The following is a 114,128-nucleotide window of genomic DNA, read 5'->3' on the forward strand; positions in this document are numbered from 1 at the left end:
ATGCGCCGTATGGCCGGGACCGTCTTCCTCGGCTGCGTGGCGACGGAGGGGATCGCGCTGCTCGGTGCGGTCCTGGCGCTGGCCGAGGGTGTGCCGTGGCTCGCACACACGGCGCTCGTGTTCTTCTGGCTCGGGCTGGTGTTCTACGTGGTCGGACTGCGGTGCTTCGACCCGCGCCAGGTGACGAGGGGGGCGGGGGACCACTGGATCCTGGGCGGCGGACTCGCCATCGCCGCGGTGGCCGGGGCGCGGCTCGTCCTCGCCTCCCACCGGATGTACCTCTGGAACAACGACGACCGTGCCGCCCTGCGGGGCGTGACCATCGCGCTGCTCGTCCTCGCCCTTGTGTGCTACTGCCTGCTGGCGGTGGCCGAGGTACTCCGTCCACGGCTCGGCTACGACGTACGGCGCTGGGCGACCGTCTTCCCGATAGGTATGACGGCGGTGGCGTCCCTGTCCGTCGCCACCGCCCTCGGGGTGCCGTGGCTGCGCGACCTCGGCCGGGTGCTGCTGTGGATCGCGGTGGCCGCCTGGTGCGTGGTCCTCGCCGGCGCCGTCCTGTCGGCGTCGGAAGGCGTCAGGTCCAGAGCACCGCGATGAAGATGTTCGCGACGGTCAGCGCGCCGACGAGGCCGAAGAGCGGCTTCTCGACCCTCTCCTCGTCCCGCTTCACATAGACCAGGCCGAGGATCACGATCAGCAGGGCCAGCTTCACACCGATCTTGATCGTGTCGACGGAGTGGTGGTCCGCCTCGTTGAGACCGACCAGCACGACACCGGTGACCAGCATGGTCAGCGCGCCGTGCAGCATCCCGGGCACAAAACGGGCCGTGCCCCGGCCCATCGCCTTCATCTGGGTGAGGAAGCCGCCGAGGAGCGCGGCGATACCGATGATGTGCAGGCCGACGAAGAGATGGATGAGTACGTCCATGGGTCCGGAGCCTAGCCAGGGGTGCCCGGCCTCCCGGTCACCGCCCCTGCGTCGAGAACGGTGGCCGTGCCGGCCCGGTCACCGCATGGATGCCCCATAGCACTCCGCCGCCGCCCGCGCCCCGAAACCACCGCATCGGTCATCGCACAGCGTGAAGTCGGCGCTCCCGGAACGGGATCACGGCCACATACGGTCACCGGCAGTCCGGTCGCGACAGTTCCGCACATTGCATCACGGAGCGGTCACGGTGAGGTTTAGCGTCCTGCACCAGGTGGCCGGCTCCCCACCACCGCCCGGGCCAGGGGCGGCCGTCGGACACCACCGCCGAGAAGGTCCGGCGGCGGCGCGCTCCCCCTGTGCGGGCCGCCGCCGGACGCGCGACACCGCCCGGGACGACCGGCGGTCGTACGAAAGGACGGGACGGCCAGGTGGCAGCGCACCGCAAGCCCAGACAGCGTTCGATCGGCGGCAACACGGTCCGCACCGCCGCCACGATCGCCCTCGCGGGAGCGGCCACCGCGACCGCTCTCGAAGGAACGGGGCACGCCGAACCGCAGCTCTCCCCCGCCCAGGTCAAGGCCAAGGTCGACAAGCTGTACCAGCAGGCCGAGGTCGCGACCGAGAAGTACGACGGGGCGAAGGAGGAGGCGGCCGAGGCCCGGACACGGCTCAACTCCCTGCGCGACGAGGCGGCCCGCCGCACGGACCGGCTCAACACGGCGCGCGAGGCCCTCGGTTCGGCCGCGGCGGCGCAGTACCGCGGCGGCGGCATCGACCCCTCGGTGCAGCTCCTGCTCTCCTCGGACCCGGGCCGGTACCTCGACGACGCCGCGTTCGCCGAGCGGGCCGACAACCGGCAGGCGGCGGCCGTGAGCCGTGTGCGGGGGCAGCTGCGGGAGATCGAGCGGCTGCGTGGCGCGGCCCGGGTGGAGCTGGCCTCCCTGAAGTCACGGCAGACGGAGCTGCGCCGACAGAAGCAGACGATCACCGACAGGCTGGGCGAGGCGCGCCGGCTGCTGTCCCGCCTGACGGACGGCCAGCGGGCACACCTCACCGCGGACGGTGACACCGGGCGGGCGTCGCGCTCCGCACTACGGGGTCCGGCACCGATGTCGGCCGCCGCCGCGGCCGCCCAGGCGCCCAACACACGGGCGGCGGCCGCGCTGTCGTACGCGTACGGCAAGCTGGGCAGCCCGTATGTCTGGGGTGCCACCGGCCCCAACGCCTTCGACTGCTCCGGCCTGGTGCAGGCCGCCTACCGCTCGGCGGGCGTCTCGCTGCCGCGGACCACCTACGCCCAGATCGGTGCGGGACACCGGATCTCGCGCTCCGAACTGCTCCCCGGCGACCTGGTGTTCTTCTACTCCGGCGTCAGCCATGTGGGGATCTACGTGGGCAACGGTCAGATGATCCACGCGCCCAACCCCTCGGCGCCGGTACGGCTGGCGCCGATCGACCAGATGCCGTTCGCGGGGGCCACCCGGGTGGTGTGAGCGGCCCCCGGATCACCGAAGCGCCCGTGAACGCGAACGTCCGGTGAGGGTCCGTCAGACCAGCCGGCGTGCCGTCGCCCAGCGCGTCAGCTCGTGCCGGTTGGACAGCTGGAGCTTGCGCAGGACCGCCGAGACATGGGACTCGACCGTCTTCACCGAGATGAACAGCTGCTTGGCGATCTCCTTGTACGCGTAGCCGCGGGCGATGAGACGCAGCACCTCGCGCTCGCGCTGGGTGAGGCGGTCGAGGTCCTCGTCGACGGGCGGGGCGTCCGTCGACGCGAAGGCGTCGAGGACGAAGCCGGCCAGGCGCGGCGAGAACACCGCGTCGCCTTCCTGCACACGGAAGACGGAGTCGACCAGATCGGTTCCGGTGATCGTCTTGGTGACGTAGCCGCGGGCGCCGCCCCGGATGACGCCGATCACGTCTTCCGCCGCGTCCGAGACGGACAGCGCGAGGAAGCGGACCGGCCGCTCCGCGTCGGCCATCAGCGGCGCGCACCGGCGCAGCACCTCGACGCCACCGCCGCCGGGCAGATGGACGTCGAGGAGCACCACCTCGGGACGGGTGGCGGTGATGACGCTCACCGCCTGGTCGACGTCCGCGGCCTCGCCGACGACCTCGACCCCGGTCCGCTCGGTCTGCCCGATCTCGGCCTGGACGCCCGTGCGGAACATCCGGTGGTCGTCGACGAGCACGACCCGCACGCGCCGATCCTCGGCGCCGTTCCCGCTCGCACGCTCCGGCTCCACCGGGCCGGCCGGCTCGTTCGCGTCGCTCATGACGTCCTCTCCGCCCTCTCCATCTCCAGCTCGACCTCGGTACCGCCACCCGGCACGGAGCGCAGTCGTGCCGTACCGCCGTTGCGCTCCATGCGGCCGATGATCGATTCTCTGACACCCATGCGGTCGGTGGGAATCGTGTCGAGGTCGAAACCGGGACCGCGGTCGCGCACGGACACGAAGACGGTCCTTTCCTCGACCTCGGCGTAGACCTGGACGGCGCCGCCCTCGCCACCGTACTTGGCGGCGTTCACCATCGCTTCGCGCGCGGCCTGCATCTGCGCTCCGAGCCGCTCGTCGAGGGGGCAGTCGCCGACGACGACGACCTCGATGGGCACCCCGTGCTTGTCCTCCACCTCCGCCGCGTTGCGCCGGACCGCCTCCGCGAGGGTGTCGGGCTCCTCGTCCTCGTCCTTGCCGGTGCCCTCCGGTTTGTAGAGCCAGGCGCGCAGGTCGCGCTCCTGGGCGCGGGCGAGACGGCGTACCTCGCCGGCGTTCTCCGCGCTGCGCTGGATCAGGGTCAGCGTGTGCAGGACCGAGTCGTGGACATGGGCGGCGACCTCCGCGCGCTCCTGGGCGCGGATGCGCATCAGGCGCTCCTCGGACAGGTCCTGGGTGATCCGGACGAGATAGGGGCCCGCGAGCAGCGTGACGCCGACGAGGACCGCGAGCGCCGCCTGCAGGACCGAACCGAGATGGGCCGCCGAGCCCTGGAGCACGAAGATGCCGGAGACGCCCGCGGTCACCAGCAGGACCCCGGCCGCGGCGCGCAGCAGCGTGAGCGTGCGCCGCCGGCTGCCGACCTCCATCCAGCGGGCCCGCCGCGCGTTGTCCGCCTGGCGCCAGACCAGGGCGACACCCGCGGCGACGAGGACGGCCGGGATGAGGTAGGCCTTTGCCCCGCCGCCGAGGTTCACGCTGCCGACGAAGGTCAGCGCCACGACGACCATGAGCAGCAGGGCGACGATCTGGCCCCGGTCCGGCTTGCGGGCGACCAGTCGGCGGCGGCCGTCGGGTGAGGTCTCGGTGCCGACCAGGGACGGGGAGCGCCGGTCGTCGACGCCGCCGACACCGAGCGGGACGAAGAACCAGAACGCGGCGTACAGCAGCGCGCCGAGGCCGTCCGCCGTCATCAGGCCGATGAATACCAGACGCACCCAGATCACGGGCAGCCCCAGGTGCCCGGCGAGCCCCCGCGCCACGCCACCGAGCCAGCGTCCGTCGCTGCTGCGGTAGAGCTTGCGCGGCGGCCGCGGGTCGTCGGGGAGCACTGCTGCGGCGTCCGGCATGCCATCGATGGTCACACGACCGGCCCATCGGTACATCAGGGTCGGCCCCCTAGACACCCCTGATCTTCACCTTCCCCGGCGCCCGCCGAACCCGGGGGTCGCCTCCCCCGACGGCGGTCGGGGCAGATTTCAGGGTTCGGCCAGGGTCGTACGGACTGCCGCCGGGCCGCCGCGCCGGAGACCATGGACGTATGACGGATCAGCACCACGCGGCGGCGGGACGGAGCCCGGGCACGAAGCACGGCCCCACCGACGGGCACGGCCCCGCCGCGGACGAGGAGCCGCGTGCGCACGAGGGCTCGGACCCCGCCCGGGACCTCGGGCGCTTCCGGCGTGACCGGCGGCACAAGATGCTCGGAGGGGTCTGCGCAGGCCTCGGCCGGCAGTGCGACATGGACCCGGTGATCTTCCGGATCGTGCTCGCGGTGCTCTCCGCGACGGGCGGTCTGGGTCTGATCTTCTACGGCTTCGTATGGCTTCTCGTGCCCTACGACGACGAGGAGGAGAACGAGATCCGCAAGCTGCTGACCGGCCGCGTCGACGGACAGGGCCTGGCCGCGATCCTCTTCGCCCTGGTGGGCTGCGGGGTTTTCCTGTCGATGCTCAGGAACGGCGGGGTACTGACGTTCGCCGCCATCCTGTCGCTGCTCCTGGCCGGCGCGGGGTTCTGGTCGCGGCAGCGCGGCGCCCCCGATCCCGACCCGCTCGCCGCGCAGGCGGTGGCCGACGCGCCGCCGGAGGCGACGGCGCCCCCCGTCCCGGACGCCCGTCCGTCCTGGTGGCGCGATCCCATCGTCAAGGACGGCACCCACGTGGGCGGCACCGGCTATCTGTGGGGACCCAGCGACACCCCGGCCCACGCGGCCGCGGCCGTCGGCGCCGACCGCCCGTCGTACGCGCAGCAGGCCCGGGCCGCGGCCCCGCCCAGATCACGGGGGCCGCGCTGGATCGGCGGCTGGACGTTCCTGTTCGCCCTGCTCGCGGGCGCCCTCGGCACCGGACTGACCTGGGACGACCGGACGCTCGGCACCAGTCTGCAGACGGGTCTGGCCAGTGCGCTTCTCACCCTGGGTGCGGGCATCGCGCTCAGCTCGTTCCTGGGCCGTACGGGGGCCGGTTCCCTCTTCCTCGCCGTCCTCACGGCGGGGCTGCTCGCCGCCTCCGTGGCCCTGCCGAAGGACATCACCACGCACTGGACCCGCACGACCTGGGCACCGGCCTCGGCGGCGGCCGTCCGGGAGACCTACGATCTGGGCACCGGTGTCGGCACGTTGGACCTCAGCCGTCTGGACCTCGCACCGGGCCGGACCGTGACGACCCATGCCGAGGTGGGAGCGGGGCGCCTCGAGGTGGTGGTCCCGAAGGACGTCACGGTCAAGCTGAGGATCGACGCGGGTCTCGGGGACGTCCAGTTGCCCGGTGACTCCCAGAAGGACGTGGATGTGCAGCCCGACCGCCATGAACAGCTGACGCTCTCCCCCGCACCGGGCACGAGGAGCAAGGGCACGCTGGACCTCGGACTCGAGGTCGGCGTGGGACAGGTGGAGGTGACCCGTGCTGCGTCATGAGTTCCAGCCCGGCCGGCTGATCGCCGGCGCCGTCCTGACCGCCGCGGGTGTCGTCTACCTGGGCGACGCGAACGGCGCCTGGGCAGCGCCGTGGTTCGCGATCATTCCGATGGTCTGCGGCGGCCTCTGCCTCGCGGCCGTGACGGGCCTCGCGGCCCGGGCGATCCGCAGGGGACGCTCGGGCCGCACAAAACCGCTCACCGGGCAGGGCGGCGCCACGGCGCCGTAGACCGGGAGCGCTCGTTGCCCGCCTAGCGGTACTCGCCCGAGCGCTGCCGGCGCCGGGCGCGGACGGCGGCGTCCAGGGAGAGCACCGGGGCGCCGGCGAGGACCAGCGGGAGCCAGGCCATCAGATAGGCCAGGTCGTTGCCGTAGTAGTAGGGGGTGGACGCCCAGCTGACGGTCAGCCAGAGGCTCAGCGAGATGAGTGCGCCGCCGAACGCGGCGAGCCGGCTCAGCAGACCGATGAGCGTGCCGATGCCGACGGCGAGTTCGCCGAAGGCGATGGCGTAGCCGAAGCCCACGGGGTTCTTCAGCGCCATGTCGACCAGGGCCGGGATCGCCGACGAGTCCCGCACGCTGCGCATCAGGTCGCCGATCGAACCGGAGCCGGAGGCGTGCATGAAGGCGCTGTCGGTGAGCTTGTCGACACCCGCGTAGATGAAGGTGATGCCGAGAAAGATGCGCAAAGGGAGCAGTGCGTACCGCGTGGCGGTGTCCCGCCAGTCACGGCTGTCGTTGAGATAGGAGGTGTGGGAGTCCGTACGAATACCGTGAGCCATCCTGTGCGCCGCCTCTCGCCCGCCATGCCGTTGACCCCTCAACAGACCATACGTACGAAAGTCGGCTCGCGCTCAACCGCTACGCGTCTTTTTCGCCCCGTTGACGGGTACGCGTCGATGGCCGGATGCCCGGAGCGCGGGTCTCCCCGCGGCGGCCGGGGTCATTCCGTCACGTCGACGGCCACCCGGTTGGTCTCCACTCCCGCGGCCGTCACCACCTGTACCTCCACCCTCCCGGGCTCGACGTCCGCGGGTACGGGGACCGTGAGGAGCGAGTCCGTCGGATTGCTGAAGCCGCCGACGACCGGGACCAGGGGGACGTGGACGTGGACCGCCCCTATGCGGACCACCATCCGGGACAGGCGATCCGCCGACTGGGCGCCGGGCGGTACGAAACCGGCACCGCGGATCTCGATGTCGTCCCCGGTGCGGATCGGGGCGTCCAGGTCGCCCGCCTCCCGCGCCCGGACCACGGAGAGCACCACCGGACGGCCGCCCTCCGCGAACTTCCCCGCGAAGTAGGTGGCCGCGGAGACCAGGACCAGCAGGGCGAGGCCCCAGGGCAGGTCGGGGAGCTGGTCGGGGCGGCGGGCGAGCCGTACCGCCGCGAAGACCAGGGCGACCGCGCTGATCACGACGTACTGGGTGTCCGCGAAGTTGCCGCGTCCCGAATCGTCCGTCAGCAGGTCGGCCGCCCTCGGCCGGTCGGCATGCACCTTCTGCAGGCGCCGGCCGAGGACCCGCAGCCCGACCACCCGCCGCACCACGACCGCGATGCCGCACACGACCGCGACGACGGTCACCGCGCCCGCTCCGCGCGCGAGGTCGAGACCGGCGATCAGCGCGTCACGCCTGTCGTGCGCGGAGGCCATCGCCAGCTCGCCGGCCAGCATCAGCACCGCATACACCACGAACAGCACCCAACTCGCCGCCACCGCACGGGAGGTCGACAGCCGGTTGTCCTCTCCGACGACAGGGGCGAGCGCACCGCCGCGCGCCTGGTGCAGATAGCCGGCGGCGGTCAGCGCGGCACCCACCAGCACGGCCGCGATCAGTCCGGCCGTCCGCGCGGCGGTCCACCCCGCACCGATCGCCGTCAGTGCCTGGGCCAGCAGCAGGACGCCCGCGACGGCCCACACCCAGATCACCGTGCGCCGCCACAGCCGGCCCAGCCAGGCCTCGCCGTCGGCCCGGCTGCGTTCGGCGACAAGGTCCGCGGACTGGGTCAGTTCGTCGGACACCCACTGGCGGGACGCGGACGCGGAGTGCGCGACGGCCGAGGGCAGTCCCCGCCCGGACGCGAACTCCTCGCGCTTCGCCAGGAACTCGGCGACCGCGCGCCGGTGCCCCTCGCGCACGCCGTGCGGGCAGTCCCCGCAGGTGCAGCCACCCTCGTGGGCGCCCGGGCCGCTGCCGCGTCCCGCGCCCTGCCTCGCCTCCTGCACCGCCACGCCCACTGCCGCCTTCCCCGCTCCGGATCACCACGTCGCACCCGTGACAACTGACGTGCGACGACAGCGAATTGTGCCGTACGGAACACGCCCCGCGTCCGCCAGGTCCGGTCAGCCCGGGTGAAAGAACGAATCTCCGGGTTGACCGGGGCCGAAAACGCCGTCGACCCGGGTGCGAGTATTCCGCAGGACCCCGGTCCTCCGGCACGACGGGGGCCGGTCGTCGGCGTCCGCACGGTGCGGATCGCGCCGGGACGCGAGCGCCGGCGCGGCGCCGGACCCCGCACGGGCCGGGCGGTGTCCGGCCGGCGCGGCCGTCAGCTGAGCAGATCGGGTTCGCTCCGGCTGATGTCCTGCCACAGCGGCTGGTAGTTGATCCAGGCCACCAGATCCCCGCCGAGCTGCTCCCGGGTCGCGACCGCCTGCCGGTGCTCGATCAGCACGGGCCGCCCGGCCGCCCTCGCGGTCAGCTGCACCTGGCACGAGCGCTCCATCGACAGGAACCACCAGGCGGCCGCGTCCACCGAGTCCCCGACGGTCAGCAGCCCGTGGTTGCGCAGGACGAGCGCCTTGCGGGTGTCCAGGGCGGTCGCGATCCGGCGGCCCTCCTCGGCGTCCACGGCGACGCCCGTGTAGGCGTCGTACACGGCGTGGTCCTCGTAGAAGGCGCAGGACTCCTGGGTGATGGGGTCCAGCAGATCACCGAGCGCGGCGAGGGCCCGTCCGTGCACGGAGTGGCAGTGCGCGACCGCGACGACGTCCGGACGGGCGGCGTGGACCTGGGCGTGCACCGTGAACGCCGCCTGGTTCACGTGGTACCGGCCCTCGATCACCTGCCCGTCCTGGTTGGCGAGCACCAGATCGCTCACGGTGACGTGCCGGAAGGGCATCCCGAACGGGTTCACCCAGAAGCAGTCGGTGAACTCGGGATCCCGTGCGGTGATGTGCCCGGAGACGCCGTCCTCGAAGCCGAGCCGCCCGAAGAGCCGCAGCGCTCCGGCCAGCCGCTCCTTGCGGTGCTGCCGCTCGTCGTCCGACGACTCGTGCATCGGCGGCATGGCGAACTGCAACCGGTCGGTGGGCAGGGGCAGCGGGGGGGTGGGCCCGTGCATGTGTCCTCCAGCACTGGGTTCCTTTACGCAGCGGAAGTTACCGTCGGTCGTCGCAGGAGAACAGAGTCGTTCGGTGAAGAGAGTGCGCAACCGTTACGCGCGGTGGGGGCACGGCCCGCGCCGCGCGCCGGGTGGGCGACGAATTGTTTGTCATACCGGACGGAACCTGTCGGGTATGCGCGGCAGGCTCGGTCCCATGAGTACCGAGAGCCCGACACCCCCCGTGAACTGGTCCGCCTTCGTCACCGCCGCGCCGTCCCTCGCCAGGACCGTCGAGGACCGGTTCGGCGCGTTCACCCATCACGTCCTCGCGACCCTGCGCAAGGACGGCTCGCCGCGCACCACCGGTCTCGAGGTCCGCTTCCTGGACGGCGAGCTGTGGCTCGGCATGATGCCGGACTCCCTCAAGGCGCTCGACCTGCGCCGCGACCCGCGTTTCGCACTCCAGGCCAACCCGGGGCCGGGCACGGGGATGGGCGGCGGCGATGTGCGCATCGGCGGACGGGCGATCGAGGTGACGGACCCGGGCGCGAGGGCCGGATACGTGAAAGAGGCGGAACCGCCGGAGCCGTTCCACCTCTTTCGCACCGAGCTGACGGAGGTCGTACGGACCCACGTCGAGGACGACACCTACCTGGTCGTCGAGATCTGGAAGCCCGGAGAGCCGGTGCGCGCTCTCAGGCGGACATGACCCGGGAGGTCCCCCGGGTCACTCCCACTCGATGGTCCCCGGCGGCTTCGAGGTCACGTCCAGGACGACGCGGTTGACGTCGCGGACCTCGTTGGTGATCCGGGTCGAGATCTTCCCGAGCACGTCGTACGGAAGCCTCGACCAGTCGGCGGTCATGGCGTCCTCGGACGAGACCGGCCGCAGCACGATCGGGTGACCGTAGGTCCGGCCGTCGCCCTGGACACCGACGCTGCGCACATCGGCGAGCAGGACCACCGGGCACTGCCAGATCTCGCGGTCGAGGCCGGCCGCCGTCAGCTCCTCGCGGGCGATGGCGTCGGCCTCGCGCAGCAGGTCGAGACGCTCCTTGGTCACCTCGCCCACGATGCGGATCCCGAGGCCGGGGCCCGGGAAGGGCTGGCGCTGGACGATCTCGTCCGGCAGGCCGAGCTCCTGGCCGACCATGCGGACCTCGTCCTTGAACAGCTTGCGCAACGGCTCGATCAGCCGGAACTCGAGGTCCTCGGGGAGGCCGCCCACGTTGTGGTGGGACTTGATGTTGGCCGTGCCGGTGCCGCCGCCGGACTCGACCACGTCCGGGTACAGCGTGCCCTGGACGAGGAACTCGACCGGCTCCCCGCTCTCGCCGGCCACGGCGATGATCTCCGCCTGGGCCTGCTCGAAGACGCGGATGAACTCCCGGCCGATGATCTTGCGCTTCTCCTCGGGGTCGGAGACGCCCTTGAGCGCGGTGAGGAACCGCTCCTCGGCGTCGACCACCTTCAGCTGAACGCCGGTGGCGGCCACGAAGTCCTTCTCGACCTGCTCGGTCTCACCCTTGCGCATCAGGCCGTGGTCGACGTACACGCAGGTCAGCTGGGAGCCGATGGCCTTCTGCACCAGGGCGGCGGCGACGGCGGAGTCCACGCCGCCGGAGAGCCCGCAGATGGCGCGCTTGGTACCGACCTGCTCGCGGATCGCCTCGACCTGCTCCTCGATCACGTTGCCCGTGGTCCAGGTGGGGGTCAGGCCCGCGCCGCGGTAGAGGAAGTGCTCCAGCACCTGCTGGCCGTGCGTGGAGTGCATGACCTCCGGGTGGTACTGGACGCCGTACAGCTTCTTGTCGTCGTTCTCGAAGGCGGCGACCGGCACGACGTCCGTGGACGCCGAGACCGTGAAGCCCTCGGGGGCGGCGGAACAGGCGTCCCCGTGGGACATCCAGACGGACTGGTCGGCCGGAGTGCCCTCGAAGAGGGTCGAGGAAGGACGCGAGACGGCCAGAGCCGTGCGCCCGTACTCGCGCGCTCCGGTGTTGTCCACCGTGCCGCCGAGGGCCTGGGCCATCAGCTGGAAGCCGTAGCACATGCCGAAAACGGGGACACCCGCCTCGAACAGAGCGCGGTCGACGGTCGGGGCCCCCTCCTCGTAGACCGACGAGGGACCGCCGGAGAGGATGATCGCCGCCGGGTTCTTCGCGAGCATCTCCTCGACCGGCATGGTGCTCGGGACGATCTCGCTGTAGACCCGGGCCTCACGGACGCGACGGGCGATGAGCTGGGCGTACTGCGCGCCGAAGTCGACGACCAGGACGGTGTCGGGGGCGGCGGCAGCGGGGGTCGCTGATGACACGTGTTGCCTTCCGGCGGCTTGACAGGGGGCTGTGGTACCGATTCTAACGGGGTGGGCGCGGGTGACCCCCGTCTCACGATACGAGCCCGTTTGGACCCCGCCACCATCCCGGGCATACTGGGCGCATGCTCACGCACACGATCTTCGTCTTTACCTATGGCAACCGGCCCACCGGCTGCCATGGTCGTGCTGCTTGAGCCACTGACAAGCGACTTCCCAGGCGCCCCGGGCCGATACGGTCCGGGGCGCCTGGCGTTTGCGGACCGCGCCGATCCGGAGCACCTCATCCCGACCCCCCGTGAGGAGCCCCCGGCCATGACCGCCACCACGACCGATCAGACGACCACCGAGAAGACCGGCGCCCGCACCCCCGAGGCCGCCGAAGTGATCAACGGCGCCCGCGAACGCATCGACACGCTCGACGACCGCATCATCGGCCTCGTCCAGGAGCGCATGGCCGTCTCCGCCGTCGTCCAGGAGGCCCGTATCTCCTCCGGCGGCCGGCGTGTGAACCTCTCCCGCGAGATGGAGATCCTCGGCCGCTACCGGGAAGCTCTCGGCAAGCCCGGCACGGCCCTCGCCATGACCCTTCTCGAGCTGTGCCGGGGCCGCGTCTGACGGCCGGCGCGGATCCGCCTGCGACGGACGTCCGCTGCACCCACGTTCGTATGCCCTCTCACCCGTACGGCGCGTGACCGCTGACGCACGGAGTTCGTTGTTCCCGGTGTCCGTGCCAGCCAGGGGCGGGCCCGAAAGAACCACGCGTGGCTCCGCTGGGGTGATGAGACGTACGGATCGTGCCGTGCGTCGTGGGACCTCGCCCCAGGGATGTGACCGGACGGCAGGGGACAGCAGCCCGGTCACCCAGAGAACGGTCGGCTCCGGGGACGCCCGGAGCCGACCGGCGGAATCCCGTCAAGGTCGGTCGAAGCGGTTGCGGAGGCCGTGTTCCGACCAGCATCAGCCCGCCGGCCGACCGCCGGCGCACACGGACAAGCGGCGCAACCCCCCGGCGCCGCTCATGGCACCGACGCCGCCCTGACGTCGGTGCTGACGAACGAAGGGCCCCGCGGTCCTCCCCGCGTCTTCGCCGACGAGCAGGGGACCCCCTCGCCGCGGGGCCCTTCGTCTGCCGCCGGACGGCGCCTGCACCCCGCGCTCAGCCCCTGCGCGGTTTCGGCCACTCGTCGCCGATGTGACCCAGGCCACATAAAAACTGTGTGAACCCTGGGCAACCGTTCACCTGCCCCACGGGTCACACCTACCGAATAATCAAGGGCCACGACCCGCGCCCCACACGCGGAGGCCTCCCCCCAGTTTGTGTCGTGTCTCCCACGGCACACCTGACTTCTCGAGGTCTTCATGAAGCTTCGTCGCGTTCTGGTCGCCGCGGCGGCGACCACCGCCATAGCACCACTCGCGCTCGTGTCGGCGCCGGCCGTGTTCGCGGACGACGCGCCCAGCACGAACACGGACACCAGCATCGTCACGACCGCCCCGGAGACGACGCCCGAATCGACTCCCCCCACCTCGGAGCCCGAGTCGACCCCGCCGACCTCGGCGCCGGCGACCTCCGACACGGAGACCACGCCGGGGACGACGGCGCCCGCCTCCCAGACGGCGGGCAACCCGACGGACTCGGCCCCGACCCAGTCGGCACCCGCCTCCACCCCGCCGGCCTCCGCCACGCCCTCCACCGAGCCGTCCGAGCCCGCCGACCTCTGCACCGACGAGGACGGCAACGACACCACCCAGCTCAGCGCCGACCTGCGCAGCGGTCTGTCGGGCCTGCCCGAGACGATCGTCGCGGGCAGCGGCTGGAAGGCGTTCTCGTTCAACGTCTCCAACCACGGCGACAGCGAGATCAAGGACATCAAGCCGCTCATCGGTGTCGCCGCGGAAGGCTGGGACGGCAAGGACTACTCCGGCAAGATCGCCGTCGAGGTCTTCGACTCGGCGAGCGGCACGTGGCACACGGTCGCGGACGCCGCGGGCGAGGGTGGCACGTTCCCCGCGTTCTCGCTCGCCGCCGGTCAGTCGACCTCGTTCAAGCTGCGGCTGAGCGTCAGCGGCAAGGTGCCGGACGCCATCGGCGTGACCGGCGGCTTCGCGCAGTACTCGGACGCCGAGGGCTGCTGGATGGCCGACGACCCGAAGGGCTGGATCTACTTCTTCGACATCCTCGCCGCGGGCACCGACGCCGGTCACCCGAACGACGCCAAGCCGCAGACCGGCGGCTCCCTCACCGAGGTGAGCGAGGTCGACGCCACGGGCAGCCTCGCCGAGACCGGCTCCAGCTCCGCCCTGCCCATGATCGCCCTGGTCGGCGGTATCGCGGTCGTCGCCGGTGGCGGTGCCGTGTTCGCGGTGCGGCGCCGGAAGACGGGTGGTCAGGCCGCGTAAGGCCTGAAAGACCCGTCGCACAGACTGCGTCAGGCGTCCCGAGCGCCTCGCACACAAGAAGAAGGACCTGGGCTCGGAGGGGGGCCCAGGTCCTTCTTCCTTCTTTGATTCCGCTACTTCTTCGGCGGCACCGCCGGTATGCCGAGGAACGGCAGCCGCAGCGCCCCGAACGCCTCCACCGGCACCGCCGGACGCAGGGGTTCCACCGGCTTGAGGCGTTCGTACCCCGCACCCTGTGCCGGACGCGGGTCGGCCTCCCCCTTGTTCGGCCAGTACGACATCGCCCGCTCGGCCTGTGCCGTGATCGTCAGCGAGGGGTTGACGCCCAGGTTCGCGGACACCGCGGCCCCGTCGACCACCGAGACACCGGGGTGGCCGAACAACCGGTGGTACGGATCGATCACTCCCTCCTCGCGCGAGGCACCGATGGGACAGCCGCCGAGGAAGTGGGCGGTCAGCGGGGTGCCCATGAGCTCACCCACGTTGCTGCCCGGGAAGCCGTTGATCTCTTCGGCGATCGCGGACGCCGCCATCGAGGCGGTCCTGATCTGCTTCGGGTTCGGGGCGCCGTGCCCCTGCCGGGCGGTCAGCAGTCCCTTGCCGGCACCCTTCGGCTTCAGATAGGTCGTCAAGGAGTTGTCCAGCGACTGCATCACCAGGCCGATGATGGTCCGCTCCGACCAGCGGCGGTTGGACAGGGACCGGACCAGCAGCCACGGGTGGCGCGCCACGTTCGCGAGCCAGGCCAGAGCGCGCGAGGAGCCGTCCGCGTAGGGGACCTGGAGGATCGACAGCCCGCCCATCGCGTTCGATCCCTTGCCGTAGCGGACCGGCTCGATGTGCGTGTCCCCGTCCGGGTGGATGGAGGACGTGATCGCCACACCCTGCGTGAAGTCGGCCTTGGCCCCGCCGTGCGCCTTGCGGTAGCGGCGGTCGTCCGTCTGGGCGCCGACCAGCGCCTCGGAGTTGGTGCGGGTCAGCTCGCCCAGCCGGTCCGAGATCCGGGGCAGCTGGCCGTTGCTCTTCATGCGGTGCAGCAGGGTCTGCGTCCCGTAGGTACCCGCCGCGACGACGACCTGCCGTGCCTTGAAGAGCCGCCCCTCCCCCTTGCGCCTGTCGTCCGTCGGCAGGGTCGCGACGGCGTATCCGCCCTGCGAGTCGTCCGTGACCGACACGACGGTCGTCATGGGGTGGACGACCGCACCGGCCTTCTCGGCGAGGTAGAGGTAGTTCTCGTTCAGGGTGTTCTTCGCGCCGTGCCGGCAGCCCGTCATGCACTCGCCGCATTCGGTGCAGGCCCGGCGGGCGGGTCCGGCGCCGCCGAAGTACGGGTCCGGGACCTCCTCGCCGGGCGTGACCGTGACCGTGCCGTCCGCGTCCTCGCCGTCGCCGAAGAAGACGCCGACCGGTGCCATGTGGAAGGTGTCGCCCACGCCCATCCGCTCGGCGGCCGCCTTGAGGTGGACATCCGACGGCGTGAGCGTCGGATTGAGCCGCACGCCCAGCATGCGCCGCGCCTGGTCGTAGTACGGCTTCAACTCCTCCTGCCAGTCGGTGATCCCCTTCCACTGCGGGTCGTCGAAGAAGGCCTTGGGCGGCACGTAGAGGGTGTTGGCGTAGTTGAGGGAGCCGCCGCCCACCCCGGCGCCCGCGAGCACCATCACATTGCCCAGCAGGTGGATGCGCTGGATGCCGTACATACCCAGGGCCGGCGCCCACAGGTAGTTCCTGAGGTCCCAGGAGTTCTTCGGCAGCGACTCACGCGTGAAGCGGCGGCCTGCTTCCAGGACACCCACCCGATAGCCCTTCTCGGTCAGACGCAGCGCGGTGACCGAACCGCCGAAGCCTGAGCCGACGACGATGACGTCGTAGTCGTAGGCGTCGTCGCCCTGATCGCGGACGGAGTTCTCCTGTGACACGTGCTCTCCTCGTCGAGAGTTGGTGCTGTCTAGCGGAGGCGGAACGCCTTCATCACCCGAAGGCTGCGGCTCATGAACGCCGCGTACTTCTCGTCGTCCATGCCGAGCGACGGCGCCATCGGCAGCAGCCGCTGATGAGCCACGGTCTGGGCCTCGGTGTACTTGAGGATGCCCTCGGAGCCGTGGCGCCGGCCGAGCCCCGAGTCCTTCATGCCGCCCATCGGTGACTGGACGCTGCCGTACGCGGGCGCATAGCCCTCGTTGACGTTGACCGTGCCGGTGCGCAGCCGGGCGGCGACCGCACGGCCGCGCCGCCCGTCCTTCGTCCACACGGAGGAGTTCAGGCCGTACGCCGTGGAGTTGGCGCGCTCGACCGCCTCGTCCTCCGTCCTGAAACGGTAGATCGACACGACCGGGCCGAAGGTCTCCTCCGCGCAGACCGACATGGGCGCCTCGACCCCGTCGAGGATGGTGGGCTCGTAGAAGTAGGGACCGATGTCCGGGCGGGCGACCCCGCCGGCCAGCACCTTCGCACCCTTGGCCCGGGCTTCCTCGACATGCCGGGTCACGGTCTGCAACTGCCGCTCGCCGACCAGCGAGCCCATGTCCGCGCCGTACGCGAGGGACGTGCCGAGCCGCAGCGCCCTGGTGCGGGCCGCGAAACGCTCCAGGAAGGCGTCCGCGATCGACTCGTGGACGTACAACCGCTCGATGGAGATGCAGAGTTGGCCGGCCGAGGAGAAGCAGGCGCGTACGGCCCCGGCGGCCGCCTTCTCGATGTCCGCGTCCTCGAGGACCAGCATGGCGTTCTTGCCGCCGAGTTCGAGCGAGACGCCGACGAGACGGGCGGCGGCGCCCTGGGCGACCTGACGTCCGGTGCGGGTGGAACCGGTGAAGGAGACGTAGTCGGCGTGCCGGACGACCTCCGGGCCGACGACCGGGCCGTCGCCGATGACGATCTGGAACACCTCGGCGGGCAGCCCTGCCTCGATCAGCAGGTCCCGTGCCCACATCGCGGTCAGGCAGGTCTCCGTGTCGGGCTTCATCACAACGGCGTTGCCCGCGGCGAAGGCCGGGAGCGCGTCGCCGACCGACAGTTCCAGGGGGTAGTTCCAGGGTGCGATCTGGCCGACGACGCCCCGCGGATGGCGCAGTTCGGTGACGCGCGTCAGGGTGGGCACGGCGCCCGTGTGCCGCTTGGGACCCAGGTACGAGGGCGCCTTGCGGCCGTAGTGGCGGGCCGCGACGGCGACGGCCTGCACCTCCTCGTGGGCGTGGAGGCGCGCCTTGCCGGTCTCCAGCTGGATCAGGTCCAGGACCTCGGCCTGGCGCTCCAGCACCAGGTCGTGGAAGCGCAGCAGGACGGCGGCGCGCTGCCGCACGGTCGTCGCAACCCAGGCCGGCTGGGCCGTGCGGGCCCGCGCGAACGCCTCGGCCACGTCCTCGGGCGTGGACTCGGGCAGGTCCGCCAGCTTCTCGCCGGTGAACGGCGTGTGGTTGGCGGTGCGGCCGGAGCCGACCACTCCCTTGGTGAGCTGGGCCACCAGCTCGGGCGTGACCACGTCGGCGGCGGTGCGGGCGCCGGCGGGGGACGGCGCGAGAGGATTGGTGCCGGCCGTACCCGAACCGGTCGTGTCGGTGGCCTTCTCCGGGGCCTGCGAGTCCGTCATGACGCGCAGGGTATGACGGGCCGGAGCGTTTGGGTACCCGTCGGTAACGGGCTTTCACGGGGTGACCACACCGTGCCAGTGACCGCTGGCAGCAAATGCGCTGATCAGGGCGTTGTCGGGAGATCACCGCGCCGGGCGCGGCTTTCGGACGGGCTCTGGCACCGGGTACCGCCCCGCCCGTGGCAAGGACGGCCGACGGCCTTCGCCTACAGCCTGTCGACGTCCAGGTTCGCTATCGCCGTGCGCGCCACCTCGCGTCCGCGCTCAGTGAAGTCGCCGTCGCCGGGATAGCCGACGGTGACCTTGTACATGTCGCCGGCCGAGTTCTTGTAGTAGAAGATCTTCAGCTCGCGCGGAAGCGGGTTCTGGCTGTCGTTCGTCGTATAGGCGACCGTGTTCTGCGCGGCCTGCCGGTCGCGGTAGCGGATCGTCTCCGGGTGCGTCTTCTTCGGACCCGAGGCCATCTGCAGTTCGTAGGCGCCGCTGTCCTTGAACTCGCCGTTCTCGGCGTACATCTCGGCCGCCGAGGAGTCCTTGATCTGATGGGAGCTGTCCTCGGACCGCCGCGCCAGATGCAGCACGACCGAGATGCTGCCGCTCAGATCGGAGTACGTCACCCAGTTCTTGTCGGTGTCGTCCTTCGCGGGCCGGTACACCCGGTAGTTCGCGGGCACCGCGAGCGTCGCGCCCAGCGCCTTCTCCCGGTGCTGCTTCCAGCCGTCCGGCAGCGGTCCCGCGAACGGGTCCGCGACGACCAGAGCGACCACGGCCGCGACGGCGACGACCGCGGCGCCGATCCCGAACAGCGCCTTGCGGCTCACGCCTCGGCCGCCGGGGACGGTGAGCGGCACGCCCTGCGTCGGCTGCGGCTCTCTCGCCGCCTCCTGGAGCAGCCGTCGGACCTCGGCCGCGTCGGGGCGTCGCTCGGGCTCCTTGGTCAGCAGACCGTTGATCACGTCGGCGAGCGGACCGCGGGCCGGGGCCGCCGGGGTGGCATGGAGGACGGACTGGAGGGTGGCGGGGGTGTTGGCGCGGCGGAACGGCGAGACGCCCTCCGTCGCCGCGTACAGCACCACACCGAGCGACCACAGGTCGGACGCCGGTCCGGGGCGCCGGCCCAGCACCCGCTCGGGCGCGATGTACTCGGGCGAGCCGACGAAGCCCCCCGTGTCCGTCAGATTCGTCTCGCCCTCGATCTGCGCGATGCCGAAGTCGGTGAGCACGACCCGGTCGTACCGGCCGAGCAGGACGTTGGCGGGCTTCACATCGCGGTGCAGGATGCCCGCGGCGTGCGCTGCCTCCAGTGCGCCGAGCACCTCGAGGCCGATCCTCGCCGCCTCGCGCACCCCGAGCGTGCCCTCCTGGAGTACGTCGCCCAGGGACCGGCCCTGCACCAGCTCCATCACGATCCAGGGCCTGCCGTCGACGACCGCCACGTCGTGCACGTTCACGACGGAGGGATGGTCGAGACGCGCGGCGGCCCGTGCCTCACGGCGCATCCGCTCGTAGACGTTGGCCTGTTCGCGCTCGGGGAGGTGGTCGGGGACCCTGGGTTCCTTGACGGCCACCTCACGGTCCACCGTCTCGTCCTTGGCCCGCCACACCGTGCCCATGCCCCCGTGGCCGAGCTTGGCGAGCAGCCGGTAGCGGCCGGCGACGAGCCGCCCGGCCCCCGGGTCCGGCGGCGCGTCCGGCGCGAGACGGGTGGGGGCGGCCTGGGGCTGGGAGGTCGCCTGCGGTTGCGGCTGTGCGTACGGGTTTCCCGGGTACGGCACACCGGGCCGCGGCGGTTGCAGTCCGAAACTCGTCGGCTCGTCGGGCCGTTGAGGCCCTCCCCCGTAGGTGCTCATGCGCTCATGCTTATCGTGCGGGCGCTCCTTCAGCCACCCCCGTCCCGCACCGGTCACAGACCCGTGACGCACCGCGCGAGATGTCTCCGGTTCAGGACGGGGCGAACGTGTCGACCGCGACGTCGAAGTACTCCTTCGCCTCCCGCGCTCTGCCGACCGGCGCCGACACCCATACGTCGTACATCCGGCCGTCCTGCTCCCAGCACAGGTCGTAGGTGTGCCGCGGGCCCTCGGCCGCGGAGAAGCCGTTCCAGGTGAACTCCCAGAGCGCCGCCGGATTGCCGCCGTGCGACGTGCCGACGACCCGTCCGTCCCGGTAACCCGGGTTGTTGCCCGGCCCGTCGGCGGCCGAGCGCCGCATCACCGCGAGCGGGCCGCCCTCTTCGGGGTCGGCCACCTTGATGCCGATGCGGAACGTCCGGCCGGGCGACATGTAGTAGATCCGCTCGCCCTGCGGGACACGCGTGAACCCCTCCGGCACGGCGAGCGAGAACCCTCCCGCGTCCCGTATCTGCCGATACCCCGAAGGCGCCTCGTGCACCGGGGCCGATGCCGAAGGGGACGAGGAGGGCGGGCGCGTCACCGTCACCGTGGGGGCGGGCGCGGGCCCGGAGGCGGACGGACCCGTGCCCACCGATGTACGCGGCGGCGACGAACTCGCGGGCGTGCCGCGGGCGTCGCCGCCGTCGCGCAGCAGCAGCGCGGCCGCAGAGACGCCCGCTCCGGCCATCGCGGCGACCAGCGCGGCCGCGACCAGGGCACCCCGGGCGGACGGCTTGCCCGCCGGCGACCCGGCTCCCGGCTGCCGTGCGGCCGCCTCGGGCCCGTCCCACAAGACCGGCGGCACGGCGCGCCGGGGCATGTCCGGCTGGGTCGGCGTGTACGCCACCGGCGCCCTCGGCGTCCGTCCGGTCTCCAGGAACTCCCGCAGCAGCCGCTCCGCCTCCGCCCCGTCCAGACGCCGGCCCGGATCGCGCTCCAGCAGCCCCCGTACCACGGGAAGGATCGGCTGTGCCTGCTCGGGAGGCCGGATCTCGTCGACGACCACCGCGTGCAGGATCCCGCCCAACGAGTCCCGCCGGAACGGCGACTCGCCGCTGAGCACGGCGCACAGCAGCGCACCCAGCGACCACAGGTCGGACTCGGGCCCGGTCCGCACCCCGGACATCCGCTCCGGCGCGGTGTACTCGGGCGAGCCGACGAATGAGCCGCTCTCGGTGAGCGTGGTGGCGCCCTCGACCTGCGCGATACCGAAGTCGGTGAGGACGACGCGGTCGGTTTCCGCCTCCATCAGCACGTTCGCGGGTTTGAGGTCGCGGTGCAGCACACCCGATTCGTGCGCGCGGCGCAGCGCGCCCAGCAGGGCGATGCCGATACGGGCGGCCTCGCGTGCGTCGACGGGTCCGCGGTCGGCCATGCGCTCGGCGAGCGAGCCTCCGTCGATCAGCTCCATCACGATGCAGGGACGCTCGTCGTGCTCGACGACGTCGTGCACGACGATGATGTGCGGGTGCCGCAACTGCGCGACCGCGCGCGCCTCCCGCAGGGTGCGCTCGCGCTGCAGCCGGGCCTCTTCGGTGGAGAGCGAGGTGTCGAGGACGAGTTCCTTGACCGCGACCTGCCGGCCGAGCAACTCGTCGGTCGCCCGCCAGACGACGCCCATGCCGCCCCGGCCGATCCGCTCCTGAAGCCGGTAGCGGCCCGCTATCACACGGACGTGTCCCCCCTCGGTCCCCATGAGCCCCATGATGCCGCACGGGACACGAACCCTCCCGGACGCTGTCGTCACGGTGGCCGACAAGCGACGCAAGAGGGCGTACGAACGGGGTGCGGTGGACGTTCGGGGGCGCACGAGGGGGCGTGCCGGCCCCGGCCGTCAGCCGGTCGGCTGACGCCAGGCCCGCAGCAGCACGTCGAACTGCTTGCGCGTCGTGTCCCAGTCCTCCGCCGGACCGGACATGTAGATGGCGTACTCGACTCCGTTGCGGCCGATGTACGTCTCCTCGATGTCGTGGCGCGGACCGGGGAACTGCGTGTCCTTGGTGAACGTGAACTCCCACTCGGAGCCCGGGCAGTCGCGGTAGATGTTCTTGTGCAGCGTCACCCGGTGGTAGTCGGTCAGCCCCTGGATCTGCTGTTCGAGGTCGACCTGGTGCTCGTACGCCTCGTCGAAGTCCGGCGAGGCGTCGATGGCTATGCGGATGAAGTGCCGGCCCCCGTCGGGCGTGTAGTCGGTCTGGAAGGCGTCGTACCTCTTGCGCTTCCACTGCTTGCCCGGAATGGCGATGGTGAAGCCCGCCGCCGGATCCTTCTTGCGCACCCAGCCCTCGGGGAGGCCGTTCCCGGGCTGCGGCGAGCCCTGCGCGGGCGAGGTCGGGTCCGAGGTGGAGGTGGAACCGACGGACACGCCGGTACCGGTGTCCCGGCCGGCGAATCTGTTCACGGCCACAGCCCCCGCCGCGCCGACGACCGCGGCCACCGCGAGGACCAGCGCGACCGTGCGGCCGCGGCGCCGCGCACGGGGCGCGGGCGGCGCAGCGGACTGGAGCCGGTCGTTCCCGACCGCCCGGGCCTCGTGCGCCTCCCGCCGCCCGGGGGCGTTCAGGGTGGTGTCCTCGCGGTGCGGCAGGTCGACGTACTGCGTCGATACGTACTCCTGCGCCGCCCTCGGCCGCCGGCCCTCGGCCGCCTCGGCCAGCATCTGCTCCAGCTGCGCCGCGCCGGGCCGGTGCACCGGCTCCTTGCTCAGCAGGGCCGCGATCACCGGCCCCAGCGCGCCCGCGAACTGCGGCGGCGCCGGGTTCTCGTCGACCACGGCCTGCATGGTGGTCAGCGGCGAGGTGCGGCGGAACGGCGACCTGCCCTCCACCGCCGTGTACAGGGTGGCACCGAGCGCCCAGAGGTCGGAGGCGGGGCCCGGGTCGTGGCCGCGGACCCGCTCGGGAGCGAGGTAGTCGACGGACCCGACGATCTCCCCCGTACGCGTGATGGTCGAGTCGCCCTCGACCTGCGCGATGCCGAAGTCGGTGAGCAGCACACGTCCGTCGGTGGCGAGCAGCACGTTGCCCGGCTTCACATCGCGGTGCAGGACGCCGGCCGCGTGCGCGGCGCCCAGCGCGCGCAGGACCCACAGCCCGATGCGCGCCGCCTCGGGTGCCTCGATCCGGCCGCGCTCCTTGACCGCGTCCGCCAGCGAGCCGCCCTCGACCAACTCCATGACGATCCAGGGCCGGTTGTCGTGCTCCAGGACGTCGTGGATGGTGACGACGGCGGAGTGGTTGATACGCGCGGCGGCCCTGGCTTCGGCGTGGGTCCGGGCGAGCAGTACCGCACGGTCACTCTCCGTGACGTACAGGGCGGCCGTCAGTTCCTTGATGGCGACAGCCCGGTGCAGCACCTCGTCGTGGGCGCGCCACACCCGGCCCATGCCGCCGCTGCCGATGGAATCGACGAGCCGGTAGCGGCCCGCGAGGAGCAGGCCCTGCATCTGATTCACGTTTCCCCGCAATGCTCTTGACGAGGTCACATTAAAGAGGGGCCCCCACCCAGGGAACCGGCGGGGGCGGAACGGAGACAGCACTGTGACGGTTCTCCCTTCCACGTACGGGACGGAACCACCGCACACTCAGCCCAATCGGACCCCGTTGCTTGTGTGTTGAACGGGCTCGGCGAGGTTCGTGGGGCACGCGGAACGGGGTGAGCGGTGACGCACCGTGCTCAGCCGGTCGCCTGATAGGTCTGCTCCGCCTGCTCGTACAGCCGGGTCACCTCGTCGCGTTCGGCCTCCGGGCCACGAACCTGCACCACGTGGTAGCGGCCGCCCACGGTGACGACCAGATTGCGCACGAACAGCTCGCGGCCGTCACCGTCCGTCCAGGTGAACTGCCCCTCGACCAGGGTCCGTCCGCCGACGTCGATGCGCCGCATCCCGCTGGAGGTGGCCCAGGTCGAATCGCGGAACGGCTGCAGTTCGGGCTCCGACTCGCGCTGGTACGACAGCGGATCCGCACCGTACGTGGCGGTGCTGTCGCGTCCGGGCACGACGATCAGCTCGAAGTCGCCCCGGGAGTAGACGACCTGGGAGCGCCCGTTCTTCGGCGTGCGGTCCCATCCCTCGGCCACCGCGACACGGAAGCCCTCCGGGTCCTCACGCACCGTGAAGCCCTGGGCGGCCTGGCCTCCGCTGGTCTGCGTCTCGGCCGAACCGGCCGTCGGCGAGGGGCTTGTGGAGCCCTCCCGGCCGGGCCGCCCGGCACCGCTCGTGTCGGACTGCCGCGGGGCGGGGCCCACGTCACCGGCGGCGCGGGTGCGCTCCCCCACCGTGCCGCCGCCGCGGCTGCCGGAGTCGGCCTTCGGCATGAACACCATGGCGTACGCGAGCGCCGCGGCCAGTGCGAGCAGGATCAGCACAAGCAGGGTGCGGCCGAGCCTCCGGGGCCGCGGCGGGCGGTCGTCCCTGGCCCGCTTGTGCCGGGCGTGCGGGGTCGCGGGGACCCCGGCGCGGCGCCTGCGGACCAGCTCACCGCGTCGGCGCACGATCGGCAGCCGCCCGGGGTCGACCGGCGGGGCCGCGATGACATGCGCGCCCGCATCCGGCTCCGGGGCGGATCTCACGAGGGAGCGCAGCCAGCCCCGCAGTTCCTCGAAGTCCGCTCGGTCGATGGGGTCCTGACGCAGCAGCGACTCCACGACCGGGCGCAGCGATCCGCACTCCTCGGCGAAGGCGGGCGGTTCGGCACAGACGAGCTGAACCAGCTCCGCGGTGTTCTCCTCGGGGTAGGGCGCGTGACCCTGGACCGCGCGGAACAGCAGCGCGCCCAGGGCCCACAGGTCGGTGGCGGGCCCGATCGGCGCGGCCAACTGCCAGTTCTCGTGCACCGGTCCGGCCTGCTCGGGCGCCCACCGCTCGGTGACGGGCCCGACGACGGCCATCCGCGCCTGCCGCGCGCGCTCGGCGGCCAGTGCGGTGGCGGGGCCGCGGTGGTTCCACCGGGTGCCGGGAGCGGTCGCGGTCCCGTACGGCCCGCCCGCACGGGAGCCGGGGGTGCCGTACGGGCCGCCCTCCTCCTGCGGCGCGGAGGCACCGCCCGGTGGCCCGGGGTGCCCCGGGCCGTCGGCCGCGGGCACCGCGGGACGTGGGACCGCGCCGTGCCAGGACGTCGTACGGCCCACTCCGTAGGGGTCGGCGATCTGCCCCGGCGGGGTGTCGGTGCGGTGCTCCACCACCTCCCCGGACGCCTGGGACGGTGCCGCGGAGCCGGTGCCGGCGGTACGCGGCCCGGGCAACGCCGTCCGGTCGCCGCGCTGTTCCTCCTGCACCCGGGCCGCGGCCCGCGCGCCCGCGCGGTACGCCGCGATCGCCCCGGCCCGGGCCGCGCGTACATCTCCGGCGGACTCGAGCGCAGGGCGTCCCGCGGCGGGCACAACACCACCGGGGATACCGGCGCCGGGCACCGTGCCGCCCGACCGTGCCTCGATCGCGGCCCGCCGCGCGGCCTCCGGGTCCATGCCCTGCGCGGCTCCGCCCACCGGACCGTGCGGGCCGCCGGCGGCCCGCCCGCCGAGCCCCCCGGCTGCGGGCCCGCCGTCCGCCGCGCCGGGCCGGGACCCGGGAGCGTCACCGGCCCCGGCCGGCGTTGCGTCGGCCGCTTCGAACTCCCGTGGTGGCACCGGGTCGTAGCCGCACAGCGCCTCCTCCGCGGCGCCGGCCGCCAGACCCGTCAGGACCACGCGCCCGTCGTCGCAGACCAGGACCGTGCGCGCGGTGATGTTGCGGTGCACCCAGCCGTGGGCGTGCAGCACGCGCAGCGCCATGAGGAGGTCGGAGGCGACCTCGGCGGCCCGGTACGGCGTCAGCGGGCTCTGCTCGAGCAGGTCCTCCAGCGGACGCGCCGCCACCAGTTCGCTCACTATCCACAGCGAACCGCCCTCGGCGAACACGTCGAAGACCTGGTCGAGCCGGGGATGGTCGGGTATCTGCGCGGCGGCCTGCGCCGCCTCGATCGCACGGCGCACCGCGGGTTCGGCGGGCCGTCGCGTGGCCGACGTGCGCGCGGAGCTGCCGCGGGACCGGCCCTCGCGCGCCACGAATCCCTCGGGCAGCCCGTCCGCGCCGAGCACCTCCGCCTCGACCACCTCGGGCAACGGCACCTGGCGTACCAGGACTTCCTGCCCGCTGTAGGTGTCGAAGGCACGCGTCTCGGCCGGTTCGTACTCGTCGGGGGGTGGCAGCGGCAGGCGATAGCGGTCGGCGAGGACCCGACCCGCATAGTCGTCCACGATGCCTCCCCCTGCCGCCCGGCTGGTCAATTCCGTTCGCCTTGCGTCCCGTTCTGGATGCGTACGGTCCGCAATCCCTCACGATACGTGCCGGAGGCACCCTGCAACCCGGGGATCTCCTATCTCCCCGCCACACAACCGCGTCGAACATCAGCGCGGTGCGCGGAACGTCACGACTTGGGGCGGAAGGTCTCCGTCAGCGCCTTCCAGGTGTCCTTGCGGGGATCGTCGTCCCAGCCCGACGCCTTCGCCGTGTACAGCAGTGCGTAACCCTGGTGCGCGTTGACGACGAACCCGCGGTCGATGACCCGGTAGGCGGTGCCTCCATCGGAGTACGAGAACTCCCAGTCGGCGGTGTTCCAGCCGCGGTAGTCCACCTTCTCGATCCGGATCCGCTTGTACTGGGAGCGCGTCATGTAGCGCTCCTGGCTCTTCCAGTCGGCCACCGGGTCGTCCTTGGGCGTGGACGTCCAGGCGACGAGCAGCCGCTGCCCGTCGGGGCCGGTGAAGCGGTCCCCGGCGGAGTCCGACGAGCTGTACTTCCAGCCGTCCGGCAGCCCGATCGAGTAGCCCTGACCGCCCTTGTACGGCGTCGTCGTCTCGTTGTCGTCCGACGGGGCGGACGGGGCGCTGCCGCCGGCACTGGCGCTCGCCTCCGGCGAACCGCCCGCGGTGTTCTGCTCGTCCGGGTCGTCGGTCGCGGTGCCGCTGTCCGTGTGCGAACCGTCGCCCTTGGTCGCGCCGCCGGCGGTCGCCTCCCCGGACACGGCGGACTTGGTGGTCCCCTTCTTGCTGTCCTGCGAACCGTCGTCGCCGCCGTGGAAGGCGATCGCGAGCACCGTCCCGAGCACGGCGAGGGCCACCACGACAGCGACGATCACCAGTGTCCGCCTCGGCACCACATCGGTGATGGGGGCCCGCGGCGGCTGTGCCGGGCGCGGCGGCCGGTCCGGGTCCGGTACGACGGGCCAGCCGGAACTCGGCTTCGCCGTACCGGAGTCCGATCCGACGACGGCGGTGGTGTCACGCACGCCGGACGAGGCGGCCGCCGGACGAGGCACACCGGGCGTCCCCGCCGCGGGTGCCGCAGGGCTCCCCGACGACGCGGCCTCGGACGGCTCCGCGGTCGTGGATCCCGAGGTCTTGGACCGGGCGGCCGTCGCGGCGGCGGCCGTGGCCGCGCCGGCCGACACCGCGGCCTTGCGCACGGACCTGAGCGCCCCGCGCAGCCGCTCGGCGGCCTCCTCGCCCCGCTTGGCCCCGGGCTCCCCGGCCCCCGCGCCCGACGACTCCTCGGGTGCCGGCGGCAGGGCCACGACCCGGGTCGCGTCGGCCGGCTGCGCCTCCTTGGGATCGGGCGCGTGGATGACCTCCGCGAGCATCGCCCGTGCGCCCCGGTCGTCCAGCCGCTGCTGGGGATCCTTGGCGAGCAGCCCGTAGATGACGTTCTTCAGCGGGCCCGCGTTCTTCGGCTCCTCGACCGGTTCGGTCATCACCGCCGTCAGCGTGGCGATGGCCGAGCCCTTGTCGTAGGGGGGCACGCCCTCGACCGCCGCGTACAGCAGCCCGCCGAGCGACCACAGGTCCGCCGCCGGGCCCGGCTTGTGGCCGCGCGCCCGCTCCGGCGAGATGTAGGAGGGCGCGCCGACGAGCATGCCCGTGGAGGTGATGGACGGGTCTCCCTCGACCTGCGCGATGCCGAAGTCCGTGAGAACGACGCGGCCGTCCTCGGCGATCAGCACGTTCGACGGCTTCACGTCGCGGTGCAGGATGCCCTCGCGGTGCGCGGCGCGCAGCACGTCGAGGACCGCGAGCCCGACCTCCGCGGCGCGCTTCGGCTCCAGCAGGCCGTCCTCGCGGATGACCTCGGCGAGGGACTTGCCCTCGATCAGCTCCATCACGATCCAGGGCCGGTCGTCCTCGTGGACCACGTCGAAGACGGTCACCGCGCCGTTGTTGCGGATCCGGGCGATCGCCTTGGCCTCCCGCAGCGTGCGCGTGATGAGCCGGCGCTTCTCGTCCTCGTCGATGCTCGAGGGGAACCGCAGCTCCTTCACGGCGACCGTGCGGCCCAGGGTCTCGTCCTCGGCGCGCCACACGGTGCCCATGCCGCCGCGGCCGAGTACGTCCCCCAGCCGGTAGCGCCCGGCGAGGAGACGTTCGCTCTTGTCCTGACGGGGTGTGCCCGCCCGCTCCGCCTCCGACATGCGTCCCCTCATGCAACCCGCCCTGACAGAGCCTCCATTGTCCCTCACGCACGGACCGTCCAGCGCCCAGGGTGCCCCTGATCCCGCGGCTCGCCCCGCGCCCGAGGGCGTCCCTCCGGACGGACACCGCGCCGTAGAGGCCTCGGGGTGCGCCACGGTGCCCGGCACGGGCCGCCGTCACGCCCCTGCGCCGCCGCCGGAGCCGGTGCCACGCGGGCCCTGCCCGACCCCGCCACAGGGTCGTCCTCCATGATGGGCCGCGACGAGGAAGGAATCCGATGCCGCTGCGCCGGACACCCCGGACCCGGACCCTATTGGGCGTACCGGTATGCCTGGCGCTGCTCGGAATCGCCCCGGGCGGCTCCCAGGCCCGCCTGCCCGCCGAGACGGACGTCGTCCTCCCCCGGCTCGCGGTGGCGGCCCGCGCGCCCGCGGCCTCGGCCGCGCTGCTGGCCCGGGAGGGGGCGGACGCGCACTTCGCGCACACCGGTCCCGCGATCGCCCGCGCCGATCACTTCCGCGCCGGCAGCGTCACCAAGACCTTCATCGCCACGGTGGTGCTGCAACTGGCCGCCGAGCACCGCCTGTCCCTGTCGGACTCGGTGGAGGACCATCTGCCGGGGCTGGTACGCGGTGCGGGCAACGACGGCCGCAGTCTGACCCTGCGCGCCCTGCTCACCCACACCAGCGGCCTGGCCGACTTCACGGCGGACACCAGGGGCGTCGTCCCCCTGACCCCGCTCCAGGCCGTGCGCATCGCGCTCGCCCACCCTCCGACCGCACGGGGCCGCTTCGCGTACTCCAACACCAACTACGTCGTGCTCGGCCTGATCGTCCAGCAGGTCACCGGTCACTCGTACGCCGCCGAGGCCGAGCGCCGCATCATCGCTCCCCTCGGGCTGACGGGCACGTCCTTCCCGGGCAGCCGCACCGCCCTTCCCGCGCCCCACGGCCGCGCCTACGCCGCCGACGGGTCCGACGTCACCGAACTCGACCCGCGCGTGGCCGGAGCGTCGGGCGAGCTGGTGACCACGCTGGACGATCTCGACCGCTTCTACGCGGCCCTGCTCGACGGCGCGCTGCTGCCCCGGCACCAGCTCGGCGAGATGCTCGACACCCGCGCCGCACAGGGCGTGTACGGCATGGGGCTCTATCCGGAGAAGCTTCCGTGCGGCACGACCGTGTGGGGGCACGACGGGCGGATCTCCGGCAGCTATGTGCGCAGCGCGGCGACCGTCGACGGCCGGCACGTCCTCACCTTCCGTGTCGACACGGACGGATTCGAAGACCCCGGACTGGAACGGGCGCTGCTCACTTCGGAGTTCTGCCCCCGCACCTTCTAGAGCGAGCCTGCTGCCCAGGGCCGTCCCGGACGGCATACACCCGTCCGGGCGATCCGGTCCGCGCACGGGGCCCGGTCCGCCGCGGCAGTGAGCGGCGCGGTGTCCGGTTCTACAGCGGCACGATGTCCGGTGCTCCCAGCCGTGCCGCGTCCGCCGTCAGGTCGTCCGGCTGCCGCTGCGACTCCCGCTCCGCCTCCACCCGCTTGTCGTAGTGCTCGACTTCCCGTTCTATCTGGTCCCGGTCCCAGCCGAGCACCGGCGCCATCAGTTCGGCCACCTCGCGGGCGCTGCGCGTGCCGCGGTCGAACGTCTCGATCGAGATGCGCGTCCGCCTGGTCAGCACGTCGTCGAGGTGCCGCGCGCCCTCGTGCGAGGCGGCGTAGACGATCTCCGCCCGCAGATAGTCGTCCGCCGCCTGAAGCGGTTCGCCCAGCGAAGGATCGGCCGCGACCAGGTCGAGCACCTCCTCGGCCAGCGACCCGTAGCGGTTCAGCAGATGCTCCACCCGCACCACATGCAGGCCGGTGCGCTCCGCTGTCCGCGCCCGCCCGTTCCACAGCGCCCGGTAGCCATCGGCGCCAAGCAGCGGGATGTCCTCGGTGACGCACTCGGCCACACGCCGGTCGAGGCCGCGTACCGCCTCGTCGACGGCGTCCTTGGCCATCACCCGGTAGGTGGTGTACTTGCCGCCCGCCACCACCACGAGACCCGGCACCGGATGGGCCACGGTGTGCTCGCGGGACAGCTTGCTGGTGGCGTCCGACTCCCCGGCGAGCAGGGGCCTCAGGCCCGCGTACACGCCCTCCACGTCGTCCCGGGTGAGCGGGACCGCGAGCACCGAGTTCACATGCTCCAGCAGATAGTCGATGTCCGCGCTGGAGGCCGCCGGATGCGCCTTGTCGAGGTTCCAGTCGGTGTCGGTCGTCCCGATGATCCAGTGCCTGCCCCACGGGATGACGAAGAGGACGGACTTCTCGGTGCGCAGGATCAGGCCGGTCGAGGAGCTGACCCGGTCCTTCGGTACGACCAGATGGATGCCCTTGGACGCCCGGACGTGGAACTGCCCCCGCTCGCCCACCATCGCCTGGGTGTCGTCCGTCCACACCCCCGTCGCGTTCACGATCTGGTGGGCGCGGATCTGGTACTCGCCGCCCCCTTCCACGTCCTGCACCGTGGCACCGACGACCCGCTCGCCCTCGCGCAGGAACCCCGTCACGCGCGCGCGATTGGCGACCTTCGCCCCGTACCAGGCGGCCGTGCGGACCAGGGTGGCGACATAGCGGGCGTCATCCATCTGCGCGTCGTAGTACTGCAGGGCGCCGACCAGCGCGTCCCTCTTCAAGCAGGGGGCGACGCGCAGCGCGTGACCGCGGGTCAGATGCCGGTGCAGCGGAAGGCCGCGGCCGTGGCCGCGGGCCATCGACATGGCGTCGTAGAGCGCGACGCCGGAACCCGCGTACAGCCGCTCCCAGCCCTTGTGCTGGAGCGGATACAGAAAGGGGACCGGCTTCACGAGGTGCGGGGCCAGACGCTCCAGCAGCAGCCCGCGCTCCTTCAGCGCCTCGCGCACCAGCGTGAAGTCGAGCATCTCCAGGTAGCGCAGGCCGCCGTGTATGAGTTTGCTGGACCGGCTGGAGGTGCCGGACGCCCAGTCACGCGCCTCCACCAGGCCTGTGGACAGTCCGCGTGTGACGGCGTCCAGCGCGGTGCCCGCGCCGACCACTCCCGCGCCCACCACCAGCACGTCCAGCTCGCGCTCGGCCATTGCCGCCAGTGACTCGGCACGTTGCGCCGGCCCCAGTGTCCCTGTCCTCACCGCTGCCTCCCGCTCAGTCGCGCTGGCCACACCCGTCCGGCGAAGCCCGGCTCATCTCCCCATGCCCAAAGTCTGACCGGGATGCCCGACTTCGGCCACCACGCACCCGCGGCCTGTGGACAACACTCACGGAAACGCGCCACGTCAATCCCGCAAATCGGTCATATTTACTCCTAGTGTGACATTGCGCTCCCTCATTGTGTCCACACGGCTTGCGCACCACATCCGACTCGGCTACTGAGAAGGACGGCCCACTCCATGCCCGCAGATCTCGCCGTCATCGGACTCGGCCATCTGGGCCTTCCCCTGGCCCAGGCCGCCGTCGCCGCCGGCATCTCCACGCTCGGGTACCGGACGGGGCCGGAAGCCGGTTCTCTCACCGCCGCCGAACTGCGCCGCATGCTCTCGCGGGGATTCCGTCCGACCACCAACCCGGCCGAACTCGGCCGCGTCCGCACCGCCGTCATCTGCGCGCCCGCCCAGCGCGGCGCCGACGGCACGATCGACCTCGGCCAGGTGGAGGCGGCCGCCCGTACCCTCGCCGGACAACTGCGCCCGCACACCACCGTGATCCTGGAGTCGCCGGTGCCGCCCGGCACCACGGAGCAGTTCCTGCGCCCGCTGCTGGAGGAGGGCTCCGGGCTGCGCGCCGGACGCGACTTCCACCTCGCCTGCTCGCCCAGCCGGGTCGATCCGGGCAACCGCGACTTCGGGGCCGCCAACACGCCCAAGGTGATCGGCGGTCTCACCCCCGCCTGCACCGAATCCGCCGCCACCTTCTACGGACGCCTCACCGACAAGGTGGTACGCGCGCGTGGACCCCGCGAGGCGGAGACCGTGCAGGTACTGGAGACGAACTACCGCCAGGTCAACATCGCCCTGGTCAACGAGATGGCCGTCCTCTGCCACGACCTGGGGGTCGACCTGTGGGACGTCATCCGCTGTGCGGAGACCAAGCCGTTCGGTTTCCAGGCCTTCCGCCCCGGCCCCGGCACCGGCGGCCACGCCGTCCCGCAGGACCTGGCGGGTCTGACCGGCCGGACCCTGCGCATGGTCGAACTGGCGCAGCAGGTCAACAACCACATGCCCCAGTACGTCGTCCAGCGGGCCGCCACCCTGCTCAACGAGCACGGCAAGTCGGCCCGCGGCGCCCGTGTCCTGCTGCTGGGCGTCACCTACAAGCCGGACCTCGCCGACCAGCAGGGCTCGCCCGCACCCGAGATCGCGCTGCGCCTGTTGCAGCTGGGTGCCTCCGTCAGCTACCACGACCCGCACGTGCCCGCCTGGAGCGTCCTTGACCGCCCGATCCCGCGCGCGGACTCCCTCTACGAGGCGGCGGCGGGCGCCGACCTGACGATCCTGCTCCAGCACCACCGCACGTACGACCTCCAGGGCCTGTCGGTGAAGGCGCAACTGCTGCTGGACACACGGGGCGCCACGCCCACCGGGGCGGCCCATCGGCTGTGAACCGGCCAGGCGCTCGGCGCCCGCCCCCGCACGCGACAGCGGGCACGCGAAGGGGCCCGTCCACCCCGACGGGTGGACCGGGCCCCTTCCGTGCTTCGCGCTCGGTGCGACGTCACCTCACCGCTTGTGCTGCGAGTCCGCCACCGTCACCTCGACCCGCTGGAACTCCTTCAGTTCGCTGTAGCCGGTGGTGGCCATGGCGCGGCGCAGGGCGCCGAAGAAGTTCATCGAGCCGTCCGGGGTGTGCGAGGGGCCGGTGAGGACCTCCTCGATCGTGCCGACCGTGCCGAGGTCGACCTTCTTGCCGCGCGGCAGTTCCTCGTTGACGGCCTCCATGCCCCAGTGGTGTCCCTTGCCGGGCGCGTCCGTGGCACGGGCGAGCGGCGAGCCCATCATGACGGAGTCGGCACCGCAGGCGATCGCCTTGGGCAGGTCGCCCGACCAGCCGACGCCGCCGTCCGCGATGACATGCACATACCGGCCGCCGGACTCGTCCATGTAGTCGCGCCGGGCCGCCGCCACGTCCGCGACCGCGGTGGCCATGGGGACCTGGATACCGAGCACGTTGCGCGTGGTGTGCGCGGCACCGCCGCCGAAGCCGACCAGCACACCGGCCGCCCCGGAGCGCATCAGGTGCAGGGCTGCGGTGTAGGTGGCGCAGCCGCCGACGATCACCGGGACGTCGAGCTCGTAGATGAACTGCTTCAGGTTCAGCGGTTCGTGCGAGTGGGAGACGTGCTCCGCCGACACCGTCGTACCGCGGATGACGAAGATGTCCACACCCGCGTCCACGACGGCCTTGGAGAACTGCGCCGTGCGCTGCGGGGAGAGCGCGGCCGCGGTCACCACCCCGGAGTCGCGCACCTCCTTGATCCGCTGCCCGATCAGCTCCTCCTTGATGGGAGCCGCGTAGATCTCCTGGATCCGGCGGGTCGCGGAGTCGGCCGGCAGCTCGGCGATCTCGTCGAGCAGCGGCTGCGGGTCCTCGTACCGCGTCCACAGGCCCTCGAGGTTCAGCACGCCGAGGCCGCCGAGCTCGCCGATGTGGATGGCGGTGGCCGGCGAGACGACCGAGTCCATGGGGGCGGCCAGGAAGGGCAGCTCGAAACGGTAGGCGTCGATCTGCCAGGCGATCGAGACCTCCTTCGGGTCCCGCGTACGGCGGCTGGGGACGACGGCGATGTCGTCGAAGGCGTACGCCCGGCGGCCGCGCTTGCCGCGCCCGATCTCGATCTCAGTCACGTCTGTGGCCTTTCCCTGATGCGTTTCAGCGTCTTCCAGTATCGCCGACGCCATTGCCGGAGGGCGCCCCGGACGTACGGCGAGGGCGGTCCCGGAAGCTCCGGGACCGCCCTCGGACGCGGTCTCGTCCGCGTGTCACACCCGCTCCACGCGGGCGTGGATCACTTCTTCCCGCTGTAGTTCGGCGCCTCGACCGTCATCTGGATGTCGTGCGGGTGGCTCTCCTTGAGGCCCGCGGAGGTGATCCGGACGAACCGCCCCTTCGTCTGGAGGTCCGGCACCGTCCTGCCGCCGACGTAGAACATCGACTGGCGCAGACCGCCGACCAGCTGGTGGACCACCGAGGACAGCGGGCCCCGGTAGGGCACCTGGCCCTCGATGCCCTCGGGGATCAGCTCGTCGTCGGAGGCGATGCGCTCCTGGAAGTAGCGGTCCTTGGAGAAGGACTTGCGGTCGCCGCGGGACTGCATGGCCCCGAGCGAGCCCATGCCGCGGTACGACTTGAACTGCTTGCCGTTGATGAAGAGCAGCTCTCCGGGTGACTCCTCGCAGCCGGCCAGCAGCGAGCCCAGCATCACCGTGTCGGCGCCGGCGACCAGGGCCTTCGCGATGTCGCCCGAGTACTGCAGCCCACCGTCGCCGATGACCGGGACACCGGCCTCCTTGGCGGCCAGCGCCGCCTCGTAGATGGCGGTGACCTGGGGGACGCCGATGCCGGCGACCACCCGGGTGGTGCAGATGGAGCCGGGGCCGACCCCGACCTTGATGCCGTCCACGCCGGCGTCGATCAGCGACTGGGCGCCCTCGCGGGTGGCGATGTTGCCGCCGATGACGTCGACGCCCGAGGAGTTCGACTTGATCTTGGCGACCATGTCGCCGACCAGTCGGGAGTGGCCGTGCGCGGTGTCGACGACGATGAAGTCGACGCCCGCCTCGATCAGGGCCTGGGCACGCTCGAAGGCGTCACCCGCGACACCTACGGCGGCGCCGACGATGAGGCGGCCCTCGGTGTCCTTCGACGCGTTCGGGTACTGCTCGGCCTTCACGAAGTCCTTGACCGTGATCAGGCCCTTGAGGACGTTCTCGTCGTCGACCAGCGGAAGCTTCTCGATCTTGTGGCGGCGCAGCAGCTGCATGGCCTCGTCGCCGGTGATGCCCACCTGACCGGTGACCAGCGGCATCGGAGTCATGACCTCGCTGACCCGGCGCGAGCGGTCGCTCTCGAAGGCCATGTCGCGGTTGGTGACGATGCCGAGCAGCTTGCCCGCGGGGTCGGTGACGGGGACACCGCTGATGCGGAACTTCGCGCACAGGGCGTCCGCCTCGCCGAGCGTGGCGTCCGGGTGGATGGTGATGGGGTTGGCCACCATGCCGGACTCGGAGCGCTTGACGAGGTCGACCTGGTTGGCCTGGTCCTCGATGGACAAGTTGCGGTGCAGGACCCCGACGCCGCCCTGGCGCGCCATCGCGATCGCCATCCGCGACTCGGTGACCTTGTCCATGGCGGCGGACAGGAGCGGGATGTTGACCCGGACGTTCTTGGAGACGTGCGAGGCGGTGTCGATCTCGTCGGGTGCCATGTCGGACGCGCCCGGCAACAGCAGCACGTCGTCGTAGGTCAGCCCGAGTGTCGCGAACTTCTCAGGCACTCCGTCGACGTATGCAGTCATGACACCTTCCCCAAATGGCCTTGATCGGTGCGGATGTCCATGCTAACGGGAAGCACGGCTCTCTCATTCCACGGTTCGATGTGACCCTCGGCTTCGTAGGTTCGTACGGAACCGAGGGAACGCCTGTTCCTATGGGGGCCGGGGCACGGATCGCCGTGCTCGGCCGGCACCGGCCCGGAGCCGGCGGATCATGACCACCGCGGGCGACCGCCGCCCCGCGGGCGATGCCGTGTCTACTGCTCCGCGAGCGCGCGCAGCCTGCTCAGGGCCCTGTGCTGGGCCACCCGCACCGCTCCCGGTGACATTCCCAACATCTGACCCGTCTCCTCGGCGGTCAAGCCCACCGCGATGCGCAGCAGGAGCAGCTCGCGCTGGTTCTCGGGCAGGTTGGCCAGGAGCTTCTTGGCCCACTCGGCGTCGCTGCTGAGCAGCGCGCGCTCCTCGGGCCCGAGGGAGTCGTCCGGGCGCTCCGGCATCTCGTCCGACGGAACCACCGTCGAGCCGGGATGGCGCATCGCCGCGCGCTGAAGGTCCGCGACCTTGTGCGCGGCGATCGCGAAGACGAACGCCTCGAAGGGGCGCCCGGTGTCCTTGTAACGCGGCAGCGCGAGGAGGACGGCGACGCAGACCTCCTGCGCCAGGTCCTCGACGAAGTGCCGGGCGTCTCCGGGCAGACGGGACAGCCGCGTACGGCAGTAGCGCAGCGCCAGTGGATGGACGTGCGCGAGCAGGTCATGGGTCGCCTGCTCGTCGCCGTCGACGGCACGATGGACGAGCGCACCGATCACCGTTGTCTCGTCGTCGCGCATCGGTCCATGGTGCCTTGGCGTGGTCCGGTCCGTGGCACCGCGTTCGTAGTTGTGCACCGAAGCGTTATGAGCAGGTGCGCCGGAACTCATCTCCTGCGCCCTCCCCTCCCGCTCGATCGACTCGTCCCCGAGGAACTCCACACCTCCAAGGATGCGGCATCCGCGGCGAAACGAGCAGCGGGCACCCGGCGGGCCGTGTTGCCAACCCCGCCCACCGTGCGGTAGGCGGGGATCCGCGTACCCCCGCGGTGATCCACTTAGCGGACCAGGCCCCAGCGGAAGCCGAGCGCCACGGCGTGCGCGCGGTCCGAGGCGCCGAGCTTCTTGAACAGCCGCCGGGCGTGCGTCTTCACCGTGTCCTCGGACAGGAAGAGCTCGCGACCGATCTCCGCGTTGGAGCGGCCGTGGCTCATGCCCTCGAGCACCTGGATCTCACGCGCGGTGAGTGTCGGCGCGGCGCCCATCTCGGCGGAGCGCAGCCGCCGCGGCGCGAGCCGCCAGGTCGGGTCGGCGAGGGCCTGCGTCACGGTCGCCCGCAGCTCGGCGCGCGAGGCGTCCTTGTGCAGATATCCGCGCGCGCCGGCGGCGACCGCGAGCGCCACACCGTCCAGGTCCTCGGCGACGGTGAGCATGATGATGCGCGCACCGGGGTCGGCGGACAGCAGACGCCGCACGGTCTCGACGCCGCCCAGACCGGGCATGCGTACGTCCATCAGAATCAGGTCCGAGCGGTCGGCCCCCCAGCGGCGGAGGACTTCCTCGCCGTTGGCTGCCGTCGTCACGCGCTCGACGCCGGGCACGGTCGCCACCGCGCGGCGGAGCGCCTCTCGGGCAAGCGGGGAGTCGTCGCAGACGAGGACGGATGTCATGACCGCCCTCCGCAGCTGATGCGCGTCACCTTGAGCCTCCAGGCTGGTACGAATCGTCACCTGTGCGGTCGACGCCCTCGGACGCCTGCCCGAGCGCTTGTTGTTTCAACCGCCTCCGCACTCTCAACGATGGTCACTCGAAAGAGTTACGGTGCAGCAAGCCATCTTCGGCACTGTACGTGAGGGCGCGGACACGGTGCAGACATGCGCGGCGGACCCTCGAACTTTCACCACAACCTATGCCCCATTTAGCCGCTTTTCTTCCCGTTTGCTGGTGTCTAGGGCTAGATTCGCAATGAGTCATATTTTCATCTCCTAAGATCGTCGTTGTACGGTCGGAGACACACATATCCGCCCAGAACGGCAACAAGGGGACACGCAATGGCAGATTTCTCCCGCCTTCCCGGTCCGAACGCGGATCTGTGGGACTGGCAGCTCCATGCGGCCTGCCGTGGAGTCGACAGTTCGCTCTTCTTCCATCCGGAGGGCGAACGAGGGGCGGCCCGGAGCGCTCGTGAGAACTCGGCCAAGGAGGTCTGTATGAGGTGCCCCGTACGCGCGGAGTGCGCGGCCCACGCACTGGCGGTGCGCGAGCCCTACGGCGTGTGGGGCGGGCTGACCGAGGACGAACGAGAAGAACTCATGGGACGGGCACGGAACCGGCTGGTACCGGCCTCCACGACCAGCGGGGGCAGTAGCTCCTCGAACAACTGAAGGAACGTTTCTCCATCACGGGCGCACATAGGTGTGCCCATTTTTGGCGTGGGCACCGCCCGGCAGGCGGTTCGGGGGCGACGAGGGGGACAGGGGGACTTCGAGGGGATGGAGCGCACAGGGCCGCTGCCCGGGGGACCGCTCCGCATCCGGAGGATCCGCTCCTCCCTATCGGCTCGCCGCCCGCGCCAGTTCGTCCAGCGTCGCCGCCACCGCGGGCACCTGTGCAAGATCCGGCAGGGTGAGCGCGACGACCTCCCGCCGCACCGCGGGTTCCAGCGTGACGGGCCGCGCACCCCTCGGCCGCACGGACTCGATCGCGAGCTGCGGCAGCACTGCCACACCGAGACCGGCGCCGACCAGGCCGACCACCGCCGGATAGTCGTCGGTCGCGAAGTCGATTCGGGGCGTGAAGCCCGCACTCTCGCATGCCTGCACCAGTTGACCGCGGCAGCGCGGGCAGCCCGCGATCCACGGTTCCCCGGCGAGCTCGCCGATGGCGACCGACTCCGCGCGCGCCAGCCGGTGCCCCTCGGGAACGAGCCCGACGAGACGGTCGACGAGCAGCGGGCGGACGACCAGGTCGTCCCACTCCTCGGCGTCGGCGGCCCCTTCGTAGCGGAACGCGAGCGCGATGTCGCAGTCGCCCGCACGCAGCGTCTCCACGGACTCGGGCGGTTCCGCCTCCTCCAGAAAGACGCGGGTGCCGGGATGCGCGGCGCGCAGGGCGGCGAGCGCGGTGGGCACGAGGGTGGAACTGCCGCTCGGGAAGGAGACGAGGCGGACGCGGCCGGCTCTCAGGCCCGCGATGGCGGCGACCTCCTCCTCGGCGGCGGTCAGCCCGGCGAGGATGCCCGCCGCGTGCCGCACCAGCGCCTCGCCGGCCTGGGTCAGGCGCATCTCGCGGCCGTTGCGGACGAGCAGGGGGGTACCGGCCGTCGCCTCGAGCGCCTTCATCTGCTGACTGACCGCGGGCTGGGTGCAGCCCAGCTCGCGCCCCGCCGCGGAGAAGGAACCGGTGGCGGCCACGGCACGCAGCACACGGAGATGTCGAGCCTCGATCACCCTGAAAGCATAAGGGATTCTTGGACAAGGCGGCAGATATTGCGTCGACGCTTTGACCTTTCGTCGCCTACGGTGCGGACATGAAGCTTCTGTCTCTGAATCTGGGCCGACCCGTGGCCGTCGACTACACCGACCAGCCGCTGGGCGTGACGGGCATCGACAAGCGGCCCGTGGACGGGCCGGTGCGCGTGACCGCCCCCGGACCCAAGGGAACCGGCGCGAGCGGGCTGGCCGGGGACGCGGTGTGCGACCTGCGCCACCACGGCGGCGACGACCAGGCGGTGTACGCGTTCGCCCGTGAGGATCTCGACGCGTGGGAGCGCGAGCTGGGCCGCCCGCTGCCGAACGGCTCGTTCGGCGAGAACCTCACCACCGAGGGACTCGACGTGTCCGGCGCCCGGATCGGCGAGCGCTGGCGTGTGGGCTCCGAGCTGGTGCTCGAGGTGACCTCCGGGCGGATCCCCTGCCGCACCTTCCAGGGACACCTGGGCGAGCGGGGCTGGGTCAGGCGGTTCACGCACCGGGGGGCGCCCGGAGCGTATCTGCGCGTGATCGAACCGGGTGAGACGCGGACGGGCGACCCCATCGAGATCGTGCACCGGCCCGGGCACGACATCACCGTCGCCCTTCAGTTCCGCGCGTCCACCACGGAACGGCATCTGCTGCCGGACCTGTTGGCGGCGGGCGAGGCGCTGCACCCGGAGACCGCCGCAGCGGCACGTCGATACCTGCAGATGCGCCCCGCCGGGAACTGACGTGCCCGGTAGGGACATTGGCGGTGGAGCCGGTCAAAGGCCCGGTCCGGCAGGCGGACTCGATCCGTCCGGGTCACTATCGTTGGCCCATGACAACGGCTCTGATTACGGGAGCGACCGCGGGCATCGGCGCCGCGTTCGCACGGCGGCTGGCCGCCGACGGCCATGACCTCGTCCTGGTGGCGCGCGACACCAAGCGGCTGCGCGAACACGCGACGGAGTTGCACGACCGGCATGGCATCGAGGCGGAGGTGCTGACCGCGGACCTCGCCACCGACGAGGGCATCGAGGCGGTGGCCGCGCGCCTGTCCGAGCCGAAGAACCCGGTCGACCTGCTCGTCAACAACGCGGGCTTCGGCAACAAGGGCCGCTATCTCGACGTACCCATGGCGGACGAGCTGCGCATGCTCAAGGTGCACTGCGAGGCGGTGCTGCGGCTGACGAGCGCGGCGGCGGAGCCGATGCGCGCCCGTGGCCGCGGCGGGATCGTCAACGTGGCCTCGGTGGCGGCGTTCGTCCCGCGCGGCACGTACGGCGCGTCCAAGGCGTGGGTCGTGCAGTTCACCCAGGGCGCGGCGCGGGAACTGGCCGGGACCGGCGTACGGCTGATGGTGCTGTGCCCCGGCTTCGTGCGCACGGAGTTCCACGACCGCGCCGGAATGGGGACGGAGAGCATCCCCGGCTGGATGTGGCTGGACGCCGACAAGCTGGTCGCCACCGCCCTCGCGGATCTGGGCCGGGGCAGGACGGTGTCCATTCCCGACCCTCGGTACAAGGCGCTGATGGGTGTGGTCAAGATGACGCCGCGTGCGCTGCTGGGCGGGATCACCACCCGGACGGGGCGCAGGTTCGGACCGCAGTAGCGACCGTGCGGTGCCGCAGGCGCGGGCCTCGGCGGGAGAGGTGACGCCGCCCCTCGGGTGGGAGGATGGGCGTATCTGCCGGACCCAGGGGGGCCGGAGGCGGCGTCATGACATTCGTGCAGCTCATCGATTGCAGGACCAGCCGGTTCGACGAGATGAACCGGCTCGTGGACACATGGCTCGAGCAGACCGGCGGCAGACGGAGCGCCACACACAGCCTGATCGGCAAGGACAGGTCGGACGCCTCGCACTTCATCGAGATCGTGGAGTTCCCCTCCTACGAGGAGGCGATGCGGACCTCGAACCTCCCGGAGACCGACCAGATCTTCCACGACATGATCGCCCTCTGCGACGAGATGCCCGTCTTCACGGACCTGGTGGTGGTGCGGGACGAGCAGTTGTACGTGGCGAACGTACGGCGGTACTTCGACGTCGTCGCCGCCCGGGGCGAGCTGTCGCCGCTCGACGGACTGCTCGCCGAGAACTACCACGACCACGATCCCGCCAACGAGCAGGACACCATCGGGATGGACGCGATGCGGCGCGAGATCCGGGAGTGGCGGGCGGGCTTCGACTTCGCGTTCACCGTCGAGGACCAGATCGCCGAGGGGGACAAGGTGTGCACCCGCTGGTCCTGGAAGGGCCGGCACACGGGTGAGTTCCTCGGCATCCCGCCCACGGGCAGGGAGGTCACCATGACCGGCACGACCGTCTTCCGGTGCGGAGCCGACGGGAAGATCGTCGAGGGCTGGTGGCAGTACGACCGGCTGGGCCTGATGGCACAACTGGGGGAACTGGACGTGCTGGAGGCCTAGAAGGCACCGGGCCGTCGGGCCGCGAACCCGCCCGGCCGGGTCCCGTTGCCATGGGTCGGGCGGATGCGGGGTGAAGCGTCCGGCGGAGCGCGCCATCGGCGGCCGGCGGGTCGGGGGCGGACAGCGCAAGGCCCGGCACCCCCGAGGGTGCCGGGCCTCAGTACCGCTTGTGGGCTCGCGTCAGTGGGAGTGACCGTGGCCGTGGCCGGCGGCGGCCGGCTCCTCCTCTTCCTTCTTCTCGACGACCAGGGTCTCGGTCGTCAGCAGCAGGGAGGCGATGGAGGCGGCGTTCTCCAGGGCGGAGCGGGTGACCTTGACCGGGTCGATGACACCGGCCTTGATCAGGTCGCCGTACTCGCCGGTGGCGGCGTTGTAGCCCTGGCCCTTCTCGAGCTCGGCGACCTTGGAGGCGATGACGTAGCCCTCGAGGCCGGCGTTCTCGGCGATCCAGCGCAGCGGCTCGACGACCGCGCGGCGGACGATGGCGACACCGGTCGCCTCGTCGCCCTGCTTGCCGAGGCCGCCGTCCAGCACCTTGGAGGCGTGGACCAGAGCGGAGCCACCACCGGAGACGATGCCCTCCTCGACCGCGGCGCGGGTCGCGGAGATGGCGTCCTCCAGACGGTGCTTCTTCTCCTTCAGCTCCACCTCGGTGGCGGCGCCGACCTTGATCACGCACACGCCGCCGGCCAGCTTGGCAAGACGCTCCTGGAGCTTCTCGCGGTCCCAGTCGGAGTCGGTGTTCTCGATCTCGGCCTTGATCTGGGCGATACGGCCGGTGACGTCACCGGACTTGCCACCGCCGTCGACGATGGTCGTGTCGTCCTTGGTGACCGTCACGCGGCGGGCGGAGCCCAGCACGTCCAGGCCGACCTGGTCGAGCTTGAGGCCGACCTCCTCGGAGATGACCGTGGCGCCGGTGAGGACGGCCATGTCCTCCAGCATCGCCTTGCGGCGGTCGCCGAAGCCGGGGGCCTTCACCGCGACGGCGTTGAAGGTGCCGCGGATCTTGTTCACGACGAGCGTGGACAGAGCCTCGCCCTCGACGTCCTCGGCGATGATCAGCAGCGGCTTGGAGGAGCCGGCCTGGATGACCTTCTCCAGCAGCGGCAGCAGGTCCGCGATCGAGGAGACCTTGCCCTGGTTGATGAGGATGTAGGGGTCGTCGAGGACGGCCTCCATGCGCTCCTGGTCCGTCACGAAGTACGGCGACAGGTAGCCCTTGTCGAACGCCATGCCCTCGGTGAAGTCCAGCTCGAGACCGAAGGTGTTGGACTCCTCGACGGTGATGACACCGTCCTTGCCGACCTTGTCCATCGCCTCGGCGATGAGCTCGCCGACCTGCTGGTCCTGGGCGGACAGCGCGGCGACGGCGGCGATGTCGGACTTCTCGTCGATCGGGCGGGCGGTGGCGAGGAGGTCCTCGGAGACCGCGGCGACGGCCGCGTCGATGCCCTTCTTCAGGGAGGCCGGGGAGGCACCCGCGGCGACGTTCTTCAGGCCCTCGCGCACCAGCGCCTGGGCGAGCACGGTGGCGGTGGTCGTACCGTCACCCGCGATGTCGTTGGTCTTGGTCGCCACCTCCTTCACCAGCTGGGCGCCGAGGTTCTCGTACGGGTCCTCGATCTCGACCTCACGGGCGATGGTGACACCGTCGTTGGTGATGGTGGGCGCGCCGAACTTCTTGTCGATCACGACGTTCCGGCCCTTGGGACCGATCGTCACCTTGACCGTGTCGGCAAGCTTGTTGACGCCGCGCTCGAGAGCGCGACGGGCGTCCTCGTCGAACTTCAGGATCTTCGCCATGGAGCGTTTCAGTCCTCTCGGATGCGATGCCCGGCAGCCCTCGGGGAACAGCCGTCATCACGGTGAAGAACGAACCGCGCCCCCGGCGCCCGGCTGATCGGTCGCGGGGGGCCAGGGGCGCAGTTCAGAGCAATCTGCTTCGGTGAATTACTTCTCGATGATCGCGAGCACGTCGCGAGCCGAGAGGACGAGGTACTCCTCGCCGTTGTACTTCACCTCGGTGCCGCCGTACTTGCTGTACAGCACGATGTCGCCGGTCTTCACGTCGAGCGGAAGACGCTCGCCGTTCTCGAAGCGGCCCGGGCCCACGGCCAGGACGACGCCCTCCTGGGGCTTCTCCTTGGCGGTGTCCGGAATGACCAGGCCAGAGGCGGTGGTTTGCTCAGCATCCAGCGGCTGGACCACGATGCGGTCCTCGAGCGGCTTGATGGCAACCTTGGAGCTGGTGGTCGTCACGATCCGACCTCCCCCTTCGGAGATCTCACGGGGTTAACTGTCTGAGGTGGCGACCAGGTGGATCCGTCGTCGCGGGTGCCGGACCTGCCCGTCGCTTTGTTGGCACTCGTCACTGCCGAGTGCCAGAGCCGAGACTATGACCGCGATTAGCACTCGGTCAAGCGGAGTGCCAGTCGGCCGCGGCGCGGCGCGGAATACGGGCTGACCCGGGGATCGTTCCGCACCCCGTTCCCCGGCCCGCGCTACAGGTAGTCCTCCAGGCGGGCCACCGTGAACCCGCTCGCCTGGATGCGGCGCAGGAGGCGGGCCGTCTCCGCGGTCGGGGAGGCGAGTGGGCGGCCGGTCCCACACGGGCGGACGATGTCGCCCGGGTGCAGGGGTGCGCCGACGCCGAACCGTTCCGGTACGGGGCGCCACAGGACCACCGCCGTGACGCCGCAGTCCGCCGCCGCGCGGAGGGTGGTGCGGTCGTAGACGCCGTGCGGTGGGCGGAGCAGCCGGGGGCCCGGGCCCGGGCGCGCCGTCAGCCGGTCCCGCTGTCCGCAGATCTCGGCGTGCTGTTCGCCGTAGGGGCGGCCGCGCAGCACGGCGTGGCCCAGGGCGTGGTTCTGGACGGCCGCACCGGCCGCCCGCAGGCGCGCGGCATCCGCACCCTTCGGCCCGGCGCCGTCGGCCGTGAGGAACACGCTGACCGGGAGCCGCAGTTCACGGACCATGTCCACGAACCGGGGGTCGGCCTCGACGTCCTCGTCGTACGTCAGGAAGACGACCCTGTCATGGGTGGGGACGCGATCGAGGACCGGTGGCAGCCCGCCTCCCGTTCGGACCGGGCCGCCCGCGGGCCGGGCCGGCCGGGGCGCGGGGGCGAGCGGAGCGCTCAGACCCCAGCGGCGGTACGCCCGATCCGAACGCTGCACCTTCTGCGCCGCCTTCTTGCCCAGCCGTTCGATCGGGTCGACGGACTGGGCGCAGCCGGACAGCAGCACGGCGGCGAGCGTCCCGGCGAGCAGGGCCCGCGGCCACGGCCGTGCCCTCACGGACGGACCTCCGCGCCCGCCCCCGCGAACCCCCCGTCCGTGGCCTTGCGCGGGAACCGTTGCGGCACGTGAACGCCCGCCGTACTCCTGCCCGCGCGCTTCACCGCCGGAACAGCACGCCGCAAGGGACACCTGGCCCACTTTTCGTCGTTTTGTCGTACGAGCCACATGGTGTCGGATCCTTCCAGCGACCGGCGCCCCCGTCCGGCCGACACCGCGGCCGGACGCACGCGGTCCACCGACTGGTCGACAATGACCGGGTGAACGACCTCTCCTTCGCCTCCCTGCTCACCCCCGAGGGCCGTGCTCTCCTGGACGAGGTGCGCGGCACCGCTCCGGCGCAGGAACTGGCCGTCGCCACCCGGTTGCGCCGCGCACACCCCGCCGACCTGGTCTCGGCGGCCCTCGCACAGGCGCGGCTGCGCGAACGGGCGGCGGCGAAGTTCGGCCCCGAGGACGCGGGGCGGATGTTCTTCACGGCGAACGGGGTCGAGCAGTCCACCAGGGCCGCCGTCGCGGCCCACCGCGCGGGCCGGCTGCGGGAACTCGGCGCGACCTCGGTCGCCGATCTGTGCTGCGGCATCGGCGGCGACGCGATCGCGTTCGCCCGGGCCGGCATCCGGGTCCTCGCCGTGGACCGGGACCCGCTGACGGCCGCGGCGGCGCGGGCGAACGCCGAGGCGCTGGGCCTGTCCGCACTGATCGAGGTGCGCGAGGCGGACGTCACGGACGTGGACGTGTCCGCCTACGACGCCGTCTTCGTCGATCCGGCGCGGCGCGGCGGGCGCGGCCGGATCTTCGATCCCGAGGCGTACTCGCCCCCGCTGTCCTGGGCCGTGGCGACGGCCCTGACGGCCCCGCACGCGGCCCTGAAGGTCGCACCGGGCATCCCGCACGAGGCGGTGCCCACCGCCGCGGAGGCCGAATGGATCTCGGACGGCGGCGATGTGAAGGAGGCCGTGCTCTGGTTCGGCACGCAGCCGGGGCTCGTACGCGCCACCCTGCTGCCCGGCCCGCGTGTGCTGCGCGGCCGCGCGCTGCCCGACCCGCCCGTGCGCGCGCCCGGCCGCTACCTCTACGAGCCGGACGGCGCCGCGATCCGCGCGCACCTGGTCGCGGAGGTGGCGGAGGAACTCGACGGCGGTCTGCTCGACGAGACGATCGCGTATGTGACGGCGGACGAGCACCGCGACTCGCCCTACGCCACCGCGTACGAGATCACCGACCGGCTCCCGTTCAACGTGAAGAGGCTGAAGGCGCTGCTGCGGGAGCGGGAGGTCGGGGTCCTGACCGTCAAGAAGCGCGGCTCGGCGGTCGAGCCGGAGGAGCTGCGGCGGAAGGTCCTGCCCAGACCGCACGGGCCGAACGCCGTGACCGTGTTCCTGACCCGGGTGGCCGGTGCGCCGACGATGCTGCTCGGGCACCCGGCCTAGGGTTCAGCGGCAGTCCTGCGCACGCGCCCGGAGCAGTTCCCGCTCCCGCTCGTTGCGGGCGAGCGAGGCGGCGCGCTCGAACTCCCCACGGGCCTGTGCCGTGCGCCCCAGCCGGGCCAGCAGATCGCCGCGGACACTCGGCAGCAGGTGGTAGCCGCGCAGGGCGGGTTCGCCCGCCAGACGGTCGACGATCTCCAGGGCCGGACCCGGCCCCTCGGCCATCGAGACGGCGACCGCACGGTTCAACTCGACGACGGGCGACGGCGACCGGGCGGCCAGCAGACCGTAGAGGGCGACGATGCGCGCCCAGTCCGTGTCCTCGTACCGGTGCGCATGGGCGTGGCACGCGGCGATCGCGGCCTGGAGGGCGTACGGGCCGGGGGCCCCGGTGGCGACCGCGTCGGCGCGGCCGAGCGCGGTCACACCGCGGGCGATGAGCAGGCGGTTCCAGCGGGTCCTGTTCTGGTCCCCGAGCAGCACCGGCTCGCCGTTCGGTCCGGTGCGGGCGGCCGAGCGGGACGCCTGGAACTCCAGCAGCGAGGCGAGCCCGTGCACTTCGGGCTCCTTGGGCATCAACTCGGCGAGCACACGGGCCAGCCGCAGCGCGTCCTCGCACAGGGCGGGGCGCAGCAGATCGTCACCCGCGGTGGCCGCATACCCCTCGTTGAAGATCAGATAGATGACCTCGAGCACCGATCCGAGCCGCGCGTCCCGCTCGGGCCCGTAGGGCACCTCGAAGGCGACGCCCTTCGCCGCGAGGGTGCGCTTGGCCCGCACGATGCGCTGGGCGACGGTGGTCTCCGGAACGAGGAACGCACGGGCGATCTCGGCCGTGGTCAGTCCGCCGAGCAGACGCAGGGTGAGCGCGATGCGGGACTCGGCGGACAGGACGGGGTGGCAGGCCGTGAAGACGAGCCGCAGCAGATCGTCGTCGATGTCGTCCGGATCGGCCGGCTCGTCGACGTGGTACGGCGTAGCCTCCAGGTCCCGGCCGACCTCCGCCAGCTTGCGCGCATACCGCTCCCGGCGGCGCACGAGGTCGATCGCGCGGTGCTTGGCCGTGGCCATCAGCCAGGCGCCGGGGTTGTCGGGCACGCCGTCGCGCGGCCACCGCTCCAGGGCGGCCACCAGTGCGTCCTGCGCCAGCTCCTCGGCGATGGCCACATCGCGCACGATCCGGGCGACACCGGCGATGACGCGCGGCGACTCCATCCGGAAGACGGTCTCGATCACGCGGGAGGGGTCGCCCGCGGCCGGGGAGCGGGTGGGCTGATGTTCCACAGCCCACCATGCAACACCCACCGGCGGACGAGCGCCAAGGGAGCTCAGCCCTGGACGATCTCCCGCACCTCACAGGTGACCGTCCAGAACTCCTCGTGGACCTTCACGAAGCGCTTGGCCCACTCGATCGCCTCGGCCATGTCCTTGCACTGCATGATCGCGTAGCCGCCGATGACCTCCTTGGACTCGGTGAAGGGACCGTCCGTGACGGAGAGCTCTCCCCCTTCCCAGCGCACCCGGGTGCCCTGGGCGGTCGGCGTCAGCCCGGCGGTGTCGAGCATCACCCCGGCCTTGGTGACCTCCTCGATCAGCTCCCCCATGCGTTCCATCAGCTCGGGGCTCGGGCCCTCCTGGGGCGCGGTGGTCTCGTCGATGCGCACGAGCGACATGTAACGCGGCATGGTGACTCCTCGATACGGCGACCGGGTCCTTCCCGGCCTCTCACCCCTGCGTCGAACGGGGACGGCGCGCATCGACACGAGCCGCGAACTTTTTCGCGGAATCTTTTTCCGCGGTCGTCGCCGCAGGTCCGGCGCTCAGGTCCGGCGCTCAGGTCCGGGCCGGAGGCGTCACCGGAGCGACTTCCACAGCGCGCTCGCCGATGGTTCCTCGGCCACCACTCGATCGTGATCGGACGCGGCCGGCACCACCGGCATCATCACCGTCTTCATGTTCTGCGACGTCAGTCCCCGCAGGCTCTGGGCGAAGCGCACCAGTTCCGGCAGCGAGTCCAGGCCGGTGTCCGTGGTCAGGCCGCCCGTGATCGCGTCCGCGACCCGGTAGAGGGCGGTGGGGTCGGTCAGCAGCTGCGTCGACGCGATCTGTTCCAGCAGTGCCTTCACCACCTTCTGCTGCAGGCCTATGCGGCCGAGGTCGCTGCCGTCGCCTATGCCGTGCCGTGTGCGGGCCAGCGCCAGGGCCTGCTCGCCGTCGAGCCGGTGGGTGCCCGCCTGAAGATGCAGATGGCTCTTGTCGTCGTCGATGTCCTGGTCGGTGGTGACCGTGATCCCGCCGAGCGTGTCCACCAGCTTCGCGAATCCCGAGAAGTCGATCTCAAGGTAGTGGTCCATGCGGATGCCCGTCATCGACTCGACCGTCTTCACCGCGCAGGCCGGGCCGCCCACCGAGTACGCGCTGTTGAACATCGAGCCGTACGCCACCGCCGTCGTACCGCCCGAGGGCAGTGGACACGACGGGCGGGTGACCAGGGTGTCGCGCGGAATGCTCACCACCGTCGCCCCGGTGCGGCCCGCGTCGACGTGCACCACCATCGCCGTGTCCGAGCGGGCCCCGGAGCTGTCGCCGCCGCCGAGTGCCGCGTTCGCCCGGCCGCTGCGCGAGTCGGAGCCGAGGACCAGGAGGTTCAGCACGCCGCTGGGCAGCGGAGAGGCGGAGGCCGAAGCCGAGGCCGAGGGCGCCGGGGTCGTCACCACGGGCGAGGGCCGATCGCTGCCCAGGGCCCCGTCGATGTCGACGCTCTTGATGTTCTGGTTGAGGTGCCAGTAGGCCCAACCCGCCCCGGCCACCGCCAGAACGAGGCCGCAGGCGACAAGGACTCCCGCGGCCCTGATCAGACGGGTCCGTCCACCGCCCCGCCGCGCTTCGCCACCCTTGCCGTCCCCGTGCGCGTCTTCTGAAGTCACGCGCAGGAACATAAGTCCGAATTATGGGGAGCAGGGACCCCAGTGCGTCATTCTTCGGAAAATCTCACGCTTCTTACCGCCCGCTCAGCCGTCCACCGGCATACGGTGCGGGCGCCCGGCACCTCGGGCCGCTCGGCCGAGGGCCCTGCCGCCTCAGTCCACGGCCACCGACTCGAAGCGCCAGCGGTGCACCGCCCGGGTGACCAACCGGCCGTCCGGTTCGGGGAGTTCGGGGAGATCCGCGGCGTGGTCCGCGTCCCACCAGGTGATGACGAGGACGCGGTCCTGGGGTGCACGAAGCGTCTCCCGGCGCAGGGGCGGGGGCGTCAGCTCCTGCGCCCGCGCCCAGGACACCAGTTCCTCGCCCCGGCCGGCGACCGCACGCGCCTCCCACATCAGCGCGACGGTCACGAGTACAGGTTCTCCTTGCTCACCTCGTGGACGTGGTCGTGGGAGTGCGCGTTGCCCGGCACATGAGGGTCCGTCACCGGCAGCGACGAGTCCGCAGACAGGTCCCAGTCGGACGCCGCCCGGCCCCGGGCGACCATCTCCGCGCCCAGCGAGGCGACCATCGCGCCGTTGTCCGTGCACAGCTTGGGGCGGGGCACCCTGAGCCGGATCCCGGCCGTCTCGCAGCGCTCCTGGGCCAGCACGCGCAGCCGCGAATTGGCCGCCACGCCACCGCCGATCATCAGATGGTCGACGCCCTCGTCCTTGCAGGCCCGGACGGCCTTGCGGGTCAGCACATCGACCACCGCCTCCTGGAAGGAGGCGGCCACATCGCGCACCGGCACCTCCTCGCCCGCCGCCCGCCTGGCCTCGATCCAGCGGGCCACGGCCGTCTTCAGGCCGGAGAAGGAGAAGTCGTACGCGGGGTCGCGCGGACCGGTCAGACCCCGCGGGAACGTGATCGCCTCCGGGTCGCCCTCCCGAGCGTACCGGTCGATGACCGGGCCGCCCGGGAAGCCGAGGTTCAGCACGCGTGCGATCTTGTCGAACGCCTCGCCCGCAGCGTCGTCGATGGTCGCGCCCATCGGCCGCACGTCGGAGGTGATGTCCGTGGACAGCAGGAGCGAGGAGTGCCCGCCGCTGACCAGCAGCGCCATCGTCGGCTCCGGCAGCGCGCCGTGCTCCAGCTGGTCCACGCAGATGTGCGAGGCGAGGTGGTTGACCCCGTAGAGCGGCTTGCCCAGCGCGTAGGCGTACGCCTTCGCCGCCGAGACACCGACCAGCAGCGCGCCCGCGAGCCCGGGTCCGGCGGTGACCGCGATGCCGTCCAGGTCCCTCGCACTCACCCCCGCTTCCTTCAGGGCGCGGTCGATCGTCGGCACCATGGCCTCCAGGTGCGCCCGGGAGGCCACCTCCGGCACGACGCCGCCGAAGCGCGCGTGCTCGTCGACGCTGGAGGCGATGGCGTCGGCGAGGAGGGTGCTCCCGCGGACGATGCCGACGCCGGTCTCGTCGCAGGAGGTCTCGATCCCCAGGACCAGGGGTTCGTCAGCCATTGTTCTCGGTTCCTTGTACTGAGGAGTTGCCCGCAGCGGAACCGCCGTCGGGCGCTGTGCTGAGCCGCATCACCAGGGCGTCCACGTTCCCCGGCTGGTAGTAGCCGCGGCGGAAGCCGATGGGTTCGAAGCCGTAGCGCTCGTAGAGCTTCTGGGCGCGCACGTTGTCGACCCGGCACTCGAGCATCACCTCGGCGCACTCGAACGCGGTCGCGGCCCGCAGCAGCTCGGTGAGGAGCCGGCCGCCGAGCCCCGTGGCCCAGCGCTCGCGGGCGACGGCGATGGTCTGGATGTCGCCCAGGTCGCCCTGGGCGGCCAGCCCCGCGTAGCCGACCACACGCTCGCCCACCACGGCCACGACATAGCGCCGGGTCGCCTCGGGGCCGCGCGAGTGCGCGAGCTCGGACCAGAACATGCCCCGCGACCAGGCGTCCTCGGGGAACAGGTCCTTCTCCAGCTCCAGCACGGCATCGATGTCCCACCAGCGCATCTCGCGCAGCGCGGGCGTCACGGGCACGGTCACTTGGGGGTGACCACCTTGTAGTTCTTGGGCACCTGCGCGTCGGGGCGGCGCAGATACAGCGGTCGGGGGGCAGGCAGTTCCTCACCCGCGGCCAGCTTCTCCACCGCCAGGGACGCGAGCGCGGCCGCCGTGACGTGCTCGGGCTCCCGCGCCTGCGGAAACGTGTCCGGATAGAGCAACGCCCCGGCCCCGATGGCCGGCAGGTCGGCGACCGCCTCCGCGATGTCCGCGGGCCGGTCGACGGCGGGTTCGGTGACGCGCGTGCGGGAGTCGTCGTAACGCGCCCAGTAGACCTCCTTGCGGCGCGCGTCCGTGGCCACCACGAACGGCACGGTGAGATCGGAGGCGTAGGCGAGGCCGTCGAGTGTGCACACACCGTGCACGGGCACGCCGAGCGCGAGCCCGAACGTGTCGGCGGTCATCAGGCCGACGCGCAGCCCGGTGTACGGACCGGGGCCGACACCGACGACGATGCCGGTGACGGAGTCGAGCCGCGTGCCCGCCTCGGCGAGGACCCGGTCGACGGCGGGCAGCAGGAGTTCCCCGTGCCGACGCGCGTCCACCTGGCTCGACGAGGCGACGACGGACGTTCCGTCGTGCAGGGCGACGGTCACGGCGGGGGTGGCGGTATCCAGAGCGAGCAAGAGCACGCAAACAGCCTACGGCGCCGACGCCCGGCGCACGGCCGGGCCGGTCCGCGCGGTGCCTGCTGCTACCGTCACAGCAGTGCAGTACGACGCGGTCGGTCCGGGACCGAATCGGTGAGTCGTACGAGACGGACACAGCTTGACGGAGACTTCCGCGTGCGGGGTCGAGAGGTGGGCACAGGTGGCTAGGGGCAGCTCGGGATTCGTGGCCGCGCTCACCGCGGCGGCGATCGCCGTGGTCGGTTTCCTCGCCTATCAGGCGTCGGCACACGTGCCCGACACGCTCGGCAAGCCCCAGGTGAAGAAGTCCCCCTCGGCCACGGCGTCGAAGCCGCCGCAGGACAAGAAGAACCCGGCGCCGCCGCCCGCCGGCTCCGGCACCGGTGAGCGGGTCGTGTACTCGACCGGCGACGACCGGGTGTGGCTGGTCGGCGCGGGCAACAAGGTGCGGCGCACCTTCACGGTGATGCCGGGGACGGTGGATCCGGCGCCCGGCACGTACGCGGTGACCTCGCGCGACCCGGCCGGCGCCGGATCCGATGGCAAGTCGGTCGAGCACATCGTGCGGTTCGCACTGATCGACGGTGTGGTGTTCGGCTTCAGCGCGGCGGTCGACGGCAGCACGCCCAAGCCCGACTCCTCGAAGAAGCTGGGCGGCATCCGCGAGTCCCGCGCCGACGGCACCGCGATGTGGACGTTCGCCACAGCCGGTCAGAAAGTCGTCGTCGTCAAGTAACCGAACGGCGGCACGCTCGGCGAGACCCGCCCTGCCGGCCTCCGGCTATGCGGCCCTGCGCGGTTCCGGGGGCTCGTGGGCCGTGCGCGGCGCCCGGGGCACGGGGTCGCACGGCGGTGTCGAGACCGCCTTCGCCGCGGCACACGCCGCCAGCAGGTCCCGCATCGACACCCCGGCCGCTCCGGCGGCAACGCGCGGCTGCGCCTCGTCACGTTCTGAAGCCGGCATGGACGCCTCCTGGTGTCGCGGGGGCGCATGGTTAGGTAGACCTAACCACGAACTGATTCCCATGGGACCATGCCCGGTACCTGCGGCGCAATATCTTGCCGACGAGTTGTCGGAACGCCGGGTACCGAAGGACACCGCACCGGGGGAGCCGCCGGACGCGACCGGGCGGATACATGTCGTGCGCGAGGACCGCCGCCGGCCGGGCGGCTCCGCCTCCGGGGAGCCGGGCGGAGCCCCGTGCCGGCGCTCAGGCCGACAGGGCCGTCAGATCCACGGTCGACCAGCGCCGGCCGAGGCCCATGAGGGTCACATGCCGCACCTCGTCGGTGGTGTCCCCGACGGCGCGGTGGATGACCACGTGCAGCCGGTCGTCCGTGAGGTCCTCGACCTTGCCCTCGCCCCACTCCACGACGACGACGGAGTCCGGCAGCGAGACGTCGAGGTCGAGGTCCTCCATCTCGTCCAGGCCGCCGCCCAGCCGGTAGGCGTCCACGTGGACCAGCGGGGGGCCGTCCCCGAGGGACGGGTGCACCCGGGCGATCACGAAGGTCGGCGAGGTCACCGCACCCCGCACACCGAGCCCCTCGCCGAGCCCGCGGGTCAGCGTGGTCTTGCCCGCTCCCAGCTCGCCGTTCAGCATCACGAGGTCGCCCGCGCGCAACAGCTCGGCCAGTCGGCGCCCCAGCTCCTGCATCTGTTCGGGGGAGGTGACGGTGAACTCTGTGCTGACGATCGGCATCGGGGCCTCAGCCGGGCTGTACGGTGCTGGTGCTTCCATAGCCACCCACGGTAGCCCCTGCCGGCACCGCCCCCGAGCGCGTCAGGAGGTCGGCGAGGCGGTCGGTGACCACCTCGGGGTGCTCCAGCATCACGAGATGACCCGCGTCCGGTACGAGCACCAGTTCGGCGTCCGGCAGCAGACCGGCGATCGCCTCGCTGTGCTCGCTGGGTGTGACCAGGTCCTGGATGCCCGCGAGGACGAGCACGGGCAGTTCGGCGAAGCGGGCCAGCGCCTTGGTCTTGTCGTGGTCGGTGAAGGCCGGATAGAACTCGGCGACCACATCGATCGGGGTGCCCTCGATCATCCGCTCCGCGAACCGCGCGACGGCCGGATCGACGTCGCGGGACGCGAACGAGTACCGCTTGATGATCCCGGCGAACAGGTCGGCCGTCGCCCGGCGGCCCCTCTCCACCAGCTCGGCCTGCTGGCCCAGCGCCTTCAGCACACCGGGGAGGATGCGGCGCACGGCGTTGACGCCCGCGACGGGCAGTCCGAAGTTGACCTCGCCGAGCCGTCCGGACGACGTACCGACGAGCGCGACGCCGACGACACGGTCGCGGATCAGTTCCGGGTACTGGTCGGCGAGCGCCATGACCGTCATGCCGCCCATGGAGTGGCCGACGAGCACCAGGGGGCCCTCGGGCGCGGCCGCGTCTATCACGGCCTTGAGATCGCGGCCGAGCTGGTCGATGGTGACCGGCGTGCCCTCGGCCTGGGCCATGCCGCGGGCGGAGCGGCCGTGGCTGCGCTGGTCCCAGTGCACGGTGCGGACGACACCGCGCAGCGCGGCCCGCTGGAAGTGCCAGGAATCCTGGTTGAGGCAGTAGCCGTGGCTGAAGACGACGGTGACCGGTGCCGGCGCCTTGCGCCCGAAGAGCCGGCGGCGGCGCGGGACCGCTGCGCCCTCCGGCTCGATGTCGTCGATCTCGTAGTACAGCGCGGTGCCGTCGTCCGCGGAGGCCTTGCCGGGGACACCGCGCAGGGTGCCGTACGGTCCCGTCGAGTCGAGGGCGAGCCGGGCCTTGCGGCGCATGCCGCGGCCGACCGTCATCCGCTCTATGGCGACGCCGGCGGCGGCGCCCGCGGCCACCACGCCTATCGCGGCGCCGGCGATACCGGCTATGCGCCAGCTCCCGCCGGCGGAGGCCGTGGCACCGGTGACGGCCTCCACAACCTCGGCACTGCTCTCGCTCACGACCTGCTTCCTCCCCGCCGGAGGCTGCTCCGCCCGTCCGGCCTTCCGCTACCCGCCCTCACCCGTGTGGGTTACCCATCTTGTTCCGCATTCACATTCACGTAGACGCGGGGAACTCGGGATCCGATCCGGGTCACGATTTCGTAAGCGATGGTTCCGGCCGCCTGCGCCCAGTCCTCGGCGGTGGGCTCGCCGTGCTCGCCGGAGCCGAAGAGGACCGCCTGCGTACCGGGCGCCGGTTCGTCGCCGCCCAGGTCCACCACGAACTGGTCCATGGCGATCCGGCCCGCGACCGTCCGCAGCTTGCCGTCGACCAGGACCGGGCCGCTGCCGGAGGCGTGTCGCGGGACGCCGTCCGCGTAGCCGACGGGGATCAGGCCGAGGGTCGTGGCGCCGGGGGTCGTGTACTGGTGCCCGTAACTGACGCCGTGACCGCCGGGGACCTGCTTCACCAGGGCGAGCGAGGCCTTCAGCGTCATCACCGGGTGCAGTCCGAGGTCCGCCGGGGTGCCGAGTTCCGGGCTGGGCGACAGGCCGTAGACGGCGATGCCGGTCCGGACGAGGTCGAAATGGGCCTCGGGCAGGGTCAGCGCGGCCGGCGAGTTGGCGATGTGGCGCACCTCGGGCCGTACGCCCTGCTCCTCGGCGTACGCCACCATCTCGCGGAAGCGGCCGAGTTGGGACGCGACCGAGGGATGTCCCGGCTCGTCGGCGCAGGCGAAGTGCGACCACAGGCCGACGACCCCGACCAGGCCGTCCTCCTGGGCCCGCAGGGCTTCGGCGACGAGTTCCGGCCAGTCCGCGGGCTGGCAGCCGGCCCGCCCGAGACCGGTGTCGGCCTTGAGGTGGACGCGGGCGGGCTTGCCGGCGGCGGCCGCGGCCTCGCGCACCTCCTCCAGGGCCCACAGATCGCTCACGGACACGTCGACGTCGGACTCGATCGCGCGGCGCCAGGGCCCGCCCGGGGTCCAGAGCCAGCACAGGACACGCCCGTGCAGGCCCGCCTCGCGCAGCGCGAACGCCTCCTCGGGCGTGGCCGTGCCGAGCCACTCGGCACCGGCTTCGAGGGCAGCGCGGGCGCACGGCACCGCTCCGTGGCCGTACGCGTCCGACTTCACCACGGCCATCAGGGCGGCGCGGGGAGCGAGGGCGCGCAGGGCACGGACGTTCGCCCGCAGAGCCGCCAGGTCGATCTCGGCACGGGCGCGCAGAGGTGCCGTCTCAGTACTTGTCATCGCGCCCCAGTCTCTCAGAGGGCTCCCCCGCCTCTTCGACGCCGGTGCGGCGCGTGCCGTCCGCCACGGCGGTGACGTCCCGCGGGCGGGGCGGTCGCCCGGGGCTGCTCGGGCGGCCGATCAGCCCCGTACGTCCCGCCAGGCCTCCGCGACGGCGTTCGCCACGTCGTGTGCCCCGGCAGGTGCGCCGTCCGCCGCGTACCGGCCCGCGAGACCGTGCAGATACGCCGCCACGCCGGCCGCGTCCCGGGCGGAAAGACCCGATGCGAGCAGTGAACCGGACAACCCGGACAGCACGTCCCCGCTCCCGGCGGTGGCGAGCCAGGGCGTGCCCGTGGCGTTCACCAGGACGGGCCCGCCCCCGGCGTCCGCCACCAGCGTGGTGGAACCCTTGAGCAGCACGGTCGCCCGGTAACGCGCCGCCAGTTCCCGTACCGCCGCGAGCCGGGCTCCCTCGACCTCCTCGCGCGACACCCCGAGCAGTGCGGCGGCCTCCCCCGCGTGCGGGGTCATCAGGGTGGGCGCGCCGCGCCCCCGGACGGTGTCCCGGTCGGCCAGCCGCAACCCGTCGGCGTCGACGAGCACGGGCACGTCCGCGGCCAGCACCTCCGCCACGGTCGCCGCGTCGTCCCCGACGCCCGGCCCCACGACCCACGCCTGCACCCGCCCCGCCTTCGCGGGCCCGGTGTCGGAGACCAGCGTCTCGGGGAAGCGAGCGATCACCGCTGCCCCGGCGGGCCCCACGTACCGCACGGCCCCCGCCCCGCCCCGCAGCGCGCCCGACACCGCGAGCACGGCCGCCCCGGGGTAGCGCGCGGATCCGGCGGCGATGCCGACCACCCCGCGCCGGTACTTGTCGCTCTCGGCCTGCGGCAGGGGCAGCAGCGCCGCCACGTCCGCGTGCTGCAGCGCCTCGAGTTCGGCCTGCCCGGGCAGGTCGAGCCCGATGTCCACGAGGCGTACGGAACCGGCGTACTCCCGGGCCGGGTCGATGAGCAGGGCCGGCTTGTGGGTGCCGAAGGTCACGGTCAGATCGGCCCGTACGGCCGGGCCGAGCACCTCGCCGGTGTCCGCCTCCACCCCGCTCGGCAGGTCGACGGCGACGACGGCCGCCCGCGACTGCCCGACGAACGCGGCGAGCCGCGCGGCGTCCGGCCGCAGGCCGCCCTTGCCGCCGATCCCGACGATTCCGTCGACCACGAGGTCGGCACGCCTGATCGGCTCCTCGGCCGCGTCCACGGACTCGGGGCCGCCCGGCACGACCGTGCCGCCCGCCGCCCGCAGGGCCGCGAGCCCGCCCTGATGGGTCCGTTCCGGCGCGAGCAGCACCGCCGTGACGCCCGCTCCGCGCCGGGCCAGCCGCGCCCCGGCGTACAGGGCGTCACCGCCGTTGTCCCCGCTGCCCACCAGCAGCACCACCCGGCTGCCGTACACCCGTCGCAGCAACTGGGCGCAGGCCGCGGCCAGTCCGGCGGCGGCACGCTGCATCAGCGCACCCTCCGCAAGCCGTGCCATGAGCGAACGCTCGGCCGCCCTCACCGTCTCCACGCTGTACGCAGTACGCATGCCGTCGAGTCTCCCTCACGACCGCCGGTCGGGGCCGGACCTACCCCTCCGCCACGACGACCGCCGACGCCACGCCCGCGTCATGACTGAGCGACACGTGCCAGGACTTCACGCCGAGTTCGGCGGCGCGGACCGCGACCGTGCCCGTCACCCGCAGCCTCGGCTGGCCGCTGTCCTCGACGTAGACCTCGGCGTCGGTCCAGTGCAGCCCGGCAGGCGCGCCCAGGGCCTTGGCCACCGCCTCCTTGGCCGCGAACCGTGCGGCCAGGGACGCGACACCGCGCCGCTCCCCGTTCGGCAGCAGCAACTCCTGGTGCAGGAAGAGGCGTTCGGCCAGACCCGGCGTGCGCCTCAACGACGCCGCGAACCGGTCGATCTCGGCCACGTCGATGCCGACCCCGATGATGCTCATACGGAGCACCCTACGGCGGCCCGCCTCCGCTCCCCGGTCTCCGACGACGCGTCCGTCACGACCGGCCGTCGGCCTGCGGCAACCGGTCGGCGCACGGCTGTTCGGAACGCCGGGGGTGCCGGCTCAGCAGGGCCCGGAACCTCCCGCCCCGGCGAACAGGCCGTCGGCCGGTACCGCTGGGCAGTCCGCCCCCCACCCCGTGCACAACTCGGACGCCCCGGCCGGGGCGTCCGAGTCGGGTTCACAGGCCCCGAGGGCTCATTCCACCGTCACCGACTTCGCCAGGTTCCGCGGCTGGTCCACCTCGTTGCCCCGGGCCGTCGCCAGTTCGCAGGCGAAGACCTGGAGGGGCACCGTCGCGACCAACGGCTGCAGCAGGGTCGGCGTCGCGGGGATGCGGATCAGATGGTCCGCGTACGGGGCCACCGTCTCGTCGCCCTCCTCCGCGATCACGATGGTGCGCGCACCCCTCGCGCGGATCTCCTGGATATTGGAGACGATCTTGTCGTGCAGAACCGAGCGCCCGCGGGGCGACGGCGCGACCACGACGACCGGCAGGTCCTCCTCGATCAGCGCGATCGGCCCGTGCTTCAACTCGCCCGCCGCGAAGCCCTCGGCGTGCATGTACGCCAACTCCTTGAGCTTGAGGGCGCCTTCCAGGGCCACCGGATAGCCGACGTGCCGGCCCAGGAAGAGCACGGTGTTCTTGTCGGCGAGCGAGCGCGCGAGCTTGCGTACCGGCTCCATGGTCTCGAGCACCCGCTCGACCTCGCGGGAGATCTGCGACAGGTCGCGGATGACGACATGGATCTCGTCGCCCCACTTGGTGCCGCGCACCTGCCCCAGGTAGAGGGCCACCAGATAGCAGGCGACGAGCTGGGTCAGGAACGCCTTGGTCGAGGCGACCGCGACCTCCGGGCCGGCATGCGTGTACAGCACGGCGTCCGACTCCCGGGGAATCGTCGACCCGTTGGTGTTGCAGATGGCCAGCACCTTGGAGCCCTGCTCACGGGCGTGCCGCAGGGCCATCAGCGTGTCCATGGTCTCGCCGGACTGGGAGATGGCGATGACCAGCGTGCGCGGGTCGAGGATGGGGTCCCGGTAGCGGAACTCGCTGGCCAGCTCGACCTCGCACGGAATGCGTGTCCAGTGCTCGATGGCGTACTTGGCGATCATCCCGGCGTGGAAGGCCGTGCCGCACGCCACGACCACGATCTTGTCGACCTCGCGCAGCTCGGCGGCCGAGATCCGCAGTTCGTCCAGGCGCAGCGAGCCGGCGGCGTCGATACGGCCGAGCAGGGTGTCGGCGACCGCCTTGGGCTGCTCGGCGATCTCCTTGAGCATGAAGTAGTCGTAGCCGCCCTTCTCGGCGGCCGAGGCGTCCCAATCCACGTGATAGGAGCGGACGTCGGCGGGGTGGCCGTCGAAGCCGGTGACCGTGACGCCGTTCCGGCGCAGTTCGACCACCTGGTCCTGGCCCAGCTCGATCGCCGACCGGGTGTGGGCGATGAACGCCGCCACGTCCGAGGCGAGGAACGCCTCGCCCTCACCGACGCCCACCACCAGCGGGGAGTTCCGCCGGGCGCCGACGACCACGTCCGGCTCGTCGGCGTGCACCGCCACCAGAGTGAACGCGCCGTCCAGCCGTCGGCACACCAGCCGCATCGCCTCCGCCAGGTCCGCCGTCACCGAGAACTCCTCGGCGAGCAGATGGGCGACGACCTCGGTGTCCGTGTCGGAGGCGAGCGCGTGGCCCCGCTCCGCCAGCTCGGCCCGCAGGAGCGCGAAGTTCTCGATGATCCCGTTGTGGACGACGGCGACGCGGCCCGCGTTGTCGAGATGCGGATGCGCGTTGGCGTCGGTCGGGGCGCCATGGGTGGCCCAACGGGTGTGCCCGAGGCCCGTGGTGCCGGCCGGCAGCGGCCGATCCACCAGCTCCTTCTCCAGGTTGACCAGCTTGCCGGCCTTCTTGGCGGCGGCCAGGCCCCCGTCCGCGAGCACGGCGACGCCCGCCGAGTCGTATCCCCGGTACTCCAGCCGCTTCAATCCCGCCACGACCACATCGAGCGCCGACTGCGGCCCCACGTATCCCACAATTCCGCACATGTGCCGCAGCCTACGGTCCGGAGGACGTCCCGACCTCTCGAAGCGTGCCCGAAATCGGAAATTCCCACTGGCGTACGAACGCCCGCGCACCGAAGCACACATGGTTCACCCGGTACTCGTGATCAACCAGTGATTGACAGCGGCAGCGGGCGCGTCGGAAAGTGCTCACTCGGACGACCGGGGTGGGGACGTGGAACGGCAGCAATATGTGCAGCGGTGCTCGGAGCTTTTCGCGGTGGGTGGCCATGCGGCGGTGAGATCGGCGGCGGAGGAAGGGCTCGAGGAGTGCGGGCCGGATCCGGTTCTCCTTCGCTGGCTCGGCCAAGCGCACGCCGCGGAGGACGACGACGACCACGACCGCGAGGCGGAAGCCGCGTACCGCAAGGGCCTTGCACTGGCACCGGACGACCTCGGACTCCTGGTGTCCTACCTGGAACTGTGCCTTCGCTCGGACTCCTTCGAGTTCCCCGAGCGGGCGCGTCGTGCGGTGGCCCTGCGGAAGAGGGTCGAGGAGCTGGCCCCGCCCGGGTCGGCCGCACGCGAACGCGTCGACGATGCGACCGGCTGGGCCGGACGCGGATACTGGGACGACCTGAACGCGGCCGCGGTTCGGGGGCAGGCGGAACAGGCCGCGCTCGCGGAGCAGAGCGTGCTCGTCACCGATGCATTGCGGCGGGCCGCCCGGGGCGAGTCCGACGGGGACGGCGGGGAGGACCTGCGGGCCGCAGAAGTGGCCGCGGCGGTCGAGTTGCTGCAGGGAGCCCGGAACGCGCCGCTGCGTTTCCTCCTCGCCCACCGGGTCGAAGCGTACGTACTGACGTTCGTCATGTCGTTCGGCCTGAACAAGGCCCTGGTGTGGAGCGGGGTGCAGGACTTCAGCCTGTGGGGCTGGTTGCTCTGGATCCCCCTGTTCGCCGCCGAGGCCACACTCCGCCGGGCCAGGAGGCTCGGACAGGAACGCGTCATCGCGCGCATCCGGGCGCGCCACGACGCGATGGACACCGCCGGTGGCCCGCCCGAGGGCAAGCGCCTGTGAGCACCTCGGCCGGCACGGCCCGTCGCGACACCGTCGACGGGCCCGCCATCCGGCCCCGGTGCGCGACGGGGCCATCCGGGTCACCCGGTCCGCGAAGGCACCGAGGACCGGATGGATCGGCCAACGGACGTGAGGGCGGGCGAAATCGGCGACCCCCTCGGCATGTCCGCGCCAGGCGGACGTGACGCACCCCACCCACCGTCCGGTTCGAACTCCGTTAACAATGGACTGTGATCTCTCCGGTCTCTTCGATGCCCCGGAGCGCCCACCGGCCCAAGCCGGAGGCGACTCCCTACGTCGACCTCACCCGTGCCGAGTGGAGCGCGCTGCGCGACAAGACGCCGCTGCCGCTGACCGCCGAGGAGGTCGAGAAGCTGCGCGGTCTCGGCGACGTGATCGACCTCGACGAGGTGCGGGACGTCTACCTCCCGCTGTCGCGGCTGCTCAACCTCTACGTCGGCGCCACCGACGGCCTGCGCGGGGCCCTGAACACCTTCCTCGGCGAGCAGGGCTCCCAGTCCGGCACGCCGTTCGTGATAGGTGTCGCCGGCTCCGTGGCGGTCGGCAAGTCGACCGTCGCCCGTCTGCTGCAGGCCCTGCTGTCCCGCTGGCCCGAGCACCCGCGGGTGGAGCGGGTGACCACCGACGGCTTCCTGCTGCCCACCGAGGAACTCAAGGCCCGCGGGCTGATGGCGCGCAAGGGCTTCCCCGAGTCGTACGACCGCCGTGCGCTGACCCGATTCGTCGCCGACATCAAGGCCGGCAAGGACGAGGTGACGGCCCCCGTCTACTCGCACCTGATCTACGACATCGTGCCCGGTCGCACGCTCACCGTCCGCCGTCCGGACATCCTCATCGTCGAGGGCCTCAACGTGCTCCAGCCGGCCCTGCCGGGCAAGGACGGCCGTACCCGGGTGGGCCTCGCCGACTACTTCGACTTCAGCGTGTACGTCGACGCCCGCACCGAGGACATCGAACGCTGGTACCTCAACCGCTTCCGCAAGCTCCGCCAGACCGCCTTCCAGGACCCCTCGTCGTACTTCCGCAAGTACACGCAGGTGGCCGAGGAGGAGGCCCTCGACTACGCCCGCACGATGTGGCGGACGATCAACAAGCCGAACCTCGTGGAGAACATCGCGCCGACCCGCGGCCGCGCCACCCTGGTGGTGCGCAAGGGCCCGGACCACAAGGTGCAGCGGCTGAGCCTGCGCAAGCTGTGACACACCCGCCGGTCCTTCGGGACCGCGCTCGCCCGCCGCTTCATGCCACCGGCCCGGAATCACTTCCGGGCCGGTGGCATGAACGTATCTCCTGGTCGGAGGGGTGTCAGCCGAGCGCCGACTTCACCGCGTCCGCGAGGCGGCCGGCCACGGACCGCGCCTGGTCGATGTCGGCGGCCTCCACCATGACCCGTACCAGCGGCTCGGTGCCCGACGGACGCAGCAGCACCCGCCCGGTCGCCCCCAGCTCCCGCTCGGCCTCGGTGACGGCGGTGGCGACGTCGGCGGACGTGCCGACACGGGACCTGTCGACGTCGGGGACGTTCACGAGGACCTGCGGCAGCCGCTCCATCACCGAGGCGAGGTCCTTGAGCGTGCGGCCGGTCTGCGCCACCCGCGCGGCCAGCAGCAGGCCGGTCAGCGTGCCGTCACCGGTGGTGGCGTGGTCGAGGATGATGACGTGCCCGGACTGCTCGCCGCCGAGCGCGTAGCCCTTCTCCTTCATCTCCTCCAGCACGTACCGGTCACCGACCGCGGTCTGCACCAGATGGATGCCCTCGCGCTCCATGGCCAGCTTGAAGCCCAGATTCGACATGACCGTCGCGACGACGGTGCCGGAGCGCAGTGCGGAACGCTCCCGCATCGCCAGCGCGAGTACGGCCAGGATCTGGTCGCCGTCCACCTCCTCGCCCGTGTGGTCAACGGCGAGGCAGCGGTCGGCGTCGCCGTCGTGCGCGATACCGAGATCGGCGCCGTGCTCGACGACGGCGGCCTTGAGCTTGTCCAGGTGGGTCGAGCCGCACCCGGCGTTGATGTTGAGGCCGTCGGGCTCCGCGCCGATCGTGACGATCTCGGCGCCCGCCCGGGTGAACGCCTCAGGGGAGACCCGGGCGGCGGCGCCGTGGGCCTCGTCAAGGATGATCTTGAGCCCTTCGATGCGGTTCGGCAGGACGTCGAGAAGGTGGCCCACGTACTGGTCGAGGCCCTCGCCGTAGGACGTCACACGTCCGACCCCGGCGCCCGTGGGCCGGTCCCAGGGAGCGCCGGTGCGGTGCTCCTCGTAGACGGTCTCGATCTTGTCCTCGAGGTCGTCGGCCAGCTTGTGGCCACCGCGGGCGAAGAACTTGATCCCGTTGTCGGGCATGGCGTTGTGGCTCGCGGAGAGCATCACGCCCAGGTCGGCGCCGAGCGCACCGGTCAGATACGCGACGGCCGGGGTGGGCAGCACTCCGACACGCAGCACGTCCACGCCCGCGCTGGCGAGCCCGGCGACCACGGCGGCTTCCAGGAACTCCCCGGACGCACGCGGATCCCGTCCGACCACCGCCTTCGGCTTGTGGCCCTCGAACGTACCCGCCTCGGCCAGTACGTGTGCCGCTGCCACGGACAGACCGAGCGCCATCTCGGCCGTCAAATCCGCGTTGGCGACACCGCGTACGCCGTCCGTACCGAAGAGTCGTCCCACTGTGTCGTCCTCCGAACGTTGCTGCGATTGTGCGGCTCATGCCGAGTGTCCAGACAGGGACGGGCTACGTACACTCCCCGGACCTGTCTTCAGGCTTATCACCCGCGCCCGTACCGAGACCGTCGGGATTGCTCCATAAGCTCCACAAGCCGAACTCCATAAGCCGGGGATAAGCACCACTCCCCGTAAACGAACCGCCCCGGCGGCACAGAGCGTGCTGCCGGGGCGATGCGTGCGCGCTGCAGGCGTAGACGCCTGCAGCGATCAGCGCTTGCTGTACTGCGGGGCCTTGCGGGCCTTCTTCAGACCGGCCTTCTTCCGCTCGACCGCGCGGTCGTCGCGGCGCAGGAAGCCGGCCTTCTTCAGCGGGCCGCGGTTGTTGTCGACGTCCGCCTCGTTCAGCGCACGGGCGACACCGAGACGGAGCGCACCGGCCTGACCGGAGACGCCGCCACCCGCGATGCGGGCGATGACGTCGTAGCGGCCGTCCAGCTCGAGCACCTTGAAGGGCTCGTTGACTTCCTGCTGGTGCACCTTGTTCGGGAAGTAGTCCTCGAGGGTGCGACCGTTGATCTTCCACTTTCCGGAGCCCGGAACGATCCGGACGCGGGCGATGGCGTTCTTGCGACGGCCCAGGCCGGCGGCCGGCTGGGGCTCGCCGAAGCGGGACGCGAGGGACTCGGAGGTGTACTCACCCTCCACCGGGACATCGGTCTCGGTGGTGTAGCTGTCGATGTCAAGCTCTTCGAGCGGCTGCTCGGCAGTGGTCTCGGCCACGATTCTCCTCAGATTCTCTTCAGTCTTAGGGGGTGGCCGGACTTACTGCGCGACCTGGGTGATCTCAAAAGGCACCGGCTGCTGGGCAGCGTGCGGGTGCTGGTCACCCTTGTAGACCTTCAGCTTCGAGAGCATCTGACGGCCCAGGGAGTTCTTGGGGAGCATGCCCTTGACGGCCTTCTCGACGGCCTTCTCGGGGTTGTTCGCCAGCAGGTCGTCGTAGCGGACGGAGCGCAGACCACCCGGGTAGCCGGAGTGGCGGTACGCCATCTTCTGGGTCCGCTTGTTACCGGACAGGTGCACCTTGTCCGCGTTGATGATGATGACGAAATCGCCGGTGTCCACGTGGGGCGCATAGATCGGCTTGTGCTTGCCGCGCAGCAGCGTGGCGGCGGTGGTGGCCAGACGGCCCAGGACGACGTCCTGAGCGTCGATGACGTGCCACTGGCGCGTCACATCGCCGGGCTTGGGGCTGTACGTACGCACGGTTCGTAGCCTTCGCTTCTTCAGTGAGGATCCTGACAAGGTCACCGAAGACGATCACGACAGCCCAGACCGCACTGCGGTGACGCAAGCCGCGTGCAGGTCGCTGGTCATCGGCCCGGTGGACCGGTGTAAGGGCCCCTCACGTGAGAATGAGCAAGCCAATACACATAACGAACAGCCAGGATAACGGGGGCGCCCACATGGGTCAAAACGAAGGGGCCCGCGCCTGTCCTGGCAGTTTCGCCGCCCGGCAGGACGGACCGCCCTCGCGACCGTGCCCCGGCCCGGGCGACCTCGCCCTCAAAGGTCGGACAGGCTGGTTTTGCCGGAGCTGCCACACAAAGCGGGAGGCTGTCCATTCTGCCTCCCGGTCCCGCCGTCCAGGGGGCCCGGGGAAGGGAACAGCACCCTCCGCGGCCCGTCTAAGATGCGCCGCATGAGTTATGGGCAGGGGGAGCCCCCGTGGGATCCCTGGAAACCGACTTCCCAGCAGTCCGAACGGGGTAGCCGCGGCGACACCCCCGACTGGGCCGCGCTCGCCGAAGCCTCCGAGGCGCGCAACAAGCGCCGTCGGCTGCTGCTGATCCTCGGCGGCGCCCTGGCCACGGTCGCCGTCGGCGCCGCCGTCGCGGTGGCCGTCATGTCCGCGAACGGCAGCCCCGAGGCATCGAGCAAGCCGTCCGGCTCCCTGCCGGGCACCGCGGACCTCCCCAGCGAGAGTGCCGCGACCGTTCCGACGTTCGCCCCGACCTCGGCCCCGCCCCCGCTGGACCCGATGGACTTCATATCCAGCGTGCAGAAGGACAAGGCACCGATCAGCGCGGACACGCTGTTCCCCGGCACCCAGCTGACCGTGGGCACGAACGTCTACAAGAAGGGGCCGACGGCCGACACCACGAAATGCGCCTCGGCCGCGCAGAACACGCTGCCCGCGGTGCTCACCAGGAACGGCTGCACCCGTGTCATCCGTGCCACCTACACCAAGGGCGGCGTCGCGGTGACGGTCGGCGTGGCGCTCTTCGACACCACCGACCAGGCGGCGAAGACCAAGCAGCAGGCGGACAAGAAGAGCTTCATCACCTCCCTGTTCGGCAAGGGCGTGCCCACGTTCTGCCGTAAGACGGTCTGCCGTTCCACCACCAATTCCTACGGTCGCTACGCCTACTTCACGCTCGCCGGCTTCACCGACGGCAAGGACGTGACGGCCAAGGACGCCAAGGTCTTCACGGCAGGCGACGACATGGCCGGGTTCGCCTTCCGGCAGATCCGCCGCCGCGGCGAGGTGCAGGCGGCCGCGGCCGCCGACCAGTGATACGCCGCGCGTCCGCAGATCACAGGCGTCCCGGGGAGCACCGGGCCGCCATGCGGTCGATCACGGGATCGGCCTGACGCCATGCGGATGCGAGGGCGCATCGGTCTGCTGGGAGCGATCGGTGCGGCGGTGACGGCGCCACTGGCGGTGTGGGCCTGGCCGGACAAGGGGCCGGTGACGGTCGCGACCGATCTGCGGGAGCGGGACCCCAGGGCCACCCCGGCCGCGCGCCGGGTGTACGCGTTGCTGGCCGGCCTGGAGAACAACGCACGGCTCGGCCGTCCGAGCCGCACGGTGATCGGCCAGCACGTGGAGCTGCAGAACGAGCGGTACAACCCCCAGTACGGCGATTATCACGGCACCAAGCAGCCGGGCTACTACTACCGCAAGGCCCGGGACATCACCGGACGGCTGCCCGGATTCGTGGAACTGGACCTGGGTCCCGGTTACGGACAGCCGGGCTGGGGGGTGGGCGAGTCCCGCTCCTACTCGCGCTCCTGGCCGAGCTGCCGCCCGATGTGGGGGTACGTCGACGACGCCGTGGATCTCGCCCTGGGCGTCTGGGCGGGCCTGCCGCGGCCGGACGACGGCTCGTACCATCCCTCCGGCAGCCACTGGGACTGCGCGTCCGGCACGGAGGTCTCGCTGCCGCACAACGGGGGCCGTCCGGCGGGCATCGTCGGTTTCTCCTTCCACCAGCCGTACCCCGGAAGCCCGGTCAAGGGATTCCCACAGACGCGGCACAGCAACTCGCCCGCCGCCCGCGACCCCGGCTGGTTCGCCCGGGTGATCACCCCGGGCACCTCGGAGCACCGGGACCTGCTGCACGACCTCGACTTCCTCGCCGACCACCTGGGCTATCTCGCCGACCACGGCGTCCCGGTGCTGCTGCGCCCGTACCACGAGATGAACACGAAGCCAGGGCACGGCTTCTGGTGGGCGGGCCAGGACCCGGACCACTTCCGGCAGTTGTGGCGCGTGACGTACGACCACCTCGTGGGGCGGCGCGGGCTCCACAACCTGATCTTCGTATGGGCGCCGAGCTCCTGGGACGACTCCCACGGGCGCGAGCCCCGGCCCTACTACCCCGGCGACCGTTACGTCGACGTGGTGGGTGTCGACGACTACAGCGACAGCCCCGCCGAGCCGTTCGGGGCGGGGAACTGGACGGAGGTCTGGTACCGCGGGCTGGAGCAGTACGGCAAGCCGCGGATCGTCGCCGAGTCCTTCCACGTGCCGCTCAACGCAGCCCGGCCGGACACCCTGACCAGGACGCCGTGGGTGATGTGGACGGTGTGGGGCCAGGCGCTGTCGTACGACAACGCCTCGTCGCCCCGGAAGAAGAACACCGGGGACGATGTGCAGCGGACCTACTGGTCTCCCAAAGTGATCAGCGGCGGCAACTGGGCACACACGGTCACGAATCGACAGTGAACGTCTACGAGTCGGTTAACTTTTGACTACAACATTCACATCCGCTTCTCTTACACGCCTAAAATGTGTAAGCATCATTCACCTGTTCGGCCGGTGATCTGGACGCCCGAGGGGGGGCATCTGAGGGGCAGCGGCCGAGACGCCGAAGAGGCGTTCGAGGACGTGTAACCCAGGACACAGGCACGCGACGCGCACAGTGCGTCATGCTCGCCTGCCCGCTTCCTCGAGACGCCCACCGATCTCACGGGAGTTCCGCAGTCGTCATGGCATCGACACTGGTCGACGGGGGCGTGCCGCATTCGCGGCACAATGCGAAACTGGCTAAGCGCACCTCTATCTGGAGGCCAGGAATCCTTCCGTTCCTGATTCCGCTGGTCCTCCTGACCCTGTTCAGCTTGTGGTCCTACACGCCCAGCCACTCGCCGCTGGCATGGCTGATCACCATTTGCTGGGCCCTCCCGGTGCCCGGTGTACTCGTGTCAATCCAGGGCTTCCTGCTCATCCGCCGCCGGCTGCGCAAGGCTCATCTGATGGTCCCGCCGGCCCCGGTCGACCAGGACTTCCTGATCGTGCTGGTGCCGACCATCGGGCGCCACGACACCTACCCGGCCCTGGAGCGCTCCGTTCTCTCGTATGTGGAGCACCTCCCCGAGTGGTTCCCGTACATGCGCGTGGACGTCCTCACCGAAGAGGGGTGCGAGGCCGCCGAGCGGATCGACGCCCTGGCGGCGACCAGCCCGCTGATCCGCGTGGTCACGGTCCCGAAGGCCTACGAGACCGCGAACGGCACCCGCTTCAAGGCCCGGGCCAACAACTACGCCCACGAGTTGCGCATCGACGAGGGTGAGGCCCTCGACTACGTGTGGGTCCTGCACATGGACGACGACACGGGCGTCGGCCCGGACACCGCGGCGTCCCTCTCCCAGTTCATCAACCGTCAGCGCCGTGCGACCCCGGAAGAGGTCAAGCACATGGCGCAGGGCATCCTGACCTATCCGCGCGAGAACGCGGTGAGCATGCTCACCTGGTTCGCGGACGCCATCCGCCCCGCCGACGACATCGCGCGGTTCCGTGCCTTCACGGGTCTCGGCACCCCGGCCGCCGGTGTGCACGGCGAACTACTCGTCATCCGCGCCTCCATCGAAGCCGAGATCGGCTGGGACTTCGGCCCCAAGGAGATCGTCGAGGACGCCCGGCTGGCCCTCACCTTCTGCCGCCTCTACCCGGGCCGCAGCGACTGGTTCAACGGCCGCTGCTACGGCGCCTCGCCGGTCAACACCAAGGACTTCATCAAGCAGCGCGAGCGCTGGGCCTGGGGCCTGGTCGCCCTCTGCTTCAACCGCAAGGTGCCGCTGCGCTACCGCTGGTTCCTGACCATCTGCGTGACCAGCTGGATCCTCGGCCCGCTGCAGCACGTCGGCACGATCGTGTTCGTGGCCTGGTTCATCGGTGACATGAACACCTCGCCCGTGACCCAGTCCGTCGTCATCCTGTGGTCGATCAGCTTCGCCTATGTGATCTGGGCGTACTGGGAAGGACTACGGCTCAACGCGATCGCCTCGATGAACGGCAAGCGCAAGTGGTGGGAACCCATGGCCGTCCTCGTTCTGCTGCCCTACTTCTCCCTCATCGAGGGGCTGGGCGGCATCAAGGGCCTGTGGAAGTTCATCCGCCGCGAGGAGAACAAGTTCGTCGTCATCGCCAAGCCCGCCTGACCGGAAGAGACCTCACCCCATGAAGCGCGCACGCCTGCCCATGCTCGCCGTGCTCCCCGTCACCGTCATCTCCTTCGTGGTCGCGGTCCCCTTCGTGATCGGCGACCACCCGCTGCAGTGGACCGCCGGCTCCGCCGTGCCCCACTTGGTGCTGGACGGCAAGGAACACGCCCAGCCCGCCGGCTCCAAGGGCGGGGACGGCAAGAAGTCCACAACGCCTTCGCGGACCGCCGAGGTCGCCAAGGTGGACAAGGAATGGAAGCAGGGCATGCCCCAGTGGGGCGCCCAGCTCTACTGGGAGGACAACCCCGAGCACTCCGTCGAGTACATCGAGAAGCAGGCCCGGCTGCACGCGAACTACCTGGTCGGCCTGCACGCCAACTCGGTCAGCGTGTCCTTCCCGTTTTTCACCGGGGACCGCTCCTCGACGAAGATCAGCCGTGGTGACAAGACACCGACGCCCGAGCATCTCGCCAGCGTGCTGCGGATCTTCCACGAGGCCGGGCTGCGCACCACCATCCGGCCCATCATGGACGAGCACTCCCTGACGGCCGAGGACGGCTGGCGCGGCAACATCAAGCCCACCGACCTCGACGCCTGGTTCGCTTCTTACGAGAAGTTCATCACTCCGTATCTGAAGGCCGCCGAGAGCGAGAAAGCAGCCACCTTCGTCATCGGAACCGAACTCAACTCCCTGGAGGGCAACCCCCACTGGGACACGGTCGTGAACGATGCCGAGAAGGTGTTCAGCGGCGAGGTCGCCTACGACGCGAACTGGGACGCCTATGTCCAGGGCCCGGTGACCATGCCGGTCACCCACCTGGGCATCGACGCCTACTTCCCGGTCAAGGTCGACGACGATGCCTCGGTGGACACCCTGGTCGACGGCTGGAACAAGTGGCTGGACAAGAAGGCCCCCGGCCCGCTGCCCAAGATCACCATCGCCGAAGCCGGCATCGGCGCCATGAACGGCGCCTACCACGCCCCAGGCGACTTCTACGTCAAGCGGGCCGTCAACACGAAGGTGCAGGCCAACTGGTACACCGCGGTCTGCAAGGTCGTCCAGGAACGCAAGATGTCCGGCGTCTACTGGTGGTCGATCTACTTCGACGACGACCCGAACACCAAGCCCGACGACAAGGTCGCCTCCCGGCTCGACTTCGCCGGACGCTCCCTCTCGGAGAAGGCCATCAAGTCCTGCTTCACCTCTGACTACGCGGGACCCGGTACCGCCACCACCAGCTGACCGAGCGGAGGCAATCATGCAAGAAGCCATCATCCTGGTGGGCGGCAAGGGAACTCGCCTGCGCCCGCTGACCAACCACACCCCGAAACCGCTGCTCAGCGTCGCGGGCTCGTCCTTCATCCGGCACCAGATCGCCAAGCTGATGGACGCAGGGGTCGAGCATGTGGTGTTCGCCACCTCGTACCTGGCCAGCCTCTTCGAGGAGGAGTTCAAGGACTTCTCCCGGGATCTGCAGATCTCCTACGCCGTCGAGGAAGTACCGCTCGGCACCGGCGGAGCCATCCGCAACGCCGCGCGCCTGCTGCGCGGCGGTCCTGCCGACGCACCGGTCCTCATCCTCAACGGCGACATCCTGTCCGGCGTGGACCTGCGCGCCGTCCTGGCGCGGCACGAGGACAGGGACGCGGACGTCACCCTGTACCTCACCCGGGTCGCCGACCCGCGCGCCTTCGGCCTCGTCCCCACCGACGAGGACGGCCGGGTGCTGTCCTTCCTCGAGAAGCCGAAGACGGCCGAGGAATGCGTCACCGACCAGATCAACGCCGGCTGCTACGTCTTCCGCCGGTCCGTCCTGGACACCATCCCCGCCGACCGCGAGGTATCGGTCGAGCAGGAGACCTTCCCGCAGCTCGTCGCCCAGGGGCGGCGCGTGTTCGGCCACACCACGGAGGACTACTGGCGCGACCTCGGTACGCCGCTGGCCTTCGTCCACGGCTCGGCCGACCTGGTCATCGGCAACGTGACCTCCCCCCTTGTGAAGCAGCCGACCGAGGCGCTGATCCATCCCACGGCCGTCGTCGATGCAACCGCCCGCGTCACCGGCGGCTCGACGATCGGCCCGCACGCCGTCATCGGTCCGCGGGTGGTCGTCGACCGCTCCATCGTCGGCGCGCGCGTGACCGTGTCCGAAGGCGCCCGCATCCACGAGTCCGTGGTGGACCACGACTCGTCCATCGGCGCCGACAGCCTCCTGCGCGAGGTCGTGGTCGGCTGCCACGCACACATCGGCGCGGAGAACGAGCTGCCCGCCCAGCTGCGGCTGGCGTGCGGCATCCGCATCCCCTCCCTGGGGATGCGGGTGAGCGGCACCGCCACCGCCTGCCTGACGGTCCACTGAGAGTTCCGGCCCGACCGGACAGCCACAGGAGAGACGTGACCACCCATCAAGCCACCGCGATAGGCGACCCGACGCGGCCGCCCGAGTACGGGTCGGAGCAGCACCGTCGAAAAGCCCCGAAGGAAGACCGGCTGCGCAAGTACCGGCCCGACCTTCAAGGCCTGCGCGCCGTAGCGATCGCGATGGTCGTCTTCGTGCACACGGGCATCCTCGGCATCCACGGCGGCGTCGACGTCAGCTTCACGCTCAGTGGCTTCCTCATCGGCAGCCAGCTCCTCGCGGAGATCGACAAGACCGGCAAGGTGTCGCTCGGCAAGTTCTGGGCCCGCCGGTTCCGTCGGCTGGCGCCGGGGGCCGCCCTCACCATCGTCGTGACGGGCGTGGTGGCCTGGATCTACGCCAGCCCGCTCAGGTTCCGCAGCTACATGCAGGACGGCTTCGCCGCCTCGCTGAGCTTCATCAACTGGCGCCAGGCCGAGAACGGCACGGACTACTTCGCCTCCGACGGCACCCAGTCGCCGTACCAGCACTTCTGGTCGCTGAGCATCGAGGAGCAGTTCTACGTCCTCGCGCCGATCGTGCTGGTCGTCGTCGCCTGGCTGAGCCGGGCCATCTTCCGCAACCGCTTCCTGGTCGGGCTGTTCCTGGTCGCCGTGATCGGCGGCTCGCTCTATCTGTCGATCACGACGACCCAGACGAACCAGCCGCTCGCCTACTTCGGCACCCCGACCCGCGTGTGGGAGCTGGCCGTCGGCGTCTTCGTCGCCCTCAATGCACGGATCCTGTCCCGCATGCATCAGGGCCTGGCGGCGGTCCTCAGCTGGGTCGGGCTCGCCACCATCCTGGTCACGGCGTCACTCATCACCGAGCAGACCCCGCTGCCCGGGTACGCCGTCGGTGGTCCCGTGCTCGGCGCCGCCCTGATCATGGCGGGCGGCTGCGCCAATCCCCGCCTCGGCGCCGAGCGGCTCCTCGACAACCCCGTCTTCAACTTCGTCGGCAACGCGAGCTACGGCTGGTACCTCTGGCACTGGCCGCTGCTGATCCTCTGGTCGGACATCGTCGGCCACGAGATCACCTACTCGGACCGTTTCCGCGTCGCCGCGGGCTCCTTCGTGCTGGCCGTCGCCGGGCACTATGTGATCGAACGGCGCATGAGGGCCAATGTCCGGCTGGTGCAGATCCCGTGGCGCGGCATCCTGACAGGACTGACCCTGACCGCCACCGCGGCCGTCGCCATGACCCTCGCCATTCGGGTGGTACCGCTCAACCTCGACACCGCCGCCGGCGCCGCGAAAAGTGGTTCCGTCGGATACGCCGACGAGAAGTCGGTGAAGCAGGCCGTGCTGCAGAAGGAGCTCTCCGCCACCGCGCAGGGCATCCTCCCAGGGGCTCCGAAGGACATGACCCACTACGGCTGCATCGACAACACCGACGTCAAGAAGTTCGTCATGCGCGAGAACTGCGTCGTCGGGGACAGACAGGGCAAGCGCTCGATCGTGGTCATCGGGGACTCCCACGCCTGGCAGTGGGGCGACGCCTTCGAGAGCCTCGGGAAGTCCCTGCACGTCAAGGTGGTGACCATGGCGAAGGGCGGCTGCTCCCCCGAGGTGTACGCCATCAAGAACCCCGAGCTGAACCGCGAGTACTCCGAGTGCGACAGCTGGCGGCAATCGGCGTTCAAGAGCATCGACGACCTCAAGCCCGACGTCATCGTCGTCACCAGCCGCATCCGGCAGGAGGTGACCGAGGCGGGCGCCGAGAAGGCCTTCAAGGCCCTCGAGGCTTCCGGCGCCAAGCTCGTCTACATCACGGACACCCCGCAGCCCGGCCGGAACGTACCGGACTGCCTTGCCACCCACATCCACGACGTCACCGCCTGCAACCCCGCCGAGGACAAGGCAGTCGAATTCCCTGACTTCCGTGCCATTGAGCAGAAGGTCGCCGAACGCCACGGTGCGCAGGTCCTCGACTCACTGCCCGCGTTCTGCGCCGACAACGTCTGCCCGACGGTGATCGCCGATCAGATCGTCTACTTCGACAACAGCCACATGACGGGGGCCTACGCGAAGTCGCTGGCGCCCTTCCTCAAGCCGACCCTCCAGAAGGCCCTGGCCGGCTGATCCCGTCGGCCCGATCCGACCCGGGGGCTCCGCGGCGACCGCCGCGGAGCCCCTTTTCAGTGCACCGCGCCCCGCACCCGCCGCGCCATCCGCTGCCGCTCGGCGAGTTGGTCGTCCGCCGGGTAGGCGACCTCCTCCAAGGTCAGCCCGAGCGGCCGGACGACATGGACGGCGCTGTCGCGGACGCCGGCGTCCAGTACCTTCCGCGGCCACTCCACACCCCGGTGCCCGTCGCCCACGAACAGCAACGCACCGACCATGGAGCGCACCTGGTTGTGGCAGAACGCGTCGGCGCGGACCTCGATCTCCACGATGCCGTCCGCACCCCGGCGCACCTCGAAGTCGAGGATCTCGCGGATCGTCGTCGCCCCCTCGCGCTTCTTCGCGTACGCCTCGAAATCGTGCTCCCCGACCAGGGTCTTGGCGGCTGCGTCCATCGCGGCGACGTCCAGGGGCCAGTCGTGCCACAGGACGTGGTTGCGCAGCAGCGGATCCGTGCCTCCGGGGTTGTCGGTGACGCGATAGACATAGCGACGCCAGATCGCGGCGAAACGGGCGTTGAAGCCGCTGGGCGCCTCTCTGAGCGCCCAGACCCGTACGTCCCTGGGCAGACGCCCGGCAAGCCGCTTCAGCAGCTTGCCGCTCTGCTCGGCCCAGATCTCTCGGGGCAGATCGACGTGGGCGACCTGTCCGCGCGCGTGCACCCCGGCATCGGTGCGCCCGGCCACGGTCAGCTCGTAGGTCTCCCGGGACCGGGTGACGGTACGCAGGGCGTCCTCGATCTCCCCCTGCACGGTCCGCCTGCCGCCGGCCTGCTTGGCCCAGCCGTGGAAGTCGGTGCCGTCGTACGACAGGTCCAGTCGCACCCGTACGAACCCGGGCTGCACTTCGTCACTCACGTAGAGATCCTCTCAGGAACGCGAAAGCGGGCCCGCCCGGACGGACGGACCCGCTTTCTGCGAGGTCAACCTCAGGCGTCCTTGGACTCCTCGGCAGCCTCGACGGCCTCGGCCGGCTTGGCGTCCTCGACGACCTCTTCGGCCTTGGTCTCCTCGGCCTTGGTCTCGGCCTCCTTGACGGCGCGCTTCGTCGCCGCCTCGGCCTCACCGGTCGCCTGCTGGGCCACCGTCAGCGCCTCGACCAGCTCGATGACAGCCATGGGCGCGTTGTCGCCACGACGGTTACCGATCTTGGTGATGCGCGTGTAGCCGCCCGGACGGTTCTCGTACCGCGGGCCGATCTCGGTGAAGAGCGTGTGGACGACGCTCTTGTCCGTGATGACCTGGAGCACCTGACGGCGGTTGTGAAGGTCGCCCTTCTTCGCCTTGGTGACCAGACGCTCGGCGTACGGCCGCAGGCGGCGGGCCTTCGCCTCGGTGGTGGTGATACGGCCGTGCTCGAAGAGCGACTTCGCGAGGTTCGCGAGAAGCAGCTTCTCGTGCGCGGCACTGCCGCCCAGACGGGCACCCTTGGTGGGCTTCGGCATGGTTCTTCTCCTGTGTGTCTGCCCCGGCCGTATCAGGTACCGGGGTCAGTATCCGAGCAGGCGGGCGCCTGTCGAAGACCCCGCGCCCCGAGGGGCGCGGGGAGCTGCTCGACCCGCCGAAGCCGGTCCGCAGCCGAAGACCGGTCAGTACTGCTCGGTCTCCACAAAACCCGCGTCCGCGTCGTCGTCGGCGCCGAAGGCGTCGGCGGCGGCGGTCGGGTCGAATCCGGGCGGGCTGTCCTTCAGGGCCAGGCCCATGCCGGCCAGCTTCGCCTTGACCTCGTCGATGGACTTCGCACCGAAGTTGCGGATGTCCAGCAGGTCCGCCTCGGAACGCGCCACGAGCTCACCCACGGAGTGGATGCCCTCGCGCTTGAGGCAGTTGTAGGAGCGGACCGTGAGCTCCAGCTCCTCGATCGGAAGCGCCAGGTCGGCGGCGAGCGCGGCGTCCGTCGGGGACGGACCCATGTCGATGCCCTCGGCGTCGATGTTCAGCTCACGCGCCAGGCCGAACAGCTCGACCAGGGTCTTGCCGGCCGACGCCATGGCGTCGCGCGGGCGCATGGCCTGCTTGGTCTCGACGTCGACGATCAGCTTGTCGAAGTCGGTGCGCTGCTCGACACGGGTCGCCTCGACCTTGTAGGTGACCTTGAGAACCGGCGAGTAGATGGAGTCGACCGGGATACGGCCGATCTCCTGGCCCACCTGCTTGTTCTGCACGGCGGAGACATAGCCGCGACCGCGCTCCACGGTCAGCTCCATCTCCAGCTTGCCCTTGCCGTTGAGCGTGGCGAGGACGAGGTCGGGGTTGTGCACCTCGACACCGGCCGGGGGCGCGATGTCGGCGGCGGTGACCAGACCCGGGCCCTGCTTGCGCAGGTACATCACGACCGGCTCGTCGTGCTCCGAGGAGACGACCAGCTGCTTGATGTTGAGGATCAGGTCGGTGACGTCCTGCTTGACGCCGGGCACGGTGGTGAACTCGTGCAGGACGCCGTCGATGCGGACGCTGGTGACAGCGGCACCGGGGATCGACGACAGCAGGGTACGGCGCAGGGAGTTGCCGAGGGTGTAGCCGAAGCCCGGCTCCAGCGGCTCGATCACGAACCGGGAGCGGAACTCGTCGACGACCTCTTCGGTCAACGAGGGACGCTGAGCGATCAGCATGTGTGGATCAGATCCTTCAGTCGTGGACGCCCGCTATATGACGCCCGACGGGGCCGCACCCGGGAAAGTGCGGGTACTGCAAGGGTACGGGCGGCACGACCCGAAAAGGCCGTACCGCCCGAAACCGCTGTCCTGCGAAGCGGCCGTGCGTCAGACGCGGCGGCGCTTCGGCGGGCGGCAGCCGTTGTGCGGGGTCGGGGTGACGTCCTGGATGGAGCCGACCTCGAGGCCCGTGGCCTGCAGGGAGCGGATCGCGGTCTCACGGCCGGAACCCGGGCCCTTGACGAACACGTCGACCTTGCGCATGCCGTGCTCCTGCGCGCGACGGGCGGCCGACTCGGCGGCCATCTGCGCGGCGAACGGCGTGGACTTCCGGGAACCCTTGAAGCCGACGTGGCCGGCGGAGGCCCAGGAGATCACGTTGCCCGACGGGTCGGTGATCGAAACGATGGTGTTGTTGAACGTGCTCTTGATGTGCGCGTGGCCGTGAGCGACGTTCTTCTTTTCCTTGCGGCGCACCTTCTTGGCAGCGCCCTGACGTCCCTTGGGGGGCATCTACTAACTCCTACGGGAGGTGGTCGGTCCTACAGCGAAGACCGTGGACAGGTGTCCGCTGCGGACTACTTCTTGCCCGGCTTCTTCTTGCCGGCGATGGCGCGACGCGGGCCCTTGCGGGTGCGGGCGTTGGTGCTGGTGCGCTGACCGCGGACGGGCAGACCCCGGCGGTGCCGCAGACCCTGGTAGCAGCCGATCTCGACCTTGCGGCGGATGTCGGCCTGGATCTCACGACGGAGGTCACCCTCGGTCCTGATGTTGCCGTCGACGTACTCGCGGATCGCGACCAGCTGCTCTTCGCTCAGGTCACGAACGCGGGTGTTCGGGTCGACGCCGGTCGCAGCCAGCGTCTCCTTCGAGAGGGTCCGGCCGATGCCGAACACGTAGGTCAGGGCGACCTCCACGCGCTTTTCGCGCGGGATGTCAACACCGGAAACGCGTGCCATTCAATGGCTCCAGTTGATCTTCGGAGGTCTTCCGCAGAACCGGCTCCCAGCCGCCGTACGAGGTACGAACTGGGTCCCCGGCCTCCGAACCGGGGGTGTCGGAACCGTGCGGTTCCGGGTCCTGCGTATGAACATATTCAGCTTGCGTCGCGCGAAGTTCTGCGGATGCAGAGGATGCGGTCCTGCGTCAGCCCTGGCGCTGCTTGTGGCGCGGGTTGTCGCAGATGACCATGACCCGACCGTGACGGCGGATCACCCTGCACTTGTCGCAGATCTTCTTGACGCTCGGCTTGACCTTCATGGATGTGAGGTTCTCCGGGTCAGTGCCACCACCCCGTGGAGACGGGGTACCGGCAAGATCTACTTGTAGCGGTAGACGATCCGGCCACGCGTCAGGTCGTACGGAGAAAGCTCCACCACGACCCGGTCGTCAGGGAGAATGCGGATGTAGTGCATACGCATCTTGCCGCTGATGTGTGCCAGGACCTGGTGGCCGTTCTGGAGCTCGACCTTGAACATGGCGTTCGGAAGAGACTCGACGACAGTGCCCTCGATCTCGATGGCACCTTGCTTCTTGGCCACGCTTCGCCCTTCGAATCGACTACCTTGATCGGCTCCGCGTCCCGCATGCGGACATGCGGATGCACGAGAGCCGACGAGTCAGTCTACGTCAGGCCCCTCGGAAAGACGAATCGCGGAAGTCTGCCCCATGTCCGAGATCATCATGCGGGAACGGGCCTGCTCGGCACCGGCTCTCAGGCGAGCGGGTCCGGAGCGGCCGTCACGCCGTACTCGGCGAGCTTGGCCCTGCCGCCGTCGGGGGACGTCAGCACCAGCGGGCCCTGCTCGGTCAGGGCGACGGAGTGCTCCCAGTGCGAGGACCACGTGCCGTCGGTGGTGATGACGGTCCAGTCGTCCTCGAGGACGTCCGTCTTCGGGGTGCCCAGGGACACCATCGGCTCGATGGCCAGGCAGAACCCGGGGACCAGCTTGGGGCCCTTGCCCCGGCGACGGTCCACGTAGTTCAGCAGATGCGGGTCCATGTGCATCTCGGTACCGATGCCGTGCCCGCCGTAGTCCTCGATGATCCCGTACTTGCCGCCGCCGGGCTTCGGCTGCCGGCGGATGTAGGTCTCGATGGCCCGGGAGACGTCCACGAGGCGGTTGCCCTGCTTCATGGCCGCGATCCCGGCCCACATGGACTCCTCGGTCACCCGGGAGAGCTCGATCAGCTCCGGAGCGTGGCCGGACCCGACGAACGCCGTGTAGGCGGCGTCGCCGTGCCAGCCGTCCACGATGGCGCCGGCGTCGATGGAGATGATGTCCCCGTCCTTGAGCACGACCTCCTCGGACGGGATGCCGTGGACGACGACCTCGTTCACCGAAGTGCAGATGGTGGCGGGGAAACCGCCGTACCCGAGGAAGTTCGGCTTGGCCCCGTGCTCCGCGAGCACCTTGCGGGCGACCTCGTCCAGGTCCTTCGTCGTGGCGCCCGGCACGGCCGCCTCGCGCGTGGCCGCGTGCACGGCGGCGACGACCAGCCCCGCCTCACGCATCCTGGCGATCTGCTCGGGGGTCTTGATCTGCACCATGACGACTGCGGCCTTTCTGGACCGGAGAGAATACGGACTTCTTCAACGATACGGGCGCGCCGGACCGCCCATCACCGCTCACAGCTCGGCCGCGGCTCCCGGAGGGAACCGCGGCCGTGTGTGCCGGGAGCGACTACTTGGCGCCGTCCTTCTGCTGGAGCGCCTCCATCGCGCGCTGGGTGACGTCCTCCACCTTGCCGAGCGCGGAGATCGTGACGACCAGGCCCTGCGACTTGTAGTAGTCGATGATCGGCTCGGTCTGCGTGTGGTAGACCTCCAGCCGCTTGCGGACGGTCTCCTCGGAGTCGTCGTCGCGCTGGTAGAGCTCGCCGCCGCAGACGTCGCAGACGCCTTCCTGCTTGGCCGGCTTGTACGACACGTGGAACACGTGCGCCGAGTCGTTGCGGCAGACGCGGCGTCCCGCGATGCGCTTGACGACCTCCTCCTCGGGCACCTCGAGGTCGAGGACCGCGTCCAGCTTCATGCCCTCGGTCCTGAGCATCTCGTCCAGCGCCTCGGCCTGCTTCACATTGCGCGGGAAGCCGTCCAGCAGGAAGCCGTTCTTCGCGTCGGGCTGCTCCATGCGGTCCTTGGCCATCGCGATGGTGACCTCGTCGGGAACCAGCTCACCGCGGTCCATGTAGGACTTCGCGAGTTTGCCCAGGTCCGTCTGCCGGCTGATGTTGGCGCGGAACAGGTCGCCCGTGGAGATGTGCGGGATCGACAGGTTCTTGGCCAGGAACGCGGCCTGCGTTCCCTTGCCGGCACCTGGCGGCCCGACGAGGACGATTCGCATCAGCGGAGGAACCCTTCGTAATTGCGCTGCTGGAGCTGGCTCTCGATCTGCTTCACCGTCTCGAGACCGACACCCACGATGATCAGGATGCTGGTTCCACCGAAGGGGAAGTTCTGGCTCGCCCCGAAGCCGACCAACGCCACTGTCGGTACGAGAGCAATCAGACCCAGGTACAGCGATCCCGGCCAGGTGATCCGGTTGAGCACGTACGAGAGGTACTCAGCAGTGGGCCGACCGGCCCGGATGCCCGGGATGAAGCCACCATACTTCTTCATGTTGTCCGCGACTTCCTCGGGGTTGAACGAGATGGCCACGTAGAAGAACGCGAAGAAAACAATCAGCAAGAAGTACATCGTGATGTAAATCGGGTGGTCGCCCTTGGTCAGGTTCTGCTGGATCCAGGCCTTCCACCCGGAATTGCCCCCGGAGAACTGCGCGATCAGGGCCGGGATGTACAGCAGCGACGACGCGAAGATGACGGGGATCACACCCGCCTGGTTCACCTTCAGCGGGATGTAGGTCGAGGTCCCGCCGTAGGAACGCCGGCCGATCATGCGCTTCGCGTACTGGACCGGGATGCGCCGCTGCGCCTGCTCGACGAAGACCACCAGGCCGACCATGACGAGGCCGACGAGGATGACGGTGCCGAACTCGATCCAGCCGCCGGCCAGGGTGCCCTGCTTCTTGATCGCCCACAGCGCGGACGGGAAGGTCGCGGCGATCGAGATGAACATCAGAATGGACATGCCGTTGCCGATGCCGCGGTCGGTGATCAGCTCACCGAGCCACATGACGACGGCGGTACCGGCGGTCATGACGACGACCATCGTGATGGTCGTGAAGATCGACTGATCCGGGACGATCGAGGTCGCCACGGGGCAGCCCGAGAACAGCGCGCCGCTGCGGGCGGTCGCCACCAGGCCGGTGCCCTGGAGGATCGCGAGGGCCACCGTCAGGTAACGGGTGTACTGCGTGATCTTCGTCGTGCCCGCCTGGCCCTCCTTCTTGAGGGCTTCCAGGCGGGGAATGACCACGGTCAGCAGCTGGAGAATGATGCTCGCCGTGATGTACGGCATGATGCCCAGTGCGAAGATCGTGATCTGCAGCAGCGCGCCACCGCTGAACATGTTGACCAGACCGAACAGGCCCTGGTTGCCCTTGGCGACGTCGATACACGTCTGGACGCTCTTGTAGTCGACGCCAGGGATCGGAATGTGGGTACCGACCCGGTACACCACGATGATGCCGAGCGTGAAGAGCAGCTTCTTGCGCAGGTCGGGCGTCCTGAACGCCCGGGCGAACGCGGTGAGCACGGTGCCTCCTGCGACCCCCGCGCGTCTGCGTCAAGGGTGACGGTCTTGAGAATCCGACTGAACAACGACTTGGGTAACGGCTGACTGCCGCCCTGAGTGCCCGAACCGCGGCACCCTGTGAAAGTTGGCAGTGCAGGCCACCTTACCGGCGAGAGTGCTCCCTTGGAACGACCAACCGGGGATACCCCATGTGGGATATCCCCGGTCGGGATCGTTCAGGTCATCAAGACGCCCGAAATTCTCAGACGAGCTCGGTGACGGTACCGCCGGCGGCGGTGATCTTCTCCTTGGCGGAGCCGGAGACGGCGTCGACCGTCACCTGCAGCGCCACGGAGATTTCGCCCTGGCCGAGGACCTTGACGAGCGCGTTCTTGCGAACAGCGCCCTTGGCCACCAGACCCTCGACGGTGACCTCGCCACCCTCGGGGTACAGCGCGGCCAGCTTGTCGAGGTTCACGACCTGGTACTCGGTCTTGAACGGGTTCTTGAAGCCCTTCAGCTTCGGAAGGCGCATGTGGAGCGGCATCTGGCCACCCTCGAAGCGCTCCGGAACCTGGTAACGGGCCTTCGTGCCCTTCGTACCACGACCGGCCGTCTTACCCTTCGACGCCTCACCACGACCGACACGGGTCTTTGCGGTCTTGGCGCCCGGGGCGGGACGGAGGTTGTGGATCTTGAGCGGGTTCTGCTCCGCCATGATCAGTCGACCTCCTCGACCGACACGAGGTGGCGGACGGTGTGCACCATGCCGCGGAACTCGGGACGGTCCTCCTTGACGACCACGTCACCCAGGCGCTTGAGGCCCAGGGAACGCAGGGTGTCGCGGTGGTTCTGCTTGCTGCCGATGTAGGACTTGACCTGCGTGATCTTGAGCTGCGCCATGATTACGCACCCGCCCCGGCACGCGCACGCAGCAGGGCCGCGGGGGCGACGTCCTCGAGCGGCAGACCACGGCGGGCCGCGATCTCCTCGGGGCGCTGCAGGCCCTTCAGGGCCTCCACGGTCGCGTGCACGATGTTGATCGCGTTGTCGGAGCCGAGCGACTTCGACAGCACGTCGTGGATACCGGCGCACTCGAGCACGGCACGCACCGGGCCACCGGCGATAACACCGGTACCGGGCGACGCGGGCTTGAGCAGCACGACGCCGGCAGCCTTCTCACCCTGGATCGGGTGCGGGATGGTGCCCTGGATGCGCGGGACCTTGAAGAAGTGCTTCTTGGCCTCCTCAACGCCCTTGGCGATGGCGGCCGGCACCTCCTTGGCCTTGCCGTATCCGACACCCACGGTGCCGTCACCGTCGCCCACCACGACCAGCGCGGTGAAGCTGAAGCGACGACCACCCTTCACAACCTTGGCGACGCGGTTGATCGCGACGACGCGCTCAACGTACGCGGTCTTCTCGGCGGCAGCTGCGCCGCCGTCACGGCCCTTCCGGTCCCGCCGCTCGCCGCCACCGGCACCGCCACCGCGGCGCTGGGGTCCAGCCATTGGATTTACCTCTCTCTTTTCCGCTAGCTACGGAACCGGCTCAGAACTTGAGCCCGGCTTCGCGGGCGGCGTCCGCCAGGGCAGCGATGCGCCCGGCGTACTGGTTGCCACCACGGTCGAACACGACAGCCTCGACACCGGCGGCCTTGGCACGCTCGGCGACCAGGGCGCCGACCTGCTTGGCCTGCGCGGACTTGTCGCCCTCGCCACCGCGGATCGAGGTGTCCAACGTGGACGCCGATGCCAGGGTGTGGCCCTTGAGGTCGTCGATCACCTGCGCCACGATGTGGCGGTTGGAGCGGGTCACGACCAGACGGGGACGCTCCGCCGTACCGGCGATCCGCTTGCGGATCCGGATGTGACGGCGCTTGATCGCGGCGCGCTTGTAGGCGTCGCCCTTGAGGATCTTCTGCCCGTATGCCATGGCTTACTTACCCGCCTTTCCGACCTTGCGGCGGATGACTTCGCCCTCGTACTTGACGCCCTTGGCCTTGTACGGGTCGGGCTTGCGCAGCTTGCGGATGTTGGCCGCAACCTCGCCGACCTTCTGCTTGTCGATGCCCTCGACCGAGAAACGGGTGGGGGCCTCCACCTTGAAGGTGATGCCCTCGGGGGCCTCGACGGTGATCGGGTGGCTGTAGCCGAGCGCGAACTCGAGGTTCGAGCCCTTGGCGGTCACGCGGTAACCGACACCGCTGATTTCGAGCTTCTTCACGTAACCCTGGGTCACGCCGGTGATCATGTTCGCCACCAGCGTGCGGGACAGGCCGTGCAGGGCCTTGTTCTGACGCTCGTCGTTGGGGCGGGTGACGTGCAGAACGCCGTCCTCACCCTTGGCGATCTCGATCGGCGCCACGACGGTGTGGGTCAGCGAGCCCTTGGGGCCCTTGACCGACACCGTGTTGCCGTCGATGGTGACGTCCACGCCGGCGGGAACCGCGATGGGGAGCTTGCCGATGCGCGACATAGCTGTTTCCTCCGTTCCCTTCCGTTACCAGACGTAGGCGAGGACTTCTCCGCCTACGCCCTTCTTGCCGGCCTGCTTGTCGGTGAGGAGCCCGTGGGACGTGGAGATGATCGCCACGCCGAGGCCGCCGAGCACCTTCGGCAGGTTGGTGGACTTCGCGTACACCCGGAGACCGGGCTTGGAGATCCGCTTGATGCCCGCGATGGAGCGCTCACGGTTCGGGCCGAACTTCAGCTCGAGAACGAGGCTCTTGCCGACCTCGGCGTCCTCGACCTTCCAGCCCGTGATGAAGCCCTCCTGCTGGAGGATCTCCGCGATGTGCGACTTGATCTTCGATGCCGGCATCGTCACGGAGTCGTGGTATGCCGAGTTCGCGTTCCGCAGACGCGTAAGCATGTCTGCGATCGGATCAGTCATGGTCATGAATTGGCCTTCGGCCTCTCTCGCCGGGGTTTCCTGGTGCGCCATCCCTCTCCCCGATCCGAGACGGGACGGGTGCGGCGCGGTGGACCTACGGCGTAGTAAGTCGTACGGGCGGCAGACGCCCAACCCCACAAGCTTAATGCATGTGAGTTGGGCCGCCTGCCGACCCAGATGCTTACCGAGAGCCCAGCATCAACCCAATAGGGCTGTTACCAGGAGCTCTTGGTCACGCCCGGCAGCTCGCCACGGTGAGCCATCTCACGAAGGCACACGCGGCACAGGCCGAACTTGCGGTACACGGAGTGCGGACGACCGCAGCGCTGGCAGCGGGTGTAGCTGCGCACACCGAACTTGGGCTTACGAGCAGCCTTCGCGATCAGAGCCTTCTTCGCCATCTCGCTCACGCCTCCTTGAACGGGAAGCCGAGGTGACGAAGGAGCGCGCGGCCCTCAGCGTCGTTGGTCGCCGTGGTGACCACGGTGATGTCCATACCCCGGACACGGTCGATCTTGTCCTGGTCGATCTCGTGGAACATGACCTGCTCCGTGAGACCGAAGGTGTAGTTGCCACGGCCGTCGAACTGCTTGGGGGACAGACCGCGGAAGTCGCGGATGCGCGGCAGCGCGAGCGACAGGGTGCGGTCCAGGAACTCCCACATGCGGTCGCCACGAAGCGTGACGTGGGCACCGATCGGCTGACCCTCACGCAGCTTGAACTGCGCGATGGACTTGCGGGCCTTGGTGACGGCCGGCTTCTGACCGGTGATCGTGGTGAGGTCGCGGATGGCGCCCTCGATCAGCTTGGAGTCGCGGGCGGCGTCGCCCACACCCATGTTGACCACGATCTTGACGAGGCCGGGGATCTGCATGACGTTCTCGTACTTGAACTCGTCACGCAGCTTGCCCGCGATCTCCTCGCGGTACTTCTGCTTCAGACGCGGAGTGGTGGTGGTAGCCATCAGATGTCCTCACCCGTCCGCTTGGCAACGCGGATCTTGTTGCCGTTCTCGTCGAAGCGGTAGCCGACACGCGTGACGACCTTGTTGCCGTCCTTCTCCACGACCAGCTGAACGTTGGACACGTGGATCGGGGCCTCGGTGGTCACGATGCCGCCGGCCTGCGAACCGCTGGCGGTCGGACCGGCCTTGGTGTGCTTCTTGACCCGGTTGACACCCTCGACCAGGACACGCTCGTCGCGCGGGTAAGCGGCAATGACCTTGCCCTGCTTGCCCTTGTCCTTGCCGGTGATGACCTGGACCAGGTCGCCCTTCTTGATCTTCATGCTTACAGCACCTCCGGCGCGAGCGAGATGATCTTCATGAACTTCTTCTCGCGCAGCTCACGGCCGACCGGGCCGAAGATGCGGGTGCCGCGAGGGTCGCCGTCGTTCTTCAGAATGACGGCGGCGTTCTCGTCGAAGCGGATGTACGAGCCGTCCGGACGGCGGCGCTCCTTGACGGTGCGAACGATGACCGCCTTGACGACGTCACCCTTCTTCACGTTGCCACCGGGGATCGCGTCCTTGACGGTGGCGACGATGACGTCACCGATGCCCGCGTAGCGGCGACCGGAACCACCGAGCACACGGATGCAAAGGATCTCCTTCGCACCAGTGTTGTCGGCGACGCGCAGTCGCGACTCCTGCTGGATCACGTCTATCTCCTGATCGTCTGCCGGTTCCCTCCGGGTGTTGGCCCGGAGAGCCTGGCGGAACTGTCCTGCGGGGGATGCCGCAGGAATTACTTACGCCTCTGTGGGCGGGAACCCACGCCGGGGGCCGGGCACCCTGAGGTGCGGCCCCCAGCGGGGGTCAGCCGGGGCCGTGCGGCCCCCGCTCGTTACTTCGCCTTCTCGAGGATCTCGACGATGCGCCAGTGCTTCGAGGCGGACAGCTTGCGCGTCTCCATCAGGAGGACGCGGTCACCGACGCCGGCAGCGTTCTGCTCGTCGTGCGCCTTGAGCTTGTTGGTACGGCGCAGGACCTTGCCGTACAGCGCGTGCTTCACACGGTCCTCGACGGCGACGACGACGGTCTTGTCCATCTTGTCGCTGACGACCAGGCCCTCACGGGTCTTGCGGGCGTTGCGCTCGGTCTGCTCAGTCACATTCTTCTCGCTCATCAGGCGTTCTCCACCGTTTCGATGCCCAGCTCACGCTCGCGCATCAGGGTGTAGATCCGCGCGATGTCCTTGCGGACCGCCTTCAGACGGCCGTGGTTCTCGAGCTGTCCCGTCGCCGCCTGGAAACGGAGGTTGAACAGCTCTTCCTTGGCCTCGCGGAGCTTGCCCAGAAGCTCCTCGTTGCCCAGCTCGCGCAGCTCGGACGCCTTGGTACCGGCCGACATCACGCTTCACCTGCCTCGCGCTTGACGATCCGGCACTTCATCGGCAGCTTGTGGGCCGCACGAAGGAGCGCCTCACGGGCGATCTTCTCGTTCGGGTAGGACAGCTCGAACATCACGCGACCAGGCTTGACGTTCGCGATCCACCACTCCGGCGAACCCTTACCGGAACCCATGCGGGTCTCGGCGGGCTTCTTGGTCAGCGGGCGGTCCGGGTAGATGTTGATCCAGACCTTGCCGCCACGCTTGATGTGACGGGTCATGGCGATACGAGCCGCTTCGATCTGGCGGTTCGTCACGTACGCCGGGGTCAGCGCCTGGATGCCGTACTCGCCGAACGCAACCTGCGTTCCACCCTTGGCCATTCCATCGCGCTTCGGGTGGTGCTGCTTGCGGTGCTTGACCCTACGGGGGATCAGCATGTCGGTCAGGCCTCCGTTCCGGTGCTCTCAGCCGGAGCGGACGCGGGAGCCTCGGCCTTGGGGGCCTCGGCGCCGGCAGCCTGCTGCGGCTTACGACCGCGCCGCTCGCCACCGCGGCCACCACGGGCCGGGCGGTCGGCGCCACCGCGGGCCGGGCGGTTACCCGCACGGGCGGCAGCGTTCTCGGCGCGGACCTCGGCGATGTTCTTGACATCGCCCTTGTAGATCCAGACCTTCACACCGATGCGGCCGAAGGTCGTCTTGGCCTCGAAGAAGCCGTAGTCCACGTTCGCGCGGAGCGTGTGCAGGGGCACACGGCCCTCGCGGTAGAACTCCGAGCGGGACATCTCGGCGCCGCCGAGGCGGCCACCGCACTGGATCTTGATGCCCTTGGCGCCCGCCTTCATCGCCGACTGCATGCTCTTGCGCATGGCGCGGCGGAAGGAGACGCGGGAGGAGAGCTGCTCGGCAACGGCCTGCGCCACCAGCTGAGCGTCGGTCTCGGGGTTCTTGACCTCGAGGATGTTCAGCTGGACCTGCTTGCCCGTGAGCTTCTCGAGGTCGCCGCGGATGCGGTCGGCCTCGGCGCCACGGCGGCCGATGACGATGCCCGGACGCGCGGTGTGGATGTCCACACGGACGCGGTCACGGGTGCGCTCGATCTCCACCTTGGAGATACCGGCGCGCTCCATGCCGGACGTCATCATCCGACGGATGGCGACGTCTTCCTTGACGTAGTCCTTGTACAGCTTGTCGGCGTACCAACGCGACTTGAAGTCGGTCGTGACACCGAGCCGGAACCCGTGCGGGTTTACCTTCTGGCCCATTACCGGGTTCCTTCCTTGCTGCTGACGACCACGGTGATGTGGCTGGTCCGCTTGCGGATCCGGTAGGCACGGCCCTGGGCGCGCGGCCGGAACCGCTTCAGGGTCGGGCCCTCGTCGACGTACGCCTCGGAGATGAAGAGGCTGTCGACATCGGTGTGGTCGTAGTTGTGCGCGGCGTTGGCGATGGCGCTGTCCAGCACCTTGCCGACCGGCACGCTCGCGGCCTGCGGGGCGAAACGCAGGACCGCCTGAGCCTCCGCGGCATCCATGCCACGGATGAGGTCCACCACGCGGCGGGCCTTCATGGGCGTGACGCGGATGTACCGCGCCTGGGCCCTGGCGTCCATGGTTGTCCTTCCAGTGTCTGTCATGGTCATTCCACCCCGCTACTAGCGGCGCTTCGACTTCCGGTCGTCCTTGACGTGACCCCGGAAGGTGCGCGTCGGCGAGAACTCGCCGAGCTTGTGGCCGACCATCGACTCGGTGACGAACACCGGAATGTGGGTCTTGCCGTTGTGCACCGCGATCGTGTGGCCGAGCATGGCCGGGATGATCATGGAGCGTCGGGACCAGGTCTTGATGACGTTCTTGGTGCCGGCTTCGTTCTGGGCGTCCACCTTCTTGCTCAGGTGGTCGTCGACGAAGGGCCCCTTCTTGAGACTGCGCGGCATCTAAACCCGCTCCTAGCGCTTCTTGTTCGTCTTGCGGCGGCGGACGATGTACTTGTTGCTCGCCTTCTTGGCGGAACGAGTACGCCCTTCCTTCTGGCCCCACGGGGACACCGGGTGGCGGCCACCGGAGGTACGACCCTCACCACCACCGTGCGGGTGGTCCACGGGGTTCATGACCACACCACGCACGGTCGGGCGGACGCCCTTCCAGCGCATACGGCCGGCCTTGCCCCAGTTGATGTTCGACTGCTCGGCGTTGCCGACCTCACCGACGGTGGCGCGGCAGCGCGCGTCCACCATGCGGATCTCGCCGGACGGCATACGGAGGGTCGCCATGGCGCCCTCACGAGCCAGCAGCTGCACGGAGGCACCCGCGGAACGGGCGAACTTGGCGCCGCCACCGGGACGGAGCTCGATCGCGTGGATCGTGGTACCGACCGGGATGTTGCGGAGTGCCAGGTTGTTGCCCGGCTTGATGTCGGCCCCGGGACCGTTCTCGACGCGGTCGCCCTGCGCAAGGCCGCGCGGCGCGAGGATGTAGCGCTTCTCGCCGTCGGCGTAGTGCAGCAGCGCGATGCGCGCGGTGCGGTTGGGGTCGTACTCGATGTGCGCGACCTTCGCCGGCACGCCGTCCTTGTCGTGACGACGGAAGTCGATCACACGGTAGGCGCGCTTGTGTCCGCCACCCTGGTGGCGAACGGTCACACGACCGGCGTTGTTACGGCCGCCCTTGCTGTGCAGCGGGCGGACCAGCGACTTCTCCGGCGTGGACCGCGTGACCTCGACGAAGTCGGCGACGCTGGCGCCACGACGGCCCGGCGTAGTCGGCTTGTACTTGCGGATTCCCATTTCTCAGTCCTCGTCCGATATCGGACGATCCGGACCGCCCTCAGGCGGTCGGACCGCCGAAGATGTCGATACGGTCGCCCTCGGCGAGGGTCACGATCGCGCGCTTGGTGGCGGCACGCTGGCCGAAACCCGTGCGGGTCCGCTTGCGCTTGCCCTGGCGGTTGATCGTGTTGACCCCGGTGACCTTGACCTCGAAGACCGCCTGGACGGCCTCCTTGATCTGAGTCTTGTTCGCACGCGGGTCGACGATGAACGTGTACTTGTTCTCGTCGATGAGCGCGTAGCTCTTCTCCGACACGACCGGCTTCAGCAGGACGTCACGGGGGTCCGTGTACGACTTGCTCGCCGGGGTGACGACGGTGTTCTTGCCCTCGGCCGCGTGGCGACGCGCCTTGGCGACGCGCGCGGCCTTGGCGGCCTTGGCGGCCTTCGAGGCAATGGCGGGGTGACGGATAGCCATCAGGCCTCGCTCCCTTCGGTGTCGTTGGCCTTCGGGCCGGACACGAAGGACTCGAAAGCGGCCTGGGTGAAGACCACGTCGTCGGAGACGATCACGTCGTACGTGTTCAGCTGGCCCGGCTCCAGGATGTGGACCTGGGGCAGGTTGCGGGCGGACAGCAGGGCCTTGTCGTTCTCACGCTCGATGACCAGGAGCACGTTCTTGCGCTCGCTGATCTTGCCGAGGAGAGCCTTGGCGGCCTTGGTGGAGATGTCCGACTCGACCACGTCGGTCACGACGTGGATGCGGTTGTTGCGGGCCCGGTCGGTGAGGGCGTGGCGCAGGGCCGCGGCCTTCATCTTCTTGGGGGTCCGCTGCGAGTAGTCGCGCGGCACGGGACCGTGCACGACGCCACCACCGGCGAACTGCGGGGCGCGGGTCGAACCCTGACGGGCGCGACCGGTGCCCTTCTGGCGGTACGGCTTCCTGCCGCCACCACGGACCTCGGCACGGGTCTTCGTCTTGTGCGTGCCCTGGCGGGCAGCGGCCAGCTGTGCGACGACGACCTGGTGGATCAGCGGAACGCTGACCTTCTCAACGCCGAAGATCTCCGCGGGGAGCTCGACGGAACCGGCCTTCTCGCCCACCGGCGAAAGGATGTCAACAGTGCTCATCGGTTACCTCAGGCCCCCTTGGCCGCGGTGCGGACCAGGACGAGGCCGCCGTTCGGACCAGGAACCGCGCCCTTGATGAGCAGCAGACCCTTCTCCGCGTCAACGGCGTGGACGGTCAGGTTCTGGGTGGTGACCCGCTCGTGGCCCATGCGACCCGCCATGCGGACGCCCTTGAACACACGGCCCGGGGTGGCGCAGCCACCGATCGAGCCGGGAGAGCGGTGCTTGCGCTGGACACCGTGTCCGGCGCCGAGGCCCTTGAAGTTGTGACGCTTCATGACACCGGCGAAGCCCTTGCCCTTGCTCTTGCCGGTGACGTCGACCTTCACGCCGGCCTCGAACACCTCGGCGGTGATCTCCTGGCCGAGGGTGTACTCGGCGGCGTCCGCCGTGCGGATCTCGACGAGGTGACGGCGCGGGGTGACGTCGGCCTTGGCGAAGTGGCCCTTGAGGGGCTTGTTCACCTTGCGGGGGTCGATCTCGCCGAAGGCGATCTGGACCGACTCGTAGCCGTCGGCGTCGTTCGTACGAACCTGGGTCACGACGTTGGGGCCGGCCTTGACGACGGTCACGGGGACGACACGGTTGTTCTCGTCCCAGACCTGCGTCATGCCGAGCTTCTCGCCCAGGATGCCCTTGATCTGCTTAGCCATTCTCAGATCACCGGCCTCAGAGCTTGATCTCGATGTCGACACCGGCCGGGAGGTCGAGTCGCATCAGAGAGTCAACGGTCTTGGGCGTCGGGTCGAGAATGTCGATCAGGCGCTTGTGGGTACGCATCTCGAAGTGCTCGCGCGAGTCCTTGTACTTGTGCGGCGACTTGATGACGCAGTACACGTTCTTCTCAGTGGGCAGCGGCACCGGGCCCGCGACCGACGCACCAGTACGGGTCACCGTCTCGACGATCTTCTTCGCCGAGGAGTCGATGACCTCGTGGTCGTAGGCCTTGAGCCGGATGCGGATCTTCTGTCCCGCCATGGCTACTCCGTAGTCCTGTCTCTCTTACGCTCCGGGACCCGGCGTTCCGAGCCTGCCTCCGACCCACGCGGTCGGGCGTGTCGCGCTCCCGCTGACACAGATGTCCCTTGTTCGAACATCCCTGCAGGGGGAACACGGCCCTTCCGGAACCGTGGGACCGGGAGCGAGGAGCCCACCGGGCGCCTGGTCGGTGTCGCGCCCACACTTCCCGGAAGATTCCCGTACGTCCGCCCCAGCGCTGCCGTGAGGCAGTTAGGGCGACGAGTACTGTGGGACTCGCTTCCGGTCCTCCCGACGGGAGGCGCGCAGCATCAACACTCGACCGAGCAACTCCGACAGTCTGCCATAGCAGGCGGGGGGCTGGCCAATCGAGCCGTAGAGAGTACCCCGGCGGAGTCGGATGCGAAACGCGGGCCTCGATGCCCGCCTCCGGCATCCGGACTTCGCGCCCGTCCACGGGCCGGGTGGCAACGGCCCACGCCGGGTGCACAGGAGACGGAGCCGGGGACACGGGGGCGTGAGCGGGGCGGGTCCCTACACCGTCCGCTGCAACCAGTCGAAGAGCACCTCGCAGTGCTGCTGCGGAGCCATCGGCGAGCAGTGCAGCTGGGCACCGGTCGCGGCGGTGAGCCGCACGTACTCCTTGGGAGCGGTCAGCGCCTCGAACATCTGACGTGCCTGCCCCGGGTAGAACTGCTCGAACTCGTAGTCCAGGACCAGGGTCGGCACCTTGATGCGGCCCACCACGTTGGTCATGGCCAGCGACTGGATCAGCTTGGCCGGGGTGTAGAAGTCGGTGAAGAGCTTGCCCTGGCGGGCGGCGAGCATCGCCGGTACGGAGAACGGCTCGAAGCGCTTCTTCAGGATCGCCGCGTCGGTGCGCGACAGCTTCGGAACCACCTCCTTGTTCCAGACGTTGTTGGTCTCGTCCTTGGTCGCGGCGAGGATCTCCCGGACCTGCTTGGGGAAGCCCAGCCATGGCTCCAGAAGCCCGGGCATGGCCACCAGGGCCGCGATGCGCCCCTCGAAGGCCGCGGCGCGGGCGGTCAGATTCCCCGCCATGCTGAGCCCGGCAAGGGCAATCTTGTTTCCGTTGACATCGGACCGGGCGAGCAGCCAGTCGAGGACGGGCGACACCACGCGCTCCCAGCTGGGGGTGAAGGGCACCCGGTTCACGAAGAGCAGCTGTCCCTGTCCGGGTCCGTCGTACACCAGGGCGTTCCACCCCCGGTCCAGGGCGGTACGGACCCCGTAGGTCCACATGTCCACGTTCTGCCCGTCGCTGCCGTTGGTGAGGATCACCGTGGGTCGGGCCCGCCCCGAGCTGTCCGGCCGGAACAACCACACGGGCAGCGGGGTGCTCTCGTAGGTGACGTTGTCCGTCACGGGAGCCGGGTCGCACAGCCTGCAGAACGCGTCCCAGGCGTCGCGGCCCGCCTGGTACAGCGCCTCCTCGCTGCCGGGCTCGTCGGAACCCAGCACGCAGGTCAGCGCCTGCGCGTAGTACTGCGCCCCCCTCAGGACCCGGAAGCGCATGGTCTCCGCGCCGGATCTGTCGTCGTCGGGCTCCTTCGTCAGACGGTCCCCGAGCCTTCGGAAGGTCTGCGTATAGGTCTGGGCGGAGAGACCGGCCTTGTTGATGGCGTTGACGGCGGTCAGCACCTCCCCTGCGTCGGCAGTGCCCTGCCCGGCTCCACCGAGCGCCCAGAGCCCGCTGAAGTTGAACCCCTCGTCGTCGAACAGCGTCATCACACCGGGGGCGGGGCCGGGCTTCGGAGCGGGTGCCGGGCTTGTACGCACGGTGGCCGGCCTGCGCGCGGGCCTCGGCTTCGGGGCCGTGCACCCGGCGGCCACCGCCGCCCCGGCGGCTCCGACGATCCCGGCGAGGGCGCCGCGCCGACTGGGACCGGGCGTCTGATCAGCCATTACGCTCTTCATGCCAACCGAACATATGAGTCGCGCCTGTTCCGCCGAGGTACGACACCCGCCGTTCCCTCGAACGGCACGGCCCGCGTAACTCCGGTGCCGGAACGGGCCGATCCGCCACGGGGGCGAGGACATCCGTGCGGGCGCCCCGTCGGCCGGGTCCGGCCCGGCAGAAAAGCGAAGAGGCCCGTACGACCGAAGTCGTACGGGCCTCTTCAGGTCAACCACCCCCGAGGGGGCAGACCCTCAAGCGAGTGGACTCACTTGTTGATCTTGATGACCTGGCCGGCGCCCACGGTGCGGCCACCCTCACGGATGGCGAACTTCAGGCCCTCTTCCATGGCGATGGGCTGGATGAGCTCCACCTTCATCTCGGTGTTGTCACCCGGCATGACCATCTCGGTGCCCTCGGGGAGGGTCACAACGCCGGTCACGTCCGTCGTACGGAAGTAGAACTGCGGACGGTAGTTGTTGAAGAACGGCGTGTGGCGGCCACCCTCGTCCTTGGACAGGATGTAGGCCTGCGCCTCGAACTCCGTGTGCGGGGTGACCGAGCCGGGCTTGATGATGACCTGGCCGCGCTCGACGTCCTCGCGCTTGATACCACGGAGCAGCAGACCGACGTTCTCACCGGCCTGGCCCTCGTCGAGCAGCTTGCGGAACATCTCGATGCCGGTGACCGTGGTGGTGGTCTTCTCGGTCTTGATGCCGATGATGTCGACGGTCTCGTTGACCTTGAGGACACCGCGCTCGATACGACCGGTGACGACGGTGCCACGACCGGTGATCGTGAAGACGTCCTCGATCGGCATCAGGAACGGCTTGTCGACGTCGCGCTCGGGCTCCGGGATCGACTCGTCGACGGCCTTCATCAGGTTGAGGACCGACTCGGTCCACTTCGCGTCGCCCTCGAGGGCCTTGAGCGCGGAGACCTGGACGACCGGAACGTCGTCGCCCGGGAACTCGTACTCGGAGAGGAGCTCACGGACCTCGAGCTCGACGAGCTCCAGGATCTCCTCGTCGTCCACCATGTCGGCCTTGTTCAGGGCGACGACGATGTAGGGAACGCCGACCTGGCGGGCCAGGAGCACGTGCTCCTTGGTCTGCGGCATCGGGCCGTCGGTGGCGGCGACAACGAGGATCGCGCCGTCCATCTGCGCGGCACCCGTGATCATGTTCTTGATGTAGTCCGCGTGACCCGGGCAGTCGACGTGCGCGTAGTGACGGGTCTCCGTCTGGTACTCGACGTGCGCGATAGAGATGGTGATACCGCGCTGACGCTCCTCGGGCGCCTTGTCGATGTTGTCGAACGCGGTCGCCTCGTTCAGGTCCGGGTACGCGTCGTGCAGCACCTTGGTAATGGCGGCCGTGAGGGTCGTCTTACCGTGGTCGATGTGACCGATGGTGCCGATGTTGACGTGCGGCTTAGTCCGCTCGAACTTCGCCTTCGCCACTGGGGTCCTCCTGTGGAGTGGTTCTGTACGCCTTACTCATCGGCGCCAGGTGATCTTTGCTGGGGTGCCGCCCGCCGGGGTCCTTCGGGGAGAAGAGCCCCCGGCGGTCGGTGTCAAGCCTAAAGCGTGTGAACGGGGTGCGTTACTCGCCCTTGGCCTTCGCGATGATCTCCTCGGCGACGTTCCGGGGAACCTCGGCGTAGGAGTCGAACTGCATCGAGTAGCTCGCGCGACCCGACGTCTTGCTGCGGAGGTCGCCGACGTAGCCGAACATCTCCGACAGCGGAACCAGGCCCTTCACGACACGGGCGCCGGCACGCTCCTCCATGGCCTGGATCTGGCCACGACGGGAGTTGATGTCACCGATGACGTCGCCCATGTAGTCCTCGGGCGTGGTGACCTCGACGGCCATCATCGGCTCGAGCAGCACGGGGCTGGCCTTGCGCGCGGCCTCCTTGAAGGCCTGCGAACCGGCGATCTTGAAGGCGAGCTCGGAGGAGTCGACCTCGTGGTAGCCACCGTCGATGAGCGTGACGCGGACGCCGGTCATCTCGTAGCCGGCGAGGATGCCGAACTGCATGGCCTCCTGCGCACCGGCGTCGACCGAAGGGATGTACTCCTTCGGGATACGACCACCGGTCACCTTGTTCACGAACTCGTACGAGGCGTCGCCGCCCTCGATGGGCTCGATCGCGATCTGGACCTTGGCGAACTGTCCGGTACCACCGGTCTGCTTCTTGTGGGTGTAGTCCACACGCTCGACGGCCTTGCGGATCGTCTCGCGGTAAGCGACCTGCGGCTTGCCGACGTTCGCCTCGACCTTGAACTCACGGCGCATACGGTCGACCAGCACCTCGAGGTGCAGCTCGCCCATACCACCGATGATGGTCTGGCCGGTCTCCTCGTCCGAGTGGACCTGGAAGGACGGGTCCTCCTCGGCCAGGCGCTGGATCGCGACGCCCAGCTTCTCCTGGTCGCCCTTCGACTTGGGCTCGATGGCGACCTGGATGACCGGCGCCGGGAAGTCCATGGACTCCAGGATGACCGGGTTCTTGTCGTCGGACAGCGTCTCACCGGTGGTGGTCTGCTTCAGGCCCATGACGGCGACGATGTCGCCGGCGCCCACCGACTCGATCTCCTCACGCTTGTTGGCGTGCATGCGGTAGATCTTGCCGATGCGCTCCTTCTTGCCCTTGACGGAGTTCAGCACCGCGGTGCCGGACTCCAGGCGGCCCGAGTAGACCCGGACGAAGGTGAGCTTGCCGAGGTGCGGGTCGCTCATGATCTTGAACGCCAGCGCCGACAGCGGCTCCTCGTCGGACGGCTTGCGCTTGACGACCTCCTCCGGGTCGTTGACGGCGTGGCCCTCGATGGCCTCGACGTCGAGCGGGGAGGGGAGGTAGCGCACGACCGCGTCGAGCAGGGGCTGGACGCCCTTGTTCTTGAACGCGGTACCGCAGAACACCGGGGTGACCGTGGTGTCCTTGGACTTGCCGGAGGCGATGGTGATACGACGGATCGCGGCGTACAGCTGCTCCTCGGAGGGCTCCTCGCCCTCCAGGTACAGCTCCATGATCTCTTCGTCGTTCTCCGCGACGGACTCGACGAGCTTGCCGCGCCACTCCTCGGCCGCCTCGGTGTGCGTGGCCGGGATGTCGACGATGTCGTACATCTCGCCCTTGGTGGCCTCGGCGGACCAGACGAGCGCCTTCATGCGGACCAGGTCCACGACGCCCTTGAAGTCGGCCTCGGCACCGATCGGCAGCTGCATGACCAGCGGCTGCGCACCCAGGCGGTCGGAGATCATGTCGACGCAGCGGTGGAACTCGGCACCGGTGCGGTCGAGCTTGTTGACGAAGCAGATACGCGGAACGCCGTAGCGGTCCGCCTGACGCCACACCGTCTCGGACTGCGGCTCCACCCCGGCGACGCCGTCGAACACCGTCACGGCACCGTCGAGCACGCGCAGCGAGCGCTCCACCTCGACCGTGAAGTCGACGTGGCCCGGGGTGTCGATGATGTTGATGGTGTGGTCGACGTCTTCCAGCGGCCAGTGACAGGTGGTGGCAGCAGAGGTGATCGTGATGCCACGCTCCTGCTCCTGCTCCATCCAGTCCATGGTGGCAGCGCCGTCGTGGACCTCACCGATCTTGTACGAAACGCCGGTGTAGAACAGGATCCGCTCGGTGGTGGTCGTCTTGCCCGCGTCGATGTGGGCCATGATCCCGATGTTGCGGACCTTGGCCAGGTCAAGTGAAGTGGTAGCCATAAGGCTTCAGTCTTCTCTCGGTCTCGATGTGGGTAGCGACTACCAGCGGTAGTGCGCGAAGGCCTTGTTGGACTCGGCCATCTTGTGCGTGTCCTCGCGCTTCTTCACAGCGGCACCGAGGCCGTTGGACGCGTCGAGGAGTTCGTTCAGCAGACGCTCGGTCATCGTCTTCTCGCGACGGGCGCGGGAGTAACCGACGAGCCAGCGCAGCGCGAGCGTGTTGGCGCGACCGGGCTTGACCTCGATCGGAACCTGGTACGTCGCACCACCGACACGGCGGGACTTGACCTCGAGGGTCGGCTTGATGTTCTCCAGCGCGCGCTTCAGCGTGATGACCGGGTCGTTGCTGGTCTTCTCGCGCAGGCCCTCCATGGCGCCGTACACGATGCGCTCGGCGGTGGAGCGCTTGCCGTTCAGCAGCACCTTGTTGATCAGGGAGGTCACCAGAGGAGAGCCGTAGACCGGGTCGATGATGACCGGACGCTTCGGGGCGGGGCCCTTACGAGGCATTCTTACTTCTCCTTCTTGGCGCCGTAACGGCTGCGGGCCTGCTTGCGGTTCTTGACACCCTGAGTGTCGAGGGAGCCACGGATGATCTTGTAGCGAACACCCGGCAGGTCCTTCACACGGCCGCCGCGCACGAGCACGATGGAGTGCTCCTGCAGGTTGTGTCCCTCACCCGGAATGTAGGCCGTGACCTCGATCCCGCTGGTCAGACGCACACGCGCGACCTTACGCAGGGCCGAGTTCGGCTTCTTCGGGGTGGTCGTGAACACACGCGTGCAGACGCCACGACGCTGAGGGGAACCCTCGAGTGCGGGCGTCTTGTTCTTTTCGACCTTGTCCTGCCGGCCCTTGCGGACCAGCTGCTGGATCGTAGGCACTACTTCTCCGGTTTCTGTGTGCCGATGGGTACAGCTAACCTGGAACTTCTCCGACCCACGCGGTCGGGTGTGTCGAATCCCGCAGACTCCCGCCGCAAGACGGAGAGGGCGCAGATCACGGTGGGCGGTGACGGCTCGCCATGCGGTTTCAAGGCACGCACGAGAGCCAGGGCACACCCCAGGCACAAGGTCTGAGCGTACCTACCTCATTCGCTGTGGTCAAAACAAATGGACCCGGCCTGCATCGACGCGCGGAACATGTCAACCCCATGCGCCGTATGTGATCTTCGAATCAACGGTGCGGGCACCTCGGGCCGGTGGCGGCCGACACCCGGGAACGGCACCCGGAACCTCACACCGACACGAGCGCCAGCGCCAGGAACAGCACCAGGACGAGCGCCCAGCCCGCCGTCGAGAGCCAGCCCAGGACGAGCCCGGTCAGCGCCAGCCCGTCGCCGGCCTCACCCCTGCGGCGGATCTCGGCGCGGGCCGCGTGTCCCAGGACGACCGCGGGGATACCCGTGAGACCCGCGGTGGGCAGGCAGAGCAGACCGCAGATCAGGGCACCGACGGCCTTCTCGTTGGTCTTCGGCGGGGGTGGCGGCAGAAACGTCTGCGGCACGGCGTCCGTGCGCAACGCGGGCCCCTGAGGCAGGTCGGCCACCAGCAGGGACAGTTCGCCGAGCGTACGGGCCGTGTACGCCCGTGCGACCCGGTCGTCGAACTCCGGCTGCCCGAGCCGCCCTTCGGCGTACCCCGCCCTGAGCACGTCCACGGCGCGCTCGCGGTCGGCGTGCGAGGCCAGCAGGGACGACGAGGCGGACGGGACGACAGCCTGCCCCGGCCACGGCTGGGGGAACCCACCCTGCACCCGGCCCTGTTGCCAGGGTTGCCACGACGGATTCGACACGGAGCACCTCCCCCGATTTCTCCCATCATGCGCCGTACGGCCCCTCCGGCACAGGTATTGGCGGGCAACGGTTGCGCCGAACGCCGAAGGGCGGTCACTCCGCAATGGAGTGACCGCCCCTCAACTCAGGCTGCTCGCTTACTGGTTGTACGGACCGTAGTCGTAGTCCTCCAGCGGCACGGCCTGGCCGGAGCCCGTGCCGAACGGCGAGTAGTCGATGTCGTCGTAGCCGACGGCCGAGTACATCGCGGCCTTGGCCTCCTCGGTCGGCTCCACCCGGATGTTGCGGTAGCGGGACAGACCCGTACCGGCCGGGATGAGCTTACCGATGATGACGTTCTCCTTGAGGCCGATCAGGGAGTCGGACTTGGCGTTGATCGCCGCGTCCGTGAGGACCCTGGTCGTCTCCTGGAAGGACGCCGCCGACAGCCAGGACTCGGTCGCCAGCGAGGCCTTGGTGATACCCATGAGCTGCGGACGACCGGAGGCCGGGTGACCGCCCTCCTGGACCACACGACGGTTCTCCTGCTCGAACTTCGAGCGCTCGACCAGCTCGCCGGGCAGCAGCTCGGCGTCGCCGGACTCGATGATCGTCACACGGCGGAGCATCTGCCGGATGATGATCTCGATGTGCTTGTCGTGGATCGACACGCCCTGCGAGTTGTACACCTTCTGGACCTCGCCGACCAGGTGGACCTGGACGGCGCGCTGACCCAGGATGCGCAGCACGTCGTGCGGGTTGGTGGCACCCACGGTGAGCTTCTGGCCCACCTCGACGTGCTCGCCCTCGCCGACCAGGAGTCGGGCGCGCTTCGAGATCGGGAACGCCGTCTCGTCGCTGCCGTCGTCCGGCGTGACGACGAGCTTCTTGGTCTTCTCGGTCTCCTCGATCCGAACACGGCCCTGGGCCTCGGAGATCGGGGCGACACCCTTCGGGGTACGGGCCTCGAAGAGCTCGACGACACGGGGCAGACCCTGGGTGATGTCGTCACCGGCCACACCACCGGTGTGGAAGGTACGCATCGTCAGCTGGGTACCGGGCTCACCGATGGACTGGGCGGCGATGATGCCGACCGCCTCACCGATGTCGACCAGCTTGCCGGTGGCCAGCGAGCGGCCGTAGCACATGGCGCAGGTGCCGACGGCGGACTCGCAGGTCAGGACCGAGCGGGTCTTGACCTCCTCGATGCCCTGCAGGATCAGCTCGTCGATGAGCACGTCGCCCAGGTCGGTACCGGCCGGGGCCAGCACCTTGCCGTCGACGACGATGTCCTCGGCGAGGCAGCGCGCGTACACGGACGTCTCGACGTTCTCCGCCTTGCGCAGGACGCCGTCGGCACCGCGCTCGGCGATGTGCAGCTTGAGGCCGCGGTCGGTGCCGCAGTCCTCCTCGCGGATGATGACGTCCTGCGAGACGTCCACCAGACGACGGGTCAGGTAACCCGAGTCGGCGGTACGCAGGGCGGTGTCCGCGAGACCCTTGCGCGCACCGTGCGTGGAGATGAAGTACTCCAGCACGGACAGACCCTCACGGAACGACGCCTTGATGGGCCGCGGGATCGTCTCGTTCTTCGCGTTCGACACAAGACCACGCATACCGGCGATCTGACGCATCTGCATCATGTTGCCTCGTGCACCCGAGTTCACCATCATGAAGATCGGGTTGGTCTTCGGGAAGTTCTCGTTCATCGCCTCGGCGACCTCGTTGGTCGCCTTGGTCCAGATCGCGATGAGCTCCTGTGTGCGCTCGTCCTTGGTGATCAGACCGCGCTCGTACTGCTTCTGGACCTTCTCGTCCTGCGCCTCGTAGCCCTTGACGATCTCCTTCTTCGCCTCGGGAACGACGACGTCGGAGATGGCGACGGTGACGCCGGAACGGGTCGCCCAGAAGAAGCCGGCCGCCTTCAGGTTGTCGAGCGTCGCCGCCACGATGACCTTCGGGTAGCGCTCGGCGAGGTCGTTGACGATCTCGGAGAGCTGCTTCTTGCCGACCTCGTAGTCGACGAACGGGTAGTCCTCGGGCAGCAGCTCGTTGAAGAGCGCACGGCCCAGCGTGGTCCTCAGACGGAAGCTGTCACCCTGCTGCCACTCCGGCTCGCCCTCCTCCTGGGCCGGCGGGGTCCAGCCGCGCGGCGGGATGGTGCCCACCGGGAAGCGGATGTCCACGCGCGACTGCAGCGAGAGCTCGCCGGCGTCGAACGCCATGATCGCTTCGGCCACGGACGCGAAGGAGCGGTCCTCGCCCTTCACGTTCCGCATCTCGCCGTCCGTGGTCAGGAAGAACAGACCGAGGACCATGTCCTGGGTCGGCATCGTGACCGGGCGGCCGTCGGCCGGCTTGAGGATGTTGTTCGAGGACAGCATCAGGATGCGGGCCTCGGCCTGCGCCTCCGCGGACAGCGGCAGGTGCACGGCCATCTGGTCGCCGTCGAAGTCCGCGTTGAACGCGGTGCAGACGAGCGGGTGGATCTGGATGGCCTTGCCCTCGACCAGCTGCGGCTCGAAGGCCTGGATGCCGAGGCGGTGCAGCGTGGGCGCACGGTTCAGCAGAACCGGGTGCTCCGCGATGACCTCTTCCAGCACGTCGTACACGACCGTGCGGCCGCGCTCGACCATGCGCTTGGCCGACTTGATGTTCTGCGCGTGGTTCAGGTCCACCAGGCGCTTCATCACGAACGGCTTGAACAGCTCCAGCGCCATCGCCTTCGGCAGACCGCACTGGTGCAGCTTCAGCTGCGGACCGACGACGATCACGGAACGCGCCGAGTAGTCGACACGCTTGCCGAGCAGGTTCTGACGGAAACGGCCCTGCTTGCCCTTCAGCATGTCGCTGAGGGACTTCAGCGGGCGGTTGCCGGGGCCCGTGACGGGGCGGCCGCGACGACCGTTGTCGAAGAGGGCGTCAACAGCCTCCTGAAGCATGCGCTTCTCGTTGTTGACGATGATCTCCGGGGCACCGAGGTCCAGGAGCCTCTTCAGACGGTTGTTGCGGTTGATCACACGGCGGTACAGGTCGTTCAGGTCGGAGGTCGCGAAGCGGCCACCGTCCAGCTGCACCATCGGACGCAGGTCCGGCGGGATGACCGGCACGCAGTCGAGGACCATGCCCTTGGGGCTGTTGGAGGTCTGCAGGAACGCGGACACGACCTTCAGCCGCTTCAGCGCACGGGTCTTCTTCTGGCCCTTGCCGGTGCGGATGATCTCGCGGAGACGCTCGGCCTCCTCGTCGAGGTCGAAGGACTCCAGGCGCTTCTGCAGCGCCGCGGCACCCATCGAACCGTCGAAGTACGTGCCGAAGCGGTCACGCAGCTCGCGGTAGAGCAGCTCGTCGCCCTCGAGGTCCTGGACCTTGAGGTTCTTGAAGCGGGTCCACACCTCGTCGAGACGGTCGATCTCGCGCTGCGCACGGTCGCGCAGCTGCTTCATCTCGCGCTCGGCACCCTCGCGCACCTTGCGGCGCACGTCGGCCTTGGCACCCTCGGCCTCCAGCTCGGCCAGGTCGGCCTCGAGCTTCTTGGCGCGGGCCTCCAGGTCGGCGTCGCGGCGGTTCTCGATCTGCTGCCGCTCGACGGAGACGTGCGCCTCCAGGGAGGGCAGGTCACGCGTACGGCGCTCCTCGTCGACGTACGTGATCATGTACGCCGCGAAGTAGATGACCTTCTCGAGGTCCTTCGGGGCAAGGTCGAGCAGGTAGCCCAGCCGCGACGGCACACCCTTGAAGTACCAGATGTGCGTGACGGGGGCGGCCAGTTCGATGTGGCCCATCCGCTCACGGCGCACCTTCGCACGCGTGACCTCGACGCCACAGCGCTCGCAGATGATGCCCTTGAAGCGGACGCGCTTGTACTTGCCGCAGTAGCACTCCCAGTCCCGGGTGGGGCCGAAGATCTTCTCGCAGAAGAGGCCGTCCTTCTCGGGCTTGAGGGTGCGGTAGTTGATGGTCTCGGGCTTCTTGACCTCGCCGTGGCTCCACTGACGGATGTCGTCAGCGGTGGCCAGGCCGATCCGGAGCTCGTCGAAGAAGTTGACGTCGAGCACTATGCGTCAATCCCTCTCAGGGTCGTAAGTCGTTCGGTCTGTACGGGGGCCTGGGGGTCGGCGGGTCTGGTGATCAGACCCGCCGGACTCCCGTCAGACCTCTTCGACGCTGCTCGGCTCACGCCGGGACAGGTCGATGCCGAGCTCCTCCGCAGCGCGGAAGACGTCCTCGTCGGTGTCACGCATCTCGATGGACATACCGTCGCTGGACAGCACCTCCACGTTCAGGCACAGGGACTGCATCTCCTTGATGAGCACCTTGAAGGACTCGGGGATGCCGGGCTCGGGGATGTTCTCGCCCTTGACGATGGCCTCGTAGACCTTCACGCGACCGGTGACGTCGTCGGACTTGATGGTCAGCAGCTCCTGGAGGGCGTAGGCGGCGCCGTAGGCCTCGAGGGCCCACACCTCCATCTCGCCGAAGCGCTGGCCACCGAACTGGGCCTTACCACCCAGCGGCTGCTGGGTGATCATCGAGTACGGACCGGTCGAACGGGCGTGCAGCTTGTCGTCGACCAGGTGGTGCAGCTTCAGGATGTACATGTAGCCGACCGAGATCGGGTCCGGGAACGGCTCACCGGAGCGGCCGTCGAACAGCCGCGCCTTACCGGTCGGGAGGACCAGGCGGTCCCCGTCGCGGTTCGGGATGGTGTGCTGCAGCAGACCCGCCAGCTCGTCCTCGCGGGCACCGTCGAAGACCGGGGTCGCGACGTTGGTGCGCGGGGCGACCTGGTCGGCGCCGATGGCCTGCAGGCGCTGGGCCCACTCCTCGGCCAGTCCGGACACGTCCCAGCCGCGGCTGGCGAGCCAGCCGAGGTGGATCTCCAGGACCTGTCCCGGGTTCATTCGGGACGGCACACCCAGCGGGTTCAGGATGATGTCGACCGGGGTGCCGTCCTCCAGGAACGGCATGTCCTCGATCGGCAGGATCTTGGAGATGACACCCTTGTTGCCGTGGCGGCCGGCGAGCTTGTCACCGTCGGTGATCTTGCGCTTCTGGGCCACGTAGACGCGGACCAGCTGGTTCACGCCCGGCGGCAGCTCGTCGCCCTCCTCGCGGTCGAAGACGCGCACGCCGATGACCTTGCCGGTCTCACCGTGCGGCACCTTCAGCGAGGTGTCACGGACCTCACGGGCCTTCTCACCGAAGATCGCGCGCAGCAGACGCTCCTCGGGGGTCAGCTCGGTCTCGCCCTTCGGGGTGACCTTGCCGACGAGGATGTCACCGGCGATGACCTCGGCACCGATACGGATGATGCCGCGCTCGTCCAGGTCCGCGAGGACCTCCTCGGAGACGTTCGGGATGTCCCGGGTGATCTCCTCGGGGCCGAGCTTGGTGTCACGGGCGTCGACCTCGTGCTCCTCGATGTGGATCGAGGAGAGGACGTCGTCCTGCACGAGGCGCTGCGACAGGATGATCGCGTCCTCGTAGTTGTGACCCTCCCACGGCATGAACGCCACGAGCAGGTTCTTGCCCAGGGCCATCTCACCGTTCTGGGTGGCCGGACCGTCGGCCAGCACCTGGCCGGTGATGATGCGGTCGCCCTCGTTGACGATGACCTTCTGGTTGACCGAGGTGCCCTGGTTGGACCGGGAGAACTTGGCCAGGCGGTACGTGATGTACGTGCCGTCGTCGTTGGCGGTGGTGATGTAGTCCGCGGAGACCTCCTGGACCACACCGTCCTTCTCGGCCTTGACCACGTCGCCGGCGTCGACCGCGGAGCGGTACTCCATGCCGGTGCCGACGAGCGGGGACTCGGACTTGATCAGCGGCACGGCCTGCCGCATCATGTTCGCGCCCATGAGGGCACGGTTGGCGTCGTCGTGCTCGAGGAACGGGATCATGGCGGTCGCGACCGACACCATCTGGCGCGGCGAGACGTCCATGTAGTCCACGTCCTCGGGGCTGACGTAGTCGACCTCACCGCCGCGGCGGCGGACCAGCACCCGGTTCTCGGCGAAGCGGAGCTCGTCCGTCAGCGTGGCGTTGGCCTGCGCGATGACGAACCGGTCCTCCTCGTCGGCGGTCAGGTAGTCGACCTCGTCGGTGACCTGGCCTTCGTTCACCTTGCGGTACGGGGTCTCGACGAAGCCGAACGCGTTGACCCGGCCGTAGGAGGCGAGCGAGCCGATCAGACCGATGTTCGGGCCTTCGGGCGTCTCGATCGGGCACATGCGGCCGTAGTGCGAGGGGTGCACGTCACGGACCTCGAAGCCGGCCCGCTCACGGGAGAGACCACCCGGGCCGAGCGCGGACAGACGACGCTTGTGCGTCAGCCCGGACAGCGGGTTGTTCTGGTCCATGAACTGGGACAGCTGGCTGGTGCCGAAGAACTCCTTGATGGAGGCGACGACCGGCCGGATGTTGATCAGGGTCTGCGGCGTGATCGCCTCGACGTCCTGCGTGGTCATGCGCTCGCGCACGACGCGCTCCATGCGGGCCAGACCCGTGCGGACCTGGTTCTGGATGAGCTCGCCGACGCTGCGCAGGCGGCGGTTGCCGAAGTGGTCGATGTCGTCCGTCTCGACGACGATCGTCCCGCCGGAGTCGCCGACCGTCTCGGTCTCGCCCGCGTGCAGCTTGACCAGGTACTTGATCGTCGAGATGACGTCCTCGACGGTCAGGATGCCCGCGTCGAGCGGAGCGTCCGCACCCAGCTTCTTGTTGACCTTGTAGCGGCCGACCTTGGCCAGGTCGTAGCGCTTGGGGTTGAAGTACAGGTTCTCCAGGAGCGTCTGCGCGGCCTCACGCGTGGGGGGCTCGCCCGGACGCAGCTTGCGGTAGATGTCGAGCAGCGCGTCGTCCTGGCCCTGGGTGTGGTCCTTCTCCAGGGTGGCGCGCATGGACTCGTACTCGCCGAACTCCTCGAGGATCTGCTCGGTGGTCCAGCCGAGCGCCTTCAGGAGAACGGTCACGGACTGCTTGCGCTTGCGGTCGATACGAACACCGACCATGTCGCGCTTGTCGATCTCCATCTCCAGCCAGGCACCCCGGGACGGGATGATCTTGGCCGAGAAGATGTCCTTGTCGGACGTCTTGTCGATGGTGGAGTCGAAGTAGACACCGGGCGAGCGGACCAGCTGCGACACCACGACACGCTCGGTGCCGTTGATGACGAAGGTGCCCTTGTTCGTCATGAGCGGGAAGTCGCCCATGAAGACCGTCTGGGACTTGATCTCACCGGTCTCGTTGTTGGTGAACTCGGCCGTGACGAAGAGGGGCGCGGCGAACGTGAAGTCGCGCTCCTTGCACTCGTCGATGGAGTTCTTCGGCGGCTCGAAACGGTGGTCGCGGAACGTCAGCGACATCGACCCGGAAAAGTCCTCGATCGGGGAGATCTCCTCGAAGATCTCCTCGAGACCGGACTTGGTGGGGACGTCCTGACCGGACTCCAGAGCCTCCTCGACGCGAGCCTTCCACACGTCGTTGCCGAGCAGCCAGTCGAAGCTCTCGGTTTGCAGCGCGAGAAGGTTCGGAACCTCGAGGGGCTCCTTGATCTTTGCAAAGGAGATGCGCAGCGGGGCGGTGCTGGCGCCGTTGTTCATATTCGCGGTCGAGGCAGTGCGCGAGGCGGCCAAGAGGGGGTCCTTCCGAGGGCTCGGACTCACTACGCGCGTCCCGGTCCCCGTCGGGCACAGAGATGGAAAGTCCCAGGTCAGAGACTTCTGATCGGTGTGCTCGGGCAAGGGGCGTGCTCCTGGTGACGGGCAGGAGACAGCTAACAGGCAGCGCAAAGGGTCAGTGTAGCCACTTGGCACACTGATGTCCAGTGCGAGTTTTCAGCGCTCACGATGGAGGCCCTCGTTGTCCCTCAACACCTGCGGGAAGCCACGCCCTCGATGCACATCGATACTGCCCTCTTCGTCGTCGATCCATGCCTCGGATTCGGATCGTTGTGACGACGCGTCCTGAGAATTGCGCGCTGCGTGCAGTTCGTCAAGGCCCCCCTTGCTCAAACCGGGTGCTGCCATCGTCACTTGCAACCTGTCACCGGGGCCCTCGGGAGGCACGACGAAGATCACCATACTCCCCGCGGCGGCGGTCGCAAGGCAGCCGCCGCCGGTCCCCCGGGAACGGCGAAGAGCGACCACCCGGATGGATGATCGCCCTTCGGTGCGTCCGCGTTACAGCCTCCCGGGTGAGCAGCGATCGGGCCCCGAGAGAGCCGTCTGCGCTGTTCGAGTGAACCGTGTCCCGCGTACGCGAAAGGGCCGTACGAAGCCGAAGCCTCGTACGGCCCAGTGAGCCCTGTGCGGGCCCGTGAGTCCGGTGCGGACCCGAGGAGGTGTTACTTGACCTCGACGGAGGCGCCGGCGCCCTTGAGGGACTCGGCGGCCTTCTCGGCGGCGTCCTTCGCGACCTTCTCCAGGACGGGCTTCGGGGCGCCGTCCACCAGGTCCTTGGCCTCCTTCAGGCCGAGGGAGGTCAGCTCGCGCACGACCTTGATGACCTGGATCTTCTTGTCGCCGGCACCGGTGAGGATGACGTCGAACTCGTCCTTCTCCTCCTCGGCCTCGACGGGGGCACCGGGGGCACCCGGGGCGGCGACGGCGACCGCGGCGGCGGCAGTGACGTCGAACTTCTCCTCGAACGCCTTCACGAACTCGGAGAGCTCGATGAGGGTCATCTCCTCGAACTGCGCGAGCAGGTCTTCCTGGCTGAGCTTCGCCATGATGGGCGATCCTTCCCTTGATTCGGCTGGTGCCGGATGTACATGTCTGGCGGGCGTACGTTCGGCCCGCTACGACCGTCGCCTCAGGCGGCGGTCATGTCGCGAGCCGAATTACTCGGCACCGCCCTGCTCGGCCTGCTTGGCGCGAAGAGCGTCCACGGTGCGGACGAGCTTCGACGGGAGCGCCTGGAAGACCTGAGCAGCCTGGGTCTGCTTGCCCTTGAAGGCACCCGCCAGCTTGGCGAGCAGAACCTCGCGGGACTCGAGGTCCGCGAGCTTCTTGATCTCGTCGGCGGACAGCGCCTTGCCGTCAAGGACACCGCCCTTGATGACGAGGTTCGGGTTGTCCTTGGCGAAGTCACGAAGACCCTTCGCCGACTCCACCGGGTCACCGGTGACGAAGGCGACCGCCGTCGGACCGTTGAACAGGTCGTCGAGCGTCGTGATCCCGGCCTCGTTGGCCGCAATCTTGGTCAGCGTGTTCTTCACCACGGCGTACTGGGCGTTCTCACCGAGCGACCGGCGCAGCGTCTTGAGCTGCGCCACGGTGAGACCCCGGTACTCGGTCAGCACGGCGGCGTTCGAGCTGCGGAACTGCTCCGCGAGCTCGGCCACCGCGGCAGCCTTGTCGGGCCTTGCCATAGAGCGTCGGCCTCCTTCCGGGTGATGGGACCGCTCGGAAGGGGCTGGACAAAACGAACGCCCCGGCGCAGGCGCACGGGGCGGACTCGACCGGCCGTACGCGCGATGCACGCACATACTCCGGGAGTTCTTCCTCTGTCACCTGCGCGGGCCGTCCGCAATCCAGCGGATCCTTCGGTCACCGCACCCTCTTGCGAGTGCACAGCGACGACCAGCGGTCTTTGGCTTCGGAAGGAAGCGTAAGGGAACGGATCGCTGTCAAGCAAATCCGTTCCCCCGCGGGCTCAGCCCTGCTGGGCGTCCTTCATCGCGTCGGCGAAGGAGAACGTGTCCTTGGCGGGCGGAGCCGTCACCGTCACCGGCTTGTTGAAGTCGAGGAAGGTGATGGTCGTGTCCAGAGGGCCCTTCTCGGTGTCGCTGCGCATCCGGAACTGCTTGGTGTGGTCGCTGCCGTCGATCCACATGTCCATGCTGATCGCGCCGGCGCCCATCTTCTCGTACGCGTCGATGCTCTTCTCGCGCCGGTCGAGGGTGGCCTTGTCCAGGTGCTGCTTCTTCAGGGCCGCACGCATCTCGGCGACCGAGATCTCGCCCTTGTAGTGCGTGGTCTTCACGCCGCCGACGGTCTCGGTGCCGACCTTCGTCACCCGCTTGGAGTCGGTGAGGAACGTGGACTCCTGGGCCGGGTTCCGGTCGGCCTGCCCGGCGCCGAGCTGGTCGGCGCCGAGCTCCTTGTCCATCCCCAGCGCGGACAGATCGAACTTGAGCCAGCTCTTGCCGTTCAGCTCCTTGGCGGCCTCGGCACCACCGCCGATGTACATCACCTGGTCGACAAGACGGATCTCGACCGGCCCGTCGGTGTCCTGGCCCGCGACCGTCATCTTCATGGACATGGCGAGCGGCTTCAGGCTCATCCGGGCCTCGCCGCTGACCTTGCCCTCACCCGGGACCGTGCCGGTCATCCGGTAGTGCATGGATGTGATCTGCTCGGCGTTCTTCGCGGCCTTGGCCACGGCGGCGGCGGGCGTCATCCGCGGGGACTCCTCCGCACCGCCCTTGGAACAGGCGACCGCTCCGCCGCCCAGAACCAGCGCCGCGAGCGCCGCACCCGCCGCGCCACGCCCCATCGCACCACGCACAGCAATCATCAAGAATTCCCCCAGGGAACATACTGTCGATCCATAGCAAGACCGCGAGCGTAACCCGGCCGGACGCCAGGGGCTCGCGATTTCCGTGTGCTGCGGGTGACCTTCACATGTCACGAACTCTGCTTGCTCAGCAGGTCCTTGAAGTCGGCGGTGTCCGCGGCGGGAGGCCTTTCGGCCACGACCCGCACCCCGTAGTCGCGGTAGTACGCGGTCGAGGACATCCGCCCCGTCGTCAGCTCCCCGCGCTCGGCCTTCTTCACCAGCAGGTCGTGCTCGTCGACCCAGATGTCCACGGTCTCCGTGGTGACCCCGGCCTGTTCCAGCCGCTCCTTGAGATCGGCGGTGGCGGCGCCGGTGAGGGTGGCGGTGATGATCGTGCCCGTGTAGCGGGTGGTACGCCGGCCGCGCACCGTCTCCTCGCCGACCCTGCGCAGGTTCCCCGAGGCGAGCAGGAGGCGGACCGGCTGGAGCGGGGCGGTGTTGCGCAGCTGGTCCGTCAGCTGCGTCCCGGTGCCTCCCGGGAGGGCCGCGAGGTCGTCGTAGGCGTATCTGATCCAGTGCCGGCCGTCCAGGCGCCGGGCGAACGACGTGCCGACCTTCGCGTAGTAGGCGTCCGGCAGCAGCCGGGCCTCCATGGAGGTGCTGTTCAGCTTGCGCATGGTGTCGGCGAGCGATCCACCGGTGTAGGTGATGCGAAGCGTGCCGACGGATCGGCCGGACCAGCCGAGGGCGCCGTCCGTGCGCAGCGAGAGCATCCCGCCCATGACCGTCGTGGACTCTATCCGTGCGGAGCCGGCTCTGACGGTGGCCCGCTCCACGGCACGCAGGGCCGGCGCCGAGCGGGGGTCCACGCCCCCGCCGGAGGGCACCGCGGCCGCCTTGGGGGCGTCGTCGCCGGAGGAGCTGCAGGCCGCGACGGCGGCCAGCGCGGCGGCCACCGCGATCGGCAGGATCCCGCGCCGCACGATCCGGTCCCTCATCCGTTCCCCCCTTGTGCGCTCCGTGATCATCACGCTAACTCCGAGCCGGGAGGAACGGCACGCATCTGCGGCGGAACGGCATGTGCCCCGTGTCGCACACGGGGTACGCAGAGGGGGCGCACCGGCCGCGCGAAGCCGTTGCGGGCGCCCGGGACACGGGCCGGAGAACACGGCCGGCCCCGCACCCGGGAGGGTGCGGGGCCGGCCGTCAGCTGCGCGTGCCCGCGGCTGCCGTCGGTGTCAGACGGCGGCCGGGTCCTCCTCGGTGAGGAGGTTGCGGGTGCGGTTCGGGTCGACCGGAACGCCGGGGCCCATCGTCGTGGCGATGGCGGCCTTCTTGATGTAGCGACCCTTGGCGGCGGACGGCTTCAGACGAAGGATCTCGTCCAGAGCCGCACCGTAGTTCTCCACCAGCTTGGAGTCGTCGAAGGACGCCTTGCCGATGATGAAGTGCAGGTTCGAGTGCTTGTCGACGCGGAACTCGATCTTGCCGCCCTTGATCTCCGTGACAGCCTTCGTCACGTCCGGGGTCACGGTGCCGGTCTTGGGGTTCGGCATCAGACCACGGGGACCGAGCACGCGGCCGAGGCGGCCGACCTTGCCCATGAGGTCCGGGGTGGCGACGACGGCGTCGAAGTCCAGACGCCCCTTCGCCACCTCGTCGATCAGCTCGTCGGCGCCGACGATGTCGGCGCCCGCGGCACGAGCGGCCTCGGCACGGTCACCGGTCGCGAAGACCAGGACCCGGGCGGTCTTACCGGTGCCGTGCGGGAGGTTCACGGTGCCACGGACCATCTGGTCGGCCTTGCGCGGGTCGACACCCAGACGGAAGGCGACCTCGACGGTGCCGTCGAACTTGGTCGTGGAGGTCTCCTTGGCGAGACGGACGGCCTCGAGCGGGGCGTAGAGCTTCTCCCGGTCGACCTTGGCGTCCGCAGCGCGGAGAGCCTTGCTGCGCTTGCTCACAACTGCTCCTGTGTGTTCTGAAAGGAGTCGTGGTACGGGCCGAGCAGGCCCTGCCACGTGCGGCCGTCAGCCGCATGGTTCTGCGAAGGTGGGGTTCAGCCCTCGACCGTGATGCCCATGGAACGCGCGGTGCCCGCGATGATCTTCGAGGCGGCGTCCAGGTCATTGGCGTTGAGGTCGGGCATCTTGGTCTGGGCGATCTCGCGGACCTGCGCCTGGGTGATCTTGGCGACCTTGGTCTTGTGCGGCTCGCCGGAGCCCTTGTCGACGCCCGCGGCCTTGAGGATCATCTTGGCGGCCGGCGGAGTCTTGGTGATGAAGGTGAAGGAACGGTCCTCGTAGACCGTGATCTCCACCGGGATGACCCAACCGCGCTGCGACTCGGTCGCGGCGTTGTAGGCCTTGCAGAACTCCATGATGTTGACGCCGTGCTGACCCAGCGCCGGGCCGACCGGCGGAGCCGGGTTGGCAGCGCCGGCCTGGATCTGGAGCTTGATGAGCCCCGTGACCTTCTTCTTCTTGGGAGGCATTCCGGGTCCTCTCCCGTTTTCTGTTTCGATTTCCAAGCGCCCAAGGGCAAGACAGCCCGAAGGCAACCGCACAACCCTAACGGGAATCCTTGTGCGGCCAAAAACCGAGCAGGTCAGACGGGCTGTGCAGCCGTCTGACCTGGCCGGTGGCTCATCCGCCGGAAGGTGGTCCTTCGGGCGGTGACACACAAGTCTCTCATGCGCGGTGGGCCGCTTCGGCCGCGCCCGGCACCGCCGCCCCGTCCGGCACCGGCCTCATCCGCCGGCGGCGGACACCAGACGGACGGCACCGACCGTCGTCCCGATCGCTCCGAGCACCCCCGCCGTGGCCCTCAGCACGGCCGGAGTGAGGACGGCGCCCACCCTCGGACGACCGGCCACACGGCGGTGAAGCCGCCGCGCGCTGTCGCCCACGTCGCATGCCACCGCCACCATGGCCGCACCGGTCAGGAGGTCGTACGCCGCCCTGCTCCAGGCATTCACCGTGGTCCCCTCCCGTGCCGCGCGGACCCGCGCAGGAGCCGAAGGCGTCCCGCGGTCCAGGACCCTCCCGAACACGACAGAGCCCCCGTCCAACGGGAAACCGCTGGTCGGGGGCTCTCTCGGATGAGCGTCTGCTCAGTTCTTCTGGATCTGGTCGAAGCTCAGCTCGACCGGGGTCTCGCGGCCGAAGATCTCCACGAGGCCCTTGACCTTCTTGGAGTCGGCGTTGATCTCGTTGATGGTCGCCTGCAGCGTGGCGAACGGGCCGTCGGTGACGGTGACCGAGTCGCCGACCTCGAAGTCCAGCACCTGAACCTCGACCTTGCGCTGCGGCGCCGGCTTGCCCTCGGCCTCGGCGGCCTCGCGGGCGGCCTTCTCCTCCGCCTCCGGGGCGAGCATCTTGACGATCTCGTCCAGGGTCAGCGGGTACGGGTCGTAGGCGTTGCCCACGAAGCCGGTGACGCCGGGGGTGTTGCGGACGACGCCCCAGGACTCGTTGGTCAGATCCATGCGCACCAGCACATAGCCGGGGAGCTTGTTCTGACGGATGGTCTTGCGGTCGCCGTTCTTGATCTGGACGACCTCTTCCTGCGGCACCTCGGCCTGGAAGATGTAGTCCTCGACGTTCAGCGACACGGCGCGCTGCTCGAGGTTGGTCTTCACACGGTTCTCGTAGCCGGCGTACGTGTGGATCACGTACCACTCGCCGGGCAGGCTGCGCAGCTCCTCGCGCAGGGCCTCGACGGGGTCGACGGGCGCGGCCTCCTCCTCGCCGGCGACCTCGTCCTCCTCCACGACGTGCACGGCGGCCGTCTCGGCCGGCTCGCCCGCCTCGGCTTCCGCAGCCTGGAACTCGTCCACCTCGTCCGCGCCCTCGACGATGTCGAGCTCGTCATCCACGGACTCGTCCGGCTCGATGGCGTCGTTCAGGTTCGGGTCAGACACGGTGGCTGCTTCTTCCTGGATACATAGGGGTAGAACATGCGAAAGGGGACGCCGGATACCTCGGCGCCCTTCGCTCGCGGCTCAGCCGAATACGTACTTGGCCGCGTGGTTGAGCCCATAGTCAATCACGGTCACCAGGGCGATCATGATGACGACGAACACGATCACCACGGTGGTGTACGTCGTCAGCTGGTTCCGCGTCGGCCAGACCACCTTGCGGAGTTCCGCAACGATCTGGCGGTAGAAGAGGGCAAGGCGCTTCAGCGGGCCCTTCTTGGCTCGCTTGCCGCCCTTGCGGGTCTTCTTCGGCTCCTGCACCTCATCCTGGGCGTCAGGCATGTCGATGGAGCCCACGGCGTCCGTCACTCGTCCTCACCTGAATCCCGGGTCGTGGCCGTGCCGCGCCCGGTGGAGCCGCACGGCGAGTGCAAAGGTACTCTGCGCACACTTCCTGATGGGAGTGTGTAGCAGGGCCGGAGGGACTTGAACCCCCAACCGCTGGTTTTGGAGACCAGTGCTCTACCAATTGAGCTACGACCCTTTGCTGTGTACCCCAACGTACCGCATCCGCGCGAGTGCTCGGTGTGCACCGACGCGATCACGGCCGCTGGAGGCCAACGAGGTGAGAGTGTACGTGGTCCGGGGCCGGTCGTCGAACAGAAAGTGCCCGTACGGGTTTTGCCGCCCGGAGGATCGCCCGGTCCGGCAGCCGGATCCGGACGTGTGTCCGGTCGTCGGCCCGGTCAGGTTCAGTCTGTGAAACCCGTGTGCCGGGCGCGTTTCCTGTCTGAAACCATGGGGCCCATGAGCGCTGCAACCCCTCCCACCGAGCGCCGGGTCTCCGCCCGAGTCGGCGCGAT

The 114,128-nt window shown here is 69.8% G+C and carries 112 protein-coding genes and 1 tRNA gene (2 of these 113 running past the window's edge); 24 read left to right on the top strand and 89 right to left on the bottom strand.

Going from position 1 to position 114,128, the window contains the following annotated elements; genetic code table 11:
- A protein-coding gene (locus ACSHXN_RS17245) for a tellurite resistance/C4-dicarboxylate transporter family protein (RefSeq protein WP_438303314.1) crosses the window boundary here: on the top strand, positions 1-600 show its 3' portion. The gene continues 372 nt to the left of window position 1, outside the view; 600 of the gene's 972 nt are visible here — the last part of the coding sequence; the start codon falls outside the window, past its left edge; it ends in the stop codon at positions 598-600.
- Here the strand turns inward: ACSHXN_RS17245 and ACSHXN_RS17250 are convergent.
- Entirely contained in the window at positions 578-931 is a 354-nt protein-coding gene (locus ACSHXN_RS17250; protein WP_355137336.1) for a hypothetical protein, read from the bottom strand. The two genes, ACSHXN_RS17245 and ACSHXN_RS17250, sit on opposite strands and share 23 nt — an antisense overlap.
- A gap of 428 nt (positions 932-1,359) precedes the next feature.
- Between ACSHXN_RS17250 and ACSHXN_RS17255 the strand changes: the two genes are divergently transcribed.
- Positions 1,360-2,424: a C40 family peptidase gene (locus ACSHXN_RS17255; protein WP_383357334.1), complete on the top strand. Its 1,065-nt coding sequence runs from the start codon at positions 1,360-1,362 to the stop codon at positions 2,422-2,424.
- A gap of 54 nt (positions 2,425-2,478) precedes the next feature.
- Here ACSHXN_RS17255 and ACSHXN_RS17260 read toward each other — a convergent pair whose 3' ends face one another.
- Positions 2,479-3,207: a response regulator transcription factor gene (locus ACSHXN_RS17260; RefSeq protein ID WP_356111270.1), complete on the bottom strand. Its 729-nt coding sequence runs from the start codon at positions 3,205-3,207 to the stop codon at positions 2,479-2,481.
- Complete coding sequence (locus ACSHXN_RS17265; RefSeq protein ID WP_438306474.1) at positions 3,204-4,532, bottom strand: PspC domain-containing protein; 1,329 nt, start codon at positions 4,530-4,532, stop codon at positions 3,204-3,206. Before ACSHXN_RS17265 ends, ACSHXN_RS17260 begins: the two co-directional genes overlap by 4 nt.
- Positions 4,533-4,687: 155 nt before the next feature.
- Between ACSHXN_RS17265 and ACSHXN_RS17270 the strand changes: the two genes are divergently transcribed.
- Entirely contained in the window at positions 4,688-6,064 is a 1,377-nt protein-coding gene (locus ACSHXN_RS17270) for a PspC domain-containing protein (RefSeq protein WP_355137328.1), read from the top strand.
- Complete coding sequence (locus tag ACSHXN_RS17275; RefSeq protein WP_355137326.1) at positions 6,051-6,293, top strand: hypothetical protein; 243 nt, start codon at positions 6,051-6,053, stop codon at positions 6,291-6,293. Before ACSHXN_RS17270 ends, ACSHXN_RS17275 begins: the two co-directional genes overlap by 14 nt.
- A gap of 22 nt (positions 6,294-6,315) precedes the next feature.
- On the opposite strand, the gene ACSHXN_RS17280 is transcribed toward ACSHXN_RS17275, so the two are convergent.
- From ACSHXN_RS17280 to ACSHXN_RS17290, 3 genes are all read right to left on the bottom strand, one after another.
- Positions 6,316-6,846, bottom strand: coding sequence for a DoxX family protein (locus ACSHXN_RS17280; RefSeq protein ID WP_355137324.1), 531 nt, complete (start codon positions 6,844-6,846; stop codon positions 6,316-6,318).
- A gap of 161 nt (positions 6,847-7,007) precedes the next feature.
- Positions 7,008-8,297, bottom strand: coding sequence for a hypothetical protein (locus ACSHXN_RS17285; protein WP_355137322.1), 1,290 nt, complete (start codon positions 8,295-8,297; stop codon positions 7,008-7,010).
- 317 nt (positions 8,298-8,614) lie between these two features.
- Positions 8,615-9,409, bottom strand: a complete 795-nt coding sequence (locus ACSHXN_RS17290; protein WP_355137320.1) for a class II aldolase/adducin family protein — start codon at positions 9,407-9,409, stop codon at positions 8,615-8,617.
- A gap of 196 nt (positions 9,410-9,605) precedes the next feature.
- Here ACSHXN_RS17290 and ACSHXN_RS17295 point away from each other — a divergent pair, with 196 nt between their 5' ends.
- Complete coding sequence (locus ACSHXN_RS17295) at positions 9,606-10,100, top strand: pyridoxamine 5'-phosphate oxidase family protein (protein WP_356111265.1); 495 nt, start codon at positions 9,606-9,608, stop codon at positions 10,098-10,100.
- An 18-nt stretch (positions 10,101-10,118) separates the two neighbouring features.
- On the opposite strand, the gene guaA is transcribed toward ACSHXN_RS17295, so the two are convergent.
- The gene (guaA, locus tag ACSHXN_RS17300) at positions 10,119-11,708 is read right to left on the bottom strand and encodes a glutamine-hydrolyzing GMP synthase (protein ID WP_438303315.1); all 1,590 of its coding nucleotides are present in this window, start codon (positions 11,706-11,708) and stop codon (positions 10,119-10,121) included.
- Positions 11,709-12,023: 315 nt separating this feature from the next.
- Here guaA and ACSHXN_RS17305 point away from each other — a divergent pair, with 315 nt between their 5' ends.
- Positions 12,024-12,326, top strand: a complete 303-nt coding sequence (locus ACSHXN_RS17305) for a chorismate mutase (protein ID WP_355137314.1) — start codon at positions 12,024-12,026, stop codon at positions 12,324-12,326.
- A gap of 744 nt (positions 12,327-13,070) precedes the next feature.
- Complete coding sequence (locus tag ACSHXN_RS17310; RefSeq protein ID WP_355137312.1) at positions 13,071-14,111, top strand: LAETG motif-containing sortase-dependent surface protein; 1,041 nt, start codon at positions 13,071-13,073, stop codon at positions 14,109-14,111.
- Positions 14,112-14,224: 113 nt separating this feature from the next.
- Here ACSHXN_RS17310 and ACSHXN_RS17315 read toward each other — a convergent pair whose 3' ends face one another.
- The 7 genes from ACSHXN_RS17315 to ACSHXN_RS17345 all read right to left on the bottom strand — a co-directional run bounded on the left by ACSHXN_RS17315 (position 14,225) and on the right by ACSHXN_RS17345 (position 28,036).
- The gene (locus tag ACSHXN_RS17315) at positions 14,225-16,030 is read right to left on the bottom strand and encodes a GMC family oxidoreductase (protein ID WP_355137310.1); all 1,806 of its coding nucleotides are present in this window, start codon (positions 16,028-16,030) and stop codon (positions 14,225-14,227) included.
- 29 nt (positions 16,031-16,059) lie between these two features.
- Positions 16,060-17,700: a succinic semialdehyde dehydrogenase gene (locus ACSHXN_RS17320; protein WP_438303316.1), complete on the bottom strand. Its 1,641-nt coding sequence runs from the start codon at positions 17,698-17,700 to the stop codon at positions 16,060-16,062.
- Between the two features lie 206 nt (positions 17,701-17,906).
- On the bottom strand, positions 17,907-19,550 hold the full coding sequence (locus ACSHXN_RS17325; protein ID WP_355137306.1) for a serine/threonine-protein kinase: 1,644 nt from the start codon (positions 19,548-19,550) through the stop codon (positions 17,907-17,909).
- Positions 19,551-19,641: 91 nt separating this feature from the next.
- Positions 19,642-21,288 (bottom strand): serine/threonine-protein kinase, encoded by a 1,647-nt coding sequence (locus ACSHXN_RS17330; RefSeq protein ID WP_438303317.1) that lies wholly within the window; start codon positions 21,286-21,288, stop codon positions 19,642-19,644.
- A gap of 138 nt (positions 21,289-21,426) precedes the next feature.
- The gene (locus tag ACSHXN_RS17335) at positions 21,427-23,037 is read right to left on the bottom strand and encodes a serine/threonine-protein kinase (RefSeq protein ID WP_355802558.1); all 1,611 of its coding nucleotides are present in this window, start codon (positions 23,035-23,037) and stop codon (positions 21,427-21,429) included.
- Positions 23,038-23,267: 230 nt separating this feature from the next.
- A complete protein-coding gene (locus tag ACSHXN_RS17340) occupies positions 23,268-25,829 on the bottom strand; it encodes a protein kinase (RefSeq protein ID WP_438303318.1) in 2,562 nt (853 codons plus the stop codon).
- A gap of 170 nt (positions 25,830-25,999) precedes the next feature.
- Entirely contained in the window at positions 26,000-28,036 is a 2,037-nt protein-coding gene (locus tag ACSHXN_RS17345; protein ID WP_438306476.1) for a protein kinase domain-containing protein, read from the bottom strand.
- A gap of 278 nt (positions 28,037-28,314) precedes the next feature.
- Between ACSHXN_RS17345 and ACSHXN_RS17350 the strand changes: the two genes are divergently transcribed.
- A complete protein-coding gene (locus tag ACSHXN_RS17350) occupies positions 28,315-29,379 on the top strand; it encodes a serine hydrolase domain-containing protein (RefSeq protein ID WP_438303319.1) in 1,065 nt (354 codons plus the stop codon).
- Between the two features lie 109 nt (positions 29,380-29,488).
- On the opposite strand, the gene ACSHXN_RS17355 is transcribed toward ACSHXN_RS17350, so the two are convergent.
- Positions 29,489-31,195 (bottom strand): glycerol-3-phosphate dehydrogenase/oxidase, encoded by a 1,707-nt coding sequence (locus ACSHXN_RS17355; protein WP_355137296.1) that lies wholly within the window; start codon positions 31,193-31,195, stop codon positions 29,489-29,491.
- A 258-nt stretch (positions 31,196-31,453) separates the two neighbouring features.
- Here ACSHXN_RS17355 and ACSHXN_RS17360 point away from each other — a divergent pair, with 258 nt between their 5' ends.
- Positions 31,454-32,662, top strand: a complete 1,209-nt coding sequence (locus ACSHXN_RS17360; RefSeq protein ID WP_355137294.1) for a nucleotide sugar dehydrogenase — start codon at positions 31,454-31,456, stop codon at positions 32,660-32,662.
- 117 nt (positions 32,663-32,779) lie between these two features.
- Here ACSHXN_RS17360 and ACSHXN_RS17365 read toward each other — a convergent pair whose 3' ends face one another.
- The 4 genes from ACSHXN_RS17365 to ACSHXN_RS17380 all read right to left on the bottom strand — a co-directional run bounded on the left by ACSHXN_RS17365 (position 32,780) and on the right by ACSHXN_RS17380 (position 37,252).
- Positions 32,780-33,904, bottom strand: coding sequence for a GuaB3 family IMP dehydrogenase-related protein (locus ACSHXN_RS17365; RefSeq protein WP_355137292.1), 1,125 nt, complete (start codon positions 33,902-33,904; stop codon positions 32,780-32,782).
- Positions 33,905-34,065: 161 nt separating this feature from the next.
- Positions 34,066-35,574, bottom strand: coding sequence for an IMP dehydrogenase (gene guaB / locus ACSHXN_RS17370; RefSeq protein WP_355137290.1), 1,509 nt, complete (start codon positions 35,572-35,574; stop codon positions 34,066-34,068).
- A 233-nt stretch (positions 35,575-35,807) separates the two neighbouring features.
- Entirely contained in the window at positions 35,808-36,383 is a 576-nt protein-coding gene (locus ACSHXN_RS17375) for a sigma-70 family RNA polymerase sigma factor (protein WP_355137288.1), read from the bottom strand.
- A 257-nt stretch (positions 36,384-36,640) separates the two neighbouring features.
- Positions 36,641-37,252: a response regulator transcription factor gene (locus ACSHXN_RS17380; protein ID WP_003948568.1), complete on the bottom strand. Its 612-nt coding sequence runs from the start codon at positions 37,250-37,252 to the stop codon at positions 36,641-36,643.
- A 381-nt stretch (positions 37,253-37,633) separates the two neighbouring features.
- On the opposite strand from ACSHXN_RS17380, the gene ACSHXN_RS17385 reads away from it, so the two are divergent.
- Entirely contained in the window at positions 37,634-37,966 is a 333-nt protein-coding gene (locus ACSHXN_RS17385; protein WP_355137286.1) for a WhiB family transcriptional regulator, read from the top strand.
- Between the two features lie 168 nt (positions 37,967-38,134).
- Here the strand turns inward: ACSHXN_RS17385 and ACSHXN_RS17390 are convergent, their stop codons facing one another.
- Entirely contained in the window at positions 38,135-39,031 is an 897-nt protein-coding gene (locus ACSHXN_RS17390) for a LysR family transcriptional regulator (RefSeq protein ID WP_355137284.1), read from the bottom strand.
- Positions 39,032-39,111: 80 nt separating this feature from the next.
- On the opposite strand from ACSHXN_RS17390, the gene ACSHXN_RS17395 reads away from it, so the two are divergent.
- The 3 genes from ACSHXN_RS17395 (at position 39,112) to ACSHXN_RS17405 (ending at position 41,464) form a co-directional block, all read left to right on the top strand.
- Positions 39,112-39,786: an MOSC domain-containing protein gene (locus ACSHXN_RS17395; protein ID WP_355137282.1), complete on the top strand. Its 675-nt coding sequence runs from the start codon at positions 39,112-39,114 to the stop codon at positions 39,784-39,786.
- A gap of 89 nt (positions 39,787-39,875) precedes the next feature.
- A complete protein-coding gene (locus ACSHXN_RS17400) occupies positions 39,876-40,649 on the top strand; it encodes an SDR family NAD(P)-dependent oxidoreductase (RefSeq protein ID WP_355802485.1) in 774 nt (257 codons plus the stop codon).
- Between the two features lie 107 nt (positions 40,650-40,756).
- Complete coding sequence (locus ACSHXN_RS17405; protein ID WP_355137278.1) at positions 40,757-41,464, top strand: ester cyclase; 708 nt, start codon at positions 40,757-40,759, stop codon at positions 41,462-41,464.
- Positions 41,465-41,644: 180 nt separating this feature from the next.
- On the opposite strand, the gene groL is transcribed toward ACSHXN_RS17405, so the two are convergent.
- From groL to ACSHXN_RS17420, 3 genes are all read right to left on the bottom strand, one after another.
- Positions 41,645-43,270 (bottom strand): chaperonin GroEL, encoded by a 1,626-nt coding sequence (groL, locus tag ACSHXN_RS17410; protein ID WP_355137276.1) that lies wholly within the window; start codon positions 43,268-43,270, stop codon positions 41,645-41,647.
- 147 nt (positions 43,271-43,417) lie between these two features.
- Positions 43,418-43,726 carry a co-chaperone GroES gene (groES, locus tag ACSHXN_RS17415; RefSeq protein ID WP_003998759.1) on the bottom strand — a complete coding sequence of 103 codons (309 nt, stop codon included), beginning with the start codon at positions 43,724-43,726 and terminating at the stop codon, positions 43,418-43,420.
- A gap of 242 nt (positions 43,727-43,968) precedes the next feature.
- Positions 43,969-44,763: a polysaccharide deacetylase family protein gene (locus ACSHXN_RS17420; protein WP_356111248.1), complete on the bottom strand. Its 795-nt coding sequence runs from the start codon at positions 44,761-44,763 to the stop codon at positions 43,969-43,971.
- A 260-nt stretch (positions 44,764-45,023) separates the two neighbouring features.
- On the opposite strand from ACSHXN_RS17420, the gene ACSHXN_RS17425 reads away from it, so the two are divergent.
- Entirely contained in the window at positions 45,024-46,196 is a 1,173-nt protein-coding gene (locus tag ACSHXN_RS17425; RefSeq protein ID WP_355137272.1) for a THUMP-like domain-containing protein, read from the top strand.
- Between the two features lie 3 nt (positions 46,197-46,199).
- Here the strand turns inward: ACSHXN_RS17425 and ACSHXN_RS17430 are convergent, their stop codons facing one another.
- From ACSHXN_RS17430 to tsaB, 7 genes are all read right to left on the bottom strand, one after another.
- Positions 46,200-47,477 (bottom strand): RNA polymerase sigma factor, encoded by a 1,278-nt coding sequence (locus tag ACSHXN_RS17430; protein WP_438303320.1) that lies wholly within the window; start codon positions 47,475-47,477, stop codon positions 46,200-46,202.
- Between the two features lie 44 nt (positions 47,478-47,521).
- Positions 47,522-47,878 carry a YciI family protein gene (locus ACSHXN_RS17435; protein ID WP_059127210.1) on the bottom strand — a complete coding sequence of 119 codons (357 nt, stop codon included), beginning with the start codon at positions 47,876-47,878 and terminating at the stop codon, positions 47,522-47,524.
- A gap of 168 nt (positions 47,879-48,046) precedes the next feature.
- Positions 48,047-49,132: an LCP family protein gene (locus tag ACSHXN_RS17440; RefSeq protein WP_355137270.1), complete on the bottom strand. Its 1,086-nt coding sequence runs from the start codon at positions 49,130-49,132 to the stop codon at positions 48,047-48,049.
- Positions 49,133-49,273: 141 nt separating this feature from the next.
- Positions 49,274-49,531, bottom strand: coding sequence for a hypothetical protein (locus ACSHXN_RS17445; RefSeq protein ID WP_438303321.1), 258 nt, complete (start codon positions 49,529-49,531; stop codon positions 49,274-49,276).
- A complete protein-coding gene (gene tsaD / locus ACSHXN_RS17450; RefSeq protein WP_438303322.1) occupies positions 49,528-50,625 on the bottom strand; it encodes a tRNA (adenosine(37)-N6)-threonylcarbamoyltransferase complex transferase subunit TsaD in 1,098 nt (365 codons plus the stop codon). Before tsaD ends, ACSHXN_RS17445 begins: the two co-directional genes overlap by 4 nt.
- Positions 50,618-51,148 (bottom strand): ribosomal protein S18-alanine N-acetyltransferase, encoded by a 531-nt coding sequence (gene rimI / locus ACSHXN_RS17455; RefSeq protein WP_355137264.1) that lies wholly within the window; start codon positions 51,146-51,148, stop codon positions 50,618-50,620. Before rimI ends, tsaD begins: the two co-directional genes overlap by 8 nt.
- Positions 51,145-51,798, bottom strand: coding sequence for a tRNA (adenosine(37)-N6)-threonylcarbamoyltransferase complex dimerization subunit type 1 TsaB (gene tsaB / locus ACSHXN_RS17460; RefSeq protein WP_355137262.1), 654 nt, complete (start codon positions 51,796-51,798; stop codon positions 51,145-51,147). Before tsaB ends, rimI begins: the two co-directional genes overlap by 4 nt.
- Before the next feature lie 178 nt (positions 51,799-51,976).
- Between tsaB and ACSHXN_RS17465 the strand changes: the two genes are divergently transcribed.
- Positions 51,977-52,531, top strand: a complete 555-nt coding sequence (locus tag ACSHXN_RS17465; protein ID WP_355137260.1) for a hypothetical protein — start codon at positions 51,977-51,979, stop codon at positions 52,529-52,531.
- A 45-nt stretch (positions 52,532-52,576) separates the two neighbouring features.
- Here ACSHXN_RS17465 and ACSHXN_RS17470 read toward each other — a convergent pair whose 3' ends face one another.
- The 7 genes from ACSHXN_RS17470 to glmS form a co-directional block, all read right to left on the bottom strand.
- Positions 52,577-52,759 carry a hypothetical protein gene (locus ACSHXN_RS17470; RefSeq protein ID WP_355137258.1) on the bottom strand — a complete coding sequence of 61 codons (183 nt, stop codon included), beginning with the start codon at positions 52,757-52,759 and terminating at the stop codon, positions 52,577-52,579.
- A gap of 247 nt (positions 52,760-53,006) precedes the next feature.
- Complete coding sequence (gene tsaE, locus ACSHXN_RS17475) at positions 53,007-53,537, bottom strand: tRNA (adenosine(37)-N6)-threonylcarbamoyltransferase complex ATPase subunit type 1 TsaE (protein ID WP_438303323.1); 531 nt, start codon at positions 53,535-53,537, stop codon at positions 53,007-53,009.
- Positions 53,506-54,735: an alpha/beta fold hydrolase gene (locus ACSHXN_RS17480; protein ID WP_355137254.1), complete on the bottom strand. Its 1,230-nt coding sequence runs from the start codon at positions 54,733-54,735 to the stop codon at positions 53,506-53,508. Before ACSHXN_RS17480 ends, tsaE begins: the two co-directional genes overlap by 32 nt.
- A gap of 71 nt (positions 54,736-54,806) precedes the next feature.
- Complete coding sequence (gene alr / locus ACSHXN_RS17485) at positions 54,807-55,970, bottom strand: alanine racemase (RefSeq protein WP_438303324.1); 1,164 nt, start codon at positions 55,968-55,970, stop codon at positions 54,807-54,809.
- Positions 55,971-56,090: 120 nt separating this feature from the next.
- Entirely contained in the window at positions 56,091-57,536 is a 1,446-nt protein-coding gene (locus ACSHXN_RS17490; protein ID WP_438303325.1) for an NAD(P)H-hydrate dehydratase, read from the bottom strand.
- A gap of 40 nt (positions 57,537-57,576) precedes the next feature.
- Positions 57,577-57,948 (bottom strand): holo-ACP synthase, encoded by a 372-nt coding sequence (locus ACSHXN_RS17495; protein ID WP_115976072.1) that lies wholly within the window; start codon positions 57,946-57,948, stop codon positions 57,577-57,579.
- Positions 57,949-58,206: 258 nt separating this feature from the next.
- Entirely contained in the window at positions 58,207-60,054 is a 1,848-nt protein-coding gene (glmS, locus tag ACSHXN_RS17500) for a glutamine--fructose-6-phosphate transaminase (isomerizing) (RefSeq protein WP_356293762.1), read from the bottom strand.
- A 190-nt stretch (positions 60,055-60,244) separates the two neighbouring features.
- On the opposite strand from glmS, the gene ACSHXN_RS17505 reads away from it, so the two are divergent.
- Positions 60,245-61,090, top strand: coding sequence for a hypothetical protein (locus ACSHXN_RS17505; RefSeq protein ID WP_356293760.1), 846 nt, complete (start codon positions 60,245-60,247; stop codon positions 61,088-61,090).
- A 251-nt stretch (positions 61,091-61,341) separates the two neighbouring features.
- Positions 61,342-62,310: a type I pantothenate kinase gene (gene coaA / locus ACSHXN_RS17510; RefSeq protein WP_438303328.1), complete on the top strand. Its 969-nt coding sequence runs from the start codon at positions 61,342-61,344 to the stop codon at positions 62,308-62,310.
- A gap of 106 nt (positions 62,311-62,416) precedes the next feature.
- On the opposite strand, the gene glmM is transcribed toward coaA, so the two are convergent.
- The 3 genes from glmM to rplM all read right to left on the bottom strand — a co-directional run bounded on the left by glmM (position 62,417) and on the right by rplM (position 65,038).
- Complete coding sequence (gene glmM, locus ACSHXN_RS17515; protein ID WP_355137240.1) at positions 62,417-63,775, bottom strand: phosphoglucosamine mutase; 1,359 nt, start codon at positions 63,773-63,775, stop codon at positions 62,417-62,419.
- A 264-nt stretch (positions 63,776-64,039) separates the two neighbouring features.
- A complete protein-coding gene (gene rpsI / locus ACSHXN_RS17520; protein WP_355137238.1) occupies positions 64,040-64,552 on the bottom strand; it encodes a 30S ribosomal protein S9 in 513 nt (170 codons plus the stop codon).
- Positions 64,553-64,594: 42 nt separating this feature from the next.
- The gene (rplM, locus tag ACSHXN_RS17525) at positions 64,595-65,038 is read right to left on the bottom strand and encodes a 50S ribosomal protein L13 (protein ID WP_059127195.1); all 444 of its coding nucleotides are present in this window, start codon (positions 65,036-65,038) and stop codon (positions 64,595-64,597) included.
- Between the two features lie 436 nt (positions 65,039-65,474).
- Here rplM and ACSHXN_RS17530 point away from each other — a divergent pair, with 436 nt between their 5' ends.
- The 6 genes from ACSHXN_RS17530 to ACSHXN_RS17555 all read left to right on the top strand — a co-directional run bounded on the left by ACSHXN_RS17530 (position 65,475) and on the right by ACSHXN_RS17555 (position 73,985).
- Positions 65,475-66,350 carry a hypothetical protein gene (locus tag ACSHXN_RS17530; protein WP_356293756.1) on the top strand — a complete coding sequence of 292 codons (876 nt, stop codon included), beginning with the start codon at positions 65,475-65,477 and terminating at the stop codon, positions 66,348-66,350.
- Positions 66,351-66,431: 81 nt separating this feature from the next.
- Positions 66,432-67,784, top strand: a complete 1,353-nt coding sequence (locus tag ACSHXN_RS17535) for a glycoside hydrolase family 26 protein (RefSeq protein ID WP_438303329.1) — start codon at positions 66,432-66,434, stop codon at positions 67,782-67,784.
- Between the two features lie 263 nt (positions 67,785-68,047).
- The gene (locus tag ACSHXN_RS17540) at positions 68,048-69,499 is read left to right on the top strand and encodes a glycosyltransferase family 2 protein (RefSeq protein WP_356293752.1); all 1,452 of its coding nucleotides are present in this window, start codon (positions 68,048-68,050) and stop codon (positions 69,497-69,499) included.
- A gap of 19 nt (positions 69,500-69,518) precedes the next feature.
- The gene (locus ACSHXN_RS17545) at positions 69,519-70,745 is read left to right on the top strand and encodes a glycoside hydrolase family 113 (RefSeq protein ID WP_356293750.1); all 1,227 of its coding nucleotides are present in this window, start codon (positions 69,519-69,521) and stop codon (positions 70,743-70,745) included.
- A 16-nt stretch (positions 70,746-70,761) separates the two neighbouring features.
- Positions 70,762-71,862 (top strand): NDP-sugar synthase, encoded by a 1,101-nt coding sequence (locus ACSHXN_RS17550; protein WP_355137228.1) that lies wholly within the window; start codon positions 70,762-70,764, stop codon positions 71,860-71,862.
- Positions 71,863-71,897: 35 nt separating this feature from the next.
- Complete coding sequence (locus tag ACSHXN_RS17555) at positions 71,898-73,985, top strand: acyltransferase family protein (RefSeq protein ID WP_438303330.1); 2,088 nt, start codon at positions 71,898-71,900, stop codon at positions 73,983-73,985.
- Positions 73,986-74,041: 56 nt separating this feature from the next.
- Here the strand turns inward: ACSHXN_RS17555 and truA are convergent, their stop codons facing one another.
- From truA to ACSHXN_RS17800, 49 genes are all read right to left on the bottom strand, one after another.
- The gene (truA, locus tag ACSHXN_RS17560) at positions 74,042-74,884 is read right to left on the bottom strand and encodes a tRNA pseudouridine(38-40) synthase TruA (protein ID WP_355137224.1); all 843 of its coding nucleotides are present in this window, start codon (positions 74,882-74,884) and stop codon (positions 74,042-74,044) included.
- A 71-nt stretch (positions 74,885-74,955) separates the two neighbouring features.
- The gene (rplQ, locus tag ACSHXN_RS17565; protein ID WP_059127189.1) at positions 74,956-75,471 is read right to left on the bottom strand and encodes a 50S ribosomal protein L17; all 516 of its coding nucleotides are present in this window, start codon (positions 75,469-75,471) and stop codon (positions 74,956-74,958) included.
- Between the two features lie 144 nt (positions 75,472-75,615).
- A complete protein-coding gene (locus ACSHXN_RS17570) occupies positions 75,616-76,638 on the bottom strand; it encodes a DNA-directed RNA polymerase subunit alpha (RefSeq protein WP_356111228.1) in 1,023 nt (340 codons plus the stop codon).
- Between the two features lie 150 nt (positions 76,639-76,788).
- On the bottom strand, positions 76,789-77,193 hold the full coding sequence (rpsK, locus tag ACSHXN_RS17575; RefSeq protein ID WP_003956432.1) for a 30S ribosomal protein S11: 405 nt from the start codon (positions 77,191-77,193) through the stop codon (positions 76,789-76,791).
- Between the two features lie 65 nt (positions 77,194-77,258).
- Positions 77,259-77,639, bottom strand: a complete 381-nt coding sequence (gene rpsM, locus ACSHXN_RS17580; RefSeq protein ID WP_355140803.1) for a 30S ribosomal protein S13 — start codon at positions 77,637-77,639, stop codon at positions 77,259-77,261.
- A 187-nt stretch (positions 77,640-77,826) separates the two neighbouring features.
- The gene (gene rpmJ / locus ACSHXN_RS17585; protein ID WP_003974245.1) at positions 77,827-77,940 is read right to left on the bottom strand and encodes a 50S ribosomal protein L36; all 114 of its coding nucleotides are present in this window, start codon (positions 77,938-77,940) and stop codon (positions 77,827-77,829) included.
- 59 nt (positions 77,941-77,999) lie between these two features.
- The gene (gene infA, locus ACSHXN_RS17590) at positions 78,000-78,221 is read right to left on the bottom strand and encodes a translation initiation factor IF-1 (RefSeq protein ID WP_003948620.1); all 222 of its coding nucleotides are present in this window, start codon (positions 78,219-78,221) and stop codon (positions 78,000-78,002) included.
- Positions 78,222-78,394: 173 nt separating this feature from the next.
- Positions 78,395-79,231: a type I methionyl aminopeptidase gene (gene map / locus ACSHXN_RS17595; protein ID WP_331265694.1), complete on the bottom strand. Its 837-nt coding sequence runs from the start codon at positions 79,229-79,231 to the stop codon at positions 78,395-78,397.
- Between the two features lie 133 nt (positions 79,232-79,364).
- On the bottom strand, positions 79,365-80,027 hold the full coding sequence (locus ACSHXN_RS17600; RefSeq protein ID WP_059127186.1) for an adenylate kinase: 663 nt from the start codon (positions 80,025-80,027) through the stop codon (positions 79,365-79,367).
- A complete protein-coding gene (secY, locus tag ACSHXN_RS17605; protein WP_059127185.1) occupies positions 80,027-81,340 on the bottom strand; it encodes a preprotein translocase subunit SecY in 1,314 nt (437 codons plus the stop codon). Before secY ends, ACSHXN_RS17600 begins: the two co-directional genes overlap by 1 nt.
- Positions 81,341-81,581: 241 nt before the next feature.
- Positions 81,582-82,037, bottom strand: coding sequence for a 50S ribosomal protein L15 (rplO, locus tag ACSHXN_RS17610; protein ID WP_059127184.1), 456 nt, complete (start codon positions 82,035-82,037; stop codon positions 81,582-81,584).
- A gap of 2 nt (positions 82,038-82,039) precedes the next feature.
- Complete coding sequence (gene rpmD, locus ACSHXN_RS17615; protein WP_059127183.1) at positions 82,040-82,222, bottom strand: 50S ribosomal protein L30; 183 nt, start codon at positions 82,220-82,222, stop codon at positions 82,040-82,042.
- A 2-nt stretch (positions 82,223-82,224) separates the two neighbouring features.
- Complete coding sequence (gene rpsE / locus ACSHXN_RS17620) at positions 82,225-82,830, bottom strand: 30S ribosomal protein S5 (RefSeq protein WP_009190144.1); 606 nt, start codon at positions 82,828-82,830, stop codon at positions 82,225-82,227.
- Between the two features lie 40 nt (positions 82,831-82,870).
- Complete coding sequence (gene rplR, locus ACSHXN_RS17625) at positions 82,871-83,254, bottom strand: 50S ribosomal protein L18 (protein WP_030174556.1); 384 nt, start codon at positions 83,252-83,254, stop codon at positions 82,871-82,873.
- 3 nt (positions 83,255-83,257) lie between these two features.
- Entirely contained in the window at positions 83,258-83,797 is a 540-nt protein-coding gene (rplF, locus tag ACSHXN_RS17630; protein ID WP_355140804.1) for a 50S ribosomal protein L6, read from the bottom strand.
- Between the two features lie 24 nt (positions 83,798-83,821).
- Positions 83,822-84,220 (bottom strand): 30S ribosomal protein S8, encoded by a 399-nt coding sequence (rpsH, locus tag ACSHXN_RS17635; RefSeq protein WP_131564570.1) that lies wholly within the window; start codon positions 84,218-84,220, stop codon positions 83,822-83,824.
- Positions 84,221-84,429: 209 nt separating this feature from the next.
- A complete protein-coding gene (locus tag ACSHXN_RS17640; RefSeq protein ID WP_059127180.1) occupies positions 84,430-84,615 on the bottom strand; it encodes a type Z 30S ribosomal protein S14 in 186 nt (61 codons plus the stop codon).
- Positions 84,616-84,620: 5 nt separating this feature from the next.
- Positions 84,621-85,178, bottom strand: a complete 558-nt coding sequence (rplE, locus tag ACSHXN_RS17645) for a 50S ribosomal protein L5 (protein WP_016434630.1) — start codon at positions 85,176-85,178, stop codon at positions 84,621-84,623.
- Entirely contained in the window at positions 85,178-85,501 is a 324-nt protein-coding gene (gene rplX / locus ACSHXN_RS17650) for a 50S ribosomal protein L24 (RefSeq protein WP_059127179.1), read from the bottom strand. The genes rplE and rplX overlap by 1 nt, the downstream gene beginning before the upstream one ends.
- 2 nt (positions 85,502-85,503) lie before the next feature.
- On the bottom strand, positions 85,504-85,872 hold the full coding sequence (gene rplN / locus ACSHXN_RS17655; RefSeq protein ID WP_003998823.1) for a 50S ribosomal protein L14: 369 nt from the start codon (positions 85,870-85,872) through the stop codon (positions 85,504-85,506).
- Between the two features lie 185 nt (positions 85,873-86,057).
- A complete protein-coding gene (rpsQ, locus tag ACSHXN_RS17660; RefSeq protein WP_059127178.1) occupies positions 86,058-86,339 on the bottom strand; it encodes a 30S ribosomal protein S17 in 282 nt (93 codons plus the stop codon).
- A complete protein-coding gene (gene rpmC, locus ACSHXN_RS17665) occupies positions 86,339-86,563 on the bottom strand; it encodes a 50S ribosomal protein L29 (RefSeq protein ID WP_018564811.1) in 225 nt (74 codons plus the stop codon). The genes rpsQ and rpmC overlap by 1 nt, the downstream gene beginning before the upstream one ends.
- Positions 86,563-86,982, bottom strand: a complete 420-nt coding sequence (rplP, locus tag ACSHXN_RS17670; RefSeq protein ID WP_059127177.1) for a 50S ribosomal protein L16 — start codon at positions 86,980-86,982, stop codon at positions 86,563-86,565. Before rplP ends, rpmC begins: the two co-directional genes overlap by 1 nt.
- 5 nt (positions 86,983-86,987) lie before the next feature.
- Complete coding sequence (gene rpsC / locus ACSHXN_RS17675) at positions 86,988-87,809, bottom strand: 30S ribosomal protein S3 (RefSeq protein WP_003998826.1); 822 nt, start codon at positions 87,807-87,809, stop codon at positions 86,988-86,990.
- On the bottom strand, positions 87,809-88,156 hold the full coding sequence (gene rplV / locus ACSHXN_RS17680; protein WP_331269453.1) for a 50S ribosomal protein L22: 348 nt from the start codon (positions 88,154-88,156) through the stop codon (positions 87,809-87,811). The genes rpsC and rplV overlap by 1 nt, the downstream gene beginning before the upstream one ends.
- 42 nt (positions 88,157-88,198) lie before the next feature.
- Positions 88,199-88,480, bottom strand: coding sequence for a 30S ribosomal protein S19 (gene rpsS / locus ACSHXN_RS17685; protein WP_059127175.1), 282 nt, complete (start codon positions 88,478-88,480; stop codon positions 88,199-88,201).
- A gap of 12 nt (positions 88,481-88,492) precedes the next feature.
- On the bottom strand, positions 88,493-89,329 hold the full coding sequence (gene rplB, locus ACSHXN_RS17690) for a 50S ribosomal protein L2 (protein WP_059127174.1): 837 nt from the start codon (positions 89,327-89,329) through the stop codon (positions 88,493-88,495).
- Positions 89,330-89,369: 40 nt separating this feature from the next.
- Complete coding sequence (rplW, locus tag ACSHXN_RS17695; RefSeq protein ID WP_059127173.1) at positions 89,370-89,789, bottom strand: 50S ribosomal protein L23; 420 nt, start codon at positions 89,787-89,789, stop codon at positions 89,370-89,372.
- Entirely contained in the window at positions 89,789-90,442 is a 654-nt protein-coding gene (rplD, locus tag ACSHXN_RS17700; protein ID WP_355140805.1) for a 50S ribosomal protein L4, read from the bottom strand. Before rplD ends, rplW begins: the two co-directional genes overlap by 1 nt.
- An 8-nt stretch (positions 90,443-90,450) precedes the next feature.
- Positions 90,451-91,095, bottom strand: a complete 645-nt coding sequence (gene rplC / locus ACSHXN_RS17705; RefSeq protein WP_043443022.1) for a 50S ribosomal protein L3 — start codon at positions 91,093-91,095, stop codon at positions 90,451-90,453.
- Positions 91,096-91,111: 16 nt separating this feature from the next.
- The gene (gene rpsJ / locus ACSHXN_RS17710) at positions 91,112-91,420 is read right to left on the bottom strand and encodes a 30S ribosomal protein S10 (protein ID WP_003948644.1); all 309 of its coding nucleotides are present in this window, start codon (positions 91,418-91,420) and stop codon (positions 91,112-91,114) included.
- Between the two features lie 534 nt (positions 91,421-91,954).
- On the bottom strand, positions 91,955-93,346 hold the full coding sequence (locus tag ACSHXN_RS17715; protein ID WP_438303332.1) for an alpha/beta hydrolase family protein: 1,392 nt from the start codon (positions 93,344-93,346) through the stop codon (positions 91,955-91,957).
- 260 nt (positions 93,347-93,606) lie between these two features.
- Positions 93,607-94,800 (bottom strand): elongation factor Tu, encoded by a 1,194-nt coding sequence (tuf, locus tag ACSHXN_RS17720; RefSeq protein ID WP_355140807.1) that lies wholly within the window; start codon positions 94,798-94,800, stop codon positions 93,607-93,609.
- 142 nt (positions 94,801-94,942) lie between these two features.
- Complete coding sequence (gene fusA / locus ACSHXN_RS17725) at positions 94,943-97,069, bottom strand: elongation factor G (protein WP_355140808.1); 2,127 nt, start codon at positions 97,067-97,069, stop codon at positions 94,943-94,945.
- 39 nt (positions 97,070-97,108) lie between these two features.
- On the bottom strand, positions 97,109-97,579 hold the full coding sequence (gene rpsG / locus ACSHXN_RS17730; protein ID WP_005481264.1) for a 30S ribosomal protein S7: 471 nt from the start codon (positions 97,577-97,579) through the stop codon (positions 97,109-97,111).
- A gap of 2 nt (positions 97,580-97,581) precedes the next feature.
- A complete protein-coding gene (gene rpsL / locus ACSHXN_RS17735; protein WP_003948652.1) occupies positions 97,582-97,953 on the bottom strand; it encodes a 30S ribosomal protein S12 in 372 nt (123 codons plus the stop codon).
- Positions 97,954-98,305: 352 nt separating this feature from the next.
- A complete protein-coding gene (locus tag ACSHXN_RS17740) occupies positions 98,306-98,863 on the bottom strand; it encodes a DUF1707 and DUF4190 domain-containing protein (RefSeq protein ID WP_355140809.1) in 558 nt (185 codons plus the stop codon).
- A 138-nt stretch (positions 98,864-99,001) separates the two neighbouring features.
- Positions 99,002-102,901, bottom strand: a complete 3,900-nt coding sequence (locus tag ACSHXN_RS17745; protein WP_355140810.1) for a DNA-directed RNA polymerase subunit beta' — start codon at positions 102,899-102,901, stop codon at positions 99,002-99,004.
- Between the two features lie 93 nt (positions 102,902-102,994).
- The gene (gene rpoB, locus ACSHXN_RS17750; protein WP_355140811.1) at positions 102,995-106,480 is read right to left on the bottom strand and encodes a DNA-directed RNA polymerase subunit beta; all 3,486 of its coding nucleotides are present in this window, start codon (positions 106,478-106,480) and stop codon (positions 102,995-102,997) included.
- A 710-nt stretch (positions 106,481-107,190) separates the two neighbouring features.
- Positions 107,191-107,574: a 50S ribosomal protein L7/L12 gene (rplL, locus tag ACSHXN_RS17755; protein ID WP_355140812.1), complete on the bottom strand. Its 384-nt coding sequence runs from the start codon at positions 107,572-107,574 to the stop codon at positions 107,191-107,193.
- A gap of 111 nt (positions 107,575-107,685) precedes the next feature.
- Positions 107,686-108,216: a 50S ribosomal protein L10 gene (gene rplJ / locus ACSHXN_RS17760; protein WP_059127163.1), complete on the bottom strand. Its 531-nt coding sequence runs from the start codon at positions 108,214-108,216 to the stop codon at positions 107,686-107,688.
- A 284-nt stretch (positions 108,217-108,500) separates the two neighbouring features.
- A complete protein-coding gene (locus tag ACSHXN_RS17765; RefSeq protein WP_355140813.1) occupies positions 108,501-109,364 on the bottom strand; it encodes a DUF1396 domain-containing protein in 864 nt (287 codons plus the stop codon).
- Positions 109,365-109,474: 110 nt separating this feature from the next.
- Positions 109,475-110,344 carry a hypothetical protein gene (locus ACSHXN_RS17770; protein WP_356293744.1) on the bottom strand — a complete coding sequence of 290 codons (870 nt, stop codon included), beginning with the start codon at positions 110,342-110,344 and terminating at the stop codon, positions 109,475-109,477.
- A gap of 240 nt (positions 110,345-110,584) precedes the next feature.
- Positions 110,585-111,310, bottom strand: coding sequence for a 50S ribosomal protein L1 (gene rplA, locus ACSHXN_RS17775; RefSeq protein WP_355801719.1), 726 nt, complete (start codon positions 111,308-111,310; stop codon positions 110,585-110,587).
- Between the two features lie 95 nt (positions 111,311-111,405).
- The gene (rplK, locus tag ACSHXN_RS17780; RefSeq protein ID WP_355140816.1) at positions 111,406-111,840 is read right to left on the bottom strand and encodes a 50S ribosomal protein L11; all 435 of its coding nucleotides are present in this window, start codon (positions 111,838-111,840) and stop codon (positions 111,406-111,408) included.
- A gap of 255 nt (positions 111,841-112,095) precedes the next feature.
- Complete coding sequence (locus ACSHXN_RS17785; RefSeq protein ID WP_355801717.1) at positions 112,096-112,323, bottom strand: hypothetical protein; 228 nt, start codon at positions 112,321-112,323, stop codon at positions 112,096-112,098.
- A gap of 135 nt (positions 112,324-112,458) precedes the next feature.
- Positions 112,459-113,268, bottom strand: coding sequence for a transcription termination/antitermination protein NusG (nusG, locus tag ACSHXN_RS17790; protein WP_059127158.1), 810 nt, complete (start codon positions 113,266-113,268; stop codon positions 112,459-112,461).
- Between the two features lie 81 nt (positions 113,269-113,349).
- The gene (gene secE / locus ACSHXN_RS17795; RefSeq protein WP_059127157.1) at positions 113,350-113,634 is read right to left on the bottom strand and encodes a preprotein translocase subunit SecE; all 285 of its coding nucleotides are present in this window, start codon (positions 113,632-113,634) and stop codon (positions 113,350-113,352) included.
- A 102-nt stretch (positions 113,635-113,736) separates the two neighbouring features.
- Positions 113,737-113,809 (bottom strand) — tRNA-Trp (locus ACSHXN_RS17800).
- Between the two features lie 263 nt (positions 113,810-114,072).
- Between ACSHXN_RS17800 and ACSHXN_RS17805 the strand changes: the two genes are divergently transcribed.
- Positions 114,073-114,128, top strand: partial view of a pyridoxal phosphate-dependent aminotransferase gene (locus ACSHXN_RS17805; RefSeq protein WP_355140818.1) — the start only. 1,171 nt of this gene lie beyond the right edge of the window; the window shows 56 of its 1,227 coding nt (coding positions 1-56); it begins with the start codon at positions 114,073-114,075; its stop codon lies off the right edge, out of view.

The sequence above is a fragment of the Streptomyces sp. HUAS TT11 genome, assembly GCF_051553595.1.
Lineage (GTDB): Bacteria > Actinomycetota > Actinomycetes > Streptomycetales > Streptomycetaceae > Streptomyces.

Coding starts and splice junctions, on each gene's coding strand:
- ACSHXN_RS17250 (WP_355137336.1), bottom strand. CDS start 931: ATGGACGTACTCATCCATCTCTTCGTCGGCCTGCACATCATCGGTATC.
- ACSHXN_RS17260 (WP_356111270.1), bottom strand. CDS start 3,207: ATGAGCGACGCGAACGAGCCGGCCGGCCCGGTGGAGCCGGAGCGTGCG.
- ACSHXN_RS17265 (WP_438306474.1), bottom strand. CDS start 4,532: ATGTACCGATGGGCCGGTCGTGTGACCATCGATGGCATGCCGGACGCC.
- ACSHXN_RS17270 (WP_355137328.1), top strand. CDS start 4,688: ATGACGGATCAGCACCACGCGGCGGCGGGACGGAGCCCGGGCACGAAG.
- ACSHXN_RS17280 (WP_355137324.1), bottom strand. CDS start 6,846: ATGGCTCACGGTATTCGTACGGACTCCCACACCTCCTATCTCAACGAC.
- ACSHXN_RS17290 (WP_355137320.1), bottom strand. CDS start 9,409: ATGCACGGGCCCACCCCCCCGCTGCCCCTGCCCACCGACCGGTTGCAG.
- ACSHXN_RS17295 (WP_356111265.1), top strand. CDS start 9,606: ATGAGTACCGAGAGCCCGACACCCCCCGTGAACTGGTCCGCCTTCGTC.
- ACSHXN_RS17305 (WP_355137314.1), top strand. CDS start 12,024: ATGACCGCCACCACGACCGATCAGACGACCACCGAGAAGACCGGCGCC.
- ACSHXN_RS17310 (WP_355137312.1), top strand. CDS start 13,071: ATGAAGCTTCGTCGCGTTCTGGTCGCCGCGGCGGCGACCACCGCCATA.
- ACSHXN_RS17320 (WP_438303316.1), bottom strand. CDS start 17,700: ATGACGGACTCGCAGGCCCCGGAGAAGGCCACCGACACGACCGGTTCG.
- ACSHXN_RS17325 (WP_355137306.1), bottom strand. CDS start 19,550: ATGAGCACCTACGGGGGAGGGCCTCAACGGCCCGACGAGCCGACGAGT.
- ACSHXN_RS17330 (WP_438303317.1), bottom strand. CDS start 21,288: ATGGGGACCGAGGGGGGACACGTCCGTGTGATAGCGGGCCGCTACCGG.
- ACSHXN_RS17335 (WP_355802558.1), bottom strand. CDS start 23,037: ATGCAGGGCCTGCTCCTCGCGGGCCGCTACCGGCTCGTCGATTCCATC.
- ACSHXN_RS17345 (WP_438306476.1), bottom strand. CDS start 28,036: ATGTCGGAGGCGGAGCGGGCGGGCACACCCCGTCAGGACAAGAGCGAA.
- ACSHXN_RS17350 (WP_438303319.1), top strand. CDS start 28,315: ATGCCGCTGCGCCGGACACCCCGGACCCGGACCCTATTGGGCGTACCG.
- ACSHXN_RS17360 (WP_355137294.1), top strand. CDS start 31,454: ATGCCCGCAGATCTCGCCGTCATCGGACTCGGCCATCTGGGCCTTCCC.
- guaB (WP_355137290.1), bottom strand. CDS start 35,574: ATGACTGCATACGTCGACGGAGTGCCTGAGAAGTTCGCGACACTCGGG.
- ACSHXN_RS17375 (WP_355137288.1), bottom strand. CDS start 36,383: ATGCGCGACGACGAGACAACGGTGATCGGTGCGCTCGTCCATCGTGCC.
- ACSHXN_RS17380 (WP_003948568.1), bottom strand. CDS start 37,252: ATGACATCCGTCCTCGTCTGCGACGACTCCCCGCTTGCCCGAGAGGCG.
- ACSHXN_RS17385 (WP_355137286.1), top strand. CDS start 37,634: ATGGCAGATTTCTCCCGCCTTCCCGGTCCGAACGCGGATCTGTGGGAC.
- ACSHXN_RS17395 (WP_355137282.1), top strand. CDS start 39,112: ATGAAGCTTCTGTCTCTGAATCTGGGCCGACCCGTGGCCGTCGACTAC.
- ACSHXN_RS17400 (WP_355802485.1), top strand. CDS start 39,876: ATGACAACGGCTCTGATTACGGGAGCGACCGCGGGCATCGGCGCCGCG.
- ACSHXN_RS17405 (WP_355137278.1), top strand. CDS start 40,757: ATGACATTCGTGCAGCTCATCGATTGCAGGACCAGCCGGTTCGACGAG.
- groL (WP_355137276.1), bottom strand. CDS start 43,270: ATGGCGAAGATCCTGAAGTTCGACGAGGACGCCCGTCGCGCTCTCGAG.
- ACSHXN_RS17435 (WP_059127210.1), bottom strand. CDS start 47,878: ATGCCGCGTTACATGTCGCTCGTGCGCATCGACGAGACCACCGCGCCC.
- ACSHXN_RS17440 (WP_355137270.1), bottom strand. CDS start 49,132: ATGTTCCTGCGCGTGACTTCAGAAGACGCGCACGGGGACGGCAAGGGT.
- tsaD (WP_438303322.1), bottom strand. CDS start 50,625: ATGGCTGACGAACCCCTGGTCCTGGGGATCGAGACCTCCTGCGACGAG.
- ACSHXN_RS17470 (WP_355137258.1), bottom strand. CDS start 52,759: ATGCCGGCTTCAGAACGTGACGAGGCGCAGCCGCGCGTTGCCGCCGGA.
- tsaE (WP_438303323.1), bottom strand. CDS start 53,537: ATGGAAGCACCAGCACCGTACAGCCCGGCTGAGGCCCCGATGCCGATC.
- alr (WP_438303324.1), bottom strand. CDS start 55,970: ATGACAAGTACTGAGACGGCACCTCTGCGCGCCCGTGCCGAGATCGAC.
- ACSHXN_RS17490 (WP_438303325.1), bottom strand. CDS start 57,536: ATGCGTACTGCGTACAGCGTGGAGACGGTGAGGGCGGCCGAGCGTTCG.
- ACSHXN_RS17495 (WP_115976072.1), bottom strand. CDS start 57,948: ATGAGCATCATCGGGGTCGGCATCGACGTGGCCGAGATCGACCGGTTC.
- glmS (WP_356293762.1), bottom strand. CDS start 60,054: ATGTGCGGAATTGTGGGATACGTGGGGCCGCAGTCGGCGCTCGATGTG.
- coaA (WP_438303328.1), top strand. CDS start 61,342: ATGCCCCGGAGCGCCCACCGGCCCAAGCCGGAGGCGACTCCCTACGTC.
- ACSHXN_RS17530 (WP_356293756.1), top strand. CDS start 65,475: ATGAGTTATGGGCAGGGGGAGCCCCCGTGGGATCCCTGGAAACCGACT.
- ACSHXN_RS17535 (WP_438303329.1), top strand. CDS start 66,432: ATGCGGATGCGAGGGCGCATCGGTCTGCTGGGAGCGATCGGTGCGGCG.
- ACSHXN_RS17540 (WP_356293752.1), top strand. CDS start 68,048: ATGGCATCGACACTGGTCGACGGGGGCGTGCCGCATTCGCGGCACAAT.
- ACSHXN_RS17545 (WP_356293750.1), top strand. CDS start 69,519: ATGAAGCGCGCACGCCTGCCCATGCTCGCCGTGCTCCCCGTCACCGTC.
- ACSHXN_RS17550 (WP_355137228.1), top strand. CDS start 70,762: ATGCAAGAAGCCATCATCCTGGTGGGCGGCAAGGGAACTCGCCTGCGC.
- rplQ (WP_059127189.1), bottom strand. CDS start 75,471: ATGCCGAAGCCCACCAAGGGTGCCCGTCTGGGCGGCAGTGCCGCGCAC.
- ACSHXN_RS17570 (WP_356111228.1), bottom strand. CDS start 76,638: ATGCTGATCGCTCAGCGTCCCTCGTTGACCGAAGAGGTCGTCGACGAG.
- rpsK (WP_003956432.1), bottom strand. CDS start 77,193: ATGCCCCCCAAGGGACGTCAGGGCGCTGCCAAGAAGGTGCGCCGCAAG.
- rpsM (WP_355140803.1), bottom strand. CDS start 77,639: ATGGCACGCGTTTCCGGTGTTGACATCCCGCGCGAAAAGCGCGTGGAG.
- rpmJ (WP_003974245.1), bottom strand. CDS start 77,940: ATGAAGGTCAAGCCGAGCGTCAAGAAGATCTGCGACAAGTGCAGGGTG.
- map (WP_331265694.1), bottom strand. CDS start 79,231: ATGGTGCAGATCAAGACCCCCGAGCAGATCGCCAGGATGCGTGAGGCG.
- ACSHXN_RS17600 (WP_059127186.1), bottom strand. CDS start 80,027: ATGCGAATCGTCCTCGTCGGGCCGCCAGGTGCCGGCAAGGGAACGCAG.
- rplO (WP_059127184.1), bottom strand. CDS start 82,037: ATGGCGGAGCAGAACCCGCTCAAGATCCACAACCTCCGTCCCGCCCCG.
- rpmD (WP_059127183.1), bottom strand. CDS start 82,222: ATGGCGCAGCTCAAGATCACGCAGGTCAAGTCCTACATCGGCAGCAAG.
- rpsE (WP_009190144.1), bottom strand. CDS start 82,830: ATGGCTGGACCCCAGCGCCGCGGTGGCGGTGCCGGTGGCGGCGAGCGG.
- rplR (WP_030174556.1), bottom strand. CDS start 83,254: ATGGCATACGGGCAGAAGATCCTCAAGGGCGACGCCTACAAGCGCGCC.
- rplF (WP_355140804.1), bottom strand. CDS start 83,797: ATGTCGCGCATCGGCAAGCTCCCCATCGCGGTTCCCGCCGGCGTGGAC.
- rpsH (WP_131564570.1), bottom strand. CDS start 84,220: ATGACCATGACTGATCCGATCGCAGACATGCTTACGCGTCTGCGGAAC.
- ACSHXN_RS17640 (WP_059127180.1), bottom strand. CDS start 84,615: ATGGCGAAGAAGGCTCTGATCGCGAAGGCTGCTCGTAAGCCCAAGTTC.
- rplE (WP_016434630.1), bottom strand. CDS start 85,178: ATGGCTACCACCACCACTCCGCGTCTGAAGCAGAAGTACCGCGAGGAG.
- rplX (WP_059127179.1), bottom strand. CDS start 85,501: ATGAAGATCAAGAAGGGCGACCTGGTCCAGGTCATCACCGGCAAGGAC.
- rpsQ (WP_059127178.1), bottom strand. CDS start 86,339: ATGAGCGAGAAGAATGTGACTGAGCAGACCGAGCGCAACGCCCGCAAG.
- rpmC (WP_018564811.1), bottom strand. CDS start 86,563: ATGTCGGCCGGTACCAAGGCGTCCGAGCTGCGCGAGCTGGGCAACGAG.
- rplP (WP_059127177.1), bottom strand. CDS start 86,982: ATGCTGATCCCCCGTAGGGTCAAGCACCGCAAGCAGCACCACCCGAAG.
- rpsC (WP_003998826.1), bottom strand. CDS start 87,809: ATGGGCCAGAAGGTAAACCCGCACGGGTTCCGGCTCGGTGTCACGACC.
- rplV (WP_331269453.1), bottom strand. CDS start 88,156: ATGGACGCCAGGGCCCAGGCGCGGTACATCCGCGTCACGCCCATGAAG.
- rpsS (WP_059127175.1), bottom strand. CDS start 88,480: ATGCCGCGCAGTCTCAAGAAGGGGCCCTTCGTCGACGACCACCTGAGC.
- rplB (WP_059127174.1), bottom strand. CDS start 89,329: ATGGGAATCCGCAAGTACAAGCCGACTACGCCGGGCCGTCGTGGCGCC.
- rplW (WP_059127173.1), bottom strand. CDS start 89,789: ATGGCTATCCGTCACCCCGCCATTGCCTCGAAGGCCGCCAAGGCCGCC.
- rplD (WP_355140805.1), bottom strand. CDS start 90,442: ATGAGCACTGTTGACATCCTTTCGCCGGTGGGCGAGAAGGCCGGTTCC.
- rplC (WP_043443022.1), bottom strand. CDS start 91,095: ATGGCTAAGCAGATCAAGGGCATCCTGGGCGAGAAGCTCGGCATGACG.
- rpsJ (WP_003948644.1), bottom strand. CDS start 91,420: ATGGCGGGACAGAAGATCCGCATCCGGCTCAAGGCCTACGACCACGAG.
- ACSHXN_RS17715 (WP_438303332.1), bottom strand. CDS start 93,346: ATGGCTGATCAGACGCCCGGTCCCAGTCGGCGCGGCGCCCTCGCCGGG.
- fusA (WP_355140808.1), bottom strand. CDS start 97,069: ATGGCTACCACTTCACTTGACCTGGCCAAGGTCCGCAACATCGGGATC.
- rpsG (WP_005481264.1), bottom strand. CDS start 97,579: ATGCCTCGTAAGGGCCCCGCCCCGAAGCGTCCGGTCATCATCGACCCG.
- rplL (WP_355140812.1), bottom strand. CDS start 107,574: ATGGCGAAGCTCAGCCAGGAAGACCTGCTCGCGCAGTTCGAGGAGATG.
- rplJ (WP_059127163.1), bottom strand. CDS start 108,216: ATGGCAAGGCCCGACAAGGCTGCCGCGGTGGCCGAGCTCGCGGAGCAG.
- ACSHXN_RS17765 (WP_355140813.1), bottom strand. CDS start 109,364: ATGATTGCTGTGCGTGGTGCGATGGGGCGTGGCGCGGCGGGTGCGGCG.
- ACSHXN_RS17770 (WP_356293744.1), bottom strand. CDS start 110,344: ATGAGGGACCGGATCGTGCGGCGCGGGATCCTGCCGATCGCGGTGGCC.
- rplK (WP_355140816.1), bottom strand. CDS start 111,840: ATGCCTCCCAAGAAGAAGAAGGTCACGGGGCTCATCAAGCTCCAGATC.